Raw genomic sequence first — 115,343 nt, forward strand, 5'->3', positions numbered from 1 at the left:
TGCTAATTAAAGGATAGGTGCTTAGAGGGTGCTTTTTTCTTCAACTAACGCCCTAACATCAATAAAAAAGCATATAGATTCGCTCACTTTGCGCGTCTATATGCCTTTTATATTTTTATACTAACTCTAATCAAGCAACAACCGTTCACAATGTAGCGAGTGTTGAGCATGGACATTTTAAATAAAGAGATGTATTAGAATCACTCAGCTTAATCTTTAGAGGTTATTATAAATCTGTATCTGATCATTTAATAATAATTTTCTGATCGATTTCACTAATAAAAGAATTTAAAACATCAATTTGCTCTTCTAATTTTTTCTTGTGCTGAATTAATATAGCTTGCGTATTAATCTCTTCCTGTTCTAAACTCAGCGTTGAAATATTTTCTCTTATATTCTCAATTGACATGCCTAGATTTCGAAAACATTTAATTAATTTTAAAAGTTCAATGTCTTGTTCATCAAATATTCGATGCTCTTGTTCATTTCTTTTTATCGGTGGAATTAAATCTATTCTTTCATAGTATCGAATTGAACTTGCAGGAATTTCAATTAAGAGGCTCGCTTGTTGAATTGTATACACGAAGTGTCCTCCTTGACTTAAAGTATGGTTTAACCTTTAAGGTTGATAGTATCAAACTTAAAGGAGATTTCATAGTGAAAAAGATCTTATTAGTAGTAACCAATATTTCTAAATATCCCAATTTACAACGTGCAACAGGGTTATGGTTAGGGGAAGCTGTTCACTTTGCAGCTGAAATGGAAAAAGAAGGTTATCAAATTGATTTTGTGAGTCCTAAAGGTGGTCATACGCCACTTGACCCACACAGTTTACAAGCTGATCAAATGACAGAATTAGATTGGAAATATTACGCAAATGCAGATTTCTTAAATAAACTAAGCACTACTTTGCCGGCTGACTCTATTAACCCGAATGATTATGATGCTATCTATTATGCAGGTGGTCATGGAGTTATGTGGGATTTCGCAGAAGATGAAAACCTACAAAACATTGCAAGTACGATTCACGCTAACGGTGGTGTTGTTTCTGCCGTTTGTCATGGAGTTGTTGGATTATTAAATATTAAAGATGGCGACGGTGAATATTTAATTAAAAATACTAAAGTGACTGGTTTTAGTAACACAGAAGAAATTGCTGTTGGACTAGATAAAGTCGTTCCATTTTTAACTGAAGATGAACTTGTTCGTAAAGGGGCTAATTACGTAAAAGATGCTGATTGGTCAGTATTCACTGTAACTGATAATCGTATCGTCACAGGACAAAATCCCGCATCAGGTGGCGCAGTTGCCAAAGATGTAATTAAATTATTAAAATCACTTTAATCTTTACTTATGTAAAATTACGTTTAAATAACTTACCGAGCTAATACAAAGTTCGCTCAATATTTAAATTGATGAGCAAAAGCAGATGTTTTAAAGGTGATATACGTTCACTTCATAAACACCTACTCTTTTATATTTAATACGAACGATCAAAGCTAACGAATTAATAGATTACTAATACATGACTTATCAATAAATTTAAATTTCAATAATAGAGGATGATACATATGCTACAACAGAAAACAGCTTTAGAAAAATTAATGGATGAACGTAAATCAGTGCGTAAATATGAGCCTGGTGTTACAATTCCTCGCGAAACAATCCAACATATCCTAGAACAAGCAACATCAGCTCCATCATCAAGTAACTTACAACCTTGGCGCTTTCTTGTTATCGATGATCAAGAACAAAAGAAAGAATTGCGTATTGCTGGTTTTAATCAAGCACAAATTGAAACATCATCAGCGATTATTGCTGTTTTAGGCGACAATGAAATGTATAAAAATGCGAAACAAATTAATGATTTAAATGTTGAACTAGGCTATATGCCACGTGATATTGCTGATATGATGATTTCAAATTCTGAGTCTGCATATAGTAATTTTTCTGAAATTGAACGCACAAACATTGCACATTTAGATGTCGGTTTAATTTCTATGCAAATCGTACTTTTAGCGAAAGACATGGGCTATGAAACAGTAATAATGGGTGGCTTTGATAAAGTAGCTTTCGCTAAAAAATACGAGCTTCCTGCAAACGAATTACCAATGGTTTTAATTGCTATCGGAAAAGCTGCAGTACCAGCACGTAATTCATCACGCTTACCATTCGAACAAATTATTCGTTTTTCTAAATAAGAACATTTTGTTTCTTCTTTAGTAAGAAAAGGTAGTGTCACACAAAAGGTACTACTACAATCCTTAGCAATTGATCAGTCTGCGATTACGCGCTATTTAATCGAAAAAAAGCTGTGCTAAAATCCCCTACAACGTGGATTTTTGACACAGCTTTTTTTATTGTACTTTCTATACTAACTCCAACCATGCAACCGCTTCACAATGTGTGGAGTGTATGTGGCAACACATTGGTGCTGGTGGGTTTAAGTAATTGGCTTGGTCCTACAATCGAAGTACCTAGCCCTTTTTAGTATTCCTAAATTTTTATTTTGGAATGTTATTAGATTAATTTTTATATGCTTTATTATAAATCCTTTCTTTATTAAAGCATCCCGTTAGTTGAATAGTAAAAGAGATGCTATTTCGATTGTTTCTATCTAATAAAAGTGAAATGGATAAAGGTGTTGAAATGATTAAGAAACATTAAAATTGCCTCAATTAGAAATGGAGAGAATATATGATTGATATACTTTTAAAATATATGTCTGACTTTACTTTAATCAGCGAAGATGAACAGCGGGCAATCTCTGAAAGTTTACGAATTGATGAATATAAAAAAGGACAATATCTTCTTAGACAAGGAGAACTTCCATCCATTAAATGTTATTTCGTATTAATGGGGTGTGTTAGGCAGTTTTTTATAGATGAATCAGGTAAAGAAGTAACATCAAATTTTTTTACTGAAGATCAAGCTATTCCAATTATCAACGAAAAGACTCAAGATGACTTATCAAAGTATTCATTAGTGTGTGTTGAAGATTGCATATTAGTTGTTGGTGATGTTGATTCTGAAAATACGATGTTTAACAAATACCCACAACTTGAAATTATGATACGCAAAATGATGGAAATAAAAGTCGGTGAAATACAAGAACAATTCGGTGAATTTATTGGTTCTTCTCCAGAAGAACGATACGAATCCGTTTTAAGGAAACGCCCCGAGTTAATTGACCGTGTACCACAACATCAATTAGCTAGTTATCTTGGAATTACTCCTGAGTCGTTAAGTAGAATAAAAAAACGAATTAAAAAAAATATATTATAAAATGGATTTCATCCTCAATTATCCCGCATCACAATAGAACTAAGCATCGAAGACTAACTCACCAAACATCATTGAACCAAATCCCCCCCTTACTCTTTGTGATAACCACTAAAAAAATTTTATAAAGCCTGTAGAAATTAACTTAAGTCAATGAACGGTTTTTATCCCCTCGTTATTATTAAATCAAAGATATTAACATTTGGAGGAGATTTTTATGAAGGCGATAGTTTGTAATCAATATGGTTCACCCGATGTACTTGAATTAAAAGAGATAAAAAAACCTTTCCCTACGGAGAATCAAGTATTGGTAAAGGTTCATTCAGCATCTTTAAACTTTGGAAACTTAGTTCTTTTGAAAGGCAAACCCTTCTTAGCTCGATTTGCCTTCGGACTAACGAAACCAAAATACTCGATTCCTGGAGGTGACATAGCTGGTACAGTTGAAGCTGTTGGAAAAAACGTTCAGCTATTTAAAGTGGGCGATAAAGTATTTGGCGACCTCTCTGGTTGTGGTTGGGGTGGCTTTGCTGAATATGTAACAGTCCCCGAAGATGCTTTAGCCTTAAAGCCAAACAATATCTCCTTTGAGGAAGCTGCTGCGACTCCTATGGCTGGTGTTACTGCCTTACAAGGACTACGTGATAAAGGCAAAATTAAATCGGGTCATAAAGTTTTAATCTATGGAGCATCTGGAGGCGTTGGAACTTTTGCGGTACAGATTGCTAAATCATTTGGTTCTGAAGTAACGGGCGTATGTAGTACAAGAAATGTAGAAATAGTACGTTCGATAGGAGCCGACCATATCATTGATTATATAAAAGAGGATTTCGCACAACATCAAGAACGTTATGATTTAGTTCTTGGGGTGAATGGTTCAAATTCCCTTTCAGCTTATAAACGTGTACTAAAGCAAAATGGGAAATTTGTTCACGTAGGAGGTTCCGAGTCTCAACTTTATCAAACATTATTTCTTGGACCTTTAATTTCAATGACTGGAAGCAAGAAAATGAGTAGCCTGTTACAAAGAGCAAATCAAAAAGACTTAAATGATGTAAAAGAGTTACTTGAGAGCGGAAAAGTAAAACCAATAATTGATAAACGGTTTAAGTTAAGTGAAATAACGGAAGTATTCAAATATTTTTAAGAAGGTCACGCTCAAGGTAAAGTTGTGATTATTTTATAATGAGTGCCTTGCTTCATCCATAAATAAAAAGCAGACGGTTTAGAAATGCTATACCAACACTTCTAAACCGTCTGCTTTTTCACCTTATACTAACTCCAACCACGCCACTGCTTCACAATGCGTCGTATGCGGGAACATATCCACTGGCTGTATTTCCTTCGTCTTATAGCCACCATCTTCTAAAATGCGAAGATCGCGTGCTAATGTGCCTGGATTACATGATACATACACGACACGCTTCGGCTTTTGCTCGATAATTGTGTTTAGTAGTGCCTCGTCGCAACCTTTGCGTGGTGGGTCTACTACTAAGACATCGGCAACTTTGCCTTCTTTGTACCAGCGTGGAATGACTTCCTCAGCTGGACCTGCTTCGAAATACGTATTCGTTAAGCCGTTTAGCTCGGCGTTGCGTTTTGCGTCTTCTATCGCTTGCTCGACAATTTCAACACCCATGACTTGCCCTGCTTTTTGTGCTAAAAATAGCGAAATTGAGCCAATACCGCAGTATGCATCAATGACACGCTCATTGCCTTCAAGCTGTGCATAATCTAGTGCTTGTTTGTAAAGCACCTCTGTTTGAACTGGGTTTACCTGATAGAAAGAACGCGCTGAAATTTCAAAGCGTACATCGCCGATTGTATCCTCAATCGTATCCTTGCCCCAAAGTGTTACCGTTTCGTCACCGAAAATCACATTTGTTTTTTCGCCGTTGATATTTTGAACAATCGACGTGACGTTTGGTACAAGCTCACGTAATTTTTCCACCGCTGCTTCTGCTTGCGGGAATTTTTTTGTTTTCGTTACAAGTACAATCATTACTTCGCCTGTTGCACGTGCTTTACGAACAACGACGTGGCGTAGCATGCCTTGGTGTGATTTTTCATCATACGGACGAATACGTAATAATGCTAATTCATCCTTTAATTGCCCCATCATCACGTCTGCTTCACCTGATTGGATTAAACAGCGTTCCATGTTAACAATTTCATGTGACTTTGTTTTGTAGAAGCCGGCAATCGCATCGCCCTCTTCATTTTGTGCAAACGGAATTTGAGATTTGTTGCGGTAATGCCACGGCTCATCCATTCCTTTTACCGGATGTACGGGCGCGTCGATTTTACCGATGCGTTTCATTACGTTTTCGACCATCGATTGTTTCCACTTTAATTGGCCTTCATATGAAAGGTGCTGTACTTGACAGCCTCCACATTGTGCGAAATATTCGCAAGTTGCATCTACGCGGTCTGGTGAAGTTGTTAAAATATCGACAACCTTTGCAAAGCCGTAATTTTTTAAGGTTTTTACTACGTGTACTTCTGCTGTTTCTCCAGGAAGTGCACCTGGAATAAATAATGGATAGCCGTCAATTTTTGCGACGCCATTGCCATCATGTGTTAAATCTTCTATATAAACTGTTGTACGATCATTTTTTTTAATTGGTGCAGTCATATCAAATCGTCCTCTCATTTCAATCTCTCTATTGTACCATGTCACTTTAAAAATGTACTCGCCGAAATGTTCCCTGTAAATTCGGACAGTTCTGTCTATTAAAATTAGATGGTATTTACTTGTAATCAATACTATAATTTAATATTACCAAATAATTAAAAAAACTCACTTTAAGGAGATAATATATGTCTGTTCGAACGAAATTGAATTTAGGGTTCTTTACAATTTCTACACTAATGTTGATCGCTGTCGTTTTTGCATCTGTACAATTTTTCCGTATCGGTAACGATGTCTCAAACGCTGTCGATGTTCAGATGGCGCAAATTCAGCGTGTTAACGATATTCAGCAAAATTTACTGTCTCAAAGTATTTCAGCACGTGCTTATACGATGGATCCATCTCAAAAAAATCTAGATGCCATTACGCTGTATGCGACGAATCTTACAGAACTTATTTCTGAAGTTGAACAGCAAAATATGCTCCAGGATGCGGCTGGTCCCATTGCCAATTTAAAGGATCAACTGACGATGATCGACAATTTAATCACAACAATGATTACAGCAATGCAAAACCGTGACGTCTCAACAGCACTTTCGATTGTGAATGGAGATTACAATTACACAAGTTCTTTCACCCATGATTTAACCGAAAAGATTGAGGTGCTTGAAAATGAAGAGCTTGCGACTATGGTTGCTAAAACGCAAGAAAAAATCAATTTTTCAACGATTGTCTCGATTGTCTTTATTTTCATCACAATTATTGTTGCAATATTCTACACGTTCTATACAAAGCGTGGCATTACAAAGCCACTCCATATGATTTCAAAGGATTTACAACAAATGGCCAATGGTGATTTGAATATCGAACATCAGCCAATCAAATCTAAAGACGAAATTGGAAAACTATCCAAGGCATTTATCACGTTACAACAAAATTTTGAAGAGTTATTAGCGAATGTCCAACACAACTCGGATGAACTTGCAAAATCAGCCGAGCAGCTAACACATAATAGCCATGGGATTTCTAAAGAAACGGCACAAATTCAACAGCTCATTTCCTATACCGCGCATACAGCTGAAACAATGGCGGTTGGTGCAAATGAGGGAGCAGCGGCAGTCGACGAAACATCACAAGGGATTAACGAAATCGCACGCGCTACCCAAGATTTACACAGTGGCGCCCTTACACTAACTGATGCTGCGATGAATGGGGTTACTATTGTCGATGATGCCAAAATCCAAATGGAAACAATGCATGAATCGACTCAAAATATTTCGGCATTAACGCATGTCTTAATCGAACAGTCCGAACAAATTACGACCATCACAAAGGCCATTACCGATATTGCTGACCAAACAAATTTACTCGCACTGAATGCAGCCATTGAAGCGGCACGAGCAGGTGAGCATGGTAAAGGCTTTGCCGTTGTTGCCGATGAAGTACGAAAATTGGCAGAGCAGTCGAAACATTCCGCGGAGCAAATCGTCGGCTTAACAGATACAATTCAATCCAATTCTCAAAATGTAAGTAGTGCCGTTAAAAACAGTCTACAATGCGCGGAAGATAGCGTTATCGTAATTGAGCGCGCTGGCCAATCATTCCATGAAATGGCCGATCATATTCAAGCAATGTCAGAGCGTGTTGAGCAAATTTCAGCGACTGCCCAAGAAATTTCAGCCAGTGCTGAAGAAGCTGCGGCTACTGTGATTGAACTTTCACACGGTACTGAAAAAACAGCGAACAATGTGGAACAGATTGCGACTGCCACAACGCATCAAGCCGAGGTTATTCAGCAAGTAGATGCCTTATCAGCACGTCTAGCCTCGCAAGCTCACGAGCTACAAAAAAGTACACATAAATTTAAGCTATAAAATAAGCCTTCGTTCAGCAGTCCTAACACTGTTGAACGAAGGCTTTTTTCTATTTAATGTTCACTTCTTTTATCCTTTGGCGCTACGTAAAATGCGGCTACAAGTGCCGCGATAACGACTAAAAACGGTGCGACAAATATTATAAAATCATTCATATTCAGTCCCCCTACACATGCTCATCATGTATTCCTTTTACATAATCCTTATTAAAGACAAACAGCTTAAACAGTAAATACAACGATGGAATCAGTAAGGCCGCGCCAAGTATGAACGCAATAATAAGTGCAATCGCCATTTCATGATTCGTAAAACTGTCGTGAATTGTTAAATACGGATACAGCAAGTACGGGTAATGCGAAATACCATATGCAAAAAACGCAAAAGCAAACTGCGTAAATAGCAAAATAATCGCGGTACCATAACGACGCTTCATCCATAACAAATACGTAGTGATTAAAAACAGCACAGCTGAAATGATGAATAGCCACCATACATCCACAATCCGTTCAAAGCGAAATGGGTTATGTCCCCTAAATTCGATAATGATTCCGAACGCCGATAAGGCAAGTGGTGCCGACCAAATAAGTGCGTATTTGCGCATTAAGTTAGATGCTTTTTCGTCCCCAGCTTTATCGGCATACCACGTTAAAAATACTGCCGAAATATAGAGCACCGCGACAATACTAAGAATAACAATGCTCCACGTTAACGGACTCGTAAATAATGCCCGGAAACTTAGTTGTGGCACACCTCCTACCATTTCCACAAAGCCACCTTCTGAAATCGTGAACACAACAGATAATGAAGCGGGAATGAGAAGCCCCGCAACCCCATAAGCAGTCGCATAGCCTTTATGCCCCGTTCCCCTCCCATAGGATTCAAACGCATAATATGCCCCCCGCACCGCTAACAAAACAAGTGCAATGCTGACCGGCACTAACAACACCGTACCGTAATAATAAGCGGTTTGCGGGAAGAAACCGACGATGCCTACAAAGAAAAACACTAAAAATACATTCGTCACTTCCCAAACAGGCGACAAATACCGTTTAATAATACCGCTTAACACATCCGAGCGATTCGTTAGCACACTGTATGCATTATAAAACCCAGCACCAAAATCGATCGATGCAACAATGACATAACCAAATAAAAATGCCCATAACACAAGTATCCCAATCAATTCAAATGACATGTTTACACCTCTCCTTTCGAAGAACGCGCTGCAATTTCTTTCTCAATTGGATTATTTTTAAACATCCGGTGCAGGGTCACCACACTACCAATGGCTAAAATAATATAAAGAATCGAGAACATCACAAGCATCCACTCGACACTGTCACTCGTTGTTGCACCTTCTGCGGTTGTCATATAACCGCGTAAAATCCAAGGCTGACGTCCAACTTCAGCTAACCACCAGCCTGCTTCAATCGCAACAATCGATAGCGGCCCCCCAAGCACAACGAGAAAGCGGAACCATTTTGCGCCAATAAACGACCATTTGCGCCAAATCGCGAGTAAATAAATCGCCGAAACTCCAAGCATAAACATCCCAATCATCACCATCGTATCAAAGAAGTAGTGAATATAATACGGCGGGTGCTCCTCTACCGGGATTTGATCAAGACCGATCACCTCGGCTGTTGGATTACTATGCACTAAAAAACTCAGTGCATACGGAATTTCAATTTCATATTTAATTTCTCCATCATCTAGCACACCAAACAAGATAAAAGGTGCATTTTCACTCGTTTCAAAATGCCATTCTGCAGCAGCCAATTTTTCTGGCTGATAAGCCGCTAAGAATTTCCCTGAAAAATCACCTATCATGACCGTTGCTAGTGTGAAAATAAACCCTAGCTTCATCAGTAAATACAACGCTTTTTTGTGATACATATGATTCGAACCACGCAGCAATCTATAGGCCGCAATCGACGCTAATACAAAGGCGCACGTCATAAAAGCCGTTACGAGCACATGCCCCACTTTTGTAGGCATGGCAGGATTAAACATCGCCACAAGCGGTTGAATATTAATCAGCTGCCCATCGACCATATCAAAGCCTTGCGGTGTATTCATAAACGCATTTACTATTGTAATGAATACCGCCGACATCGAAGATCCAATCGCCACAGGAATCAATAATAATAAATGCTTTTTCTGATTTTTAAAGCGATCCCATGTGTATAAATAAATCCCTAAAAAAATCGCTTCAAAGAAAAAGGCAAAGGTCTCCATGAACAGTGGCAACGCAATCAACTTCCCTGCGACTTGCATAAAGTTTGGCCATAACAGTGATAGCTGCAAGCCGATAATCGTCCCTGTTACAACACCGACTGCAACCGTTATGACATAACCCCGTGCCCAGCGCCTTGCCATTAAAATGTAATGCTCATCATTATTTCTAATCCCAACCCACTGTGCAATCATAATCAGTATCGGTACGCCTACCCCAAGCGTTGCGTAAATAATATGAAATGATAACGTCACTTGCGTCAATATTCGACTCCAAAAAACAGCAGACTCATTTATCAAATCAAAGCCTCCTTACAATTCATGTTAATATCGTTACTATACCCAATGAAGCTATATTTGAACGTCTAACATGAAGAAACTCAAAAAAACCTGCAAGGATCCTTTCCTCACAGGTTTCAAATACATATTAGTCTCTTGAGCTAAATTCACTCATTTCGTTTAATGGTACAAATACTTCAATATGGCGTTTTAAATTTTGGAAGATTGCTGGCACATCCCCACCATACTCGCCATCTAAGTTGATATGAACTTCTTCCTCTGACGTTACTTCTACACGATTTGCTTTTCGATAAATTAAGCGCTCATCCGATAAATGCTCCCCGCGTAGCGCTAATGACGCAATCCGAATAAAATCAGCGATATTACATTCTTTTAAAATCATCACCGTAAATAACCCATCATTAATCGATGCATCTGGTGCAATTTTTTCGAATCCACCTACTGAATTCGTTAACCCACATAAAAACATCATCGCATTGCCATCAAATTCTTCGCCGTCCATTTTAATATTCATATGCGTTGCTTTAATAGAGGGAATCATTTCGATTGCTTTTAAATAATACGCCATTTGGCCAAGCATCGTCTTCATTTTGCTCGGTACTTCATACGTTAATTCCGTAATTCGACCGCCTGCCGCGATGTTAATGAAGTAGCGGTCTTCATTTAAAAGCCCTACATCAACTGGGATCGTTTCACCTGCAATAATGATATCAACGGCTTCCTCTATATTTCGAGGAATATGCACCGCTCGCGCGAAATCATTTGTAGTTCCCATTGGAATTAACCCAAGCTTTGGACGTTTTTCGCATTGACTAACCCCAGCCACTACTTCATTTAATGTGCCATCTCCACCAACTGCAATGACAATATCGAAGTCACGATTTACGGCTTCGATAGCTGCCTTTGTCGCATCTCCAGCGCCCGTTGTGGCATGACAAGACGTTTCATAACCTGCTTTTTCAAGTCTTTCTAGCACTTCTGGTAAATGCTTTTTAAATGCTTCACGACCAGAAGTAGGATTATAGATTATTCTCGCTCTTTTCATAGTTATCTCATCCTGATTTATAATATTTTTCATTCTGTTAAAAGTATAGCGTTGATTGATTTTGAAAAGCAACAATTGATTCTTTACATTATATACGCTTCAAAAACAAAAAAGTTCCTACTATATTATATAGTAAGAACTCTCGATTCTATAATAGAATTTATTTATAAAATTTACATCGCTGGTGCTACTTTTTCTTTGAAAGATTCGTAGACATAATCCCAAAGCTGTGCATCTTCTACGTACTGTGCACGCATTTTTTCGTATACTGCTTTTTGCGCTTCTTCAAACGATGGGTCTTCTTTTTCTGGTAATGTCGAACGTAAATCCATTACAAGTTGCTGTAACTGTGGTGCACGTGGCCCCCAAGTTGCGACCACCTCTCCTGCTGCATTTAAAATTAAATACATCGGAATGGCGCGTCCGCCGTTTGTTAAGTAGCGATCGATTAAATCTGTATCGGCATCGCGCAATGCTGTGCGTACTTCTACATTGGCTGCTTCCGCAATTTTACGAATGATTGGATTATTAATCATCGCATCGCCGCACCAGTCTTCGGTAATGGCTAACATATGCACATTGGCATTTTTAAGCTGTTCAATGAACGCATCCTCTTTTGGTAGCGCAAAGCTTTCGTAAATCGCAAAACTTTGTTCCTTTAATTGAGACATGGCCTCCATATAATCTTGCATTGATTGACTTTCTTCAAAATACTGCTGTTCAGTTTTCATCAAAATCCACCTTTCTCTTTCTCTCTTCTAATTTTGCACTTTTTTCAGAAAAAAAGAAAGCTAAATGTGTCAAAATTGTTAACGAAATAAACAATTTAGAATTTTCAAAACGAAGAGTCCAAAAGAGAATTTTCTACATAAATTCGACAAAATTCCCGAATGATTATTATTTCACAAAAAAGTTTTTTCACATAATACACAATTGCGAATCTTACTAATTATCCGACTTATCAAGGAAAACAATTAATTTGCTCTATTCCCTATTATTAATAAAATTTTTCTGATATATTGTAATAACGCATCAAAATATTATCAGAAAATTTAATTTACATGATTTTCTAGGGGGACTTTACAATGAAACGCAATAAAAAAGTCGCACTTACAGCAACTGCTCTTTCATTATCAGCAATCTTAGCTGCATGTGGCACAGACGAGGAAAAAACAACTACATCTACAGCTGATGGTGAAAAGGAATTAAACTTATTAATTACTTCTGAGCCACCATCATTACACCCACAATTAGCTTCAGATACAACTTCAGGTGCTATTTTAGAAAATGCATTTGAAGGTTTAACAACAATGAAAAATGGCGAGCCAGTATTAGGCGCTGCTGAAGACTACATTGTTTCTGATGACTTATTAACGTATACATTCAAATTACGTGACGCACAATGGTCAAACGGCGAAAAAGTAACTGCAGAAGACTTCGCTTACGCTTGGTTATGGGCATTAAACCCAGAAAACGCTTCTGAGTATTCTACAATCCTTTACCCAATCAAAGGCGCTGAAGCTTACAATAACGCTAAAGCAACTGCTGAAGACGTAGCGATCAACGTAATCGACGAAAAAACATTAGAAGTTACTTTAGAAGCACCAACTCCATATTTCTTAGAGTTAACAGCTTTCAAAACGTTCTTCCCAATTCATAAAGCAACAGCTGAAGCGAATCCAAAATGGTACACAGAGGCTGACACATACGTAGGTAACGGTGCTTACACATTATCTTCTTGGAATCACTCTGGTGACATCGTATTAGAGAAAAGCGAAACTTACTGGGATGCTGCAAATGTAGCAATCGATACAGTAAACGTTGCCATGGTTGAGTCTGAAACAACTCAAATGACAATGTACGATGCTGGAGAAGTTGATTTCTTAGGTGCTCCATACGGAACAATTTCTCTTGACGCAATCGACCGCTTAAAATCTGAAGATGCATTAAACGTAACAGATTTAGCAGGTATTTACTGGTACAAATTCAACACGAAAGATCCTGTAATGCAAAACGAAAACATCCGTAAAGCATTAACACTTGCGATTGACCGTGAAGCACTAGTATCAAACATCGTAAAAGGTGAACAACCACCAGCACTTGGTATGGTTCCAGATTCAGTTGCTGGCTTTGGCGATGACGAAGGATACTTCAAAGACGCTGACTTCGCAGAAGCGAAAAAATATTTAGAAGCTGGTTTAAAAGAGTTAGGCTTAGCTAGCGCGAAAGATTTAGAAGTAAAAGTTTCTTACAACACGTCTGAAGCACACTCTTCTATCGCTCAGTTCATCCAACAAGGCTGGACTTCTGAGTTAGGTATTACAGTTAAGTTAGACAACGCTGAATGGCAAGTATACTTAGATAAATTATCTAACGGTGACTTCCAAATCGGTCGTCTAGGATGGGGTGCTGACTACAATGACGCATACTCATTCTTAGAAATGTACAACTCAGCTACAAACGGTAACAACCAAACTGGTTGGTCTAATGACGAATACACAAACCTATTAAAAGCTTCTACTACTGAAACAGACGCTGCAAAACGTACTGAAATGTTACAACAAGCAGAAGAAATTATTATGGAAGAAATGCCTGTAGCACCTGTGTACTACCAAACAAACTTATTCATTTCACATGATAACGTTGAAAACATGGCACCAGATGCATTAGGTAACATCAACCTAAAATTCGTTGACGTGAAATAATTGTCGTTATTCTTAGTAAATACGATTTGTATTTACTCTATATAGTAGGAGGTGTCTCAAATTGATGAGACACCTCCTTTCACATTATCTGAGAATATTCAAAATAATAAAAAAAGGAGGTTGGGAACATTGCTTAATTTTATCTTTAAACGATTACTTTACATCGTACTTGCAATGTACTTAATTATTACAGCGACGTTCTTCTTAATGCAGTTAGCTCCTGGTAGTCCGTTCGCGAGTGAACGTGAATTACCACCAGCGATTGAAGAACAATTAAACGCAAAATATGGTCTGGATAATCCTTGGTATATCCAATATAAAGACTATTTAGTAGATACCATTACATTTGATTTTGGTGAATCTATGAAGTATAAAGGACGCTCAACGAACGATATTATCGCAGAGAGTTTCCCTGTTTCACTTGCTTTAGGTTTAGAGGCAATGATTTTAGCCATTGGTATGGGGGTTTTACTAGGAGTTGTCTCCGCCCTATATCACAATAAATGGCCAGATTATGCCGCAACAATTATTGCGATTTTAGGTATTTCTGTACCATCGTTCATCTTAGCTGGTTTACTACAGTACTACTTATCATTCCAAGCAGGCTGGTTCCCAGTTAGTGGTTGGAAAGGCTTTACGTACACAATCCTACCAGCGTTAGCGATTGCAGTTACACACGCAGGTTTCATCGCGAAGTTAACGCGTTCTAGTATGTTAGAGCAAAACAATAGCGAATACGTAAAATTAGCGCGTGCGAAAGGTCTTGGAAAATGGACAATCGTATTCAAACACTCATTACGTAACGCATTATTACCAGTTGTTACGTACCTTGGTCCATTATTTGCCGGGGTTATTACAGGTAGTTTCGTTATCGAGCAAATCTTTGCCGTACCAGGACTTGGTCGCCACTTCGTAACAAGTATTACAAACCGTGACTACACAGTTATCATGGGTACGACCGTATTCTATTCATTAATTTTATTAGTAGCGGTATTAATCGTTGATATTTTATACAGCGTGATTGACCCTCGTATTAAATTGAAAGGAGCGAAAAAATAATGGCTCAAAACGAACAGCAAATTCCAAAAGTGTCACCTGACATGTTCGAAGTGGTTGGCCGTTCTGAAAATACGGACGCATTATCGAAAAAACAAGTGTCTTATTGGAAGGAAGTATTTTATCGCTTCTCTCATAACAAATTAGCTGTTATCGGCATAGTACTATTAATGCTTATCGCAGGCTTTGCGATTATTGCTCCAATGCTTTCTTCTTACACATATGAACAAAACGTTGGTTTATACAACACAGCACCATCTGCAACACATTGGTTTGGTACAGATGACCTGGCACGTGATATTTTCGTTCGTGCTTGGGAAGGTGCTCGTATTTCTCTATTCATCGGTATTACTGCCGCAGTGATTGATTTAATTATCGGTGTGCTGTGGGGTAGTATTGCTGGACTTGCAGGCGGACGCGTAGATAATATTATGATGCGTATCGCCGATGTGTTAACAGCGATTCCATACTTACTTGTGGTAATTATCCTACTAGTAATTATGGAACCAGGTTTAGTGCCAATGATTATTGCCCTATCAATTACAGGTTGGGTCAACATGGCGCGTATCGTACGAAGTGAAGTATTAAAAATCAAAAACCAAGAATACGTGCTTGCCGCGCGTACGTTAGGTGCAAACCAATGGCATATTATTAAGCGTCACTTAATTCCAAATGCTATGGGTGCGATTTTAGTAACAATGACAATGACAATTCCAAGTGCAATTTTCACTGAAAGTTTCTTAAGCTACTTAGGTTTAGGTGTACAAGCACCATTAGCCAGCTGGGGTACAATGGCCTCTGAAGGTTTCAAAGCACTTCAATCTGCACCATGGCGATTACTGTTCCCTGCAGCTTTAATCTCAATTACGATTTTCGCCTTTAACGCAGTTGGAGACGGCTTACGTGACGCACTTGATCCGAAATTACGAAAATAGGAGGCGTACACTATGAAGAAAAAAGTATTAGAAGTAAAAGACTTACGTGTCAATTTCAAAACGTACGCTGGTGTTGTACAAGCCGTACGTGGCGTTAGCTTTGAGCTTTATGAAGGTGAAACGCTCGCAATCGTTGGTGAATCCGGTTCAGGTAAATCGGTAACGAGTAATGCCCTTATGAAATTAATTCCTCAGCCACCTGGCATTTATGCCGGTGGTGAGATTAACTTTAACGGTCGCGACATCATTCCATTAACTGAAAAAGAAATGATGAAAGTACGTGGTAACGATATCGCGATGATTTTCCAAGATCCAATGACGGCTCTTAACCCAACGATGCGTATTGGGAAGCAAATTACAGAAGTGATCATCAAGCATAATAAAGCAGGTTCTAAAGAAGAAGCCAAACAACGTGCGATTGAGTTACTTGATCAAGTAGGGATTCCCTTCCCAGAGCAACGTTACAAATCATACCCTCACGAATTATCAGGTGGTATGCGTCAACGTGTCGTAATCGCGATTGCCCTTGCAGCGGATCCGAAGCTATTAATCGCTGACGAACCAACGACTGCACTTGATGTAACAATCCAAGCCCAAATTTTAGAGCTAATGAAAGAAATCCAAAAGAAATCAAATACGTCGATTATTTTCATTACCCATGACTTAGGTGTTGTAGCCAATGTTGCAGACCGTGTTGCTGTTATGTATGCGGGCCAAATTGTGGAGTACGGAACAGTCGAAGATATTTTCTATAACCCACGTCACCCATATACTTGGGGCTTACTAGGCTCAATGCCAGACTTAAACAACTCATCAGATGAGCTACTAATGGCGATTCCTGGTTCCCCACCAAACTTAATCGATCCACCAAAGGGTGATGCATTTGCTGCTCGTAACGAGTTCGCGATGAAGATTGACTTTGAAATGGAGCCACCAATGTTCCAAGTATCGGATACGCACTACGCAAAAACGTGGTTACTGCATCCTGATGCACCAGAAATGCCAATTCCTGATGCGGTAGCACGCCGTATTCAAGGCTACAAGCAGGAGGGCAACTAACATGTTAGAAAAACGCAGCAAAATTTTAGAAGTAAAAGGCTTAAAACAACACTTCGGTACAGCGAAACAACCGATTAAAGCAATCGACGGCATTTCGTTTGATGTGTATGAAGGCGAAACATTAGGGTTAGTTGGGGAATCTGGTTGTGGTAAATCAACAACAGGTCGCTCAATTATTCGTCTATATGACATCACAGAAGGTCAAATCAACTTTAAAGGCCGCGACATTTCAGAGTTAAAATCACGTAAAGATTTACTACAATTCAATCGTGAAATGCAAATGATTTTCCAAGATCCATACGCGTCGTTAAATCCTCGTATGACAGCTGGTGAATTAATTGCAGAAAGCTTTGAAATTCATGGTCTATATAAAAACAAAAAAGAACGCCAAGCGCGCGTTGGTGAATTACTAGAAGCAGTTGGTTTAACACGTGAGCACGCGAACCGTTATGCCCATGAGTTTTCAGGTGGTCAACGCCAACGTATTGGTATTGCGCGTGCACTCAGCTTAGATCCAAGCTTTATCATTGCCGATGAGCCGATTTCAGCACTAGACGTTTCCATCCAAGCGCAAGTCGTTAACTTATTAAAACAACTTCAAAAAGAGCGTGGGTTAACTTACCTGTTCATCGCCCACGATCTATCGATGGTAAAATACATTTCAGACCGTATCGCGGTAATGTACCGTGGGAAAATTTTAGAGCTAGGTTCGGCGGATGAGATTTACAACAATCCAATCCATCCTTACACGAAGTCTCTTTTATCTGCTGTCCCTCAGCCAGATCCTGCCTATGAAAAAGGGCGCGTGCGTATTCCATACAAGCACGTAGAGCATGACCCAGCAGCAGAAGTAGTCGAAGCACGCCCAGGTCACTTCGTCTTCGGTACAAAAGCACAAGCAGAAGAATGGGCTAAGTAGAAAATTTATGCGCCCTTTCAGCTCCGTGAGCCATTGGAGGGCCCGACGTAAAAGTAAACGTTCTACCACTTTTGCAGGAGGGTTCGAAATGTCCGAGGGGCTAGCGCATAAATCTAGACACTGCTAAAAACAAAGTAAAAACTCCTTCACGAGGCAATTGTGAAGGAGTTTTCTATATATAAGGCAAATTTCCAAAATCGTAGTTTTCTAAGCTCATGTCCGTTGTACTGCGTTCCGGGGCAGGCTTTGCGGGCGGCGTGGCTTCAACTAAATATTCTATGCCTCTTGCGGTGGCATAGAATATTGGATTTTCCGCGCACGCTTAATCGCCAAGGAGTCCGCCGCCTCGCGTAAGCGCATGCGGCTTAATTTCTGCTTTTACTTTATATCGAGAGCAAAATTTTGAATTGGCGGGCCTCGCATGCGGCATTAGAGAAAGTGGTAGAGACACGTACGACGTGACTCTAACGCTTTCATGCCGTTGCCCGCCAATAAAAGTGCAAAACTTTATACGAAAAGCTTTTATTTAAAAAGCTTCTGACGTCGTTTTTGCTTGCATGTGTAGTGTTAAGTAGTCAGGGCCGCCTGCTTTTGAGTCTGTGCCTGACATGTTAAAGCCGCCAAATGGTTGATAGCCTACGATTGCGCCTGTGCAGCCACGGTTGAAGTATAAGTTACCTACGTGGAATTCCTCACGCGCATATTCTTGGTTCATACGGTTTGATGTAATGACCGCGCCTGTTAAGCCGTACTCCGTATTATTGGCAATCGCAATCGCTTCTTCAAAGTTTTCCGCTTTTGTTATTGCAACAACAGGTCCGAAGATTTCTTCTTTCATAATACGCGCTTCTGGTGCCACATCGGCAAACACGGTTGGATTTACGAAGTAGCCTACTGAATCGTCTGCTGTACCCCCAGCGACTAAGCGACCTTCACCTTTACCGATTTCAATGTAATCATTAATTTTTTTGAATGCCGCAGCGTCGATCACTGTTGCCATGTAGTTTGAAGGATCTGCTGGGTCACCAATTGTTAACTCTTTTGTTAGTGCTTCCACACGGTCTACCACTTGATCGTATACATCTTTCACGATAACAACACGTGAACATGCAGAGCATTTTTGACCTGAGAAGCCAAATGCTGATTTCACGATTGATTGTGCCGCTAATTCTAAATCTGCTTCCTTGTCGACAACAATTGTGTCCTTACCGCCCATTTCAGCGATGACACGTTTGATCCAAATTTGACCTTCATTTAATACCGAAGCACGTTGGTTAATACGTAGACCAACATCACGTGAGCCTGTGAATGAAATGAAGCGTGTTTTCGGATGGTCTACTAAATAGTCCCCTACTTCAGCACCGCTACCCGGTACGTAGTTGACGACACCTTTTGGTAAGCCGGCTTCTTCTAGCACTTCGATAAATTTATAGGCAACAACGGGAGTCGTTGATGCTGGTTTTAATAACACCGTATTCCCTGTAACAACAGCTGCTACTGTAGTACCTGCCATAATAGCGAATGGGAAGTTCCATGGTGAAATGACAATACCAATCCCTAAAGGAATGTAGTCATAACGGTTGTATTCATTTGGACGGCTTTCTACTTTGCGGCCATCCTTCATTTCTAGCATTTGGCGACCATAGTATTCTAGGAAATCGATTGCTTCTGCTGTATCCGCATCAGCCTCGTTCCATGGCTTCCCTGCTTCTTTTGTTAGCCAAGCAGAAAACTCATGTTTACGACGACGAATAATCGTTGCCGCTTTAAATAATACGTCTGCACGGATTTCAGGCTTTACTTTTTTCCAAGATTGAAACGCCTTATCCGCCTCTTGCATCGCTTTTTCAGCTAGCTCTTGTGACGCCTTTGATACAGAACCAATCATTTCTGTTTTCTTTGCTGGGTTATATGATACGATTTTGTCTTCTGTTGTGATGCGCTCACCACCAATAATGAGTGGATATTCTGCGCCAATTTGTGACTCTACCTTTTTCAATGCTTCTAAATATGCTTGCTTGTTTTCTTCTACCGAAAAATCTGTAAATGGTTCGTGCTTATAGTTAATCATCTGTCCATTACCTCCGATATAAAAGTGCAATATTATTTTGCATAAAAGTGTATTTCTTAATTCGAATTATGCAATATAATAATGCTTAATGCAATAATTATTTCTTAAAAGCAAAAAATCTCTCATTCATGCTAAAATAATGCTAAGGGGGCAAAAGCGCATGAAACAGCTAGATATCTCTAGTGTCTTTGAATTTATGATTGAAAAAATTGAAACTGGGCTTTGTGCCATAGATGAAAATGGACGTGTGGTTGTGTACAACAAAAAGATGCGTGAACTAACAGGTGAATCACTCGAAGACATTACGCAGCGTTTTTTATCGCAATCGCTCGACTTTAACTTAGAGCAAAATATGCTTCAAAAAGTGTTAGCCTCTGGTAAAAGTTTTAAACATGTTAAACAAACGTTTTGGAATGCGCGCGGCGAAGAAGTGACGATGATTAATGACTATTATCCGTACACGTTAAGCAACGGTACAAAAATCGCCATTCAATTAGCGCGTGACATTACACAGCAAGAATTTTTAATGGATCGCCCGCTTAGTCGTTACGGTGCGCCGTTAACATTCGATATTATTACCGCCGTCTCAAAATCGATGAAGCAAGTCATTCAGCAAGCAAAAATTGCAGCGCTTGGTCGTATCCCGGTTATGCTCGTAGGTGAATCAGGTACTGGTAAGGATATGATTGCTGAAGGCATTCATCATGAGCTACAAGAAAAAAACGAACGCTTTGTCACACTCATTTGCCGACGCAATGAAGAAACCTTACTTGCGCAAATTGAAAAATATATTGCCAAAGAGAAAAATTATACGTTTTTTGCCGAGCGTATTGAATTTTTATCAAGCAGTGCACAGGAGCGTATTATTGAGCTCCTTGAACTGTATACCGATCGCAATCACGTATTTGTGGCGAGTATCGGTGAAGACCCGATTGATTTAATTCAACAAAGTCGCCTTTCAAAAAACTTGTATTACTTATTTTCAAATTTAACGATTCAAGTGCCCGCCCTGCGTGAACGTCGCGAAGATATTAAACCATTTGTTGATGATTATTTCATGCGTCGCCGCAAGGATTATGGCATGAGCGTCAAAGGACTTTCACCAGATGTTGAGGAAATTTTCTTAACATACGACTGGCCAGGTAATTTAAAAGAGCTTGAAGTGTTACTTGATGATATTAGTGCGTTGTTAACAAATGAGGAATATGTGGAAATGGCGCACATTCCCGCTTACTTCAAGTGGAAGCTGAAGCAAACTGAGCCTGCAACGACAGAAGCTGAGCAGCTATTTGATTTCTCGCAGCAGGAATTGCAACCACTTGATGAGTATATGCGTAAAGTAGAAGATCATTACATTAGCCATGCGCTTCAACTAAATAACGGAAATATTTCTCAAACCGCTAAGGCATTAGGCATTCACCGACAAGGCTTACAGTACCGCTTGAAGCGTAAATAACCAGCTGAATTGGAAATTTCATATGTAATTTCAGACAAGAGTGACACATCCCCATTGTGTCGCTCTTGTTTTTTTGATTGTGCACAATTATTTTGCACTTGATAGTTTAATCGCTTTAATTAGAATTTTCATGTATAAGAAAGATATTTCGATAAAATTTTTATTGTCACAACCTGTTGATATTACTCAGTTTTTCTTTTTCACAAACCCTTAGGCCATCAAATTCTATTTCCAATTTTGATTTTTTGTTTTATACTCACCTCAACGTATTCAAAAACTAATTTTTAACCGAGGAGGAGTATTCAATATGTCATTAAAAGATTTTTTTATCGCACTTTCTGAAAATCAAACGTTAAATTCTGCAGCACAAAAATACGGCTATCAGCTTGGGGCGCAATCTGTGGTTGCAGGCACAAATATTGATGAAGTGGTAGAAAGCATTAAAGAATTAAACGCACAAGGCATTGCATGCACGGTTGATAATTTAGGTGAATTTGTTTTTGAAAAAGAAGCGGCCCTTGCAGCAAAAGAGCAAATTTTAGCAGTCATTGAGCGCATTCATAGCGACAATTTAAATGCACATATTTCATTAAAACCATCTCAATTAGGGTTAGATATTGACTTAGATTTCTGCTATGAAAACTTAAAAGAAATTGTCGCCTTAGCAAATAACTATCAAATTTTTGTGAACTTTGATATGGAAAACTATGCGCGTCTTTATCCTTCATTTGATTTATTAGAACAACTAAACGCGGAATACGGCAATGTTGGAACGGTTATTCAAGCTTATTTCTTTGAATCAGATGACAATATCGAGCGCTTTAAAGACTACCGTTTACGCTTAGTGAAAGGCGCTTACAAGGAAGATCCATCGGTGGCCTTCCAAGATAAGTTCGATATCGACCGCAAATTTATAGCACAAATTGAATATCATTTATTACATGGGAAATTTACGTCCATTGCGACGCATGATCATAATATTATCAATCACGTAAAACAATTCGTGAAGCAGCACGACATTCAAAAAGATAAATTTGAATTCCAAATGCTTTACGGTTTCCGCACAGATATGCAGCTAAGCCTTGTTAAAGAAGGGTATAACTTCTGTACGTACGTACCGTTTGGTGAGGACTGGTACGGCTATTTTATGCGCCGTTTAGCAGAGCGCCCTCAAAATATTAATCTCGTAACAAAACAAGTGTTTAACAAAAAAACAAATACACTTTTAGCAGTAGCTGCTGGTGCATTTTTAGTTGGTCGCTTAACGAAAAAAAGTAAATAATTGCGCGGAGGTGCTACGAGATATTGCGTTGACGGGGGTCTATTGATTCATGCTAAACTAAGCAAAAACTTATCAATAAAGGAGCTGTTTTCATGTCGGATTACAGTTATCAATTATTGGCAATTATCATTTATATGATTGCGATGCTTGGTATTGGCTGGTATGCCTTTCGTAAAACAAGTAACTTAACAGATTATATGTTAGGTGGACGTGGACTTGGTGCTACTGTTACTGCATTAAGTGCGGGTGCTGCAGATATGTCGGGCTGGCTGTTAATGGGACTGCCTGGTGCCATTTATTTATCTGGTCTTGTTGAAGCATGGCTTGCCATTGGGTTAACAATTGGTGCCTATTTAAACTGGTTATTCGTAGCGCCGCGCTTACGTGTCTATACACAAGTAACGAACAATTCTATTACAATTCCGAGTTATTTAGATAACCGTTTACGTGATCAAACGAAACTATTGCGTATTGCATCAGGGATTATTATTTTAGTATTCTTTACGTTTTACGTATCGTCAGGAATGGTGTCTGGCGGGAAATTCTTTGAAAGCTCATTCGGTATGGACTATCATACAGGGCTCTTATTCGTATCAGCCGTAGTCGTTGCGTATACGTTATTTGGCGGGTTTTTAGCAGTAAGTTATACGGATGTTATTCAAGGGTTAATTATGGTTGTTACACTGATTGCCGTACCAGTTGTAGGAATTTTCTTGACGGGTGGAATTGGTGAAACCGTCGATTCGATTAAAGCCTTTGACCCTGATATGTTCAACCTACTCCCTGCTAGTGCAACAGCAGCGATGATAATTTCATCACTTGCTTGGGGACTTGGTTATTTTGGTCAGCCTCATATTATCGTGCGCTTTATGGCGATTAGCTCGGTCAAAGAAACAAAGTCTGCACGCCGCATCGGTATTGGCTGGATGATTTTCAGTTTACTTGGAGCAATGGCGACAGCTCTTGTAGGCGTTGCATACTTCCAACAGCAAGGCACAGAACTGAAGGACCCAGAAACGGTATTTATCGTCTTAGGTCAAATTTTATTCCACCCGTTTATCGCGGGGATTGTGCTTGCAGCGATTTTAGCAGCGGTCATGAGTACGATTTCTTCACAGCTAATCGTAACGAGCTCTGCTTTAATTGAAGATATGTATAAAGCATTATTTAATAAAACCGCATCGGATCAACACTATGTATTTTTAGGGCGCTTAGCCGTATTATTCGTCTCGATTTTCGCGGCGGTTGTTGCTTGGAATCCAGAAAGTACAATTTTAGGGCTTGTTGGTTTTGCATGGGCTGGCTTTGGTTCAGCGTTTGGACCGATTATTCTATTATCACTATTTTGGCGTAAGTTAACAAATTACGGCGCACTTAGTGGGATGGTTGCCGGTGCAATGGTCGCATTCGTATGGGGCCGTACAGAAAGCTTAGCAAGTCAGTTATATGAAATCGTCCCCGGCTTCTTTACCTGCCTTATTGTGGCGATAGTTGTGAGTTTGATTACGTATAAGCCGAACAAGGATATCGAGCAAGAATTCGATGAAACCGTGCGTATTTTAAACGAAGAACGAAAATAGTAAATAACGGGGCTGTTCGGAAAATACTTATTTTCTCGACTTCTCCTTAAACTAAAAAATCCATTAAATGGTATAATGCAAGCGTAGTTGGTTTTTAGCGACTGCGCTTGTATTTTATTTTATGGAGGTTTTACAATGCATCTATCGCAATTATTCCCTTCCCTTAGAAAACATACAACCTACCCACTACTCCAGCAAACATCGACGACGATTTTCTACGATGCGTCAAATCATTGCTGGTATGAAATTGATAAAAGTGAAATTTCCTCGCGTGATACTTTATTTTTAGCGCAATTTTTACAGCAAGCAGATAGCCAAAATCCGTGGTACTTACTATTAACACAAGGTATTGTCCCACCGAATTATACACAGTCAACTATCCGTGTTTTACAATATACGACAAAACATAATACGACACAGTTACGCTATGCGATTGAACTGTATTTCATGAGTGACGCTTTACTCGTTGAAGCTACCCCTAAAACCTTTTGGATCATCTTACTAAAAGAATATAGTGTTCAGGAATTAGAAGGGTTTATGGCTATTTTAGAAAACGATTTTTTCATGTATGGGCAACTATTTATCGGGCAACCGCTCATGATTTCACATACAGCTCATACACTGTTCTCGGTTGAACAGCTTATTTTCCAGCGAATTCAGCGCTATCACTTAACATCGATTTATACATTTACGCATAGTATTGTTTTTTTACTCCCTAGCTTTCTGCAGCTACCTATTCAACACTACCTAACACAGTTAACAACTGATTATTTGAACGAGGAGCTGATTGAAATTATTACGGTTCTCTTTAGTCATAACGGCAATATTTCCTCGAGTTCGAAGGCACTACATGTTCATCGTAATACTTTACTTTACCGTATCCAGCGCTTTTTAGATGAAACTGCGCTCGATTTGAAAACAAGTGAGGACTTATTAATTGCCTATTTGGCTGCGCAATCAGTTAAATTGACGAAATTATTGCAATAACTTTTGGCAGTTTGCCCAAAGCCATAAATATCCTTTTTCTTTATACTTAATGGTACGAAGGGAGAGGTTTTTTATGTTAGATTTTGATCACATTGTTAAACGTTATCCAGATGGCTATGTTGCGGTAAAGGACTTTCATTTACAAGTAGAGCCAGGCGAATTTATTGTATTAGTTGGTCCTTCTGGCTGCGGAAAATCGACAACCCTACGAATGGTTGCTGGTCTTGAAACTATTTCTGATGGTGAGTTACGTATTAAGGGAAAACGTATCAATGAAGTAGAACCAAAAGACCGTGATATCGCCATGGTATTCCAAAACTATGCGCTCTATCCACATATGAACGTCTATGAGAACATGGCATTTGGTTTGAAGTTACGTAAAATTTCCAAAAGCGAAATCGATAAAAAAGTACGTGAGGCTGCAGCTATTTTAGGCTTAAGCGAATTATTAGATAAAAAACCAAAGTCTCTATCGGGTGGGCAACGGCAGCGTGTTGCTCTAGGACGTGCCATCGTACGTGATGCGAAGCTATTTTTAATGGATGAACCATTATCAAATTTGGATGCAAAGCTACGTGTACAAATGCGTTCTGAAATTACTAAGTTACATTATCGTCTAAATACAACAACACTTTATGTAACTCACGATCAAACAGAGGCGATGACTATGGCAAGCCGTCTTGTAGTTATGAAAGACGGTGTTATTCAACAAATCGGTACCCCGCGTCAAGTATATGATACACCTGAAAATGTGTTTGTCGGGGGCTTTATTGGCTCACCTGCCATGAACTTTCTACGCGGCAAGGTAGTCGGTGATTATTTTGAAATCGGCAAGGAGAAAATTCGTGTTCCTGACCAAAAATTAGCTATTTTAAAAGAGCAAAACTATGTAAATGGCGAAATTATTTTAGGGATTCGCCCTGAGGATATTAATGATAACTTCGATGTGAATACCATTGATTCGGACAATAACATTTCAGCAACTGTACAGGTAAGCGAATTAACTGGAGCTGAAACCATCATTTATGCAACAGTTGAGGACCAGCAATTTGTCGGTAAAATTCACCCAGATGCAGATATCACAATGGGGCAACAGCTTAACTTAAACTTTAACTTAACAAAGGCTCATTTCTTTGATCCAACTACAGAAGCACGAATTCGTTAACGTAAAAAGGTGTCGTAAAAGTTCAATTAGCTTTTACAACACCTTTTTAATTTTTTACAGTAACGCCGCGCCAATTAACCCGGCATTTCCTTTATTGATGCTCGCTTGCACGCGTCCCTTTTTGTGCTCGAAAAATGGAAGGTTAAAGTAGCTATCGACAAGCTGGCCAATTTCATTTACTAGCTGCGGATGATGATTCATGACCCCACCACCTAATACAACAACCTGTGGATCAAGCAACAATATAAAGCTATGGATTTTTTGTGCAAGTTCTCGTTGCCACTGCTTGATAACGGCTGTTACCACTTTATCTCCGGCATAATATTGCTCGAAAAATTTCTGTAGCGTCTCCGTACAGCCTGTTTCACGCTCTAACCATTTTGTTAAACCTGGACCTGAACATTGTTCTTCTAAATAAGTACCTGTCGATGTAAGTGAAAAACCGATTTCTCCTGGAATTCCTGCGCCACGTAAAAATTGCCCTTCATGAATCGAACAACAAGCAATGCCCGTGCTCACCGTAATGTACACAAACGTTTCTTTTTGAAAATGACGGATTTTATATTCTCCATTTGCTGCAGTCATCATATCCGTTTCCATTAAAACTTTCGAGTTCGGATAAATCGCCTGTAGTCTTTCAACAAGCGGGAAATCTCGCCACGGCAAATTTTCTTGATGCACTACGATTCCGCGATGCAAATCTAAAATACCGGGTAGTCCTACCACAACTTTCACAACTTTTCCTTCTCGCTGCTTTAACAATGTTGTAAATCCTTCAATAATCGATTCAAACAATGTTTCCGATTGCTGTGGGCTTGTAATTTCTAGCTGTTGCAGCAAAGTTTCTGGTTGCTGTGCACTCGATATAGCGAGTGCGAGTTTCGTTCCACCGATATCAGCGCTTAGTATCCACACATTCAGCCACCTGCTTCACATAAATCCCGTAGTTTTTCCAAACGTTATAGCCTAGCTTTTCATAAAAGATAATTAAATCGGTCCAGTCGATAAACAGCGTTTGTTTACCGCGCTGCTGTAAGTAATATTCCGCCGCTTCAACAACCGCTCTTCCTAAACCGTACTTGCGATAAGATTCCGCGATGCCTAGGGGACCAATCCCGCCTAGCTGTTCAAACTGCTCAGCCCAGTTGTAGTTCGGTCCTTTCCACGCACTATGCTCATCATTAATACGACAAAAGCCTACGATTTCTCCAGCCCATTTTACAACGACGTAATCGCGACCGGTTCCACCCTGTGCAAAGTAATCATGTGCTTCAAATGTCCAGCGCCCTGGGAAAGCCTTTTCGATAAAAGCAAGAAACGCTTGCTGTTCCTCTTGCTTTAAAAGCACAAACTCGGCTTGTTCGTTAATAGGTAATGTAAAAGGGGCTGTAACATTTTTTATAAAATCAACACTTTCAACGAGTCGCTTAAAGCCTTTAGCCTGCGCAAATTCCACACCCGCTTGCTCTGCTAGCGGTACACCACATACTAGATGCCCTACATCACCACCAAGTTGAATTTTTGTTACCCCTCGTTCGGTTAATGCACGCTCTGCATATTCATAAAGCTCTGTCGCGATCTTTTGACGACGATAATCTGGATGAACAACTAGCATTTGAATCCAACCATGCGCTTTGTTTAACGTGATTCCATGTGTATCATGCCACATTTTTGCAATCACAACGCCTACAATTTGACCGTCCTGCTCCTTTACCGCACTACCTTCCTGTAGAACAAAGGGTGACTGCCATGTGTTTTGCTCTAATAAACGGTCTGTTAGTTGTAAATCAGGTAAGCAGGAATTCCATAAATTTAAAATTGCTGTATGATCATTCTTTGACAATGTTTTCAACATTTATATGCTCCCTCCAAACGTTTCTTCCATCCTACGAATCGGGTCATCATTAATAGACATATCCCACTCAACGACGTGTCCCTGCTCCAGTAGCTGCTGCTTTAATTGCGCATACGTTACATGCTGTACTGCTGTTTGCTGCTCAATTGCGAGCGCGGCTAACGTACCGGCCACTTGCCCAAGCATCATAAATACCGGTTCCATACGAATCGAGCCATACGCAATATGAGATGCACTAATACAAACGGCGACAATTAAATTGCTACACTGCTGTTTTTTTGGTAGTAACGCCCGAACATCAATTGCAAACGGCTTCACTGGTATTTGAATATCCCCTTCATTGACAACTCGACCGTTCAGCACAACCCGGCGGCAATGGTGTGAATCCATATGAAACGATGCAACCGCGATTGGCTGCTCACAAATTTGTCGTTGTAGCGCATGATGTTCAGTCATACAATAGTCCGTCAGTAGACGACGCGCCTCACGAATATAAAGTTGTCTTGGCCAATGATGCGTTTCGATAAATTCATCTGCCGCTAATCCCCACTCAGCAACCTCTTGTCTAATTGCTAGAGGCACCTTGGCGTCATTTGCCAAAAAGTAAAGCAGGCCAGCAATATATGTCACATGCTGTTGGAAAATCTCTTCTCGCTCTTGATAACTCGCATCGGGAAATGCATAATTCATGCCAATAAAATCTGTAGAAAACGCCCCGTGATTATTTAAATCCGTTTTGCCATTCATTAACGGCGTATGCAACTTCATCGCATCCCAATGACCTGCCTCCAAGTAGCGTAATAATAACGCATAATGCTCGCGTTGATAATTACGTGGCTTTGGAAACGGAACCTTATGATCTTTTGTTAAGCACATCCGAAAATTGTACGCTTGAATGCGTGCATCACCAGCGCCATTTTGTTCTGTTACCACTTCGTCACTAATCCCGTACAGTAAGCCACTTTCAGGCTGACCCTCAATTTTATATGGATCGATAAAGCTTTCAAATTTATGGTGCTGCGTGCCAAACTGAACGCCATTATAAATTTCCTTATACACAGTTCCTGCCTCACGCCCAACGATATACGACACACCTGCATGGGCTAATAAATCCCCTTCATAGCTCGCATCGATAAATTGCTGCGCCGCATACGTTGTGCCATCTGTCATTACAACCTGTTGAATAACGCCATCCTCTTTATCAACACTAGCAATAAATTGCTCTTTTTGTACATCGATTTTAAGTTCACTTAACCAATCTCGAAAAATTTGCTCCGCTACATGTGGTTCAAAGCGCGTGCATTTTTCCACGTTGTAATACTTTGCAAGTTCATCGTAAAACTTTTTTGCTAAGCCACCTAATGCCCGCTCAGTGCCTAAATCCGTTGCTCCTAAGCCGCTCGTTGTCATGCCACCGATAAACCGACTACATTCTGCAATGCGCACGGAGTAGCCCTGCTTTTTTAACGTAATCGCTGCCGTTATGCCTGCTGGTGTGGCACCATATACGAAAACATCCTGCTTAAAATGACAGTCACGTACCTGCTTTTCACGATAATAATAAACCGAATCCCACATTATAAAGCCTCCCAACGTTTCTTCGTCACAGCAACTACTTGCTTTAAAGCTTCTACATAATGAATAAGTGGGGCTTCTGCTTTGGCTTCATTTAATAATCGTTCAATGGCTGTTAACATATCTATAACTTCTTTCTTAGCTACAGGATTGTTCGCTTCCACAACACGACTTGGGAAAAATTCAGCGTTATAGCGACTATTTTGTGCTAGCTGCTGTTCAATTTGCTCAGCAAGCTGCTGCATGGGCAATGAAAGTAAATACGGGATTGTTTTTAGTTCTTCCCACAAAGAACGCGCAAAAATAATGTTATTCAGTTGTTGATACTGCTGATAATCATAATTTCCCATATGTGGCTGCGCCTTTGACACTTTATGTAATGGCACAACTAAATTAACGAGCCCATCACAGCCCGCTTGCTTATAGTGCTCCACATCAACAGCAATGCGTTTAAATAATAATGGGAATAACTCACTTAGCATAAAATGATCACTATAGTATTCAAATACAGTGATATCCTTTTGTGTCGCTTGTCGCCAGTCTATTAAGCTTTTCCATGCACGTAGATCTCGCTCATTTTCATAGCTTTTTGTGTAATCACGTCCCCAATAAGCATATAAAATATCCGTTGTGCCTACTTGCTGATCGTTTCGTTCGAGCATTTCCCAACTTAAGCCTGCGTTATAAACGATATGCTCGACCTTTATGTCCAGTTGCTCGCTTTCCAGTGCTTGCTGAAGCTTTTCCGTAAAGGAAATATAGCGTGTCAAAAATTGAACAGCTTCCTCACCCTTAGCGCCTACATCCTCTGGCCATAGCGATATGCGGCGAATAACAGGTTGCTGCTGACAATACGCGACGATTACTTGAATAACCTGCTGTTGTGCTTTGTCATCTTGTAAAAAGTCATGATTATTAATCGCGTGCGCGGCTGTAAATTCAGTTTCCTCGCCAATTAAATCATTTACCGCACCATCCGCCGCCATTTTTCCAGACACATTTAATCTATTCGCCTTGGCAATTAAGTAACGTAAACTATGCCCACCTAGCGTTACGTTAATGCCTCGCTTTTCAATATCCTCTAGTAAAGCATCCTTCACTTCATCCCATAAGAAAAAGGTAAAGAATACTTCATTTAAGCCATTTTTCGTCCCTACATCAAGCATGCTTTTTAAAAATGGGACATCATCAATCGTTTCAAATACATTGCCTCGGCGCGCAAATTTCGGCAACCCGATATAGTGCTGTGAAATGCCAGCTGGTGAGATTTTTTTCGGCTGCTGTAAATCAAAAAACACCAGTCCTTCTACCTTTTCAAGAAAACGATACACTCCGTATAAAAGTGCGCGGCTTGAATTGCCTCGAATGACATAGTGCTGTGGATGCTCTATTATTTCAAAGGAATCAGCCATCTCACCTACTGTATGGTGCTCTAGCTTAATCCCTTTTTCCCCTGTGTAATAACGCGTTAATTCCTCACTCGCAAACTGCTCGATTTTTTGCTGTAAGCTAGGTGATTTGTCCATCTCTTGCCCCCCTTTTGCTACTAGCTATTTAACATAAAGGATACCCAGCAACCGAGTATCCTTTCGTTGAACTTATAATGTTACGGCCTTTTTCGCGTCATTTGATGCATAGGCCTTTAAAGCAATTTCCAATGATTTCAAGCCATCATAGCCTGAAATTAGCGGATTTTGTTTGTTTTCTATCGCCTTTAAAAAATCGACAATTAAGTCAAAGTCCGTATCGTTTCCACTATAAAGATGAGTGAGTGATTTTTGATCCTTACTGTAAACATTCAGCTTTTCGTTGAAGACATCTACCTTTCGTGTTGCCTTTGTTCCAATTACTTCAATCATGACATCGCCCCAAGTTGGGAATTGCGGAAAGCGCGACCAACTGGCGTCATGCGAAGCAACGACGCCATTTTCAAACACAATCGTCATAATGCCCGCATCATCTGTATCTAGCTCTGTAAAATAGCGATTGGCAAATGCACTTACTTCCATAGCTTCACTGTCTAAATACCAACGCATAATATCAACCATATGTACGGTATGGTCTAATACCGCGCCGCCACCTGCAAGCTGTTCATCAATAAACCAACCACCTGGATTTTGTCCGCGATTTGTTGAGCGAATTGCGACAATGTCCCCAAGCTCACCTGCATCAATTGCTTGCTTTAAATCGCGAATTGGTGCGCTATAACGCACAGGATAGGCAATTGAAAGCTTTACACCGTTTTCCTCACAAGCTGCAATCATTTCTTCTGCATCTTCTAGTGTTGTCGCAATCGGCTTTTCACATAAAATATGCTTTTTTGCCTTCGCTGCAGCAATGACCATTTCCTTATGCAAAACATTTTCACTACAAACGAGCACAACATCGATAGGGTTGGCTAAAAACTGTGTTATATCCGCAAAAAATGGGACATCGTACGCTGTACTTGCTTGCTGACCACGCGAAAGATCCGTATCATAAATTGCCGTTAAGGTTGCTGACGGTATACGTCTTATCGCATCGGCATAGCTCGTTGCGTGAATATGCGCAAAGCTCATAATTCCGATATTCATAGCTGTTCACCTCTTTGTAGTAGTGCTAGAATTGCCTCGTACTTTTGCTCATAGCTTGCATCCCAACTAACCGCATGTGCCGTAATCGCCTCAATATTCTGATATAAATTCAGGTTATTGTCTCGATCACCTGTCATTTGTGCACTATCAAATTCTACAAGATGCTGATGGCTGCTCCATTCAAATTCAATACGTGCTTCACCTGTCATATATTCTAAATGCAGCATTAACTGATTTCCTAATTCACATAAAACAATGACATAGCGTACACCACTAATTTCGTTCGATCGGACCGTCACATGACGTGCTGCACCAAACCATTCGACTAATGCGAGCAGATCTTCTTCAATTGAAAAAGCTTCGTTCATTGTGCGACGAATACGTAGCACACCCTTTACCGTGTCATGGGCCGCAATTAACCCCTTTACTTGCAGTGAAAAGGAATATGACCATAAATCAAAGTACACAAACCCTTCACGGATATTTTGTGAAAAAGGCTTATAGGCTTCCTTTGTTGGTTGCTGCACAAGTGTTATCGTATTCGACTCCTCGCTACTTTGAGACGTAAATTGATAAAACGACGAATGCCTTAATTGTTTATTATTGGCTAAAACTAGTTGTACCATCTCATCACCTACAGTTTAATTTCTTGACCCGTTGCTGCGGATTCATAAATTGCACATAACATTTTCATTATCTCCACACCATCTTCTACTGGTGAAATCGGCTGTGTTCCTGTTAAGCAGCATGTGACAAAATGATGAATCTCGTTCGTAAATGCGCCTTCAAAGTCAAAACCTAACCTATCAATTTGTGGTGTCACATTTAAAATCGTATCGTGACGTTCTTGCACAATAACGAGCTCTGGTTCAATTTCTGCACCACCTTTTTCCCCGTACAACTTCACTGCTATTTCATCTTGTTTCGCCTGTAGGGTAAAGCTCACGTCAACAAATAAGGATGCACCATTTTCAAAGCGAATGAGGGCATTTGCTAAATCCTCTACATCATTTAACTCCGCATTATAGTCTGCTGCCTTATAAAATGATAAGTTTTCGATGTGCGCACGGTTGCCTAACTTTCTATATGTATTTCCTGTTACAGACACCGGCTTTGGCTTGCCCATCAAATACCAGCAAAGATCTATCATATGCACACCTAAATCCATTAACGGCCCGCCACCTGATTTTGAACGATCACTAAACCAGCCGCCTGGATTACCTAAGCGACGTAAGCACGAAGCCTTTGCATAATAAAGCTCGCCTAACTCATCAGCATCAATGAATTTTTTTAATACAGCAACATTCGAAGCAAATCGGCGTACATAGCCCACTTGTAAAATTTTATTGGATTGTTTCACCGCTTCTTGAATTGCATAGGCTTCATCTAACGTTACGCTAAGTGGCTTTTCAAGCAACACATGCTTGCCACTTTCTAGTGCTTTAATCGCTAATTGTGCGTGCGAGTTATTCCACGTACAAATGCTAACTGCATCGATTTCTTCATTTGCGAGCAATGCATCCACATGTGTATAAAGCTTCGTCACCTGATACGTTTCGCCAAGCTTTTGCAGTCGTTGTTCGTTGTGATCGCAAATAGCTAAAAGCTCGACCTGTGGATGTGCAAAATATGGACCTAAATGAAATTGTGAAATCGAACCGCCACCAATAACACCAACTTTTAACATGTTAGTCTCCTCCTGAAAAATCAATAATCGCTGTTAATTCTTCACTTTTTGCGAGCTGTTCATAAATTTGCGCTGATTGTTCGAATGGAACTTCTAGTTGAACAAAATCTGAAACATCAATCGCTTTTCTTTCTAACAAACGAATATAGGCAGCTAAATTGCGCCCCTGTGTCCAGCGCACATAATGATACGGATAATCAATGGCCTCTTTTTCGTAGCGTGCATCATAGCGCCCTGGACCACCTGCACGTGAAATTGTAATAACTGCTTCCTTTGCAAAAAGCGCTTCTCGATCAAATTGTGGTTCCACATCACCAACAATAACAATACGTCCTTGTTTACGTACCCAATGCAAACTACGCGCCGTTGTTTCGGAGTGCTTGCCACCTGCACATAATAAAATGGCATCAACACCTTGCCCTTTTGTAAACTGTTCAATATGCGCTTCCATTAACGCGAGATCAGTGAATACATCAATGCCCACATTTTGCTGAAGCATTGCTGCACGCTGTTCGTTTGGCTCATAGCAAATCACATCATAGCTTGCTGCCGCGCAAATTTTCGCAATCATTTGCCCCAGTACACCTAATCCGATGACAACAACTGATTCGCCAAACTGCAATTGCCCTTGGCGAATTGCGTGAATCGCAATCGTTCCATGTGCTGCAAATGCCGCATGCTGTAATGTAACGCTTTGTGGACATTTCGTAACGAGTGTTTCTGGAACGGCTAGCTGCGCCATATGCCCAACATAAGGAGCACCATAACAGGCCACTGTATCGCCTACTTTCACCGTTTTTACATTGTCCCCAATTGCCGTTACAACACCGACCGCACTATAGCCAAGCTGACGTACCCCATTGTGACTCGCTTCAATTAATAGGCGCTCTGTGCCTGGCGAAATGGCTGTATACATTGTTTTCACCATGACTGCTGTTGGAAAAAGCTGTGGTGCTTCAATTTCTAGTAATTTCGGAGTACCATTTTGTGCTTGTAAAGCTTTCACATTACTCACCTGATTTCCATTTTGCTAAATTTTCTTTGACAAAATCATCGTCATGTAAATGGGGGTACATTTCGTAAACACGCGTAATTTCATCTGCTTGTCCTTCACTTAAAACTTCATGGTTTGCTAAGCACCAATTCCCCTTTAGTAGCCCCTGTCTTGTTAATACTTCGTTAATGCCGGCAATACTCCCTTTAAATGCATGTGCCGGATCAAAAAATGCCGCATTCGCATCAGTTACTTCAATTGCCTTTGTTAGCCAAGCCCCTTCGATTTGTGCCTGTTCACGAATTGATTTCACGTCTTCAAAATACTGCACCGCGGTTTTCGCCCATACAGACCAATGCCCTAATAACCCACCAACGATACGCTTTTTCACGGTTTCACCATCAATCGTAAACGCATACTCCGTTAATAAATCAACAATAATGTTGTCATCATTGCCCGTATAAAGCGCAATGTCATTGCAGCGCGGGCTACTACATACGGCACGTACAACGTCTAATGTTTGATAGCGATTAAACGGTGCCATTTTAATGGCGTACACATTGTCAATGTTCGCTAGCTCCTGCCAGAAGCGATACGTAAATATACGACCGCCAACAGATGGCTGTAAATAAAAGCCGATTACTGGAATCACTTTAGCCACTTCGCGTGTACGCTGCAAGAGTGCTTCTTCTGTTAAATGACCTAAGCCGCCCATACTTAACAGTGCTAAATCATAGCCTAATTTTTTTAAGAGCACAGCTTCCTGTAAAGCTTGCTCAACCGGTCCACAAACACCTCCGATTTTAATAAATGACTCGGGTACATTTGCTTGCTGCATTTCCTCTATGGCTAACGTCAACACGCGCTCATATAAATTAAACTGTGGTTCACGAATTTCAAATTGCGTTGTATGCACGCCAACCGCTAATCCGCCAACACCTGCTTCAATATAGTATTTCGTTAATGCACGCTGGCTTACTTCATCCAATGTTTTACCTTCATTTAATGCTAGTGGATGGGCCGGAATAAATGCACCATCAAATAGCGCTTTTTTCACCGCTTCCCTCATTATTAAAACGCCCCTTTTCGCTCTTGGAAATGCGTTGGTTTATTTAATGTTGTGCCGTCTGCTTGTACCCAATCTGCAACTAAATCGAGCATTTGCTCTAATGTCACGCGTGGATAGCCAAATAATTTATGCGCATGTGCAGCTGTATTTAACAACGCAGTTGGTTGCTCTTCACCGACAATTTTTGCTTCTTTGCCAAAGCGATTTGCAAATTCCTTTGCTAACCAACGAACTGACAACGTTTCTGGTCCTGTTACATTTAAAATTTTCGCTGGTGCTTCGCAATGTAATAATGAACGAATTGCGTATTCATTGGCATCACCTTGCCAAATCACATTCACACTGCCCATTGTGACATCGACAGGCTCCTCCCTATACACGGATTTTGCAATTTCTAGAAGTACTCCATAGCGTAAATCAATTGCATAGTTGAGGCGGAACATTAACATCTTTGTTTGAAAACGATTTGAAAAGTTTGTAAAAATTCGTTCACGCCCTAATGTAGACATTGCATATTCTCCAATAGGTACAGGTGTTACATCCTCTGAACAATTGCCTGCCGTAACAGGCGAGAACGGATAAATATTGCCTGATGAAAAAACAACGATATTTGAATTTTTATACTTATCAGCGACACGACCTGGCACATACGTGTTCATTGCCCACGTAAAATGCTCGTTATTTACTGTACCGAACTTATTACCCGCCATGAAAATGACGTTTTTGACATCCGGTAACTGTGCAAGCTGAGCCTCGTCTAGTAAATCACACGTAATTGTCTCGATACCTGCTCGTTCTAATTCTTCTTTCATTTCTGGATTTGAAAAACGGGCTACACCGATAATGCGCTTTTCTACGCCCGCTTCTTCTACTGCACGTTTTGCCATTTTCGCTAATGTCGGGCCCATTTTACCAGCAATACCTAAAATCAAAATGTCGCCATCTATTTTTTTCATATCTTCTACAAGCATTGTAGAAGGTTCTGTCATAAATTGTTCCAATTGTTCAATCGTTTTCATCACACACACCCCTATAAAATTGAATATTCTTACATTTTGACGTAAAATTATTTTAGTATGAAATTTGGAGGCTTCTATATGACGAATCAAAACATACCATATACCTCTCAAAGTGTTATTGGGATTATTAGCCCTAATATGATGTTGCCGCTCATTAAAGAGACGTTACATGGATTCCCTAATCTTCAGGCAAACTATTTTATTATTCATGCTTTTGAAATAAACGAAGAATTAACAACTTTTATAGCTCAACACGAGATGCTTGTTATTGCAGACTCTTATATTTATCAACAATTAAAAAAATATGATTCTTCCCTACCCTTATATCAGCTAAACAGCCGGGCCATTCATTTATATCAATTACTGTTAACACACCAGCTAACAAATACGATACAACCCTATAGCTTTGACTTTTTACAGCAAAGCGATATTTTAGCGATTACACATCAACTGCAGCTCGAAATTGATTATGTGAGTGCTCCAGCAGATTCCATCGAACAAATGGTCGAACATCATATTGAGCATACGCAAAAAGGTTATTTAGCTATAACTACTGTCGCTGCCGTTTACGAGCAACTAAAAGCGCAAAACATAAAATGCGACTACCTTCGCCCAACAAAACAAGAAATGATTGTTGGCTTTGAACGCGTACTGCTTGCTAGTAAAAGTAGACAAAACAAGGAAACGCAAATTGTTTATGGCATTATCGAATTCGATTCATTGCCAGCAATAGATCAAACAAAGGCTGAACAAGTGCTCCAGCAATTCGCGCAGCAAATGGATGGTCATTTGATCCAACTGTCCCCATTGCAATATAGCTTTATTACAACGCGTGGTCAGTTCGAACGGGAAACACTTGGCTATAAGCATTTGCCCCTGCTATCACTCTTCAAAGAAGAACTACATACGAATTGTATTGTCGGCATTGGCTTTGGTTTAAGGGCCTTTGATTCCGGTCGCCACGCTAAACAAGCACTGTATCAGGCAAAGGAAAACGGGCCAAATGTATGTTATATCGTTCGTGAAGACAATCGCGTCATCGGTCCGATTGATACGACTGTGTTCATTAACTACGAACAATATCCACTTGCTATTACTGATTTGCACTTGCTTGAACGAGCAGAAAAAGCAGGTATGTCTGCATCCTATATTTCTAAATTAATGGGCCGTATTACGAAGCATCAAAAATATATCTATACCGCTGAAGAGCTAGCGCAAACGTTAAATATTACATTGCGAAGTGCCAATCGCATTTTGTTGAAATGGCTAGATGCAGGACTTGTCGACATTATTGGTGAGGAAAAATTAGCCCATCGAGGGCGCCCAAAGCGCATCTATCACATGCAATTTTTGGAAGAACTTAAACATTCCTAATCTACTATTTAGCACTTGCTGTTATTCGTTCCAATGTACGAATAATTTGCAGTGTTTCTACTTCTGTAATCGGACTTTTCTTTGTTATGAAAAATTGTTCGATTTCATCCACTAAGCGATCATAAAACTGAACATCACCTGCTGCTATTTCATGCCAATCGCTGTTCACCGCATCATGCACCGCAAATTGGAAGCTTTGACGCTTTTGTAAATAGCCGCGAATTGTTGAAATTGTTCCATCCTCAAAATGAAGCGTTATAAAATGTTGTTCAGCTTGGCATTGAACTGTAAGTGATTGAATCGCTCCAGGTTTTAGCGTTCCAATTATTTCGAGCGCATGAATTCCGTAATAAAAGTAATCATATGGCTCTAGCATCAGAAGCGGTGCTACAACATCTACCGCTTCGATGCTTTTTCTTTTTGCCTGTTGGACACTATCCGCAAAACGTAACGCGGAACAGCTCATCAGTGGAATGCCCTGCCTCTTGGCTAGCTTAATGATTTTACTTGCTTGCTCACTAGTGTTTGCTAGTGGCTTATCAATAAACACCGGTTTCTTCGACAATACCAATTCCTCAAACTGTCTGCTATGTTGCGCTGCATCTACAGAAGTGATTAGAAAAGCATCACATTGTTTATGTAACTGTGCGAGCGTATCAACAAAAGTAACTCCCATTTCTTTTAACTGCATCGTAATCGTTTCAATTCTTGATTGGCTCAGTGCTAAAGGTGAGCCACCCTTAAATGCGATAATGTTATGTCCCTTTTTCTGCAATCTTGTCACAAAGGCGATGGCATGCGAAGAATCTGTACCGATTACGCCGATTTTCATAAGATCACTCCTTTACTTAATACCTGACATGGTAATCCCTTCCGTGAAATACCTTTGGAAGAAAATGAAGATTAAAAATGTCGGAATAAATGAAATCGTGGCCCCTGCCATTTCGACACCGAAGTTCCCCTCTTTACCTAGCATTGAGGCTAGACCAACTGTTACTGGGAACATTTTTTCATTCGTTAAATAAATGAGTGGCTGGAATAAATCATTCCAGTTTGAAATGAAGGCAAATGTACCCACCGTCGCAATAACTGGGAACGACAACGGTAAAATAATTTTGAAGAAAATTTGCCAGTCATTTGCACCATCAATATAAGCGGCTTCCTCCAAATCCTTTGGAATGCCCTGCAAAAATTGTCGTACTAAAAATACGCCCATGATTGCCCACAGCTCTGGTACGATTAATGCCCAGTAAGTATTAATCCAACCAAAATCAGCAAACATAATATACTTTGGAATAATAAATAGTTGCTGCGGAATCATAATGACCGCCATGAAAGTCCAGAAAATTGCCTCTTTGCCCCAAAACTGTTTCTTTGCAAAAATATAACCTAGCAAAGCAGCAAATAACATTTGTGTAAATACCGGAATAATTGTAATTACAATCGAGTTCCAAATCCAGCGTAGGAAAATTCCATTTGAAAAAATTGAAATATAGTTTTGAATGGATGGGTCCGTTGGTAACCAAAATAGTGGATCAATTTGTGCCTGCTTTACTTCTTTTAATGAACCAAACACCATGATGGCGAATGGCATTAAGAAGATAATCGCTAAAATTGCTAATGCTGTATACGAGATAAATTTTTTCATTTTTCTGCTCCTCCCCGCACCAGCTTAATAATAGTTTGGATCTTTTCCGATATATTTTCGTTGGATTAATGAAATAATTAAAATGATGAAAAAAAGTACATACGATAGCACTGCAGCATAGCTTAAGTTTAAGCTTGTAAACCCTTGGTGATATAAGTAATACACAATCGTCGTTGTTGCATAATTCGGTCCACCATTTGTTAATAAAAAGGCAGAATCGAAAATTTGGAACGAGCCAATCGTCGTTGTTATCGCCACATAGAAGTGAATCGGCTTTAACATTGGGAAGGTTATTTTCCAAAACGTTTTCCAAGAATTTGCCCCGTCAATGCGTGCAGCCTCGTACAGCTGACGATCAATCGATTGTAAGCCCGCATAGTAATAAATCATCGTTGTTCCCGCTACTTTGAAAATACTTAATCCCGCTAATACAAGAAGCGCTTGTGATGAGCTCGACATAAATAGCTGCGGGTCAATCCCAACAAAGCCGATTAAATAGTTTACAAAGCCCTCCTCTGTACCGCGGAATAACCAGCCCCAAATACCTGCAATAATTACGAATGAAGTAACTACCGGTAAGAAGAACAGACCTTTAAAAAAGCCTGCAAACTTTACACCCGAATTAATGATTAGTGCAAGCACTAATCCTAATGCCATCGTCGGGATTATATAATAGATGGAAAATTTCACTGTATTCCATATTGCTTTCCACGCTATGTCATCATCTAATAATGTTTTCCAATGTTTTAGCCCTACAAATTCAGGGTCACCAATAATTTTCCAATCATGGAATGTTAAATAAAAACTCAAAGCAAACGGATATACTTGGAAGATAATAAAATGAATAATTACAGGAAGAAGCACGACATAAACTAACAAATTTTTATTAAATTCTCGTTTAATTCTTGTGCCAAGCGACTGCTTATTGTGCTGTTTAGAAGTTGTAGAGGTCACGCGCCTCACCCTTTCTTTTCATGAAGTAGACAGGGTGTGCTAAAAGTTATCTCACTTTTAACACACCCTTACTTCCCTCATTTTTTGCTAAAAGTCTCGCTGTATGATTGTTTTAATAAAATTTATGCACTTTGTAATAAGGGGCATTTCCGAAAGATTCAGAACGCCCCTTGTCACTAATTATTTGTTGATTAAGCCATCAATTGCTGCAGCTGATTTGTCTGCAGCTTCTTGTGGTGTTTGTTTACCTTCTAGCATCGCTTGAATTTCAGCTTGGATTAAAGGCATAACATTACGCCCTTCTGGATGAATAATCCCTGGTTTTGCGAATTGTGTGTAACCCGCTAATTGCGCCATGTACTGCTGTGAATCGAAAATATCTTTCGCTTCATCGCGTGTTGGAATGTACTGTGTAATATTATTAAATGTACGTTGGTTTTCAGCGTTTGTAACATACTTCATGAATTCTGCCGCTGCTTCTGGATTTTTTGAAATTGCAGAACCTACGAACATTCCAACTGTACCGTAAGTTAATTGCTCCGCATCTTTTAATGGAGGTGCAATCACAAAATCAAATGGTTTTTCAGCTAATAAACGGTTTACCGAAATCCCTGAACCGTTTACCGCTAATAACTTTCCACCGAAGTATAAAGAATCATGATCTAAAGCTGTGATTGAATCTTGTGGAATCCAACCTTTTTTGTACATTTCGTTTATTAATTCAAACGCTTTTACTGATTCGGGTGTATTAATTAAAATATTATTGTCGGCATCAATTACATTACCGCCTGCTTGCCATAAGAATGGGTATAATGTGTTATTTAATGAACCACCACCTGCATAAGAGAATGCATAGTAGCCAGCTGCTTTTGCTTTTTCAGCTAACGCTTTAAACTCGTCCCAAGTTGTTGGTAAGCTGTTTTCATCCACGCCTAATTCTGTCAAAATGTTTTTGTTATAAACAAGTGATTCAGCCGTTTGTAAAATTGGCATACCATATTGTTTACCCTTCCAGCTTGTTGCTTCGATTGCTGTTGGTACAAAGCCACTTAATTCTTCTGATGATACATATGGTGAAATGTCTAAGATTAATTGTTGTTCTGCATATTGAGGCATTTGGTCAGGAATTACATAGAATACATCTGGACCTTGGCCTGCTGCTAACGCTGTTAAGATTTTTTGATCACGGTTTGCCCAAGGAATTTGTTCGAAATTTACTTTTACGCCTGTTTCAGCTTCAAAGTTTGCCGTAAAGTCCTTCCACATGTCCCCTTCACCCGTTGATCCATCTGTATATGGATGAGCCCAAACAGTAATTTCTCCTGATAACTTTGAAGAATCTTCAGTATTTGTGTCAGCGCTTCCATTATCAGTAGCAGTGTCAGAAGTATTGTTTGCATCTGATGATGTATCTTCTGTATCATCACCACAAGCTACCATTACAACAGAAAGAACTAATACGAATAAGAACAGCCCAAACTTTTTGAATATCGAATTGTTCATTGGTGAATCCCCCTTTTATAAAATATTAACCCCTTTGTTAAAATAACAATTTAGAATTTTAAATTGCTATTTTTTCCAGATTACAAAAAAACAATTACGAACACAAGTCCATTAAAAGTCCTTAATTTAATTTTTAGATTTTTTTGAATTTTTTATTTTATAATAGTACTAATAAGGGGGATGAAAGCATGACATTTTGGGAGGGTTTTCATAGTTTCAGTACGCGGCTTCTAAAAATTGTTTATTTAAATTTTCTGTGGTTGTTTTTTTCAATGCTAGGTTTTTTTATATTTGGTCTTTTCCCAGCGACGATTGCGTTGTTTACAGTGGTACGCCAACTGCTACTTGACGTGGAAAAACCAATTACGCAAACATTTTGGCAAACCTATAAAAAAGAATGGCTACGTGGAAATGGCTATGCCGTTTTAGCCTATGTCGTCTTGCTCATTTTAGCCGTCGATTTTTATATGATTTATTCGTTTGACTCATTATCAATTTTATTAATTCCAACCATCATTATTACATTTCTTATTTTTGGAACACTATTTTTCTTGTTTCCTGTTTATGTACATTTCGAATTGCCGTTTTTCGTACTCATTAAGCAAGCCTTTTTGTTTACATTAACTTCACCTTCAACTGTTTTCCTAAACGCATTGCTTGTTGTTGTCATGTATGGGCTATTTAATATTATGCCTGGCGCAATTCCGCTATTTATCGGGAGTGTACTGAGTTACTTTGTCATGCTATTTTCTATTCGTGCGTTCAAAAAAGTTGAACAAAAAAAATTGCTTGAGGCGGTTTCCACATGAAGGGGCTACATCCACAATTAACGAGGATCTATGAACGAAATTTACAACAATCCAAAACGTTTGAACAATTAATTGCGAATCGAACATTTACTCATTTTTCAAAACAGCCACTTGATAGGACGCATTGCATAATTGAAGAAATAATGATTGGGGATGTTCGTACCATTTGTTTAAAGTCAAAGCAGCCTTATGAAAAGGCTCCGTGCTTTATTTGGTTCCATGGTGGTGGGATGGTGTTTGGCAACCCTGATGATAGCATTACATATTTACTTGATTTTGTAGAACAATTTCAAGCGGTGGTACTTATTCCACAATACCGATTAGCACCTGAGCACCCATATCCCGCAGCAGTTGATGACGGCTATTCGATACTGCTTTGGGCATATGAACAGGCTCAGGAATTAAACATTAATAGTAATCAAATTATCCTGAGCGGTGGCAGTGCTGGGGGGAATTTAGCATTAGCGGTTTCGCTAAAAGCACGAGACCTTGGAGGCCCAACGATTGCTGCCATTCTGCCACTCTATCCGATGCTTGATTGGCAAGTACGTCCTTTTCATGAGCGCTTTACGTCACTAGCGATTTGGAATCATGAGAAAAATCAAAAAAGCTGGCTCGCTTATTTAAAACCTTGTGATACAGTTCCAGCTTATGCCTCACCGTTTTATGCAAAATTAAACAATTTACCGCCAATCTATACGTTTATTGGTACGCTTGATTTGTTTTACGAGGAAGTTTGTGAGTTTGTAGATAAGCTTAAGCAGGCACAAAATACGGTATATTTTGATTGCTATGAGGGGTGCTTTCACGGATTTGATTTAGAAAATATTCCGATTGCACAGCAGGCAAAAAAACAGTTACTTACGATGACTAGAAAAATCTTAAACGAGTCTATCAATTAAATGATAGACTCGTTTTTTTAAGCTAATGCGCTATATGGATATAACAACATCTCAGGATATTGAATCGTGCCTTGCTGTTTTACGAACATTGCTCCTTCATCATGGAAAATCCCCTTTTCAACCGGTACGCGTAAAGCATCTGGTGTAAAACATAATTGAATGTTGGATGCTTGAATTGGAAGCGCACTTATTAATGCAACTAGGTCAATGGGATGCTTTGAAATGACATCTACTAATTGAAAGCGGTCTTCCTGCTCAATTGCTATGACAAAGGCTTGAAAATCAGCTACGTAGTAAATGGCATCCGTATATTGTGTTAGCGCATGAAACATCACGATATTTTCATTTTGTAGCATGCCCAACGTTGTGCTAATTGGCATACGGTGTACAGTCGTTTCATAAAACAGCTGGCGTGCTTTTTCATCATAAATATTTACTTTTTTGATGTCGGTTGGCGTTAGCTGGAGCTGTTTTGTTTTAATTGTAAAGGTGCCCTGTGTACGTCTTTCAAAACCAAATTTCGGATAAAAGTTTAATACACTTTTATTAGCAAATAAATAAATGATGTCATCGTTTGCGACATCCGTTAAAACCTTTTCCATCAATTGACGTGACAAGCCCTTCCCTTGATAAGCAGGATCTGTCATAACCGTACCTACTTGGACGGATTTATATGCCTGTCCATCAACAATCATCGTTGCAATTGAAATCGACACATTGGCAATAATTTTGTTATCTACCTCAAAGGCATAGGGACAATACGTTTCATCCCAGTAGCCTAGCGCATCCCATTGTTCAAAATCGAGCTGAAATGTTGCTTTTGCTAAGCTAAAAAAGCTTTGTTTTAGCTCTGGATGCTTGCGGATTGCAGTTCCTTTTACAAAGTTCATGGAATACCCCCTTTGATTACTTATTTTGATAGATTATTATTCCTTCACTTACCGTTAGTAACACTTCATCCTTTTCATCTACAACAAAAAAGTCAGCATCTTTCCCTATTGCAACACTGCCCTTTCGTTTGTCTAACCCTAATCGTTTGGCACTATTGGTTGCTGTTAGTTTTGCTAAGGCTATGTCCGATAAATGAAGCCACTTTTTCATATTTTGACGCGCCCTATTTAAATTTAACGTGCTTCCTGCAAGATTCCCCTTACCGACAAGTGTACATACCCCATTTTCAACACGCACTTGCTGGCCACCTAAATCATAAATACCATCTGCTAAATCTGCTGCACGCATACTATCTGAAATTAAAATCATACGATCCTCACCCACCGCCTCCAATAAAAATTTAATCATAGCGGGGTGAACATGTAGTCCGTCTGCAATCATTTCGATTGTGCAATCACTTTGCAATAAAGCTACTTGCAGACCTGGCTCTCTATGATGAATTCCGCGCATGCCATTACTAAAGTGTGTGGCATTTTGAATATAATCTCTCGCTAATAACTGTTGGGTTTGCTCATAGGTAGCATCTGAATGCCCTAAAGAAGTCGCGATTTCCTTGGTTTTTAAGTAGCCACATAACGCATACTCATCATCCAGTTCAGCTGCTACCGTAATAAGCTTAATAAATCCAGGTGCCACTTGTTCAATTTTTTGAAATTGCTCGAGCGAAGGCTTTACAATAAATTCATCTGACTGTGCCCCTTTTTGAATCGGATTAATAAACGGTCCCTCTAAATGAATACCAACAATTTTTGCTCCATTTACATTGTCTTTTTGCTTATAAATTGTATGAACAACTTGCTGTAACACTTCAATGTCCGCGGTCATCGTCGTCGCTAAAAAGCTTGTTACCCCATGTTTTGCTAGTGTCTTACTGATTATTTCTAAGCTTTCTAATGTGCCATCCATCGCGTCTGCCCCTGCAATACCATGAATATGTTGGTCAATCATTCCTGGGAACAATGTAACATTTGAATTTGTCTCGAAAATTTCGCACTGTATTGGTAGCTCCTGTGCCTCACAAATGTTAAAAATCTGTTTTCCTTCTATGACGACATAATGATTTTCCATGACTTGCTTTTCTAATACGACTTGCAACGGTCCTATTGCCCATACATTCTCCATCCACCTCAGCCCCTTTGTTCAGCTCATTATGTACTTGTCCCCCATTATTATCCAAATCATGAACAGGTAGCAAGTATTTCTATGATAATTTTTATTTTTCCACAAAAAAACGACAGCCCACGTTCAGGCTGTCGTTTCATATCATTCAAAAAATTAACGTTTGCTTAATTCTTCTGTTAAGATTTGGTTTGTTAATTGTGGGTTAGCTTGACCTTTAGAAGCCTTCATAATTTGGCCTAAAAGTGCTTTAATCGCACGTTCGTTACCGCCTAAGAAGTCTGCTACAGATTTTTCGTCTGCATCTAATACGCCGTTTACGAATCCACGAATTACTTCTGGATCAGAAATTTGTACTAATCCTTTTTCCTTCACGATTTTCGCAGCTTCACCGCCGTTAGTAACTAACTCAGTGAATACTTTTTTCGCGATTTTAGAAGAAATCGTACCATCAGAAATTAACTTGATCATGCCAGCTAAGTTTTCTGGTGTTAACGCTGTATCTTTTAATTCTTTTTGCTCTGCGTTTAAATAAGCTGAGATGTCACCCATTAACCAGTTTGCCGCTAATTTTGCATCAGCGCCAGCTGCTACTGTTGCATCGAAGAAATCAGAAATCTCTTTGTTGCTAATCAGTACGTTTGCATCGTAGTCTGTTAAATCTAACTCAGAAATGTAACGTGCTTTACGTGCATCTGGTAATTCAGGAATTGACTGACGTACGCGCTCTAACCACTCGTCAGAAATAGAAAGACGCACTAAGTCTGGCTCTGGGAAGTAACGGTAATCATCCGTACCTTCTTTTACACGCATAAGAATTGTTTTACCTGTTTTTTCGTCATAACGACGTGTTTCTTGCTCAATTTCGCCACCTGACATCAGCACTTGCGCTTGACGAATTTCTTCGTGCTCAAGACCTTTACGTACAAAGTTGAATGAGTTTAAGTTTTTAAGCTCCGCTTTTGTACCGAATTCTTCTTGGCCATAAGGACGGATTGAAATGTTGGCATCACAACGTAGTGAACCTTCTTCCATACGTACGTCAGAAACGCCAGAGTATTGGATAATTGATTTTACTTTTTCAAGGTATGCATAGGCTTCGTCTGGTGTACGGATATCCGGCTCAGAAACGATTTCAACAAGTGGCGTACCTTGACGGTTTAAGTCTACTAAAGAGTAGCCATCTGCGTGCGTTAATTTACCAGCATCTTCTTCCATGTGAAGACGTGTAATACCGATTTTCTTTTTGTAGCCCGGTGTATCACCTTTAGCTGGGATTTCGATTTCAACCCAACCATTTTTACCGATTGGCTTGTCAAATTGAGAAATTTGGTAAGCTTTCGGATTATCTGGATAGAAGTAGTTTTTACGGTCGAACTTTGTTTCTTGTTCGATTTCCATGTTTAACGCTAAAGAAGCGCGCATTGCGTAATCGACAACTTCTTTATTTAATACAGGTAACACACCTGGGTAACCAAGGTCGATTACTGTCGTGTTTGTGTTTGGTTCTGCACCAAAGTGGTTTGGTGAAGCAGAGAAAATTTTAGACTGAGTTTTTAACTCAACGTGAATTTCTAAGCCGATGACTGTTTCAAAGTTCATATTATTTTACCTCCCATAGCGCTGGAGTTTGTGTATTGTAATCTGTTTGTTGCTCGTAAGCATATGCCACACGGTAAAGTGTTTCTTCATCGAAGTGTTTACCGATAATTTGTAAACCTAGTGGTAAGCCGTTTTCGAAACCACATGGAATCGAAATCGCTGGTACACCTGCTAAGTTAATAGGAATTGTTAAAATATCGTTTGCGTACATTGTCATCGGATCTTCAATGTTAGCACCGATTTCGAATGCTGGTGTTGGTGCAGTTGGGCCAATGATTACGTCATAGTTTTCAAATACTTTGTCGTAGTCTGCTTTGATTAATGTACGTGCTTGTTGTGCTTTTTTGTAGTAAGCATCATACGTACCTGCTGATAATGAGTACGTACCTAACATGATACGACGTTTAACTTCGTCACCGAAGCCTTCAGCACGTGTGTTTTTGTAAAGCTCTAATAAGTTTTTCGCGTTGTCTGTACGGTAACCATAACGAATACCGTCGAAACGAGAAAGGTTAGAAGAAGCTTCTGAAGATGAAAGAATGTAGTAAGCAGCTAACGCGTATTTAGAATGTGGTAATGAAACCTCTTCTACTGTCGCGCCTAAACCTTTTAATACTTCTAAAGCGTCAAGAACTGACTTCTTAGCTGCTTCGCCAACGCCTTCACCTAAAAATTCTTTCGGTACAGCAATTTTCAAGCCTTTGATGTTGCCATCAAGTGCGGCAGCATAGTTTGGAACTGCTACGTCAGCTGATGTTGAGTCCATTTCGTCTACGCCTGCGATTGCTTCTAATAATAATGCGTTGTCTGTAACGTTGCGTGTAATTGGTCCGATTTGGTCTAAAGAAGATGCGAATGCAACTAAGCCAAAGCGAGATACACGGCCGTATGTAGGTTTCATCCCTACAACACCACAGTAAGCTGCTGGTTGACGGATTGAACCACCTGTATCAGAACCTAATGAGAATGGCACTTCGCCTGCTGCTACTGCTGCTGCAGATGCACCTGAAGAACCACCTGGTACGTTATTTAAATTCCATGGATTTTTTGTTGTTTTATACGCTGAGTTTTCATTTGAAGAACCCATTGCAAACTCGTCCATGTTTAATTTACCGATTGTTACCATACCGGCATCGCGTAATTTTTTCACGATTGTTGCATCGTAAATTGGCATGAAGCCTTCTAAAATTTTAGAAGCACATGTTGTTTCTAAACCTTCAGTTACGATGTTGTCTTTAACCCCGATCGGCATACCGAATAATGGGCCGCGCTCCTCGAAAGGAACTTTATCTAATTCTGCTGCTGTTGCAGTAGCTTGTTCTTTATTTAATGCTAAGAAAGCTTGTACATCGCCATCTAACTTTTCTACACGGTCAAAAGCTTCTGCTGTTAAGTCCGCAATTGTTAGTTCGCCTGCTTTAATAGCTTCTTGTAATTGTGCTGAAGTGCGCTCAAATACTGTCATGCGTAAGTGTCCTCCTGTTAGTCCATAATTGATGGTACTTTAATTTGACCAGCTTCTTGATCTTTTACGTTTAGCATTACTTTTTCGCGTGATAAGCCTTGTTTTGCTACGTCTTCGCGAAGTACGTTTACTAATGGTAAAACGTGAGAAGTAGGCTCTACGTTTGTTGTATCTAATTCATTTAATTGCTCTGCGAAGTCAGTGATTTTGCCTAATTGCTCTGCAAATTTTTCTGCTTCTTCTTCTGTGATGGCAAGACGAGCTAAATGTGCTACGTGTTTAACTTCTTCTTTTGATATTTTTGCCATGTATTACACCTCCAAATTCGATTAAACCATGTTGTTTATCATACCATTTTTCCCTTTAAAAATCTCCGCTTGGCTAAAAAAATAACGAAAGTTAGGCATCTCTCAGACGTTTTTTCGCCAAATTAACGCATTAACGCGGTGAAGTACTTTTAAGTTCTGTTTAAAGCCCATACATTTTAAAATCCCGCAAAAGTAAACTTGCACACTTTTGCGGGATTTTTACTAAAATATAAACTTAACTATTAAATCTAAATTCCGTCGCCATTAATATTATGCAACGTTAAATAATTTTTTAAAAATCTTTTTGTTCGTTCGTTTTGAGGATTCCCAAAAATTTCTTGTGGCGTCCCCTCTTCAATAATATAACCATCTGCCATGAAAATAACACGATCCGCTACTTCCTTTGCAAATTCCATTTCATGTGTGACAACAATCATTGTACGACCTTGTTTAATAACAGATTTCATAACGTTTAAAACTTCTTCTACTAATTCGGGATCAAGGGAAGAAGTAGGCTCATCAAATAAAATAACATATGGGTCTAAAGCAAGTGCACGTGCAATTCCGACACGTTGCTGCTGGCCACCTGAAAGTGCAATTGGATAATGGTGCTCTCGCTCTTCAAGACCTACTTCCTTTAACAGCTGATTTGCTGTTTTTTCTGCTTGTAGCTTTGATACTTTTTTCGTTAAACGAAGCGGTTCTGAAACATTATGCAATGCAGTTTTATTCTTAAACAAATTATAATTTTGAAATACCATTCCTGTTTTTCCGCGTAACTTTGTAACCTGTGACTTTTTATAGTTATTTAAATTTATTGTTTCACCATCTATTTCAATAGTACCTTGTTCCGCTTTTTCTAAAAAGTTTAGGCATCTTAGTAACGTTGATTTCCCTGAGCCTGATGGACCAATAATCGCTAGGACCTCACCATCATTAATTTCAATATCAATTCCTTTTAGAATTTTTGCTTCACCATAACTTTTATGTAGATTTTGAATTTTAATCATTTCGTTGCCTCCTTACGATACGGACGCTCTACGTAGTTTTCTAACTTCGATTGTAAGTAAGATAGAATTACAGTGATTGCCCAATAAATTAAACCAACTGTTAAGTAGGCTTCTAAAAATTTATAGGTAACAGCCGATTCCAGTTTCGCGCGTGCAAGCATATCTACTACACCAATTGTGAAGGCTAGAGACGTTTCTTTAATCATCATAATGTAGTAATTTCCCGACGATGGAATGGCCACACGTAAGACTTGCGGTAAAATGACTGTACGTAAGCCTTGCCACTTTGACATATTGACCGCATCACATGCTTCAAATTGACCTTTATCGACAGCTAAAAACGCTGAACGGAACACTTCTGATAAATACGCTGCGTTTTTCATACTAAGCGCAAAAATAACAGCAGCAACTGCCTCCAACGAACTAAAACTCGGAAATAACTGTGGCAATCCAAAATAAAAAATAAATATTTGTATTAACGTTGGGACACCGCGGAAATACGAAATAATTACCAATAAAATTGGATAGATAACAGGCACTTTAAAATTAATGATTACCGCAAAAATTAATCCAATAACAATTGCTAATAAAAATGACACCGTACCGATGTAAAGAACGATTGGCAAATACTCTATAATTTTTGGAAATATTTTAAGCATATATTGAAAATCAAAATTCATAATATCCCTCTTTCCTCTAAGAACAATCGACTAGTAATTGTGTAATAGAACATGAAAGCTGTTCAAAGAATACGTCTTTGAACAGCCTTCACAATTATTTATGTGGAATCGTTACGTCGATTGCGCTCCATTTATCTGAAAGCTCTTTTAGCGTTCCGTTATCTTGTAACTTTTGAACTTCTGCACTAAATGCTTCTAAAAATTCTTTATTTTCATCTGAACGAACAAATGGGAAGCCATAATCAAAGTTTACTAAGTAATCTTCACCATAAATTTTTAATGGTAATCCTTCATCACGAATACGAGATGCTGCTGTAATTTTTACATCAATGAATGCATCCAAACGTCCTAATGCCACTTCATTATATGTGCCACTTACATCTTGATACGGTGTAATCGTAATTTCATTTCCGTTTTCTTCATTCCACTTTTCTAAAAACTGGTGCAAGTTATTGCCCAGCAATACGCCTACTTTTTTACCTTTTAAGTCTTCAATACTATTAATTGAATTGTTATCTTCATGAACTACTAATGTTGCACCCGAATAAGCGTATGGTGTTGAAAAATCATATTTCGCACGACGTTCATCTGTCATGGCAATTAAATTGGCTACAGTATCAATTTTACCTGCATCTAACATACCGAAAATACCTGAGAACTCTGCAAATTCCCATTTAATTTCGTAACCTAATGCTTCGCCTACTTTTTCTAAAACTTCTACATCATAGCCCTGTGCATCTCCGTTTTCATCAACAGAAATAAATGGAGGGTAAATGCCTGATGAACCAACTACTAATACTTTTTTATCCTCTGCTGAAGCTTTTTCTTCCTCTTTATCAGAGCACGCTGCGAGTACTACTAACAACGCACTCAATAGCAACAAAAAGGATAACTTTTTTATTTTTTTCATTTATACTTCCGCCTTTTCTAATTGTTTTTCGATAACTTCTACTAATTCTTCCGCAAAAATTTCACGTGGATATTGGAATTCTAAATCATTTACAAATACGGTAGGAACCATCGTGACATTGCGTTCAATTGCTTCACCAATGATCAATAAGCTACGATCAATATTTGAAAACTCTTCTTTTAAACCATAATTTTGTTCAATATATTGTTTGATTTCGTGATTCGAATATTTATCCCAAGTAGCTTGGTTTTTAAAGAGCTCGCTAATAATTTCAAGCGTGCGTTGTGGATTGCTGTAATCTAAATTTGCATTGATTAATGTGCCAGGTAATAACATTTCACGTGGTTTATCATAATGCTTTACAATTACCGCTACCTGATTTGATTCGATATATTTTGGTAAGACTGTATCAACTAATTCATAAAACGTTGCACAGTAAGGACAAGCATAATTTAAAAATACTTCTACTTGAACTGGTGCGTTGGCAGCACCAAGTACTAAATAATCATTTTTAACTTCTGACATTCATAAAACCTCCAAATAAAATAATAGAAATCGAAACTAACCATATAATATACTATTCTTATAGGTATTGTAAATATAATTATTTTATTTTTTCTGATAATTTGTGATGTATTTTGAAATACGTACAAATTCTAGCTTATTCCAGTATTATTACACCTAATTTTTCAAAACAAAAAAAACGAACTAAGAAGGATTAATCCCTAGTTCGTTTATAGACTATGTGTTTATTTTGTTTTTAATTACATTTACAAGGAAAAATCATTTCCAGTTACTCATAAATATGCACAAACGGCTCGTCGCTATTCGGCTCTTTGACGATTAATACTTCTGGTCCATTTACGGACGTGATGCTGACTGTAACATTTAAATCAAGCGGTAAATGATTCAACATTAAACCGGTAATATATTGCGTGAAGCCGGTAATTTCGGCAGTGCCGTAAAACTGAATCGGAATTTCTATATCTAGCTTTTGGATATGCTTATTTTGATAGAAGCCTGTCGCAAATACACTCGTAAAGTTCGAGAAGTATTTATCAACATCTTGCTTAAAGTTTAAGAAACTTTTATTCATCTCACGGTATACATCTTCAGGCGAGTTCATTGGGAACGTCACGTATTTTTCATTAACGTCCTGCCAATCGCCTAAAGCCGTTTTCCCTTCATCCGCAAAGTTAAAGGCTACATACGAACCTGGCACTATCGAGTTACGCTCTTCTTGTTTAAATAGAGCCACCGCGATTGGAATATCCGCTAGTTCTGTGCGTGCGCGTAGGCGATTCACCACTTCTTGTGCAATCTTTTTCCCCTCTGCAACAAGCTCGTCTTCAGAAAGTTTTTGTTCGTAAAACTCCCCATATTGCTCTTTTTGATAATAATAAACTGAGTTTAATGCAAGCCCAATCGACATCCCGGCAAGCTTCACTTTATTATCATCCGTTTTTGTTAAATAATTTTGTTCCACAATATGTGATACATAAATCGGTGCTTCTGTCGCTTTCACCGTAGAGTCCATTTCCTGACCTGTTTTTTCATCGATACTCGATGGATTTAACCCTTGGTATTCCGGGCCTTTATCGGTCGTTTGGTTTGGTCGCGCCAGCCAATATTTCAACATCGTTTCATCTAAATATTGGCCCTCTTGGAAATAATATTTTTCCGTATCGTAAAAATTTTGTGAAATACGCATTAAGCCGGTTTCGACTTCTTTCATATCATATTTCGTAAAAATATTCGAAACGACTAATCCGCGACTTGCACTTTCCTTATACGGAATCAGCGTACGATAAAAATTATCGCTTAATTTCATATTTGGGATAATCGTAGTTTCCACTTCTTCTGTGTCTGATTGTTGTGTGAGCTCGGTATCAGGTGTGATGCTTGGTGTACACGCTGATAGCATTGCTGCTGCAATCATCGCCGGTATCCAGCGGTAACGTTTCATGAGAACAAGTCCCCTTTACTATAGTAATTGTTCGATTAGGTGTAGTTCATCCCAAATTTCAATGCCTAAGCTTTGCGCCTTTTCAAGCTTTGAGCCGGCATCTTCACCTACGATAACAAGATCGGTTTTTTTACTAACACTACCTGCCACAGTTCCACCTAACTGTTCTATTTTCGCCTTTGCTTCGCTACGTGTCAATTGCTGTAGTTTTCCTGTCAGCACCACAGTTTTACCAGCAAACGGATTCGTACCTGCTTCCACGACGACCTTTTTGCCTTTATAGGTCATATTAATGCCGTGCATCTTAAGACGATTCAATAATTCCACGACTTGCTCGTTCGCAAAATACGCCACAACCGACTCGGCCATTTTTTCGCCAATCTCGTGAATCCCCTTTAGCTCATCTTCTGTTGCAAGCGTTAAGGCATCCATTGTTTCAAAGTGCTCTGCCAGTATTTTTGCAGCCTTCTCCCCAACATGACGAATCCCTAAGCCGAATAAAAGACGCTCTAATGAGTTATCTTTCGATTTTGCTACAGCTTCGACTAAATTCGTTGCCGATTTCTGACCCATACGTTCTAAGTTGATCAGCTGCTCTATAGTTAAATCATACAGTCCCGACACATCTTGAATGTATTCTTCACGTAGTAATTGCTCTACAACTTTTTCACCTAAGCCATCAATATTCATCGCGTTACGTGAGACAAAATGCTTCACGCCTTCTGCAATTTGCGCAGGGCAAAGTGGATTCACACAGCGTAGTGCTACGTCTGTATCAATACGCAACACTTCCTCGTTACATGCTGGACAATGTGTTGGCATTTCGTATGGTACAGAGTCTTCTGGGCGCTGCTCAATAATTACACCCACAATTTGCGGGATAATATCGCCTGCTTTACGTACAATGACGGTATCACCAAGTCGAATATCCTTTTCACGAATTAAATCTTCATTGTGCAGTGACGCACGGCCTACTGTTGACCCTGCAACAAGTACAGGTGTTAAAATTGCAGTTGGTGTAATGACGCCTGTACGACCTACTGTTAACTCGATGTCTAAAAGCTGTGTAACAACCTCTTCTGCTGGGAATTTATATGCAATGGCCCAGCGCGGTGATTTTGCCGTGAAACCTAGCTCATCTTGTTGAGCAAAGGCATTTACTTTAATGACGATGCCGTCAATTTCATAGGCTAAATTTGGGCGCGCTTCTGTCCACTTCTCTATAAACGCTAAAACATCGTCAATTGTTTCACAATGCTGGCGCTCTTTATTTGACGGGAAACCTAGATTTTCTAGGTACTCGAGCATTTCCCAGTGGCCATCAATGCCGTAAGATTCACCGTCGCCACCAATCGAATAAATAAATGTCGATAAATTACGGCTTGCCGCGATTTTTGGGTCAAGCTGACGTAGGGAACCCGCTGCAGCGTTACGTGGGTTGGCGAATAGCTCTTCCCCGTTTTCCGCACGGCGCTCGTTTAGCTGTACAAACGAGCGTTTCGGCATATATGCTTCACCGCGCACTTCGATCGTTACCGGCTCTTTTAAACGGAGCGGAATTGCTTTAATCGTTTTTAAGTTTGCGGTAATATCCTCACCAATAGAGCCGTCACCACGCGTTGCCCCTTGCACGAATACCCCATTTTCATAGCGTAATGAAATCGCTAAACCATCGATTTTTAATTCGCAGACATACGAATAGTTTTCACCGATTGCCTGCTCAATTTTACGGTCAAAATCACGTAAATCTTCTTCATTAAAGGCATTTGATAAGCTGAGCATTGCGGTTTGGTGCGTTACTTTTTGGAAGCCTTCTAGTACCGCGCCCCCAACACGCTGCGTAGGAGAATCTGCATAAATAAATTGTGGATTCGCTTCTTCAAGTGCGATTAACTCATGTAGCAGTTGATCGTACACGCTATCTTCTACAAGCGGCTTGTCCTGTACGTAATACGCATAGCCGTACTCGTGAAGTAGCTTATTTAGCTCCGCAATTCGTTGTTCAATTTCATTCATAACGTTTCCTCCTAAGCTTTCGTAATCGGTGCGAATTTCGCAAGTAATCGTTTAATTCCTGTTGGTGCTGGGAATGCGATATCTAGTTCCATACCGTCGCCTTCACCTTTTACGCTCACAACCATACCAACGCCCCATTTACCATGAGACGCCTTGTCACCAATCTTCCAATCAAACTGATTACCGCCTGTTGAATTTAAGCGTGAAATTTGTGAAGATGGCTTTTGAATTTCGCCAAGTGAGCGTTTATTCGCACTTCGGTTTGATGAAAATGGTAATGAACGGTCATTGTAATTTCCTGTGTTACTACGCGTTACTTGCTCTAACACGTCTTCATCAATTTCGCGTAAAAAGCGTGAAGGTGCGTTGTAGCCCGTGCGACCAAAAATTGTACGAGAACCCGCACAAGTCAAGTACAGACGCTGTTCTGCACGCGTCGCGCCGACATACATTAAGCGACGCTCTTCAGCCATTTCTTCTTCACTTTCTAAAGAACGTGAATGCGGGAAAATATTTTCTTCCATGCCGATAATGAACACAACCGGGAACTCTAGCCCTTTTGCTGCGTGCATCGTCATTAAAATAATCGAGCCATTTTTTTGCTCTTCTTCATCTAATTTATCAATATCTGCGACAAGCGCTAAGTCCGTTAAAAACGCGACAAGCGATTGGTCTTCACTACGCGCTTCGAACGCTTGTGTAACGGTTAAAAACTCTTCAATATTTTCTAAACGGCTTTCTGCTTCGATTGATTTCTCTGCTTTTAACATTTGACGATAGCCTGATTTTTCAAGCACCTCTTCGACAATTTCTGTTACTGAAAGCTCGCTTTGACGCGCACTTAATGAACGAATCATATTGTAAAAGTTTTCTGCTGATGCCGATGCCTTCCCGGTTAAGCCCATAAACACAAGCTCACTCATCGCATCAAAAATCGAACGATCTTGCTGAAGCGCGTAGCCAAGCATTTTATCGAACGATGTTGCACCAATCGCACGCTTTGGTTCATTAATAATACGGGCTAGTGATAAATCATCATCATTATTTGAAATTAAACGCAGGTATGCAAGTAAGTCTTTAATTTCTTTACGATCATAGAACTTCGTACCGCCAACGATTTGGTAGTTCATATTAGACTTTACAAGCACATCCTCAATGACACGTGACTGGGCATTGGTACGATAAAGAATGGCAAAATCATCAAGCGTATAGTCTTCATCCTTCATCAACTTTTGAATCGTACGCACAACATACTGTGCCTCGTCCTGCTCATTACCGGCTTTGTAAAGCTGTACTTTTTCACCTTCTGGATTGTCTGTACGTAGCACCTTTTTGTAGCGATTTTTATTATTTTTAATGACGCTATTTGCTGCTTGTAAAATACGTTGTGTAGAACGGTAGTTTTGTTCAAGCATAATCACTTTTGCGTCTTTATAATCTTTTTCAAACGATAAAATATTCGTAATATCCGCACCGCGCCAGCGATAAATCGACTGATCTGAGTCCCCTACAACACAAATGTTATGGAACTTTTTAGCTAGCATTTTAACTAGTAAGTATTGGGTTTTATTTGTATCTTGGTACTCATCCACGTGAATATATTGAAATTTATTTTGATAAAATTCTAGTACATCTGGTGCTTCTTTGAATAAACGAATCGTTAGCATAATCAAATCGTCAAAATCGGCACTTTGATTTTGTTTTAGACGTTTTTGATAGCCTTTATACACCTGTGCGACAATTTTTTCGAATGGATTATGTGGATTCATATTCGCCTCGAATTCACTCGCTGTGATACATTCATTTTTCGCCGAGCTAATCGTATTTAAAATCGCACGGGGGTCGTACTTTTTCGGGTCAATATTGTCCTTTTTTAAAATATTTTTAACAACTGTTAATTGATCGGTGCTATCTAAAATCGAAAAGCTTTTAGAATAACCGATACGGTCGATATTGCGGCGTAAAATACGGACACACATTGAGTGGAACGTCGATACCCACATGCTTTCTGTTGTCCCGTTTCCTAAAATACCATCAATACGCTCACGCATTTCGCGCGCGGCCTTATTTGTAAACGTAATGGCTAAAATTTTCGACGGGTATACTTCACGCTCCACAACTAAATACGCAATACGATGCGTTAATACACGTGTTTTCCCTGACCCGGCACCCGCCATAATCAGTAGTGGACCTTCTGTTGTTTTAACAGCTTCCGCTTGCTGTGGATTCATACCTACTAGTAAGTTTTTTGCTATGTGCTCCATGCTGCACCTTCCTTTAAAAGAACATTTGTTCCTATTTTATCATAATCACCCGATTCAAGCGGGATACTACAAGATTTTTTCAAAAATCTTTTACTTCACTGTATTTTTAACGGCTTGTACCGTTTTTAACGCTGCCTTTAAGTCATCATAAATAATATTGCCAACAACGACTGTATCTGCGTATGCGGCCATTTCCGTTGCTTGTGCTACTGACGTAATACCGCCACCGTAAAACAGCTTTGTCGTTTCTAACACTTCAGCTGTTGCTTTGACCATGTCAACATCGCCATAAGCGCCACTATATTCTAAATAGAAGATTGGCATTTTGAAGTAATTTTCTGCCATACGTGCATAAGCAATCACATCATCTTCTGTTAAATCTGTTTTTGCATTCGTTACTTGTGCCACTTTGCAATCTGGGTTTAATACACAGTATCCTTCTGCCACAAGCTCTTCCCAAATTAACACATCACCGTATTCCTTAATTGCCTCGTGATGCAAATCCTTCACCCAGGTTGTTTCCATACTATTTAATACAGACGGAATGAAATAGTAATCGTAGCCTGGTGAAATGCTATCAACATTTGAAATTTCAAGCGCGATCGGCACAGAATAACGACGAACGCGTACTAATAAATCTAACACACCATCCAGTGTCACATCATCGGTACCGCCAACTAAAATCACGTCTGTCCCTGATTCACAAATTTGTTCTAACGCCTCATTCGAGATTTCCTTCGCTGGGTCTAATTTAAACACGTGACGCCAATTTAAATAATCCATTGTCATTTCCACCTATTCCTCTAATTTATCTATAACGTTTGAAGTCATTTCACTTATTTTCGACTACCTCTTAGTATAACGAATCTATGAAAAATATTAAAAGACTGAGCGATGAATTTGCTCAGTCTTTTACGCTGTATCCGTTTATTTAACTGGATGAGCTGCTTGTTACTTTGATGTAAACGGCTTTTCTTCTGGATAAAGACGACCAAGCATCTCATCATACGTGTCATTGCCATAATCGAAGCAACGGCGTACGCGCGAAATTGTTGCTGTTGACGCACCTGTTTCTTTCTTAATTGTTTCATACGTTTTCTTTAAACGTAGTAAATGCGCCACTTCAAAACGCTGTGCTAATGATTGGATTTCACTAATCGTGCACAGATCATCAAAAAACTTGTAGCATTCCTCAATATCTTTTAACTCTAGGACCGCTTTAAATAGCTGTTCTGTTTGATGACCACGAATCTTTTCAATTTGCATGTAGCCCACCATTCCCTCTCTACTCTGAATATGTAACAGCTGTCGTTAGGCCTGGCGATGTTGGTACAAAATGAACCCATGTTTTCCCTGGTACGAGCTTCACTTCTGTGCCATCTTCCTCCACGGCAGTTAACAGGCCGTCTATATTTTCCCATTTCACTTCACGTATCGTACCAGCTTGTGCCACGTACGCATTGCCTCCGTCTGTAATCGTAATGTCACGTCGACCTTCATTATCAATCACACGGTGTGGCATTTCAAAAAATAAAACATTGGCTAATTCGACTGACGCATTTGTTGCGTAATCAATCGTTTCGATAGTTGCCGAATAACGCGTATAGTGATTTTCTTCACTATTATAAACATAATGGCTGTTAAATGAACCACCATTATTATACTTCATCGTCACTTCGTTAGCCGGTACTCCTATTTTAACATTATCTTCGGCTTCGTAAAATGGATATGATACTTTTTTCTGATAAAGTAGTGAAGCGCCGATTTTTTCTGCACCTGCTACGACATTTTCACCTGAAATATAGGAGTTATGAGGCGCTTTTCTTGCTGAAGAACGCTTGAAAAAAGTCCCATCATAATTCATGCCATTAATATGATCGACTACTTTACGGTCAAGCATTGACTTTGCTTCTGGGCTATAGCCGTGCGCAATATAAAACGCATCTAACCCGCCTGCCATATCAATAAAATACGAACGTGCACTACGGATTGGTCCAATCGATTCCGGAATTTCTGATTGGAATAATGCTAAGAAGCGCGTTACATCACCCTCTGCTAGCATTTCATACACCACATCCGCTGAAGCAAGCCCTGATTGTGGGCGTGCTTGTGGATGATTGTTAATTGTTGCTAGGATCGGGCGCGTTGTCACTTCTTCTGCCACACGCTCCCCTGTGAACGGCATCACATACGGTAGCATTTCCGCTGCTTCTGCTAGGATTTCATCTTCTTTAACATCTTCTAGTTCTTCGATTGGTTCCTGTGTTTCTTCTTTAGTTGAGCAACCCGAAATAATGGCTGCACACAACATTGTAGCTGCGAATAAATGGAGCTTTTTCACGTTGGTGACCCCCTAGAATATTTTTTTAACGCATGACAGCTGGTAACATCACTGTATTTTTCATGACATCAAAAATACCGCGCGTCGTAATTCGAACATATGGTAAATGCGTCGATTGTAAAAATAATAATGTATAAATCGCATCAGAATGATTATAGCCGCGCGTCTTTAACGCTTTTTTCAGCTCTACTTCAAGTGGAATTAAATCATTCACATCGCCATCATAAATACTTCCAGCAAGAGTTAATGGCACTTTCACAACTACTTGTCCATCTTCTACAAGTACAATGCCACCACTCATTTGTTTTAATTCATTAAAAGCATGCATCATTTCTTTCATGCTTTTTCCGATTAAAATAATATCGCCTGTATTTGAGTACGAAGAGGCAAAACCTTTTACATGCGTCGCAAAGCCTTTAATCATCGTGTTCACACGCCATTTTCCGTCACGGTCAACTAACATTAAATAGCTTTCGTCATGATCTGATGGTAAATCGTGCTGACCTTGACTTTTCACGCTATAGGGCTTTGTAATGACATCATTGACCATTTCAATTCCGATGGGCATCGAAAATTGAAAATCAGCCTCATGTAAATCAAAATCCATCGCTAATTCACCAAATACCGATAAATCCGTTTTTGGGAACGCCTTTGTATCAAGGCCGTCCTTTTTTAGCCAAACCCCTTTTGCTAGCACCGCTTCAGGCGTTGGTGAAAATTCGTCTTCTAAAATATTAATATTGGCATAGCGACCCGTTGCGATTAAGCCGTGTAAATTCGTCATATTGTAATAGCGTGCAACGTTATATGTAGCCATATTATACGCATCTACCGGGCGAACACCTGCTTCAAGTGCAGCCTTAATACATTTATCAATAACCCCGTCTTGGTGGAAACCTGGTGTCGAGCCATCTGTCGTCATCATTAAATGATCGAATACATCATAGCCCTTCTCAACAACTGCCTTTAAAAGCACGGGTAAATCTGGGCGAATCGAAGAGTAACGTAACGTCACGGCATAGCCATGCTGCAGACGCATTTCAACATCTTCGATTGTCATCGATTCATGATCGCCATCCACACCGAATAAACGCATTTTCGTTAATGTTTTTTCCGATGCTCCTGGTAAATGCCCTTCAATTTTCTTACCTTTATGTTTTGCTGCTTGAATCCAGTACAGCATTTGATCATCACCGCGCATAAGTCTCGGCCAGCCTGTTAGCTCACCACCCATGATTACATCATGACGATCCAACCATTCCATGACTGATGCATTTGAATACAGCTCGCCTTCATTTTCCAGTTCGGTTTGCGAATCAAAACGACTCCACCAGTAAAACGAAAACGGGAGCTTACTTAGCTCGTCCATAAAAGAAAACGCTTTCTTATTCCCTAATAACGAAACAAACGACATATTATCAGAAATGAACGTCGTCGTTCCACTTTGCGCACAAAATTCCGCAAAGCTATGTGGGTTATAGAGCTGGAATGGATGAACATGTGGCTCGATATAACCGGGAACTACCTTTTTCCCCGCGATATCAATTATTTCTGTTCCTTCAATATTAGAAGGCATTTCTTTACCAACATAGACGATGCGGTCATCTGCGATCCAAATATTTCCTGTCATCCATGTTTTCATCATGCTATGTAAATAAGTTGCATTTTGTAGTACTAAATTCGGAGCAGCATGCCCATCAATAATACTCACTTGTTTTCGTATATTATTTATTTTCCATTTAATTTCCGGCATTTTAAACACTCCTCTCAAATCATCCGTATCTTTCGGGTAAAAATCCACATACTTAAATCATTATATTTTGCTTTATGTTAGCTTTCCCTACATTATTCCCTATTTAAGAATAATCGTATCATAGCACTTTCATAAAGCAAAGTGTTTCAAGTTTTATTTTAAAAAATAGCTAAAAAAGGAGGATATTACCATATGTTAGAACCAAATATTTCAGAAACAAATGCCTTTGTGCGCATGATGTGTGGCGTGGCGATGACAGCTTTTGGCATAGGTCGCATTTCTCGGAATCCACAGTGTACAACCGGTCGCATTATGATACTTGCTGGTGCGATGAAGGTTGCGGAAGGCTATTATCAATATTGCCCAGTGACGGCGATGGTCATGCAAGATGAAACAGGGCCGGAAACGGAATCTAATACATTTTCATAATTCACTCAAACCTTGAGCCCTCTGACGGTAACATTCAGGAATAGTTTCAAAAACGAAAACATTTTCTCATATAAAAAACCACTTTCATTTAAGTAAATTTACTTAGTGAAAGTGGTTCTTCAAATTAACGATGATTATTTAAACGTTCTCCACCCAATATCACTACGGAAGAAGAAGTTATCCCATTCTTTTTTCGCAAGCTCAGCATATACTTTTTCCTGCGCTTCTTTTAAATTCGTTGCTTCTGCTGCGACTAGTAACACACGCCCGCCATTACCGACAAACTGACCATCTACTAGCTTCGTACCCGCGTGGAATACAGGTAGCTCGATGTCGCTTAAATTAGGAAGTGCGTTGCCTTTTACTACCTCACCCGGATAACCTTCTGCTGCTACGACTACACCTAGAATGGCTTCGTCTTTCCATTTGAGATCAAATGGTTTTTCTTCCATTAAACTGACCACAAATTTACCAAAATCAGATGCCATACGTGGTAATACGACTTGTGTTTCAGGGTCACCGAAACGTGCGTTGAACTCGATTACCTTTGGACCATTTTTCGTTAAAATTAGCCCTGCATATAAAATCCCTGTAAACGATACGCCTTCTGCATCCATTGCTTTTACAGTTGGCTCAACGATTGTGTCGTATGCTACTTTTACAATTTCTTCAGAAATTTGTGGTACTGGTGAATACGCGCCCATACCGCCTGTGTTTGGTCCCTTATCCCCGTCATATGCACGCTTATGATCTTGCGCGATTACCATCGGATAAATTTGACCTTTATGTACGAACGACATAAAGCTGAACTCTTCACCGTCAAGGAATTCCTCAACAACAACGCGGCTTGAAGAATCGCCAAAGCGTTGGTTGCCGATCATGTCTTCAACCGCTTCAATTGCTTCTTGTTCTGTCATCGCAACGATTACACCTTTACCCGCTGCTAAACCATCCGCTTTAATTACGATTGGTGCACCTTGTTCTTTAATATACGCAACCGCTTTATCTGCTTCTGTAAATGTTTCATGCGCTGCTGTTGGGATATTGTATTTATTCATAATGTCTTTTGCATATGATTTTGAACCTTCGATTTTTGCTGCGGCTTTTGTTGGACCAAAGATCACTAAGCCTTGCTCGTTGAAGTAATCCACAATGCCTTCTGCAAGTGGTTGCTCTGGGCCAACGAATGTTAATGCGACGTTATTTGCTTTTGCGAATACGGCTAATTTTGCGAATTCTAATGCATCGATTGCTACGACTTCCGCGTCAGCTCTCATGCCGTCGTTACCTGGTGCTACGAAAACCTTTTCTACAGATGGTGCGTTGTTAAATTGTTTAGCGATTGCATGCTCACGACCGCCACTACCGATTACAAGAATGTTCATTATGAGCTCTCCTTTGTTATGAAAAGTAATTTAGGTTATCTAACCCGTTGCTTTCCATTCCGGCGGACGCTTTCCACGGGCACGGCTCCAGCCTTCTCCCTCACTTCGTTCAGTCCGGGTGCTGCCGCTCGTGCTATTCCCGTAGGAGTCGCCACCTACATTCCAAGCAACTAGAATATTTCTTTAGCATTCGTTATACGTTTAATAAACTATAAAATTGTATAAAAAAACGCCCGCCATAATTTAGGCGAGCGTTTTTCATTAATGGTCGTTGACACTGCGCTACCCGACCAAAAGTAGTGCTGTGCGTAGTACAATCAATGATCATTTTTTATTAACGGTGCATCTCCCGGCCAAAGTCGATGCAGTCGTTAATGTTATTTTTTCCGATGAGGACCCGGCCAAGAATCCAAATCGTCTTATTTACCTGTCTCCCGGCCAGAGAGAAGATAAATAATGCATTTGCAAACGCTTCTGCTAACGTCCGGCCAGAACATTAGCGAAACATTATTCTATTATAAAGCTTTTTTTGAAATTTTTCTACTATAATTGCTGGGAAAGTGATAATTAGTGTTTGAAATGACGAACACCCGTGAACACCATTGTAATCCCTGCTTGGTTTGCTGCGTCGATAGAATCTTGGTCTTTAATCGATCCACCCGGTTGAATAATCGCTGTAATACCTGCTGCGATTGCCGCTTCTACCGTATCTGCCATTGGGAAGAATGCGTCAGATGCAAGTGCTGCACCTTTTGCTTTTTCGCCTGCTTGCTCGAATGCGATTTTAGCCGCGCCTACACGGTTCATTTGACCAGCGCCTACACCTAGTGTCATTTGCGCATCTGTTACAACGATCGCATTTGATTTTACGTGTTTCACAACTGACCAACCAAGTTGTAATGCTTCCCACTCTTGTTCAGTAGGTTCACGGTCTGTTACAACTTTAATGTCTGCATTAGCAAATCCGTAACGGTCTGGCTCTTGTACAAGTAAGCCACCTTCAACCGATACCACATTGAATTGATCTTGCTTTTCTTGAGCGAAATCAATTGTTAATAGGCGAATGTTTTTCTTCGTCGTTAAAATTTCTAACGCTTCCGCACTAAAACTTGGTGCGATGATGATTTCTAAGAAAATGCCTGATAATTTTTCAGCCGTTGCTTTGTCTACTTCCATATTTAACGCGATAATACCGCCAAAGATTGAAGTTGAATCTGCTTCGTATGCTTTATCGAATGCTTCTTCGATTGTTACACCTGTACCAACACCACAAGGGTTCATATGCTTCACAGCAACTGCTGCTGGCATTTCAAACTCTTTAACGATTTGAAGTGCTGCATTGGCATCTTGAATATTGTTGTACGATAATTCTTTACCGTGTAATTGTGTCGCATAGGCGATTGAGAAGTCAGAGCCTAAACGTTTTGCATAGAACGCTGCTTTTTGGTGCGGGTTTTCACCGTAACGTAATGTTTGTTTTAACTCATACGTTAACGTTAAGTTTTCTGGGAACTCATCACCAATCGCATTTGTTAAGTGATTTGAAATATACGAATCATAAGCCGCTGTATGGCGGAATACTTTCGCTGCTAAACGACGACGTGTTTCTAATGTAGTTTTAGCATCTGCTTTTAATTCTTCTAAAACGACTGCATAGTCCGTTGAATCCACGATTACTGTTACATAATCATGATTTTTTGCTGCAGAACGTAGCATCGTTGGACCGCCGATATCGATATTTTCGATTGCGTCATCCCAAGTAACATCTGGTTTTGAGATTGTTTCTACGAACGGGTAAAGGTTTACACAGACGATTTCAATTGGCTCGATTCCGTGCTCTTGCATTTGTGCAACGTGAGAAGGCTCATCAAATTTCCCTAACAGACCACCGTGGATCATTGGGTTTAATGTTTTTACACGGCCATCTAAAATCTCAGGGAACTTTGTTACTTCGTCCACTGCTGTTACCGGTACGTTGTTATCTTGTAATAATTTTTTTGTGCCACCTGTAGAAAGTACTTCATAGCCAAGTGCTACTAATTCTTTTGCAAATTCTAAAATTCCATTTTTATCTGAAACACTAATAAGTGCACGTTTCGTCACGACTAGGTCCCCCAATTTTTATTGTTTTCATTTCGGTAAGTACATGCCCTCTCATGGAGCGACTTATGCGAAAGTTTGTTTAAATAGCTGCTGTAATGTATTCGTATAAAGTGCGTGCTCCAATTTATGAACACGCGCTTCCGTTTGTTCACGGTCTCCAGGAACGACGTCAACCGCGCCCTGTGCAATAATTTTCCCTGTATCCATACCAGCGTCCACGTAATGTACGGTAACACCGGTTACTTTGACACCATGATCCATTGCTTGACCAATGGCGTCTTTGCCTGGGAATGATGGTAATAATGAGGGGTGGATATTAATAATACGGTTTTCATACGCAGTGAGTAATGTCTCACCAACAAGACGCATATAACCTGCTAAAATTACCCAATCCACATCATGTGCTTCAAGTAGCTCAATCACCTTTTGCTCATATGCTACTTTGTTTTCAAATGCTTTAGGTGCAAGCTCTACAACTGGAATGCCGAAATTATTCGCACGTGTGACAACAAAAGCGCCCGGCTTGTCCGTAATAACAAGCTCGATGGTCGCATGTAATTCGCCGCGCTCGATTGCTTCTTGAAGCGCTTGGAAGTTTGAACCACTTCCTGAAGCAAACACTGCTAGTTTCGTAGTCATTACACTAGGCTCCCGTCATGCTCACCGTTGAATAGAACGCCTTCACCTTTCACAACGCGACCAATTGTGTAGGCTTTTTCACCGTTTGCTTCTGCTGCAGCGATTACGTTATCAACCTCTGATGCAGGAACAGCCATAACAAAGCCGATTCCCATGTTGAATACGTTATAAAGGTCTTTGTCTGCTAATTGGCCTTTGTCTTTTAAGAAGTCAAAGATCGGTAGTACTGGCCAAGTGCCTAAATCAATTTCTGTTGCTAACCCTTCAGGCATCATACGTGGTAAGTTTTCATAGAAACCGCCACCTGTTACGTGTGCACAGCCGTGTACTTCTGCTGCTTTTAATGCGGCAAGTACAGGTTTTGCATATAACTTTGTTGGTACTAATAATGCTTCACCAATTGGCCCTAAACTTTCATAGCCTTCAACTACTGCATCTACCGCATAGCCATTATCAGCAAATACCACTTTACGCACTAATGAATAACCGTTTGAATGGACGCCACTTGATGCAAGACCAACAAGTACGTCACCTTCTACGATGTTTTCACCTGTAATGATGTCTTTCTTTTCACAAGCACCTACAGCAAAACCAGCTAAATCATACTCGTCTTCTTCGTAAAGACCTGGCATCTCCGCTGTTTCGCCTCCGATTAACGCTGCACCAGATTGCACACAGCCATCCGCTACACCTTTAACAATTTGCTCGATTTTTTCAGGGAATGCTTTACCAACTGCTACATAGTCAAGGAAGTAAAGTGGCTCTGCGCCTTGTGCAACGATATCGTTTACACACATTGCCACACAGTCAACACCGATTGTATCGTGCTTATCGACCATGAATGCTAGCTTTAACTTTGTCCCAACACCATCTGTACCTGAAATAAGAACGGGTTCTTTTAAGTTTAACGTAGATAAATCGAACATACCGCCAAAGCCGCCGAATGTCCCCATCACACCTAATCGATTTGTGCGCTCAACGTGTGATTTCATACGTTTTACGGCTTCATAACCTGCTTCAATATTAACGCCTGCTTGTTCATATGCTTTAGACATACTGTACTTGCTCCTCCTTAAATAGAGGAAGGGCATTCCTGCTCACGCAAAGAAATACGCCTCCCACTTACCGTTTAACAGTCTTTTTCGTGTGGTAATACTGTGTCTGGGAAAATCTCTGTTGGATATTCACCTGTAAAGCAGGCCATGCAAAGCCCGCCTGTTTCACCTTCGAATGGACGGTCTGTTGCACGCACCATGCCTTCTACTGATAAAAATGTTAATGTATCTGCTTCGATAGCAACACGAATATCTTCTACGCTGTGACTAGAAGCGATTAACTCTTCATGTGTTGATGTATCAATCCCGTAATAGCAAGGATCCGTCATTGGTGGTGAAGAAATGACAACATGCACTTCTGCTGCGCCCGCTTCTTTTAACATACGAACAATACGCTTTGATGTTGTACCACGTACGATTGAATCGTCTACCATGACAACGCGCTTGCCTTTAACCACTTGAACTACTGGTGAAAGCTTCATTTTTACGCCGCGCTCACGTAATTCTTGTGTCGGTTGGATAAATGTACGGCCAACATAACGGTTTTTGATTAAGCCTAACTCGTACGGAATACCACTTTCTTCAGAGAAACCAATCGCTGCCGAAATCGATGAATCCGGTACACCTGTTACAATGTCCGCTTCAAGATGTGCACATTCTCTTGCTAGCTCTTTCCCCATACGTTTACGCGCCATATGAACGTTGACACCATCAATATTTGAATCAGGACGAGCAAAGTAAACATACTCCATTGCACACATCGTACGTTTGTCTGCTTCAACAAAGCTATCTACTTCTAAACCATTGTCTGAAATAATTAATAGCTCGCCTGGCTCAACTTCACGTACATATTCAGCACCGATTAAATCAAATGCACAAGTTTCAGAAGCTACGACATATGCATCGCCTAATTTACCTAATGACAGTGGACGTAAACCATTACGGTCGCGAGCAACAATCATTTGGTTATTTGCTAATAAGATAATTGAAAAGGCACCTTTTAATAATGAAAGGGCTTCTTTCACTTTTGAACGAAACGGTGAATGCTTCGATTTTTTAATTAAATGAACAACTACCTCTGTATCCGAAGTAGAGTTAAATAAACTACCAGAGCGCTCTAAAAATTGTTTTAAATGATTCGCATTCACTAAGTTCCCGTTATGCGCAATCGCTAAAGAACCTGTTGATGAACGGAATAAAAGTGGCTGAACGTTTTCAATTCCCTTCCCACCTGCTGTTGCGTATCGTGCATGCGCAATGGCAGCATGACCTGTTACTTTACGTAATTTGTCCTCGTTAAATACGTCATTGACAAGTCCTTCACCACGTACAGCTTGAAGTTGCTGGCCGTCTGTTGTGACGATACCAGCTCCTTCTTGTCCGCGATGTTGTAAGGCATGTAAGCCGTAATAACTTAAGTGGGCTGCATCTGGGTTACCCCAAATACCAAATACGCCACATTCTTCATTTAAGCCTCTGATTTCAGCAAGCATGGGATTGCTCCTTTCCAAGCAGAACGGAATTCCTCCACTGTACCTTCAACAAGTACGCCAGTTTCACCGTTAATTGTTAGTTTTGCGTCTTCTGTTACTGTACCGATTTTTTTAGCGTCTACTGCAATCGCTTCAAACGCAGCTGCATTTTCAGCTTTTACTGTTAACACAAAACGTGATTGTGATTCGGCAAATAATGCTGTTGTTGCTGAACCTGTTAGTGTTGCTTCAATACCTAAGCCGTTCGCTGCAAATGTTTTTTCTGCAAGCGCAACTGCTACGCCGCCTTCAGAAACGTCATGCGCGGATTGTACTAAACCTGCACGAATTGCTTCTAAAATTGACGCTTGACGCGCTGCTTCTACGTTTAAATCGATTGTTGGCGCTTGACCAGAGATGTTACCTTCGATTAATTTTTGTAATTCAGAACCACCGAATTCTAGTTTCGTTTCACCGATTACGTACACCACATCACCAGCAGCTTTCACTTCTTGTGTTGTTACGTGTGCTAAATCTTTTACTAAACCAACCATACCGATTGTTGGTGTTGGGTAAACCGCTTCACCTGAACGCTCATTGTACATTGATACGTTACCACCAATTACTGGTGCATCAAGTGCTAAACATGCTTCCGCGATGCCATCCGCTGATTTTTGGAGCTGCCAGAAGATTTCTGGTTTTTCTGGGTTACCGAAGTTTAAGCAGTCTGTAATCGCAAGTGGTTGTCCACCTGAACATACGATGTTACGCGCTGCTTCTGCAACTGCGATTTTACCGCCTGTTGTTGGATCTAAATAGATATAGCGAGAGTTACAGTCTGTTGTCATCGCTAACCCTTTATTTGTGCCACGTACACGTAACACCGCAGCATCAGAACCTGGTGCTACAACTGTATTTGTACGTACTTGGTAATCATATTGATCGTAAACCCACTCTTTAGAAGCAATTGTTGGTGCTTTTAAAAGTGCCGTTAACGTTTCTTTGTAATCTGTTACTTGTGGTTCAGCATTTTCCATTGCTTGGAACGCAGCAAAGTAAGCTGGCTCTGCTTCTGGCATAATGTAAACAGGTGCATCTTCAGCAAGTGCATCTGCAAGTACTTCTGCAACCACTTCACCGTTGTGGATTAGGCGTAGCATTTTGTCGTCTGTTACACGGCCTACTGCTACTGCATCTAAATCATATTTATCAAAGATCGCTTTAATTTCTTCTTCACGACCTGCTTTTACAACTAATAACATACGCTCTTGAGACTCCGATAACATCATCTCGTAAGCTGACATGTTTGTTTCACGTTGTGGTACTAAGTCTAAGTTCATTTCTACACCCGTGCCTGCTTTTGAGGCCATTTCTGCAGAAGATGACGTTAAACCTGCCGCACCCATATCTTGAATTCCGACAAGAGCGTCTGATTTTACAACTTCTAAACAAGCTTCAAGAAGTAATTTCTCCATGAATGGGTCACCAACTTGTACAGCTGAGCGTGACTCTTCAGTATCTTCAGTTAACTCTTCGGATGAGAATGTCGCACCGTGAATCCCGTCACGACCTGTTTTTGCGCCAACGTACATCACTGTGTTCCCTACACCAGCAGCAATACCTTTTTGGATGTCCTTATGATCGATTAAACCTACACACATTGCGTTTACAAGTGGATTGCCTTCGTAGCAAGGGTCGAACTGAATTTCGCCACCAACTGTTGGTATCCCGATACAGTTACCGTAACCAGCGATACCAGCTACAACTTCCTCGAATAAGTATTTACCGCGCGCTGTTTTTAACTCGCCAAAACGTAATGAGTTCAGCATCGCAATTGGACGTGCACCCATTGAGAATACGTCACGGATAATGCCGCCTACACCTGTTGCCGCGCCTTGGTATGGCTCGATTGCAGATGGGTGGTTATGTGATTCCATTTTGAATACAACGGCTTGGTCGTCACCGATGTCAACGATTCCCGCACCTTCACCAGGACCTTGCAAGACTTGAGGACCTTTTGTTGGGAATTTGCGTAAAACTGGCTTCGATTTTTTGTAAGAGCAGTGCTCAGACCACATTACTGAGAATAGACCTGTTTCTGTCCAGTTTGGAATGCGACCTAATTTTTCGATTGCTAAATCAAACTCCGCATCTGACATACCCATGTCCGCATATAGACGCTGCTCTTTAATTTGCTCTGGTGATGGCTCGAAATTAGTTGTTGACATGTTGTTCCCTCCACTGCATAACAATTGATTTGAATAATTTAAGACCGTCTGCGCCACCAACGATTTCGTTTGCTGCACGCTCTGGGTGAGGCATCATACCAAGTACGTTACCTTCTTTGTTGACGATTCCAGCGATGTCTTCTAAAGAACCGTTTGGATTTTCACCTTCGTATGTGAATGCGATTTGATTGTTCGCTTTAAGTTCTGCTAATGTTTCTTCGTCACAGTAATAGTTACCTTCACCGTGTGCGATTGGAATGTTGATTACTTCGCCAGCTTCATACTGATTTGTGAATAATGTGTTGTTGTTTTCAACTTTTAACTGCACTGTACGACACATGAACTTTAAGTTTTTGTTACGGAGTAACGCGCCAGGTAGTAAGCCTGCTTCCGTTAAGATTTGGAATCCGTTACAAACGCCTAATACTGGCTTGCCAGCTGCAGCAAATTCTTTTAATGCTTTCATGACATTCGATTGGTTGGCCATTGCGCCACAACGTAAGTAGTCACCATATGAGAAACCACCTGGAACTAATGCACCGTCAAAACCTTCTAATGAGTCTGCTGTGTGCCAAACGTATTCTACTTCTTCACCTAATTCGTCTTTAATCGCATGATACATGTCGATATCACAGTTAGACCCTGGGAAAACGAGTACTGCAAATTTCATGATTATGCCTCCTCGATTTCGTAGCGGTACTTCTCGATTACCGTATTTGTTAACACTTTTTCGCACATTTCTTTCACGATTGCTTCTACATCGCGGTCAGTATCTGCGATTTCCACTTCTAAATATTTACCGATACGAACGTCTGTAACTTCCGCATAACCGATTTTTTGTAATGAACCTTGAACAGCTGACCCTTGTGGATCTAAAATACTTTCTTTTAATGTTACGTAAATTTTAACTTTCTGCATGACTTATTTGCCTCCAAGTTTTTGTAAAATAATTTCGTATACTTCAGTAATACTGCCTAGATCACGGCGGAATACGTCTTTATCAAGCTTTTGATTTGTCTCTGTGTCCCATAAGCGACACGTGTCAGGTGAAATTTCATCGGCAAGTAGTACATTGCCATCCTTATCACGACCGAATTCTAATTTAAAGTCGACTAATGTCACACCTACGTCAGCAAAGATGGGGCGCAGCACTTCGTTTACTTGTAGCGCTGCATCATATAAGCTTTGCACTTCTTTAGGTGTCGCAAGATCTAACACGTCAATATGCTCATTTGTAATGAAGGGATCCCCTAATTCGTCATCCTTGTAATAAAACTCAACGATTGGACGCTTCAGTGCTACCCCTTCTTCAAAGCCTAAGCGTTTTGCTAAGCTTCCCGCAGCGATGTTACGTGTTACCACTTCAATTGGAATAATGTCGACTTTACGTACAAGCTGTTCATTAGCAGAAAGGCGTTTCACGAAATGTGACGCAATTCCGTTTGCTTGTAATTTTTCGAAAATTAAAGTCGTGATTTGGTTATTTAAATTTCCTTTACCAGCGATTTCGGCTTTTTTCTCACCGTTAAACGCTGTCGCACTATCCTTATATTCTACAAAAAGAATGTCTTCTTCCTGTGTTTGATATAATCGCTTTGCTTTACCTTCGTACAAAAGTTGACCTTTTTCCATGACGTATTCCTCCAAAAAGTTAATTGATTTTGTTACACCTTCTAAAAGGCTTTTCAGGAAAGGTTCACCAAGTGATGAACCTCAGCCCTAATTTAGTTCAGTCCTAAACGTTCAAAAATGTAATCGACGTTTTGAATGTGATAGTTGTAATCGAAGCAGTCGTTGATTTCTTCAGGTGAAAGGTATGAAGTAATCTTTTCGCTTGCTTCTACTAATGGACGGAACTGAGTTTGTTCATCCCATGAGCGCGCTGTTAACGGTTGAACCGTATCGTACGCTTCTTCACGAACTAAACCTTTATCAATTAATGCAAGTAGAATACGCTGTGAGTAAATTAACCCAAATGTACGCTCCATATTGCGTTTCATATTTTCAGGGAATACCGATAAGTTTTCGATAATGTTGCCGAAACGATTTAACATGTAATTTAATGTAATCGTGGCATCTGGAATAATGACACGTTCAGCTGATGAGTGCGAAATATCGCGCTCGTGCCATAGTGACACGTTCTCGAAAGCTGTTAGCATATAGCCGCGCATTAAGCGTGCCATACCTGTCATGTTTTCAGAGCCGATTGGATTACGTTTATGCGGCATTGCCGAAGAACCTTTTTGACCTTTTGCGAAGCCTTCTTCCACTTCACGTGTTTCGGACTTTTGTAAGCCGCGCACTTCTGTTGCGAACTTTTCAATAGATGTCGCGATTAATGCTAATGTTGAGAAGTACTGTGCATGACGGTCACGTTGCAGCGTTTGTGTTGAGATTGGTGCAGCTGCTAAACCTAGATGCTCACATACATACGCCTCTACGCGAGGGTCGATGTTGGCATATGTCCCAACTGCCCCACTCATTTTACCGGTTTCAATGACCGTTGCAGCCGCTTCGAAGCGTTCAATGTTACGCTTCATTTCCTCGTACCAAAGGGCAAGCTTTAAACCAAATGTAGTCGGCTCTGCGTGCACTCCGTGTGTACGACCCATGCAAACTGTTTTTTTATGTTCAATCGCTTTTTTCTTAATGATTTCAAGGAACTTCGTTAAGTCTTTGCGCAAAATATCATTTGCTTGCTTAATTAAGTAAGATAACGCTGTATCTACCACGTCTGTAGAAGTTAAACCGTAATGTACCCATTTACGTTCATCCCCAAGTGCAGGTGTTTCTGAGACAGCGCGAGTGAACGCAACTACGTCATGGCGCGTTTCCTTTTCGATTTCGTAAATGCGTTCGATATCGAAGTCGGCATTCGTACGTAATTTAATAACATCTTCTTTTGGAATTTCACCAATTTCAGCCCATGCTTCACAAGCTAAAATTTCTACTTCAAGCCAAGCTCGATATTTATTTTCTTCAGTCCAAATTGCGCCCATTTCGGGACGAGTGTAGCGTTCAATCATCTTTTTATGCTCCTTCTACTCTGGCCAAATACCAGAATCCTCGATTTGTTTTAGTGTCGTGTTTAAATCATCGGTCATAATCGTAACATGACCCATTTTGCGATTAACTTTTGCTTCTGATTTACCGTAAAGGTGTACAGACCAATCTGGATATTTCGAAATAGAGTTTGTTAAAGATACAACATGCTGTCCTAGCACATTCACCATGATTGATGGTGCCCATAGCTCTGGTTTGCGTAATGGCCAGCCACAAACAGCGCGGATATGCTGTGTGAACTGTGAAATATTGCACGCCTCAATTGAGTAATGACCTGAATTATGTGGTCGCGGTGCGCATTCGTTGATGACAATACTACCATCTTCTAATACGAACATTTCTACTGCTAATGTGCCGACTAACTGTAAGTAGTCTGCAATCTTCATTGCCGCCTCTTCTGCTAACGCTGCTGCGTTAGCTTCGATGCGTGCAGGCACAATCGTTTCATGTAAAATGTGATTCACATGAATGTTTTCGCCTACTGGCAAGCAGTATGTTTCGCCATGGCCGTTACGTTGAACAATGACTGAAATCTCTTTCGTAAATGGTACAAAGCCTTCTGCGATGCATTGTGAATGTTCAAATAACCCTTTTGCAAGTGACAGGTCCCCTGCTGATTTTAGCAGTTGCTGTCCTTTGCCATCATAGCCGCCGCGTGCCGTTTTCACGATGCATGGGAAGCCAATCTCCTGAATGTGTGCTTCAAGCTGTTCATATGTATCTGCCACGATATACGGCGCTACTGGACAACCAGCCTCAACAATCATCGCTTTTTCCGTTACACGATTTTGTGTAATCCGAACAAGCTCTGCTCCTTGTGGTACGTAAGCCATTTGCGTTAAACGCTTTAAGCCCTCGTAATCAATATTTTCAAATTCATACGTAATGACGTCACTTACCTCAGCTAATTCTTCAAGGGCCGCCTCGTCATCATACGCTGCAACAATGCGAATATCTGCCACTTGTCCACAAGGTGAATCCATTGTTGGTTCAAGCACGGCGATTTTATAACCCGCTTCTTTTGCCGCCATCGCCATCATACGGCCAAGCTGACCGCCACCGATGATTCCGATTGTTTGTCCAGGATAGATCATTTTTGTCACGTTAGGTCACCCGTGCTTTCTAAAACTTGCGCTTTCGTTGCTTCACGACGTGCGTCAAGCTTAGCGGCAAGCTCTATATCAAAGGCTCCTAAAATTTGAGCTGCTAGTAAACCAGCATTCGTTGCCCCAGCTTTACCGATTGCAACGGTTGCTACCGGTACGCCACCTGGCATTTGTACGATTGATAGTAGGGAATCAAGACCGTTTAGTGCACGAGATTGTACAGGTACACCAATAACCGGTAATGTCGTTTTTGCTGCAACCATTCCTGGTAAGTGAGCTGCCCCGCCTGCACCAGCAATAATTACTTGAATACCACGATTACGAGCAGCATCTGCGTACTCAAACATTAAATCAGGTGTGCGGTGTGCCGATACAACTTGCTTTTCATAAGGTACTCCAAGCTCATCTAAAATGTCACATGCATGCTTCATTGTTTCCCAATCACTTGAACTTCCCATAATAACGCCAATTTTCGGATTCATGAGTTTCGCTCCTTTAAACATCTTCTCCACTTACGCTTAAGTTTCTATTCTATTAACGAAAAAAGTCCTCAAATAAACTACTCTCTACGCATGAGAAAGCAGTTTACTTGAGGACTCGTTTGAAAAGAATATGAAGATGATAGCATCTCTATCCACACCCTTTAAAGTAATCGTACCAAAAGTTGCTTTCCCACATAGTCCGGAATTTACGGTACCGGGTAGAGACACTAGAGCCATATTCTCTAGCATATATGAGGGATTAAATGTTTTTCCTGTACACATTTTATCAAGGGTTTGAAAGAAAATCAATGCAAAAATGCGAACGATAAATTTTCAGAAAACAATATCGTTCGGTTTTTAGTCGATAATCGAATTATTCTTCAACTAATATCCCTTTGAATTGAATTTTTTGACGTAAGTATACCGGTTCTCCATTTACTTCCTCAAATACTGGTTCTTCCTTACGTCCAAATGGCATATAGCCATCTTTCTTCATTCGTTCAAGACATTGCTCGATTGTTTCATTTTCTTGTACTTCATACCATACTTGCTTTTTTGCCAAACCGGTCATCCTTCCAACTTTCAATATCGCTCTTACTATACCACGTAATATTATAGGCAATCTATCGGAACGATTTGCAATTGTGAACGATTTGTCACAATTTTATAAGTATTGAAAAAGGAGTACCATTCCGGCACTCCTTCAACATTACTCTGTAAATTCCATTTGTTCGATAATCGGTAAAATCTGTTCGATTGTTAGATCTGGATTATCTAACATCACATTGTAACGTAAGCCTTGCTCATCCCACTGGATTAACTTAAAAACTTCTAAATCTAACACTTTTCCGTTTACGCCACGCACCTCGAGTGTTTCCTCGTCTTCATCTAATGCTTGTAAGGGTTTAAAGACAGATAATGAAAATTGTTGGTCATCCTTTTCATACGTTAATGCGATTTCACCTGTCTCCTCCATATTCATATCTTCAATCATTTCTAATGTATAGCCAGTTGATTCGGGAACAATTAAAAATGGCCCTAATTTTTCTTTCGCCTCGTCTATTGTAATTTCTACGGGAAGCTTAATTGTTTCTGTATCGATTACGACATCATCTGGTAAATCCACAATGAACTGTGCATCATCAATTTTGGCGTTCGGTTCAAATTTTGTAAACTCTGACGATACAGTAAGGTCTCCACTAGTGGTAACCGACTTTAATGTCATCCATGTCTTTTTATCCACCCAAATTTCCATATCGCCAAATAATGATTTCGAGTCTTTTGCTTTCGCAATCAGATGGTACGTATCATGACCTGCAATTTTTTCATCATCACCAATTGTAATTTCATGTGAATCTTTAATTTGTTCTAAAACGCGTAATGCTTGCTCCTTTAACGTCGGTTGCACCAGTCCTTCGCTGCCTTCACCTAGCTCAAGTATCATGGCTGTATTCGTCGACTTTGTATAGGAAGTCAGTTTCTTGCCATCGTTAATCGCTAAAGACTCCTCACCCGTTGAATCCATGACTTCCACACGATTTTTACCGTTTTTCTCCCATTGCTTTGATTGTACCTCTGTCCCATCATTCATGACGATTTTGTATTCACCATAATAAGAAGTAAGTTCAGACGTTTCCTGCAATGCTTGATTTAAAATTTCCTGCGGTGAAAAATCTGTTGTACTACCACAACCTGCTAATGATAAGGTTAAAATTAATGCTGCTGAATAAATGATTTTCTTCATAGTTCCGGCTCCTTTGTTGGTAGCCATAAGATAATGGCCGTTTGATTTTTATGTGAAATCGCTTGAATTTCACCGTTATGCTTTTCAATTATTTGTTTGGAAATGCTTAAACCTAGCCCTGCCCCACGCTGACCTATGTTACTACGCGATTCATCTAACTGATGCAGTGGCTCGAACATTTTTTGACACTGCTCTTTAGAAAGGGTAGCCCCGCTATTTTCGATTACGAGATATAAACCCTTATTCGTAAAATAGTTGTTCAATGGCTCCCATTTTTGTGGAATGTGCTCACGTTCAAACACAGCGATTGAAATGGTACCGCCTGGATTCGTGTACGTCCATGCATTAGAAACAAGATTATCGACTACGCGCATCAACTGCTTTGGATTAACCAGATAGTCGTTCTGAAGCTGAATGGATGTTGTCGCATTAAAACCCATGTCAACACTGATTTGTTCATAATCCCCTAGCAACATCTCGAAAAATTCAGCGCCATCGACTTCTACAAGTTCCATTTCATATGATTTTGATTGGAGTAGTGTAAACATCATCAAATCGTCTAGTAGCTGCTTCATGTAATCTGACTTACCATATATAATTTGTAAATACTCCTGCTGATCCTGTTCACTTAACTTCCCTGCAAGTAAGCTTTCGCTATAGGCTTGAATTGATGTTAATGGTGTTTTTAAGTCATGCGAAAGACTTGCAATCATAAACTCCTTTTGACGCTGTTCGCTATCTAACTTATCACGCGTTGCAACAATTTCCTGCTGCATCATTTGGAAGCTTGCCATTAACTCGCCAAGCTCATCCTTTCGAATAGCTAGTATTGTCGTCGACTCCCCTTTTGCGAAAAGCCGCATTTGTTCAATTAACTGCTTTGCTGGTCGGTTTAAACGGCGATTTAAAAAGTACACAACTGCGCCATACAATAGAAGTAAGATAACAATTAAACTACCGACAACTAGTGCAGTTTTGGAATTGATCTCTTCCGTCCATTCGGTACGAGCAAGTGTAATTTTATATACTCCTTTGATTGCCGTATCTTCATAAACAGGTTCTTTATAAACAAAGGTCTCATAGTTTTGTTTCAACTCATACAAATTTTTATACAACGTACTTTTCGCCTCAAAGTTGCTATAGGAACCTAGTGGATTTGATGAATAATAGACTTTTCCGTTCGGACTATAAAGTGTAATCATTAATTGATTTGACGTTAATGCTTCAATTTCACTAAAACCCTGCCTACTTGAATAAAGGGTTGGGTCATCTAATAACTCCTTTAACTCTGTCACCTGCGACCAGGTCTTAAAATATTCCTCTACGTTTTTATCTTGATAATAGGCATTAATAGACACGTATAATCCGTAAAGTGCGCCAAGCGGGATGAGCATCACTAGTAAATATGTGACAAGTAGCCAATATTTAATTTTCATAACGCCTCACCAATGAAACGGTAGCCCTTCCCCCAAACCGTTTCAATAAAGTGGGGTGTCTTCACAGGGTCCTTTAATTTTTCACGTAGTGCCTTAATGTGTACCGTCACCGTATGTGTTTGATCCAGCTCAACTTGCTGCCAAACATGGGTGTATAATTCATCTTTTTTAAACACATTGAACGGATGCTGTATAAATAGTTTTAACAGTGCGAATTCCTTGTGCGTTAAATTCACTTTTTCGTCATCCACATAAATTAACTCTTTCTCTAAATCAACGGTTAATCCATGTGCAAATTTTAATAAGCTCTGCTCAACAGTTACTTTGTTATAACGCCACCAACGTCTGAGTTGAGATCGAACGCGGGCTTTTAACTCTTCTAATGAAAATGGCTTTGCTAAATAATCATCGGCATCTTGTAGGCCCTCGACTTTATCCGCATCCTCGCTTTTCGCACTAATCATAATAATGGGCACGTCACTTTGTAGGCGGATTTGTTCAATCATAGTTAGCCCATCCATTTCAGGCATCATCCAATCGACAAGCACTAATGAATAGTTGCCGGCAGAAAAATCTTCTAATCCTTCAATGCCCGTTGTCGCCCACGTTACAAAATAACCTTCCTTCGTTAACGTATCCTTAATAATGCGTGCAATTTCACGATCATCTTCTACTAAAAGAATTTGCTCCACTTCTTTCGCCTCCTGTATTTACTATAACGATTAATTCATTAGAAATTGGTAACTTTATAAATTCTTTATTTTTAGTATAACTTTTACAGCAATTTGTTGCGATGCGTATGGAAATTAATTTAAAAGACTAAAAGTGAAAAATACTTTCGGGGAGTAACTAATTAAGAAGATTTTAGTGAAGGCCTAATTAAATGAAAACACAAAAAAACCACTGATTTCTCAGTGGTTTTACGATTACCTAGCGACGTCCTACTCTCACAGGGGGAAACCCCCAACTACCATCGGCGCTAAAGAGCTTAACTTCTGTGTTCGGTATGGGAACAGGTGTGACCTCTTTGCCATCATCACTAGATTATTTGAAAGAATTATTCTTTCAAAACTGGATAAACGTTTCATTGATGTTCATAAATTGTGGTTAAGTCCTCGACCGATTAGTATTCGTCAGCTCCACACATCACTGCGCTTCCACCTCGAACCTATCTACCTGATCGTCTTTCAGGGGTCTTACTTACTTGCGTAATGGGAAATCTCATCTTGAGGGGGGCTTCATGCTTAGATGCTTTCAGCACTTATCCCGTCCACACATAGCTACCCAGCGATGCTCTTGGCAGAACAACTGGTACACCAGCGGTGTGTCCATCCCGGTCCTCTCGTACTAAGGACAGCTCCTCTCAAATTTCCTACGCCCACGACGGATAGGGACCGAACTGTCTCACGACGTTCTGAACCCAGCTCGCGTACCGCTTTAATGGGCGAACAGCCCAACCCTTGGGACCGACTACAGCCCCAGGATGCGATGAGCCGACATCGAGGTGCCAAACCTCCCCGTCGATGTGGACTCTTGGGGGAGATAAGCCTGTTATCCCCGGGGTAGCTTTTATCCGTTGAGCGATGGCCCTTCCATGCGGAACCACCGGATCACTAAGCCCGTCTTTCGACCCTGCTCGACTTGTAGGTCTCGCAGTCAAGCTCCCTTATGCCTTTACACTCTACGAATGATTTCCAACCATTCTGAGGGAACCTTTGGGCGCCTCCGTTACTCTTTAGGAGGCGACCGCCCCAGTCAAACTGTCCGCCTGACACTGTCTCCTACCCCGCTAAGGGGCATGGGTTAGAAGTTCAATACAACCAGGGTAGTATCCCACTGACGCCTCCTCCGAAGCTGGCGCTCCGGGATCTCTGGCTCCTACCTATCCTGTACAAGTTGTACCAAAATTCAATATCAGGCTACAGTAAAGCTCCACGGGGTCTTTCCGTCCTGTCGCGGGTAACCTGCATCTTCACAGGTACTATAATTTCACCGAGTCTCTCGTTGAGACAGTGCCCAGATCGTTACGCCTTTCGTGCGGGTCGGAACTTACCCGACAAGGAATTTCGCTACCTTAGGACCGTTATAGTTACGGCCGCCGTTTACTGGGGCTTCAATTCGCAGCTTCGCTTGCGCTAACCACTCCTCTTAACCTTCCAGCACCGGGCAGGCGTCAGCCCCTATACGTCACCTTACGGTTTTGCAGAGACCTGTGTTTTTGCTAAACAGTCGCCTGGGCCTATTCACTGCGGCTCTCTCACGCTTGCACGCTAACAGAGCACCCCTTCTCCCGAAGTTACGGGGTCATTTTGCCGAGTTCCTTAACGAGAGTTCTCTCGCACACCTTAGGATTCTCTCCTCGACTACCTGTGTCGGTTTGCGGTACGGGCACCTCTCACCTCGATAGAGGCTTTTCTTGGCAGTGTGAAATCAGGAACTTCGTCCATACGGACTCGTCATCACAGCTCAATGTTAAAGTATGCGGATTTGCCTACATACACACCTTACTGCTTGAACACGCGCAACCAACGGCGTGCTTACCCTATCCTACTGCGTCCCCCCATTTCTCAAACGGTGAGGAGGTGGTACAGGAATATCAACCTGTTGTCCATCGCCTACGCCTATCGGCCTCGGCTTAGGTCCCGACTAACCCTGAGCGGACGAGCCTTCCTCAGGAAACCTTAGTCATACGGTGGACGGGATTCTCACCCGTCTTTCGCTACTCATACCGGCATTCTCACTTCTAAGCGCTCCACCAGTCCTTCCGGTCTGACTTCAACGCCCTTAGAACGCTCTCCTACCACGCATCCTATTGGATGCATCCACAGCTTCGGTGAATCGTTTAGCCCCGATACATTTTCGGCGCAGCGTCACTCGACCAGTGAGCTATTACGCACTCTTTAAATGATGGCTGCTTCTAAGCCAACATCCTGGTTGTCTAAGCAACGCCACATCCTTTTCCACTTAACGATTACTTTGGGACCTTAGCTGGTGGTCTGGGCTGTTTCCCTCTTGACTACGGATCTTATCACTCGCAGTCTGACTCCCGTGTATAAATATCTGGCATTCGGAGTTTGTCTGAATTCGGTAAAGCGAGATGCCCCCCTAGTCCAAACAGTGCTCTACCTCCAGTATTCTCAATCACGAGGCTAGCCCTAAAGCTATTTCGGAGAGAACCAGCTATCTCCAGGTTCGATTGGAATTTCTCCGCTACCCACACCTCATCCCCGCACTTTTCAACGTGCGTGGGTTCGGGCCTCCAGTAAGTGTTACCTCACCTTCACCCTGGACATGGGTAGATCACCTGGTTTCGGGTCTACGACCACGTACTAATTCGCCCTATTCAGACTCGCTTTCGCTGCGGCTCCGTCTTCTCAACTTAACCTCGCACGTAATCGTAACTCGCCGGTTCATTCTACAAAAGGCACGCTATCACCCATTAACGGGCTCTAACTACTTGTAGGCACACGGTTTCAGGATCTATTTCACTCCCCTTCCGGGGTGCTTTTCACCTTTCCCTCACGGTACTGGTTCACTATCGGTCACTAGGTAGTATTTAGCCTTGGGAGATGGTCCTCCCGGATTCCGACGGAATTTCACGTGTTCCGCCGTACTCAGGATCCACTCAGGAGGGAATAACTTTTGGGCTACAGGGCTTTTACCTTATTTTGCGGACCTTTCCAAGTCGCTTCGCCTAAATCATTCTTTTGTAACTCCGTATTGAGTGTCCTACAACCCCAAAGAGCAAGCTCTTTGGTTTGGGCTCTTCCCGTTTCGCTCGCCGCTACTCAGGGAATCGAATTTTCTTTCTGTTCCTGCAGGTACTTAGATGTTTCAGTTCCCTGCGTCTGTCTCAAACACGCTATGAATTCACGTGAGTGTACTATCCGATTAAAGATAGTGGGTTCCCCCATTCGGAAATCCCCGGATCAAAGCTTACTTACAGCTCCCCGAGGCATATCGGTGTTAGTGCCGTCCTTCATCGACTCCTAGTGCCAAGGCATCCACCGTGCGCCCTTATTAACTTAACCAAAAGTTAAACTTAAATCAGAAGATTTAAGATTTTAAGGATATTGCACGACCAATTTCTTGATCTATTGTTTGTTTATTACTTATCAATGTCGTTTTATCCAGTTTTCAAAGAACAAGACAACTACACTGAACCACTTCGTGATTCGCTTCGTTGACTTTGCTTCATGCAGTCTTGCGACGATAGCGCAGCGACAGGAGCAAAGGTTTTATTTTTGAAGTATCTCATTCAATTAAGAATGAACCTTCAAAACTGAACAGCAAACGTTAATGAGTATCTTCTCCAAGAGAAGATTTCCGAAATAATCCTTAGAAAGGAGGTGATCCAGCCGCACCTTCCGATACGGCTACCTTGTTACGACTTCACCCCAATCATCTATCCCACCTTCGGCGGCTGGCTCCATAAAGGTTACCTCACCGACTTCGGGTGTTACAAACTCTCGTGGTGTGACGGGCGGTGTGTACAAGGCCCGGGAACGTATTCACCGTGGCATGCTGATCCACGATTACTAGCGATTCCGGCTTCATGTAGGCGAGTTGCAGCCTACAATCCGAACTGAGAACGATTTTATCGGATTAGCTCCCCCTCGCGGGTTGGCAACCGTTTGTATCGTCCATTGTAGCACGTGTGTAGCCCAGGTCATAAGGGGCATGATGATTTGACGTCATCCCCACCTTCCTCCGGTTTATCACCGGCAGTCTCCTTAGAGTGCCCAACTAAATGATGGCAACTAAGAACAAGGGTTGCGCTCGTTGCGGGACTTAACCCAACATCTCACGACACGAGCTGACGACAACCATGCACCACCTGTCACCGTTGTCCCCGAAGGGAAAACTGTATCTCTACAGTGGTCAATGGGATGTCAAGACCTGGTAAGGTTCTTCGCGTTGCTTCGAATTAAACCACATGCTCCACCGCTTGTGCGGGCCCCCGTCAATTCCTTTGAGTTTCAGTCTTGCGACCGTACTCCCCAGGCGGAGTGCTTAATGCGTTAGCTGCAGCACTGAGGGGCGGAAACCCCCCAACACTTAGCACTCATCGTTTACGGCGTGGACTACCAGGGTATCTAATCCTGTTTGCTCCCCACGCTTTCGCGCCTCAGTGTCAGTTACAGACCAGATAGTCGCCTTCGCCACTGGTGTTCCTCCAAATCTCTACGCATTTCACCGCTACACTTGGAATTCCACTATCCTCTTCTGCACTCAAGTTCCCCAGTTTCCAATGACCCTCCCCGGTTGAGCCGGGGGCTTTCACATCAGACTTAAGGAACCACCTGCGCGCGCTTTACGCCCAATAATTCCGGACAACGCTTGCCACCTACGTATTACCGCGGCTGCTGGCACGTAGTTAGCCGTGGCTTTCTAACAAGGTACCGTCAAGGTAGCGCCAGTTACTACGCTACTTGTTCTTCCCTTGCAACAGAGTTTTACGAACCGAAATCCTTCTTCACTCACGCGGCGTTGCTCCATCAGACTTTCGTCCATTGTGGAAGATTCCCTACTGCTGCCTCCCGTAGGAGTCTGGGCCGTGTCTCAGTCCCAGTGTGGCCGATCACCCTCTCAGGTCGGCTACGCATCGTTGCCTTGGTGAGCCGTTACCTCACCAACTAGCTAATGCGCCGCGGGTCCATCCTATAGTGATAGCCGAAACCATCTTTCAACTTCAAAACATGTGTTTCGAAGTATTATCCGGTATTAGCTCCGGTTTCCCGAAGTTATCCCAGTCTATAGGGTAGGTTACCCACGTGTTACTCACCCGTCCGCCGCTAAATCAGAGAGAAGCAAGCTTCTCTAATCATTCGCTCGACTTGCATGTATTAGGCACGCCGCCAGCGTTCGTCCTGAGCCAGGATCAAACTCTCCATAATAGTTAGTTTGAAAGCTCATTTGCTTTGCTAGCGATCCAACTAATTAAAGTTGTAATCTATTGTTTGTTTCATTTAAGAAACTTGTTTTTCATTAACGTTGCTTGTTCAGTTTTCAAGGTTCATGTGTAAGTCGTTTGTGCGACTGTTTTATATTTTACAGTAGTTGTTTTCGTTTGTCAACAACTTCTTTAAAATGTTTATTTGTTTATGTTGTTTTCGTTTGTTTCTTAACAACGTGTTTAACTATACAACGGAAACCTGAAGTAGCGCAACCCCTTTTTAAAAGAAAAAATTTTCTGATTTCTTAAAAACAATTTGTTATGAGTTTCTTCTATTATATATGTAGTAAAGTCAATTTACTTGTCAGCTTAAATTAACTTTACTATCCATCATTAAAATCGCTTTAAAATTCCAATCTCATCTTTCTGCTAATGGTTTTCATGTTGTACTTTTCATAAAAAGCAATGGCTTCTTCATTGAATTCCCATACATTTAATTCAACAGACTCTACATTTTGTTCTTTCGCCCAGTTAACACATGCTTCAAATAATAATGAGCCGATTCCTTGGCGCTTCACTGAACGATCGACACCAAAATCATGTATGTATGCAAATTTCCGCTGAATTAACGAGGCAAATTTGGAGGCACATTCAATTGTAATGACTGCAAACCCTATAATTCGCTCAGCCTTTACGATAAAAACTTTACTGTTCTCTTGTTCAAGCAGTTCCATATAATATTCTTTTGGCATTACACAATTCACTTGCTTAAAAACCGATGCATCTCCCGCCACATGATCTTCATGGCCTTGCCTCACTAAACGGTTTACTTCTAGATAATCTTTTTCTGTTGCTTCTATAATCTGATACATTCTTTCCCCCCTCTTTCAGCGTTTCTTCTATATAACTTATTTAAACTCCTCTTTTACAAATAAAAAAACTACCTAGACATTTGCCTAGATAGCTTTGAGTTATTTTGAGTTTCTTCTATAAGAAGATGAAATACGCTAGGAAGATCGCGAATAGTCCATACATAATCGGATGAATTTCTTTACTACGTCCTGCTACGATCATTGTGATTGGGTAGAAAATGAAACCTACTGCGATACCTGTTGCGATTGAGTAACCTAATGGCATACATAATACAACTAAGAATGCTGGAATGGCGATTTCGATTTTATCCCACTCGATTAAGCGTAATGATGAAACCATTAATGCACCAACGATAATTAATGCTGGAGCTGTTACCGCTGAAGTAACAACTGCTAATAATGGTGTAAAGAATAGAGCTAATAAGAATAATAGACCTGTTACGACAGAGGCTAAACCAGTACGAGCACCTGCTGCTACACCGGCTGTTGACTCTACATAAGATGTCGTAGTAGAAGTACCGAAGATTGCACCAGTTACCGTTGCTAATGCATCAGCTAATAATGCACGACCAGCACGTGGTAACTTGTTATCTTTTACTAAACCTGCTTGACCTGCAACCGCCATTAACGTACCTGCTGTATCGAAGAAGTCAACGAATAAGAATGTTAATACGACAATTAAGAAATCCATGTTCAGGATTAAATCAAAGTCTGAGAATGCATCAAATGCTGCACCAAATGTTGGTGATACATCTGGAATTGCCGCTACGATACCAGTTGGTAAGTTTACTAAACCGACAATCATACCTACTATTGCTGTAACGACCATTCCGTAGAAAATACCGCCATTTACTTTTTTCGCTAATAAAATCGCTGTTACGACTGTACCGAACACTGCTAGTAAGGTGTTCCCTGATGTTACATCACCTAATTTAACTAATGTCGCTGGATCTGCTACGATAATGCCTACTGATTGGAAACCTACAAATGTAATGAATAAACCAATACCCGCACCTACTGCATATTTAAGCTGTGCTGGAATCGCGTTAATAACCGTTTCACGTAAACCTGTTAAAGATAGAATAATAAAGATTATACCTGAGAATAAAACACCTGTTAATGCTGTTTCCCATGCCATGCCCATTCCTAAAACAACTGAGAAGGCGAAGAATGCATTCAGACCCATACCTGGCGCTAATGCGATTGGGTATCTTGCAATAATCCCCATAAATAAAGAACCGACAGCAGCAGCTAAAGCAGTTGCTACAAATACTGCATTATAATCCATACCTGTTTCTGAAAGCATCCCTGGGTTAACAGCTAAAATATAGGCCATTGAAAGGAATGTTGTTAAACCACCTAAAATTTCGCGGCGGTAATTCGTACCAAGTTTATCGAACTCGAAATACTTTTTCATAATGAAATTTTCCTCCGTGTTGTCGTCTACAACATCTGTGAGAACTTAACCCTTAAAAACAAAAAAGACACGCAAAGCGATTCGCTGCATGTCTACGATTTAAGGACAATAAATTCTATACCCCATTTATAGAGCTATAAAACCTATTTATAAATCGTAGTCGAATCATTTACGGTGATTCGGTAGAAACTTACGGGCCTTATTCCCGACATTATACGACGACGTATTTAATTTATGATAGTAATATATCATTTCATTTTTCTAATTTCAACACTATTCACGAACATTTTTTAATTATTTTATAATATAGTTCGTAAAAATATCTATTAATAACTAATTTTTTGATTTTTAAAGCATAATAATGCATTTTATACGTAAATTTTTAAAAGTTTTCTTTTTTCAAAATACGAACATTCTATGACAAAAGCTGTATTTTTTTGGCGGATTCCTGAAAAAGTGAAAAAGCAGCTCAATTTTTACAGTCAAACTGCCCATTTCCTAATCAAATGTTAAAGAATACTTTTTCGTTTTCAAATACAGCATAAAGAAAATCGTCAGCGCTAAACTAAATAACCCAAATACTAAGCCTGTAATCGGTAACCCCACCCAATCGAGTAATGCACCTGTCGATAACAGCACCACTTGAAACAATGTTTGGTCGATCATATTACGGAAGGCAAAGAAGCGCCCGTGGTACTCAGCTGGCATTTGCTTTTGGAAAATCGTCATCGTTGTTGGGAAGAAACAGCCCACCGTAAAACCAAACGAAGCAAAAATAATCACGTTCATGATTTCGATAGTCGAGAAAAATAACAGCGACTGCAAGCCACCGATCAACAGAGCCAAGCTAAACAGCATCGTCCCGGTTTTCATGCGTAAGCCTAACTGTTTTACTGCAATTGCCCCAAGCATAAAGCCAACACCTTCTACTGTATACAACAATCCTGAAATACTCGTAGAATCATGCATTTGTGCGATTTTCATAATCATTAAATTAAACGATCCTAAAAATAAAATCGGTACAACAATTAATACAAGTGTTACAAGTACAACTGGATATTGCTTTAAGACAGGTAACACTTCTCTGAAACTGCCACTTTCCTTCTCTTTTGATGTACGTTCCACAACGTCTTCATCAATTTGTAAGAAGAATAACGTCGCTAACACGAGTATGTACATGATGAGTGAAACGACATATAGCCAAATTAAATCAAAATACGCTACGAATAATCCAGCCGCCGCCGCACCAACAATACGAGATAATGTCCGCGCATTCATATGCCAACCATTTAATGAAAGTAAATCTTTTTTGTCGACGATTTTTGGCACAACTGATTGAATAGCCGGCATAAAAAATGCCGCTGCGATTTGTAATAGTACTAAAAAGACAATCATGAGCAGTACGGAATCAAACATAATCGCTGCAAACATCACAAATACCGTGAAAATGCGGCCAATTGATGAACCAATTAATACTTTCTTTTTACTTGTTGCATCGATAATTCGCCCAGCTAACGGTGCGACAATTACACCAGCAAGCATCCCAATCGCTAAAATGACCGATTTATGAAAGTCAGAGGCAACAAACTCCGTCATGAACGCTAAATTTCCGATAATGCCGGCCCACAGACCCAGCCCTACGATGAATTCACCGATCAGCACAATCCATACATTTCGATTACGCCACATAGCCTCTCCACCTTTTTTAGAATTTTCGCTATCTTCCATTGTAATAAATTTCGAGTTACTAAACAATATGTAAGATTAGTTCTTTAAAGCTTAAGCACATCTAATGAGGATTCCTCGACGCTGCTTTTTATTGTATAATTTTAGTAAACGACGAGGAGCAATAACGTTGTTTTATCGAATAAACATGAGCAGTTTTTATGGGTAACGAAAGATGAGGCAATGGAACTTTTACCACAGCCTATTATTGAAGATTTCACGCAGCATCAACTTTTCGAACGTTTATTTTAAATTTTTCCATAATAGTTTATATAGATGTTATATTGTCCCCTCATAGTAAAAAGGTAAAAACATAACTGGAGGGATTTTTTTATGGAACAACAACGTTCTTGGGCTTTAACTTTAATTCGCTTTGCTGCAATTTTTGGCTTCATCGGTGTATTTATCGGGTCAAAAATGAGCGGTGATATGGATTACTCGTTACGTCCAATTCACGCACATATTGTATTAGTTGGTTGGTTATCTGTATTTGCATGGGGGATTTTCTATTATATCGTACCGGTACGCAAATTAATTCTTGTTAAGATTCACAGTATCCTCGGCATGATTGGCGCATTCGGCTTAACGTTCGGTATGTGGCTATACAACTTAAATCCATTTAACTTAAATGAAACATTTAATATGGTGTTCTTCATCGTTGGAGGAACGATTCTATTAATCGCCTTTGCAATGTTTGTGGTGATTACGTTTATGGTAGATAAAAAGAAATAATAGTTAATAGACCTAAGCAACTTTTCGTTGCTTAGGTTTTTTTATTCAGATTTTTACCGAAATTAACCTTATTTTCAGAAAAAATATTTTTTTCTGAAAATAAGGTTGTTTTATTTAAGTGAGTATAATAAAATAACTCATATAATATAAAACCTACAAGAATAATTGGTTTTAAGTGAGGTGATTTTTTTGTCTACACCTATTGTTTCAGTTGAACAAATTACAAAATCTTATAATGGCACTTCACCTGTGCTCAGTAATATTACGTTTGATATTCAACCCGGCGAGGTAATTGCATTGCTCGGAAAAAGTGGTTGCGGCAAAAGTACATTGCTTAATTGCATTGGTGGTTTTGAAGAAACCGACTCTGGACGTGTGCGATTAGATGGCCAGCAAGTCATCACTCCAAGTAAACGCTGCGTCATGCTCATGCAAAACTATGGTCTTTTGCCATGGCGTTCTGTACAAAAAAATGTGGAGTTAGGCATTGAGGGTTCTGGCTTAACAAAGCAAGCCATTACTGAGCGAGCACAGCATTACTTACAAATGGTTGGTTTACACGATCGTGCTTCTTCTCTACCGAGTGAGTTATCCGGGGGCATGCAACAACGCGTTGCCATTGCACGCGCGCTCGCTATCCAGCCCGAAGTTATTTTAATGGATGAACCCTTCGGAGCATTAGATACATTTACACGCTATTATTTGCAAAATGAACTATTGCAAATTCAACAACGCGAAAAAATGACCATTATTCTCGTGACACATGATATCGACGAAGCCATTTACTTAGCGGATCGTATTTTCATCATGAAGCCTAACCCAGGAGAAATCCATAAAGAAATTTCATTAAAAATGAGCAAGCCGCGCGATCGTTCAGATTCTGACTTCCAACACTATCGCGAACTCATATTTAATGAGTTTCACTTTACCAATATGAAATCACCAATCGAATTTAATATTTAGGAGGCGAAAAGATGAAAAAGATTTTTGCGTTACTGTTATTCGTAGCTGTACTTGCATTAACTGCTTGTGGAACTAACGACGCTTCAGAAACAAAAGCTGATGGAGAAAAACCAACAATAAAAATTGGGTATTTGCCAATCACACACGCTGTTCCTTTATATATGCAAAAGGATACAGAATATGAAAATTATAATTTAGAGCTTGTAAAATTCGGTTCTTGGCCGGAATTAGTGGACGCGTTAAATTCAGGCGCGATTGATGGGGCATCTATGTTGATTCAATTAGCGATGAATGCAAAGGAAAAAGGTATTGATTTAAAAGCAGTCGCACTTGGTCACCGTGACGGGAATGTGCTGATTGGTGGAAAGAATATCGGATCTGTTGAGGAATTAAAAGGGAAGTCTTTTGCCATTCCTAGCCGCTTCTCTACACATAATATTTTATTATATGAAATGTTAAAAAAGCATAATATCGGTTATGACGAAGTAGATGTCATTGAGTTGCCTCCTGCTGAAATGCCTGCTGCTCTTGCAGAAGGGCGCATCGCAGGATATGTCGTGGCAGAACCATTCGGCGCAATTTCTGTGTCACTTGAAAATGGCAACGTGCTCTATCAATCCGAAGACATCTGGCAGGATTCTATCGACTGCGGCTTAGTATTACGAGGTCAGTTTATTGAAAATAATAAAGAGCTCGTTCAAAGCTTCGTAGATGACTATATTGCAGGTGGCGATCTTGCCCAGCATAAAGACGATCATACACATGATGTTGTAAGCGAATATTTAACAGTTGAAAAAGATGTGTTAGACCTGTCATTACAATGGATTTCTTATGATAACTTAGCCATTGAAAAAGACAGCTATGAAATTTTACGCAATGCATTAATTGAAATGGAGCTTTCTAAAAACCCTCCAACCTATGAGGAATTTGTAGATGCTCGCCTTGTAAACTAACTAAGGACGGAGGGATCGTATGGTCATATTGAGAAAGTTTTCACCGGTTGCACTTGGGTTTTTATTAGTAATCATCGTTTGGCAATTGGCTACAATTTTCGGTGGGCATCAAGCAGCACTCTTCCCTCCTCCGTTAAAAGTAGGCGAAGCTTTGTTTGGCATCATCATGGATGGCTCAATTTTCACCCATATCCAAATTAGCTTATTTCGCTTCTTTTCAGGTTATTTAACAGCTGTTATTATCGCCATCTTGCTAGGCTTGATTTTAGGCAGACTGCCAAAAGTATGGCAAGTGATTGACCCAATTGTGCAAGTATTGCGCCCAGTGTCACCTATTGCTTGGTCTCCGTTTATTGTCTTATGGTTTGGTATCGGCAATATGCCTGCTATCGTTATTATTTTTTTAGCAGCGTTTTTCCCAGTTTTATTATCAACCGTATCTGCTGTACGTAAAGTCGATAAAACGTATTTACGCATTGCAGCAAATTTTGAGATGAGCCAGATTGATACATTAAGAAAAATCGTTTTACCTGCATCGTTTCCTATGATTGCAAATGGCTTGCATATGGCTTTAGGCTCTGCTTGGATCTTTTTAGTGGCAGGGGAAATGGTTGGAGCACAATCGGGGCTTGGCTTCTTAATTATCGATGCTCGAAATGCACTAAGTTTAGATTTAGTACTAGCAAGCATCGTTGTTATTGGGGTTCTTGGTTTAGTTTTAGATAAGGGGATTCACTACTTTGAGGCTTGGGTCAACAAAATTTGGGGTGGAACAACTTAAAAAGACTCAATGGTTCAAGCTAATGGTCGAATATTGATTTGCTCCACTTTTTGTCCAGTTTTTGTTGAATAATAACCAACTGCTACACGGTCATTGTTTTCATCAACAATTTCTTTATAACACGTGTCTAAATGGTCGGCGCCCCATATAATCATTGCATTAAATACATGCTCTAAGGCTTGACCCTTTTCAGTTAATGTATATCGATAACGTGGTGGATGTGCCACGTAAAGCTCTGCTTTTACAAGTCCCGCCTGCTCTAATTCCTTTAAGCGACTTGATAATGTATTCGCTGAAAGGCCAGGGAGTTTTAGTTTAATATCATTGAAGTTTGTTTCACCTATAAGTAATTCGTGGATCACTAATAATGTCCATCGATCACCTATTACATTTAATGTTTGTGCGATATTACAAGGTAAGTCATAGCGTGTTTTCATGTCGTCTCCTCCTTGTAATTAAGTATAAGCATTAATTTTATACAATGCGAGTTAATTTTTTTAACTCAATAAAACTATATATTGGAGGAATTTAAAATGACTTTATTTTTAGTAGAATCAACGATTAACGAAATTTCAACAAAGGGCGCTTTCTCAGCATTCGTTGAAAAGGTGCATGCAACGGAAGGTACTCATGTTATCGAAGTGCAAGTAGCAAAAGACTTTTCACGTGCCTATTTCATTATTGAAGCAGCAACTGAGCAAGAGGCAAAATCAGCGTTAGAAGCACAAAACGCCGTAGCTGATTTAACAAAAGAAGTGCGCTTAATCGGGAAAGAATTAGATGAAGTTAAAAATAACAATGAACAAGTAAACTATTTAGTAGAATGGGAAATTCCTGCTGAAATAACGATGGAAAAATATTTAGAGCGTAAAAAGAAAAATTCAGTGAAATACGAAGAAGTGCCTGATGTGAAATTCTCTCGTACGTATGTATGTGAAGATATGACAAAATGCTTGTGCTTCTATGACGCACCAGATGAAGCAGCAGTAAAGCGTGCTCGTGAAGCCGTTCAAACACCAATTACATCTCTTACTGAATTAGCTGATTAATAAGGAGGAAGGAAAATGGCAATAAATATTGAGCTGCTTCATCAAATTATCGATGAGAAGCTAAAACCGATCGTTAAAAAAGTTGATGAACAGGCCTTTTATGCAGAAGAGTATATTTTAGCTTTAGCGAATGCAGGTTTTTTCGATTCGACAAATAAAGACGTACCAACTATTTTACAAGATGAAGCAGCGATTGTCCGTGAGACGGCAAAGGTTTGTATGACAACAGCCTTTTGCATTTGGTGCCATTTAGCTGCCTTAACCTATTTACGTCATACAGAGAATATGTATTTGCGAAAAACGATTTTACCCCAAATTGAACAAGGTGAATTTTTAGGCGCTACTGGCTTATCAAACCCTATGAAGTATTATTCCGGTTTAGAAAAGTTGCATCTTTCAGCTGAAAAAACAGCAGATGGTTATATTATTAATGGGACTTTACCTGCTGTTTCAAATCTTGGACAACGTCATTATTTCGGCGTAATTGCCACTTTAGATGATCAAGAAGTAATGGTGCTTGTCTCAACAAAAGCAAATGGACTTGAGTTAAAAGAAAAGGTTGGCTTTATCGGGGTAAATGGTAGTGCTACGTATTCTTGCAAGTTCGAGAAAGTATTCATTCCAAATGAACAGGTCATTGCACACGAAGCTAAAGCCTTTTGTGATAAAATTCGCCCTACCTTTATTTATTATCAAATTCCATTAGGTGCTGGTGTAATCGCGGCAGCAGTTGAAGGGATTGAAAAAGTAAAAGCAAAACAAAATGGTAGCAACGAATATTTACAAGTGCAGGCAACGGACTTAGAAGCAACCTATAAGGAAATCCTTCACGACCTAAACGGAGTCGCGCAACAATTAACATTAAAGTCGGTTGTCCCTCTTCGTTTAAAAACAGTTGAAAATACATTAGCTGCCGTGCAGGCGAACATGCTTCATAATGGTGCGGCTGGCTATGTTGCCGGAAGTGTCCCTTCTCGTAAACTTCGTGAAGCGTACTTCTTTGCAAACTTAACACCAACTGTTCGCCATTTACAAAAATTGCAGACTAAAATTTAAACAACAATCCCCCTCGAGTCCCTAGTAATATAGGGCATCGAGGGGATTTTATTAATTCTAGTCTATTGCACATGCTTGTTCCTTCACCACTCGCGGTTTCGTCGCCCGGTACCAGTGCAGACAAAGAATAAAGATAATCACCGCATCGATTAAATCCCCACCGTAGTACATCACCATACTCCCCTGCTGAGCTTGTTCAAGAATTACTCCACTCGGCGGATGCGTGTATAGATATTTCGCTAATATCCCATGACTCGCCAGTGCAAGTATTAACACGATAGCGCGGTACATAAAGGACTTCCGGTGAAATACGGGATCTATATAAATCATTGAAATTGTAAATAAATAACCTGCTAAGAGGATATGGACATGTACGAAAAATGAGACCACGCTATTGTCATGCATAAGCGTGTAAAGCTCCGTCGTATATAACAACCAAAGTCCACCCATGTTAAGGAGTGTTGCAACAACTGGATCCGTGACAATTCGTGCTAGCCAGCTTTTCAACAACTTTGTCAGTAGTCGTGCGGAGTTTGTACTGAGCGTTCTTAGTAGGAGTGTAATCGGTGCGGCTAGCACAAGGAGCAGTGGTGCTAGCATTCCTAAAAGTAAATGCCCCATCATATGCATCGTAAAATCTTCATGCGCAAGATTTGCTAGCGGACCAACTACAGCAAGCGATGCGCATAATAAGCCAAGGCACCAACAAATTGTGCGGTACATCGGCCATTTTTTATAATTGCGATTCGTAAAAAGCACCGCGCCAACATACAGCACGGCAAGTAAACTAAACCCAAATATGAAAAGCAACTGCACAACTTCGTGACCATTTGCTACGTGATGTGTATGCATTTAATAATACCTTTTTAATTTATTTGTCCGTCTCATCAGTTCAATACCTGCTAGCAAAATAACCGCCGCCACCACATTCCACACGATATCGTAGAGGTACACATTTTCTACATATCGGATTTGATGCAGGCGCATAATTTTATGCTGAATAATACCATCATATAATTGGAACCCACCGACACCGACTAGTATTCCAGCAAGCCATCGTTTAAACCAATAACTATGTCTACGCCGAAGATCTGCGAACATAAACAATCCCGCAATTGTCGCAAACCAACTAAACGCATGAAATAACCCATCCGAGATTAAGCCAACATCCGTTGTCGATTTATCGTAAAAATGATGCCAGCGTAGTAGCTGATGAAAAATTACCTCATCCACAAAAGCAATTAACCCTAAGCCAAATAGAAAGCCTGACCAAAAATTCCGGCTCATATCTACACGACCACTTCCACCACTTTTTATCGCCATCTCTCGTTCCCCTCAATTCGTTTTACGCTTAGTCTTTCCTGATTCTTTACGTATCATTCTATGCACGAAATCTGCATGGTATTTGTTTCTTTATCCATACTATCGGTGTTAATAATGAATGAAAATAAAGTGAGGCGTTGTATATGTATTATTACAAAGAAGAATTAATCAATATTATTAAACCTGATAAACCAGATCCAGAAGCAGCGCGTGTGTTACAGGAGATTTTAGGCGGGCATTACGGGGAAATGCGCACAATGATGCAATATTTTTTCCAAAGCTCCAATTTTAGAGGGAAAGAAACGCAGTATCGGGATTTACTGCGCGGGGTGTTTTTAGAAGAAATTGCGCACGTAGAGCTTGTACAAAATACGATTAATCAGTTGTTAAATGATTCCGGCGAATCGATTGCGCCTGGAAATACCGGTGTTGACGGCGCACCTTTAGATGATGCAGTCCGCCATGCAAATCCGCATCATTTTATCGTTGGCGCACAGGCCTCTTTACCTGTAGACGCTGCCGGCAATCCTTGGAATGGCTCATGGGTTTATGCACATGGCAACTTGATTGCCGATTTACTGGATAACTTAATTTTGGAATCAACCGGTGTGCTGCAAAAAACGCGCATTTACGAAATGAGCTCAAACCAGACGTTTCGTGAGACGCTCGCTTTCCTTATCGTGCGAGATAACGCGCATCAAAACGCCTTCGCTAAAGCATTAGAAACTTTAGGCGTTGATTGGGGCAAGCTGTTCCCAGTGCCAAACTACGACATCAACAAATACCCCGAATGCCGAAAATTCGTCGATATGGGCTTCCATAATGTGCAATTCAACTTCAGACTCGATCCAACACGTATCGGTGAAATCTTCCAAGGTCAAACGCCAAGTCGAAACGGCGGGACCCTTGAAGTAACCCCACCACCAGTCGGCTTCCCGTTGCCATACATGCCGGAGATGCCAAATGAGCATAGTCCAGGGCTTGGGGATATGGGGAGATAAGTTTGGGAATGAAAAAAGCTTGGTAGTAGCCTTTTTAATCAGGCTGTACCAAGCTTTTTATGTTGTTATTACAGTATTCAATCGTAGAAGGTGGGTTAGAGTATTGTCATACAGCACGCTAACCCTTGATAAAATTGAAGTTATTTATCTGTTTGTTCTTGCTTCTTTTTTAAATACTCTGCACGTAACTTTTCGATTTGTTGCTTTTTATCAAATTGGGCAGGCTTGTTTTTTTCATGAAACTTTGTCACAGCTGCCATACCTTTATAATCCAGTTGATATTTTCCCACGTTGTTCACCTACTTTTCATGTCTTTCAAGAGAATTGGTTCATTGAATTATACCTTATTTTGTGAAGGTAGGCGCTATTAATGCATTATTCGGGTTGTATCTATCAGCAAAAAACTCAAAAATTTAGTAAACCTATTTTTGCTAAATTTGACTATAACAAAAAACCACCCCATGAAGAGGTGGTTTTTTGCTCAAGTTAGATGTGCGGCTGTCGCTTCGCTTTCGCCGCAAACGCTCGCTTTGCTACGCAAAAAATTTCTCCGGGCTAAAGCTCCTCGAAATTTGGCGATCCGAAAAGATGTGCGGCTGTCGCTTCGCTTTCGCCGCAAACGCTCGCTTTGCTACGCAAAAAATTTCTCCGGGCTAAAGCTCCTCGAAATTTGGCGATCGTTTACTCCCACTCAATAGTAGCTGGTGGCTTAGAAGTGATGTCATACAGCACGCGGTTAATGCCGTTTACTTCGTTGACAATACGTACAGAAATCTTTTCTAACACGTCATAAGGAATGCGTGCCCAGTCAGATGTCATGCCGTCGATTGATGTTACGCCGCGGATACCGATTGCGTAGTCGTATGTACGGCCATCGCCCATTACACCTACTGAACGGATGTCTGGTAATACGCAGAAGTATTGCCAAATGTCGCGCTCAAGTCCTGCGTTTTTGATTTCTTCACGTAAGATGAAGTCAGCTTCGCGTACGATTTCTAGTTTTTCTTCTGTTACTTCACCAAGTACACGGATACCTAATCCTGGACCTGGGAATGGTTGACGCCATACGACTGCTTCTGGAAGACCTAACTCTAAACCTAAAGCGCGTACTTCGTCTTTGAATAATGTATTAAGTGGTTCAATTAACTCGAACTTCATGTCTTCTGGTAATCCACCTACGTTATGATGAGATTTAATTGTTTGGGCAGTTGCTGTACCAGATTCAATGATATCTGTGTAAAGCGTACCTTGTGCTAAGAAGTCCATGTCTTTTAATTTTGCTGACTCTTCGTCAAACACGTAAATGAATTCGTTACCGATAATTTTACGTTTTTGTTCTGGATCAGACACGCCTTTAAGCTTGTTCATGAAGCGTTCACGTGCATCGATTTTGATTAATTTCATATCGAAGTCTTCTGTGAAAGTTTTCATTACTTGCTCAACTTCGCCTTTACGGTTTAAGTTGTGGTCTACGAACATACATGTTAATTGGTCTCCGATTGCTTTGTGGATTAATACCGCAACCACTGATGAGTCAACACCACCTGATAATGCGCAAAGTACTTGCTTGTCGCCCACTTGCTCACGGATTTTTGAAATTTCGATTTCGATGAAGTTTGCCATCGACCAATCGCCTTTAGCACCACAAATTTCGATTACGAAGTTTTTCAGTAAGTCGTTCCCGTATACAGAGTGACGTACTTCTGGGTGGAATTGTACTGCATATAGTTTACGAGATGTATCTGCCATTGCAGCGATTGGACAAGCTGGGCTCGTTGCGATTACTTCAAAGCCTTGTGGAACCGCTGTTACGTGGTCACCGTGGCTCATCCATACGATTTGGTCTTTCGGTAAGTCACCGAATAATTTGTTGTCTGTTGTAACGTTGATTTCGGCTTTACCGTATTCACGTGTTTCCGCGCCTTCAACTTTACCACCTTGTGTATGCGCCATTAGCTGCATGCCATAACAAATACCTAAGATCGGTAAACCTAAGTCAAAAATCGCTGGATCTACTTTGAATGCTGAATCATCGTATACCGAGTTTGGACCACCTGAGAATACGATACCGACAGCGTTCATGTCTTTAATTTCATCTGCTGTAATTGTATGTGGGTGTAATTCAGAGAACACGCCAAATTCACGGATACGGCGTGTAATTAATTGGTTAAATTGACTACCGAAATCTAATACTACGATTTTTTCTTGTTCTTTTAATAAGGGAGTTGACACGTTTTGCACCTCTTCTAGTTAGTTTCATCTATTTTTAATCACAAAAAGGATGTGTCTGTACTGCTTGTTAAGACACACCCTTTTATAGGTAAGGGAGGGTGAATGATTTATACAAACACTGTTGTCATATCTTGTAAGATAGTAACGTGCTATGGCTAAATGATTTTGCCCCTCCTCTTTTTTATAAATTATCGTTTTGTTGTTTCTATACGGGCTTCGCTTTCGCCGCAAACGCTCGCTTTGCTACGCAAAAAATTTCTCCGGGCTAAAGCTCCTCGAAATTTGGCGATTCGAAAAGATGTGCGGCTGTCGCTTCGCTTTCGCCGCAAACGCTCGCTTTGCTACGCAAAAAATTTCTCCGGGCTAAAGCTCCTCGAAATTTGGCGATCGTTTACTCCCACTCGATCGTGCCGCCTGGTTTTGGTGACAGGTCGTAGCACACGCGGTTAACGTGTTTTACTTCGTTAATGATACGGTCTGTGATTTTTAATAAGATCGGCCAGTCGATTGGCTCGATTGTTGCTGTCATCGCATCAATTGTGTTAACGGCACGAATGATTACTGGGTATTCATACGTACGCTCGTTATTACGAACACCTACTGATTTGAAGTTCGGTACAACCGTGAAATATTGCCATACTGTTTTGTCTAAACCAGCAAGTGCAAATTCCTCACGTAAAATCGCATCTGATTCACGTACTGCTTCAAGACGTTCTGGTTCAATTTCACCTAAAACTCGTACACCAAGGCCTGGACCTGGGAATGGTTGACGGTATACCATATCATGCGGTAAGCCAAGCTCTACGCCACATGCACGAACTTCGTCTTTGAATAATTGGAATAATGGTTCCACTAATTCAAATTTCAAGTCTTCTGGTAAGCCACCTACGTTATGGTGAGATTTCACGACTTTATGTGTTTTTGTACCTGATTCTACGATATCCGGATAAATTGTCCCTTGTGCTAAGAAGTCGATGCCGTCTAATTTACGTGCTTCTTCTTCAAATACACGAATGAATTCGTTCCCGATAATTTTACGTTTTTCTTCTGGTTCTGCTACGCCTTTAAGTTTGCCTAAGAAGCGCTCAGATGCATCTACGTAAATTAAGTTTTCTTCTAAGTCTTTTTCGAACATTTTAATAACGCCTTCAGACTCATTTTTACGCATTAACCCGTGGTTTACGTGTACACAAACTAATTGCTTACCGATTGCTTTTACAAGTAATGCTGCAACAACTGAAGAATCTACACCGCCTGAAAGGGCTAAAAGTACTTTTTTATCGCCGATTTGCTCGCGCATTAACGCGATTTGATCTTCAACGAAGTTTTTCATGTTCCAGTTTGCTTCTGCTTTACATGTATCGAATACGAAATCTTTTAGAATTACTTTCGATTCTTCTTCATTTGGCCATACTGCTAATGTTTTAAGAGCTTTCGTAGAAGGATGTTCTACACTAATAACAGGAATATCTAAATTATAGATTTCATCTAATACGTCGATTGCTTCACCGTCAATGATATTATTTTTACCACCGTTTAAAATAATCCCTTTTACAGTTTTTAAATTTTTAATATTCTCGGCAGTAATATCATGTGCATGAATTTCACTATATACGCCTAAATCACGAATCCAACGGGCAATCGTTGTATTCTCACTACTACCTAAATCTAATACTAAAATGTTATCTTGCTTCAAGCTAATACAGCCTCCTATTAATGTGTTGTCCAACTATTTTTGTTTTTCCCATCACTTCAAACAATTTGTATAGAGGGCCTAAAAACGGCAAAAAACGCGTAGAAAAACCAATTTACACAAGCTTTTCTACGCGTTCTCCTCATTATTTATATAGGCAGATAGACGTCTCCAAAAAGGTACACGTCTACCTACCGTCATAGAATAAGTTGTTTATGGTAACTTAGTAGAAACACCCGAACCGTATTATCGGGCCTATATGAAGGCACATCACTTATTGATTTTTTTTAAATTTTACTCTTTACTATCCCTAAAATCAACTGCTAGTGCGATTGATTAAATATTCCCAACTTTCTTTCATTTTAGCCACATCAAATTCCTTTGATTTGCCCGCGTAAATATATTGCTCATAAACGTAAGTTAACTCACTCATTTTCGTTGTCTCAAGATCATGGTCAACACGTTTTGCGAACTGCTGTAACGTCTCATGCGATCCACGTTTTAAATAAATTCGTTCTAGTTGTTTCAGTAAAATGAAATACGCATCCTCGAAATTATTTGGATTGTTTAATTTCGCTCGGTTCATTTGCACAACGAGTTTTGGTTGCCATTTACCACGCTTACGCCATGCGATGATTGCTGCTAAAAGAAGTATACCACCAAGCACATAAAACACCCATTTGTATTTCGTAAAATCAATCGAGCTCGCTTTTGTAGCACCACCCGTTACGGTATCTTGCTCTTCTGGCTCTGGTCGCTCGACTTCTGGTGTTTCCATTTCCGGTAGTTGCTCTTCTTGAGTACTTTCTACATCATAATCAATATTTACTGGGTTGCTAAAGCCAACTGTCGGCTCAAACGGCATCCAGCCAACCCCATCAATATACGCCTCAACCCATGAGTGCGCATCATTATTTGTTACCTGGTATGTTGTCAGGTCAGCATTCGAAGCAACACGCTCTCCTGCTGAAAAGCCTTTCACCCAGCGCGCTTGAATGCCAACAGCACGCAACATTACGACCATGGAAGTCGAAAAGTTATCACAGTAACCAAGTTTGGTTTCAAATAAAAATTGATCGACGTAATCCTCATCCGCTTTCGGTACGGCTACATTCGTCGTTTCATACTTGTAGCCACTACGTGCGAAGTAATTTTCAATCGCTCGCGCCTTATTATAAATGCTGGCATGACCATCTGTAATTTCATGCGCTAAATCAATAACACGCTGTGGCAATTCGTCTGGAAGTTGCAAGTAGCGAGGGTCTGACCCCGTTGATGACAACGTTTCTTTTAACGCCGTAAAGCTATATTCCGGCTGCTGGAAGGTCATTTCATACACAGTCGGCTTTACGATTTCCCGATTTGACAGCAAGTTTAATTTTTCGTTTGTATGATTAAACCTAAGCAGATTCGTTGGATCATTCGTTGAATAGCTCGTTGTTCCGTATGCTTGAAGTAAAAAGTTATAGTCTCCCATCGAATGGACTTCAACCGTTTGTGGCTCTGTTTCTCCTGGCATTACCGAAAATTCAATTGGGTGTGAAAATTGTAAATCTGACAGCACATCACGGCCACCTGTATGAACCCACCCCTTTGACGTATAGTAGTCCTTCGTTTCTACACGCCAATATTGACGAATCGGTGTTTCAATTTCGTAAACAACCGTATTATCGCCAACAAACGGCCCACCTAAGCTTTCATCATTTTCCCCGTAGCCAACTGTAGCAACGGTTTGACTCGATGAACCACCTAGCCCAACCATCCCCTTCATATAAGGTACTGGGTCCGGCCATTGTGGTTCCGCCTTTGGTAAATATGCGGCGGTAAGCCCCGCAATCGTGACAAACAAAATAATTGGTGTCGCGTAAATGAAATAACTCGTCCAATCCTTTTGCATATTAGCCGATTGCATTAACCTTTTAATAAATAATAGCGATGTTAACACTAGTCCTAAAATCATAACTTTAATAATTGCGAGTTTCCCGTCATACTCCGTAAAGGTATCCAGCGTGGCAATGAAAAACACCGTTAGCACAAGGAAATAATAAATCGTATGACGTACGCTCACCCAATGCTGAATTAAGTAAATCAGCATCCATATTAAAATGAAGAAAAGACTTGTTCGGAATGGATCACTGACTAAAATCCAGTCCCCATTTAATATAACTTCCACATTGTAGCGCAGTTCATTCGATAAAAACTGCCATGTTGTGAATTCACCATCATTGTAAACACTGGTGATAAACCACGTAATATACAACACTTTAATTGGCCACGATAGTAGAACCGGTAAGCTAAACACACCAATCGTTAAACAAATCGCTATAAACAATAAAAATTGCATAAAATAGCCGGTCTTCGTTAGCTGCATAATCGGTACTAACCATTCACGCAAAATCAAGAAAATAATGATATAAAAAACAGCTAACTCAATTTTTTCGGATGTGCTTCGTTTCATAGCGACTTCACCTCCGACCTCGGATTCAATGGTTCTTTTATAATATGCACCTCATTATGATTTCTTAGGTGCACTGGCTCTGCTTCACTATTTACAACAAAGCACACAATTTTGCCCATGCTCTTTACACTTGTGTTTAGCGCTTCCTGTAGCTGCGGCGTCAACTCGCCTGTCACGATAATCACGATAGAGCGACTCATCGTTTTTTGTTCTTCAAATAACAAACGCTCTACACCAAACTGCGCATCAGGCTGCACCGTTACAAAATGCTGCATGACCTTTTTAAACTGACTATCTGTTTTTAATACTGGTGCAAAATAACGGTCTGTCCCCAAACTTAAAAACGAGACATCCCCGCGTGCTTTAATCGTTTTGTTAATGTACGAAGCCGTAAACTCTACCACTTGCTCGAAGTTTTTTTGCACTGCACGATCAATGAGCACAAACGTATTTTGTGCATTGCGGTCTTCGAATTCTTTCGTACGTAGCTCCCCATTTTTCGCAAAGGATTTCCAATGAATCCAAGAAAAACGGTCCCCTGGTACATACTCACGTACACCAGTTGCCATCGTTGTATCTTTAATAAGAGAAAAACGCGTTTGGCTTGCGCCTTGATCGTACTGCATCGTAATTTGTTCTGGCTTTACATCATACAGTTTCGGATAAACTAAAAATAATTGCGGATGCACTACATCAACTTTTCGTATTGTCCAACCAAAAAAATCAGTACACATAAATTCGACGCCTTTAAAATGATGTTCTCCTCGTTTCAAATTGCGTAATTCATACGTCCATTCAAATTCACGCTTCCAGCCCACTAAAAATAGCTTTGTTGCATGACCGTTAATTTCTTCATAAAACTCACGATTCATCGACATTTCCCTCGCTGTCATAAAGACGAGCGGAAACCAGCTTTTATTTTTAAAGCGCACAGTTACCTCGATTGTATCCCCACGTTCAATGACATCTCTCGATAAGGTACGTGACACTTCTTTTAGACGAATCGGCACAATCGCTAACAAAACCGAATAAATCGAGAATGGTAAAATTGTGAAAAATACAAACCAACTCACAAAACCGCCCTGGAACATGGCATAACAATATGTAATGACAAGCAAGACAAGTACGGTAATTAGTCTACCTCCGTGCGCAAAGAAGTATCTGATTTTGTTCATTCCACAACATACCTTTTCACCGGCACATTCACGAAATGCAACACGCGGTTGATTACTTGTTCTTCAGTCACACCTTCATAGCGCGCCTCTGGTTTTAACATTAAGCGGTGGCCAAATACGAATTTTGCTAAATATTGTACATCATCTGGAATGACGTAATCGCGCCCCTTCATAAAGGCATAGCTTTGCGCTGCACGCATTAACGCAATCGATGCACGCGGACTCACCCCTAAATAGACGTTTTCGTGATGGCGTGTATGCTGAGCAAGTGACACAATATATTCTTTAATGTTGTCCTCTACATGAACTTCTTTTACTTGTCGCTTTAATTCAATTAACTGTTCAATCGTTAGAACGGCCGTAATATCATCAATCGGCACGGAATTTTCAGCACGGCGTAACACTTCGATTTCTTCTTCCTTTGTCGGATAACCCATCCTGATTTTCAATAAAAAGCGGTCTAATTGTGCTTCAGGTAGTGGGTAAGTTCCTTCATATTCAATCGGGTTTTGCGTCGCCATCACAAAGAACGGCTTTGGTAATGACAGTGTCTCACCGTCAACAGTAATCGATGCTTCTTCCATACTTTCCAATAGTGCAGCCTGTGTTTTTGGGGATGTACGGTTAATTTCATCCGCGAGTACAATATTGCCGACAATTGGGCCTGGGCGGAACTCAAATTGTAGGGTTTTCGGATTGTATACCGACACTCCAATCACATCAGAAGGTAGTAAATCTGGTGTGAATTGAATGCGCTTAAAGCTCGCGCCTAAAGATTTGGAAAGTGCACGCACCATCATCGTTTTCCCTACGCCCGGCACATCTTCTAGTAATACATGCCCTCCCGCAAGCAACGATACGATGCTTAACTCTGCAATCTCTCGCTTACCGATCATGACTTTTTCGATATTTCTGATAATTTTTTCGATTTGTTCATTCATAGTATATCCCCCTTAGCTGAATCTCTCGTTTATCACACTAAATTAAGCATAACGAAAACAAAATGCGAGTACAAGGATAAAGATAGACCTATTTCCAAATACTAACTATTTTCCAAAACAAAATAAAATCACCCGACTACATTAGAAGTTAGTCGAGTGATTTAAATAGATGTTTTATAGCCCACTATACGGCGATTGTATTTATTCATCATATTTGCCTGGGCGGTATATTGATAGAGTTGATTTAGCGTTACCGCTGAATCCGCATTATACTGGATTCCTTTAACGATTAGCCGCGCTTTGTTTGTAACCAGCTTTTTCGTTTTCGCTTGCGGCTTTGGTTTTTTTGTTTTACTTTGCTGCAACTGCTCGCGCGGATCACGGTAACTGTCGTGCATACCACTGTTAATGGCATCAGCGAAATAGGTGTCCGATAAAGCGGAACGAGTTGAATTTCGATAAATCGAGCTTGATGCAGGTCCTACTCGTGAGGTTCTCATAAGCGTTTCTCCTTTTTAGTGTTCTTAGGTATATATATCGACATGTTCACAAAATCTTTAAATAAAAATAAGACATGTGTTGCTATACAGCAAATCATTATTGGAGGAGTGACTTTCAATTTAAGGTATAAGTACCTAATTAATATTAAAAAGTCCATCATAGTTGGGGGTGACAAGATAAAGAATAAAATAAACTTTTCTAATTGAATCCGTTCTGCCGCGTGGCTTTAGCGCTGTCTTGCCGTAGCCCGCCGATCAAAACAGCAACACTTTATTAGAAAAGCCACCATCTCCTAGTAATAAGAAATGGTGGCTGGGTATGGGTTATTTCCAAAACTCATCAAACACCGTAATCGGTAAGTTGCGTTTGTGCATCGAGCGTTTGTAGTGACCTTCTAGCGTTTCGCGCGCCTTATCAGGAATTGCTTTTCCTTCTAAGTAATCATCAATTTGCTCATACGTCACACCAAGTGCGGTTTCGTCCGGTAATGATGGGCGGTCTTCTTCTAGATCTGCTGTTGGTGTTTTTTCATATAAGTGCACTGGGCAATCCAGATGTTTTAAAATTTGGCGGCCTTGGCGTTTATTTAAGCGGAAAATCGGCATTAAATCCGCGCCACCGTCACCAAATTTTGTGAAGAAGCCCGTGATTGCTTCTGCTGCATGGTCGGTGCCTAAAACAACCGCACTGCTCATCGCAGCAATTGAAAACTGCACTTTCATACGCTCACGTGCTTTTTCGTTGCCCTTCGCAAAGTCGCTTAGTTCAACGCCCGCATCTGCTAACGCACGTACACTCGCATCCACCGCTTCTTTAATATTGACCGTGTAAATTTTAGTTGGCTCGATATAATCTAACGCATCTTGGCAATCTTGTTCATCGGCTTGTACACCATACGGTAAGCGCACTGCCCAAAATGAATACTTCGCTTCGTCTGCTTCTGCGTTTAATTCATCGACCGCAAGCTGTGTTAACTTCCCTGTTAACGTCGAATCTTGGCCACCGCTAATACCAAGAACAAAACCCTTTAAGAAGCTATGCTTTTTTGCATAGTCCTTTAAAAAATCAATCGAACGACGAATTTCTTGTTCGACATTAATTTCTGGTACTACCTTTAATTCTTCTATAATTTGTTGTTGTAACGACACAGCAAACCCTCCTTATTGTTGTTCGAGTTCTGTTACCATATCGCGTACTTCCCTAATATTACGCATTTTGTTGTCCCAGCATTTTTGGCTTAAATCCACTGGGTATTCTTCCGGATTTAATGAACGCTTGTATTCATCCCATAAAAGTTCTAAATTAGCTTTTGCATACTTTCGAATGTCCATTAATGCTGGATTTTCGTAAACAATTTCACCTTGATCAATGACTAATCGGTGCAGCTCTTTGGCTTCGAAGTTTGTCACAAATTTCGAGATGAATGTATGCACAGGGTGGAACATTTTAATGCGTTTTTCACCTTGTGGATTTTCATCCGCCATTGTAATGTAGTCACCTTCAGATTTCCCATTTTTCTTATTGATAATACGGAATACCTTTTTTTGACCTGGTGTCGTTACTTTTTCGGCGTTCGCTGAAATTTTGATTGTGTCTTCCATTTCACCGTTTGCGTTTTCAATCGATACCATTTTATAAACGGCACCTAAAGCCGGTTGATCATAAGCAGTGATTAGCTTCGTACCGATTCCCCACGAATCGACACGCGCGCCCTGTGCTTTTAAGTTTAAAATTGTATATTCGTCTAAATCATTGGAAACGACTACTTTTGCATTCGGGAAGCCTGCTTCATCTAACATGCGACGCGCTTCCTTTGATAAAAATGCAATATCACCGCTATCCAAACGAATGCCGATGAAGTTGATTTTATCGCCTAACTCTTTCGCTACTCGAATCGCTGTTGGCACGCCTGATTTTAACGTGTTGTAAGTATCCACTAAAAATACGCAGTCTTTATGACGCTTTGCATACGAATGGAATGCATCGTAGTCATTTTTGTACGCTTGTACTAATGCATGTGCGTGTGTACCAGCAACCGGAATATTAAATAGCTTACCTGCACGAACGTTAGATGTTGATTCAAAGCCACCAATAACGGCTGCACGCGCTCCCCAGATCGCTGCGTCCATCTCTTGCGCACGGCGTGTACCAAACTCCATCGCTACTTCATCGTGCACGACTTGCTTGATACGACTTGCCTTTGTCGCGATTAACGTTTGGTAATTCACGATATTTAACAGTGCTGTTTCAATTAATTGTGCTTCTACAAGCGGTGCTTCAATGCGTACGATTGGTTCGTTTGCAAAAACAAGCTCCCCTTCAACCATTGAATACATCGAGCCTGTAAAACGAATCGTTTTCAAGTAATCGATAAAATCTTCTTCATATTGTAGTTCATCACGTAAGTATGCAATGTCTGTTTCACTAAACTTAAAGTTTTTTAAATAATCTAGCATGCGTTCTAATCCTGCGAATACCGCATAGCCATTGCCGAATGGTAACTTTCTAAAATACAGCTCAAATATTGCTTTGCGGTTATGAATACCATCAGCCCAATAACTTTCCGCCATATTAATTTGATACAAGTCTGTATGCAAAGCTAAGCTATCGTCTACATACTTTTCTGTCATAATGAGTTCCCTTCTTCCAAAAACATAATTAGTCATAGTATACACTATCTTGAATTATTTCGACTCTTAGAGTTCCTAATGAATGAATGTCACCTTTCTTAACATCTAGTCTTATTTCCTTACCCTCTACTTTTCCCCAATTTCACATAGAAAAAACGTGGACATACCTTTCATGAAAATGCATCGTTTCACAATTTTTGATCATTTTTTTCAGAAGAAAAGTTTGAAATATCTTTTGGTAGCGCTTTAACATGAGGCGTATCAACTATATCTCGCAATTCGATTAAACCCATCGAAATTACATGTCAGTTTTTCTTACATAAAAGGATTGATTTATTTGAAAATTCAATTTAACATGTTAGATAACATAACATAAGGAGTTGTTGAGCATGAAAAAAATCGAAGCAATCATTCGTCCTGAAGTGTTCGCTAAAGTTCGTGAAGGTTTGGCTCTTGAAGGAATCGATGGTTTAAGCATCTCTGAAATCGCAGGTGCCGGTCGCCAGGAAGGTCGTATCGGGTTATTCCGCGGAAATTCTTTCTCAATGGAGTTTTCACAAAAATTAAAGCTTGAAATGGTTGTCGATAACGCAAAAGTTCAAGCAATTATCGATGTGTTATTACGAGAAGCCTCTACTGGTGAAGTTGGAGACGGTAAAATCTTCATCTACCCTGTAGAACAAGCAATTCGTATCCGTACAAAAGAACTTGGCTCAATCGCCATTGACTAATTCAGTTCACTAAAAGGAGGAATGTCTTATGATGACAAACGAAGCGTTAGAACTTTCGATTAACTTAGTATGGGTGATGCTCGGTGCATTTTTCGTGTTCTTCATGCACGCAGGCTTCGCAATGGTAGAGGCAGGCTTTACGCGCTCTAAAAACGCAGTAAACATTTTAATGAAAAACATTTTAACTATCTCAATCGGTGGTATCGTCTACTTCGCAGTGGGCTACGCGATTATGTTCGGCGATAGTGCTGGTGGATTTATCGGAACTTCTGGTTTCTTACTTAACGGTGTAGACGATATCGCATTCTTCGTCTTCCAAGCAATGTTTGCAGCAACATGTGCCACAATCATTTCTGGTGCAGTAGCTGAACGTACAAATATTGTTGCATACTTAGCTTTAGTCGTAGTTATGACGGCTGTGATTTACCCAGTTGTTGGTCACTGGATTTGGCAAGGCGATGGCTGGTTAACAGCATTAGGCTTCACTGATTTCGCAGGTTCGACAGTTGTTCACTTAACGGGTGCAGCTGGTGCATTAGTTGTAGCCGCAATGGTTGGTCCTCGTGTTGGTAAATACGCAAAAGGTGTCGTCAATGTTATTCCAGGTCACTCGATTCCACTTGGAGCATTAGGTGTATTCATTTTATGGTTAGGTTGGTACGGCTTTAACGGTGCCTCTACATTAGCGGCAGATCCAGCGTCAGTGCCTGGCGTTATCGCAAACACATTCCTTGCAGCTTCAGCCGGTGTTATCGCTACAGCTTTATATACGCGTATCCGTTATGGCTATATCGATGGTTCCTTAACACTAAACGGTGCATTAGCTGGTTTAGTAAGTATTACAGCAGGTGCTGCGAACTTAAGTATCGTTGGCGCAATTGCTGCAGGTTTTGTAGGTGGTATCATTTTAGTAGAAGCAGTACGTTTCATCGAGCACAAATTACGCGTAGATGATCCAGTAGGTGCGGTGGCGGTTCACGGTGTTGCAGGTATCTGGGGTACATTAGCGGTTGGTTTATTCGATATTACAGGTGGCGGCTTATTATATGGTGGCGGCGCTACATTACTTGGTGTTCAAGCTTTAGGTGTTGCAGCAATTATTGCTTGGACTGCTGGTACAGTCGCAATCTCAGTATTCATTATTAAAGCATTCATTCCATTACGTGTAACAAGCGAAGAAGAAATCAAAGGCTTAGATATTGCAGAACACGGTGCTTATGCATACGAAATGCAAGACACATTTAAAGGTGTAACAAGATCAAACGATAGCTTTGCACAACGCTTAACAAATTTAGGTAAACCGCAAAGCAATTCAAATGTACAAGAAAAACGTGTGTAAACTTCCTTTAGGTTCCCGAATTCCTTTTGCTTCCCCTAAAGCATAAAGGCGCGGAGTGTGCTCCCTTACACACTCTCGAATCATTCTTTCAAAATATAAGCAAGAAAAGCATGTTCAAACCCCCAATTTGAGCATGCTTTTCTTATTTTGCAATTATTCTCGGAAAAACGTATCCTAAATATAGGAACTATTAAAAGGAGTTGTTTTCATGGCATTACGTAATCTTTTCAATTCATTAGCAGAAAACGAAGCACTTAGCGAAGCCGCGCAAAATTACGGCTTCAAACTGGGTGGCCAGCATGTAGTAGCTGGTACAAACTTACAGGAGGCAATCGAGTGTGTCCGCGCCTTAAACGAGCAAGGCATCACTTGTACGATTGATCGTTTAGGCGAATTCGTAACCGAAGAAGCGGTCGCAACAAAAGCAAAAGAGGGAATTTTAGCATTAATCGAAGCAATTCACGCCGAGGAATTAAACGCACACATTTCATTAAAACCATCACAGCTTGGTTTAGACATCGACATTGATTTTTGCTACGACAACTTACGCGAAATCGTTGAATGCGCGAATGAATACGGGATTTTCGTGAATTTTGATATGGAGGATAGCTCAAGCCTACAACTAACATTCGATATGTTAGAAGAGCTACAAAAATCATTCAAAAATGTTGGTACGGTTATCCAGGCTAACTTACACCGCACAAAAGACGATATTGAAAACCTTAAAGATAGCCGCTTACGCATTGTAAAAGGGGCTTATAAAGAAACAGAAGAAATTGCCTATCAGGATAAGTTAGATATCGATATTAATTTCATTGAGCTTATTGAATACCATTTAGCACACGGGAACTTCACATCAATTGCGACACATGATCATAATATCATTAAGCATGTGAAATACTTTGTTGAAGAACACAAGATTCCAAAAGACAAATTCGAGTTCCAAATGCTTTACGGCTTCCGCAAAGACTTACAGCTTGAGCTTGCACAGGAGGGCTACAATGTGTGCGTATACGTACCATACGGTGAACAGTGGTACAGCTACTTCATGCAACGTTTAGCTGAGCGTCCACAAAATATTAACCTTGTAACAAATCAAGTGTTTAACAAAAAAACAAATACCGTACTTGCTGTTGCAGCCGGTGCATTTATCCTTGGTCGTTTAACAAAACGCAAATAAAAAAACAGGCATCGTTTACCTTTGTTTAGTAAACGATGCCTGTTTTACTTATTCCAGCCTTTTTCTTTAAAGCGCGCTATCGCTTCAATGCGGTTACCGACGCCAAGCTTATCTAAAATCGTTGAAATGTAATTACGGACCGTCCCTGCTGATAAAAACAGTTCCGCCGCAATTTCCTTCGTCGTTTTCCCTTCGGCCACAAGCTCAAGTACTTGGCTTTCACGCTCAGTTAACGGATTTTCGCTATCATCTTCATAGACAAAGTCCACAAGCTCTGGTGCGTAAATACGACGTCCATCCATAATGATACGGATTGAATTAACAAGTTCTTCAATCGGATTATCCTTCAGTAAATATCCACGCACCCCTGCTTTACGCGCACGTTCAAAGTAACCAGGACGCGCAAATGTCGTTAAAATAATGATTTTACACTCACCGCCGCGTAATGCCTCTGCTGCATCTAGTCCTGTTTTTACTGGCATTTCTATATCCATAATGCAAATATCCGGCTGAAGCTCATTCACTAAGTCAATTGCTTCCTCACCGTTTTTTGCTAATCCTACTACTTCAATATCTTCTTCCATACTTAGAAGTGATTTCATCGCACCAAGAAGCATCCCCTGGTCTTCTGCAATGACAATTCGAATCATGCCTGTTTCTCTCCTTTTTGATGGGTTATGGCTAACGGAACCCTTAATGTCACCGTCGTTCCATCACTACTGTCAATTTCTAGCGCGCCATTTAAAAACTCAATGCGCTCATACATCCCCTTTAAACCGTTACCACCAGTTAACTCGTTGGCGCGTTCAAAGCCAATCCCGTTATCTTGAATCATCATTTGAAATTCGTCGTCACTTTGATAGAAGGTAATTCGACAAAGTGACGCTTTACTATGCTTCACAATATTGGTAACCGCTTCTTTTAAACACATACTAATCACGTTTTCTGCAAGCGTGGGCATTTTAATTTCTGCGGTATCACCGTTTAATTTTAATTTAATTTGCGCGGCCTTTAAAATTTGCTCTACGCGGTATAGCTCTTCTTCGATTCGCACCGCGCGCATATCTGCTACGAGTTCACGAACTTCTTTTAGCGCGATACTTGCGGTCTGACGAATGTCTTTAATTTCAACTACGGCCAGCTGCGGATTTTTTTCGATCAAGCGCATCGCTAAATCACTTTTCAAGCCGATCATCGATAATTTTTGCCCTAATGTATCATGCAAATCACGCGCAATACGTTGGCGCTCTTCAAATACCGTCAACTCTGAAATGCGTTCACGTGCTGTTTCCAGTTCACCTTCTAAGTTTTCACGCTTCGTTCTTGAATACAACGTAAACGGTAGTAACACCACTCCAAGCATATTGATAATGATAAACGGCGTTTGCGAAATGAATAAATCGAGGAATATAAAGTAGCCCCCGACAATCGACAAGACCGTAAAGCCAATATGTAATCCGTACATAATGTAAAAACCAACTGCTTGCTTAATATTACCGATGAAAAACGCGGTAAAGAGCGATAAATACACATAACCAAAGATCAGTGTCATTAAAATATTAAGCACCATTTGGAAGCTAATCCACATATACTTTAGTCCGTTACTCGCACTAAATGAAAAGAAGTGGCATAAGAAGTAACCTAAAATGATGACAATCCCTACGATAATTTGCCACAATGTAAACGATTGAATGATGAAGAAAAATGGCATGATACAAAAGATGATCCATATATAAATACTCAACATCGGACTTTTCGGGATGATACTATACCAAGTTTGCATAACAGCCTCGATTCTCTTTTTGTTCCTATTATATCAAAATAGGCGCCTCTCGCATGGCTGAGGCGCCTGTTTTGTTGCTATTTCGTTGCGAACTGTTTATCGCGCATGGATTCACGCTCTGCTGCTTCTTTAAATGTCACGAAACGATAGTTTTCTGGATCGTATAATTTATAACGAATTGATTCTAAGCTTTTTTTGATGGTAATCGTTGTTGCTTGTTGAAGCGGCTTCACTGTTTCGTGCGCATCCTCTAATTTATAGTTTGGAATACGTGGTGATAGGTGATGCACATGGTGGAAGCCGATGTTGCCTGTTACCCATTGTAATAACTTCGGTAGCTTGTAGTATGAGCTTCCTTCTACTGCCGCTTTCACATAATCCCACTTCTCATCTACTTCGAAGTATGAATCTTCATATGTGTGTTGGATGTAGAACAACCAAATGCCTAACGAGCCTGCGATAAATAATGTTAAACCGTGTACTAGTAAGAACGTAGACAAACCAAACACCCAAATCAGTGTCGTACAGATTGCTAATAACGCGATGTTCGTATAGTACGTATTCATGCGCTCTTTACGCTTCGCATCTTTACGATTTATGCGATTTAATACAAGTACCATAAATAATGGCCCTAAGCCAAATAACACGAATGGATTACGATAGAAACGGTAGCCTAAGCGACCCATTTTTGTTTTTTCAAGGTATTCATCTACTGTTAACATGTCGATATCACCAATACCACGCTTGTCTAAGTTCGCGCTTGTCGCATGGTGAATCGTATGCTCACGTTTCCATTTTTCGTATGGGAATGACGTTAAAAGGCCTGTAATATTACCGATG

General features: G+C 40.3%; 101 protein-coding genes, 3 rRNA genes and 3 riboswitches (1 of these 107 only partly in view). Of the genes, 30 read left to right on the forward strand and 74 right to left on the reverse strand.

Features of this window, described 5'->3' with window-relative positions; translation table 11 throughout:
* Window positions 1-244: 244 nt before the first annotated feature.
* Window positions 245-583 carry a MerR family transcriptional regulator gene (locus NSQ62_RS18510; protein ID WP_341321537.1) on the reverse strand — a complete coding sequence of 113 codons (339 nt, stop codon included), beginning with the start codon at window positions 581-583 and terminating at the stop codon, window positions 245-247.
* A 74-nt stretch (window positions 584-657) separates the two neighbouring features.
* Here NSQ62_RS18510 and NSQ62_RS18515 point away from each other — a divergent pair, with 74 nt between their 5' ends.
* The 4 genes from NSQ62_RS18515 to NSQ62_RS18530 all read left to right on the forward strand — a co-directional run bounded on the left by NSQ62_RS18515 (window position 658) and on the right by NSQ62_RS18530 (window position 4,429).
* Window positions 658-1,344, forward strand: a complete 687-nt coding sequence (locus NSQ62_RS18515; RefSeq protein ID WP_341321538.1) for a type 1 glutamine amidotransferase domain-containing protein — start codon at window positions 658-660, stop codon at window positions 1,342-1,344.
* 227 nt (window positions 1,345-1,571) lie between these two features.
* Window positions 1,572-2,201, forward strand: coding sequence for a nitroreductase family protein (locus NSQ62_RS18520; protein WP_341321539.1), 630 nt, complete (start codon window positions 1,572-1,574; stop codon window positions 2,199-2,201).
* Between the two features lie 496 nt (window positions 2,202-2,697).
* Window positions 2,698-3,285, forward strand: coding sequence for a Crp/Fnr family transcriptional regulator (locus NSQ62_RS18525; RefSeq protein WP_341321540.1), 588 nt, complete (start codon window positions 2,698-2,700; stop codon window positions 3,283-3,285).
* A 214-nt stretch (window positions 3,286-3,499) separates the two neighbouring features.
* Window positions 3,500-4,429, forward strand: coding sequence for an NAD(P)-dependent alcohol dehydrogenase (locus NSQ62_RS18530; protein ID WP_341321541.1), 930 nt, complete (start codon window positions 3,500-3,502; stop codon window positions 4,427-4,429).
* 123 nt (window positions 4,430-4,552) lie between these two features.
* Here NSQ62_RS18530 and rlmD read toward each other — a convergent pair whose 3' ends face one another.
* Window positions 4,553-5,917: a 23S rRNA (uracil(1939)-C(5))-methyltransferase RlmD gene (rlmD, locus tag NSQ62_RS18535; protein ID WP_341321542.1), complete on the reverse strand. Its 1,365-nt coding sequence runs from the start codon at window positions 5,915-5,917 to the stop codon at window positions 4,553-4,555.
* 185 nt (window positions 5,918-6,102) lie between these two features.
* Here rlmD and NSQ62_RS18540 point away from each other — a divergent pair, with 185 nt between their 5' ends.
* Window positions 6,103-7,788, forward strand: a complete 1,686-nt coding sequence (locus NSQ62_RS18540) for a HAMP domain-containing methyl-accepting chemotaxis protein (protein WP_341321543.1) — start codon at window positions 6,103-6,105, stop codon at window positions 7,786-7,788.
* Between the two features lie 166 nt (window positions 7,789-7,954).
* On the opposite strand, the gene NSQ62_RS18545 is transcribed toward NSQ62_RS18540, so the two are convergent.
* From NSQ62_RS18545 to NSQ62_RS18560, 4 genes are all read right to left on the reverse strand, one after another.
* Window positions 7,955-8,983 (reverse strand): cytochrome d ubiquinol oxidase subunit II, encoded by a 1,029-nt coding sequence (locus NSQ62_RS18545; RefSeq protein WP_341321544.1) that lies wholly within the window; start codon window positions 8,981-8,983, stop codon window positions 7,955-7,957.
* Between the two features lie 2 nt (window positions 8,984-8,985).
* Window positions 8,986-10,323 (reverse strand): cytochrome ubiquinol oxidase subunit I, encoded by a 1,338-nt coding sequence (locus tag NSQ62_RS18550; RefSeq protein ID WP_341321545.1) that lies wholly within the window; start codon window positions 10,321-10,323, stop codon window positions 8,986-8,988.
* 127 nt (window positions 10,324-10,450) lie between these two features.
* Window positions 10,451-11,368, reverse strand: a complete 918-nt coding sequence (locus NSQ62_RS18555) for a diacylglycerol kinase (RefSeq protein ID WP_341321546.1) — start codon at window positions 11,366-11,368, stop codon at window positions 10,451-10,453.
* A gap of 173 nt (window positions 11,369-11,541) precedes the next feature.
* Entirely contained in the window at window positions 11,542-12,099 is a 558-nt protein-coding gene (locus NSQ62_RS18560) for a thioredoxin family protein (RefSeq protein WP_341321547.1), read from the reverse strand.
* Window positions 12,100-12,453: 354 nt separating this feature from the next.
* Between NSQ62_RS18560 and NSQ62_RS18565 the strand changes: the two genes are divergently transcribed.
* From NSQ62_RS18565 to NSQ62_RS18585, 5 genes are all read left to right on the forward strand, one after another.
* Entirely contained in the window at window positions 12,454-14,073 is a 1,620-nt protein-coding gene (locus NSQ62_RS18565) for a peptide ABC transporter substrate-binding protein (RefSeq protein ID WP_341321548.1), read from the forward strand.
* 129 nt (window positions 14,074-14,202) lie between these two features.
* Window positions 14,203-15,132 carry an ABC transporter permease gene (locus NSQ62_RS18570; protein ID WP_341321549.1) on the forward strand — a complete coding sequence of 310 codons (930 nt, stop codon included), beginning with the start codon at window positions 14,203-14,205 and terminating at the stop codon, window positions 15,130-15,132.
* Window positions 15,132-16,064 carry an ABC transporter permease gene (locus tag NSQ62_RS18575; RefSeq protein ID WP_341321550.1) on the forward strand — a complete coding sequence of 311 codons (933 nt, stop codon included), beginning with the start codon at window positions 15,132-15,134 and terminating at the stop codon, window positions 16,062-16,064. The genes NSQ62_RS18570 and NSQ62_RS18575 overlap by 1 nt, the downstream gene beginning before the upstream one ends.
* Before the next feature lie 12 nt (window positions 16,065-16,076).
* A complete protein-coding gene (locus tag NSQ62_RS18580) occupies window positions 16,077-17,123 on the forward strand; it encodes an ABC transporter ATP-binding protein (protein WP_341321551.1) in 1,047 nt (348 codons plus the stop codon).
* A 1-nt stretch (window position 17,124) separates the two neighbouring features.
* Window positions 17,125-18,042, forward strand: a complete 918-nt coding sequence (locus NSQ62_RS18585) for an ATP-binding cassette domain-containing protein (protein WP_341321552.1) — start codon at window positions 17,125-17,127, stop codon at window positions 18,040-18,042.
* Between the two features lie 526 nt (window positions 18,043-18,568).
* Here the strand turns inward: NSQ62_RS18585 and pruA are convergent.
* Window positions 18,569-20,113 carry an L-glutamate gamma-semialdehyde dehydrogenase gene (gene pruA, locus NSQ62_RS18590; RefSeq protein WP_341321553.1) on the reverse strand — a complete coding sequence of 515 codons (1,545 nt, stop codon included), beginning with the start codon at window positions 20,111-20,113 and terminating at the stop codon, window positions 18,569-18,571.
* 160 nt (window positions 20,114-20,273) lie between these two features.
* Here pruA and NSQ62_RS18595 point away from each other — a divergent pair, with 160 nt between their 5' ends.
* From NSQ62_RS18595 to ugpC, 5 genes are all read left to right on the forward strand, one after another.
* Complete coding sequence (locus NSQ62_RS18595) at window positions 20,274-21,569, forward strand: sigma 54-interacting transcriptional regulator (RefSeq protein WP_341321554.1); 1,296 nt, start codon at window positions 20,274-20,276, stop codon at window positions 21,567-21,569.
* 307 nt (window positions 21,570-21,876) lie between these two features.
* Entirely contained in the window at window positions 21,877-22,851 is a 975-nt protein-coding gene (locus NSQ62_RS18600; protein ID WP_341321555.1) for a proline dehydrogenase family protein, read from the forward strand.
* A gap of 92 nt (window positions 22,852-22,943) precedes the next feature.
* Window positions 22,944-24,431, forward strand: a complete 1,488-nt coding sequence (gene putP, locus NSQ62_RS18605; protein ID WP_341321556.1) for a sodium/proline symporter PutP — start codon at window positions 22,944-22,946, stop codon at window positions 24,429-24,431.
* Window positions 24,432-24,566: 135 nt separating this feature from the next.
* Entirely contained in the window at window positions 24,567-25,418 is an 852-nt protein-coding gene (locus NSQ62_RS18610; RefSeq protein ID WP_341321557.1) for a helix-turn-helix domain-containing protein, read from the forward strand.
* Window positions 25,419-25,491: 73 nt separating this feature from the next.
* The gene (gene ugpC, locus NSQ62_RS18615) at window positions 25,492-26,583 is read left to right on the forward strand and encodes a sn-glycerol-3-phosphate ABC transporter ATP-binding protein UgpC (RefSeq protein WP_341321558.1); all 1,092 of its coding nucleotides are present in this window, start codon (window positions 25,492-25,494) and stop codon (window positions 26,581-26,583) included.
* Between the two features lie 54 nt (window positions 26,584-26,637).
* Here ugpC and NSQ62_RS18620 read toward each other — a convergent pair whose 3' ends face one another.
* From NSQ62_RS18620 to NSQ62_RS18665, 10 genes are all read right to left on the reverse strand, one after another.
* Window positions 26,638-27,498, reverse strand: a complete 861-nt coding sequence (locus NSQ62_RS18620; protein WP_341321559.1) for an ROK family protein — start codon at window positions 27,496-27,498, stop codon at window positions 26,638-26,640.
* Window positions 27,479-28,438, reverse strand: a complete 960-nt coding sequence (locus NSQ62_RS18625) for a GNAT family N-acetyltransferase (protein WP_341321560.1) — start codon at window positions 28,436-28,438, stop codon at window positions 27,479-27,481. The genes NSQ62_RS18620 and NSQ62_RS18625 overlap by 20 nt, the downstream gene beginning before the upstream one ends.
* A complete protein-coding gene (locus NSQ62_RS18630) occupies window positions 28,439-30,016 on the reverse strand; it encodes an FAD-dependent oxidoreductase (RefSeq protein ID WP_341321561.1) in 1,578 nt (525 codons plus the stop codon). It lies immediately after the preceding gene.
* Window positions 30,016-31,539: a hypothetical protein gene (locus tag NSQ62_RS18635; RefSeq protein ID WP_341321562.1), complete on the reverse strand. Its 1,524-nt coding sequence runs from the start codon at window positions 31,537-31,539 to the stop codon at window positions 30,016-30,018. Before NSQ62_RS18635 ends, NSQ62_RS18630 begins: the two co-directional genes overlap by 1 nt.
* A gap of 72 nt (window positions 31,540-31,611) precedes the next feature.
* Window positions 31,612-32,586 (reverse strand): Gfo/Idh/MocA family oxidoreductase, encoded by a 975-nt coding sequence (locus NSQ62_RS18640; protein WP_341321563.1) that lies wholly within the window; start codon window positions 32,584-32,586, stop codon window positions 31,612-31,614.
* Window positions 32,583-33,212: a peptide ABC transporter substrate-binding protein gene (locus NSQ62_RS18645; protein WP_341321564.1), complete on the reverse strand. Its 630-nt coding sequence runs from the start codon at window positions 33,210-33,212 to the stop codon at window positions 32,583-32,585. The genes NSQ62_RS18640 and NSQ62_RS18645 overlap by 4 nt, the downstream gene beginning before the upstream one ends.
* 8 nt (window positions 33,213-33,220) lie before the next feature.
* Complete coding sequence (locus NSQ62_RS18650) at window positions 33,221-34,273, reverse strand: Gfo/Idh/MocA family oxidoreductase (RefSeq protein ID WP_341321565.1); 1,053 nt, start codon at window positions 34,271-34,273, stop codon at window positions 33,221-33,223.
* 1 nt (window position 34,274) lies between these two features.
* On the reverse strand, window positions 34,275-35,279 hold the full coding sequence (locus NSQ62_RS18655; RefSeq protein ID WP_341321566.1) for a zinc-binding alcohol dehydrogenase: 1,005 nt from the start codon (window positions 35,277-35,279) through the stop codon (window positions 34,275-34,277).
* A 1-nt stretch (window position 35,280) separates the two neighbouring features.
* Window positions 35,281-36,336 (reverse strand): dihydrodipicolinate synthase family protein, encoded by a 1,056-nt coding sequence (locus NSQ62_RS18660; RefSeq protein ID WP_341321567.1) that lies wholly within the window; start codon window positions 36,334-36,336, stop codon window positions 35,281-35,283.
* A gap of 2 nt (window positions 36,337-36,338) precedes the next feature.
* Complete coding sequence (locus NSQ62_RS18665) at window positions 36,339-37,355, reverse strand: NAD-dependent epimerase/dehydratase family protein (protein WP_341321568.1); 1,017 nt, start codon at window positions 37,353-37,355, stop codon at window positions 36,339-36,341.
* Window positions 37,356-37,433: 78 nt separating this feature from the next.
* Here NSQ62_RS18665 and NSQ62_RS18670 point away from each other — a divergent pair, with 78 nt between their 5' ends.
* A complete protein-coding gene (locus NSQ62_RS18670) occupies window positions 37,434-38,729 on the forward strand; it encodes a transcriptional regulator (RefSeq protein WP_341321569.1) in 1,296 nt (431 codons plus the stop codon).
* Between the two features lie 4 nt (window positions 38,730-38,733).
* Here the strand turns inward: NSQ62_RS18670 and NSQ62_RS18675 are convergent, their stop codons facing one another.
* The 4 genes from NSQ62_RS18675 to NSQ62_RS18690 form a co-directional block, all read right to left on the reverse strand.
* Window positions 38,734-39,561 (reverse strand): Gfo/Idh/MocA family oxidoreductase, encoded by an 828-nt coding sequence (locus NSQ62_RS18675; RefSeq protein ID WP_341321570.1) that lies wholly within the window; start codon window positions 39,559-39,561, stop codon window positions 38,734-38,736.
* A 12-nt stretch (window positions 39,562-39,573) separates the two neighbouring features.
* Entirely contained in the window at window positions 39,574-40,377 is an 804-nt protein-coding gene (locus NSQ62_RS18680; RefSeq protein ID WP_341321571.1) for a carbohydrate ABC transporter permease, read from the reverse strand.
* A 24-nt stretch (window positions 40,378-40,401) separates the two neighbouring features.
* Window positions 40,402-41,331: a sugar ABC transporter permease gene (locus NSQ62_RS18685; protein WP_341321572.1), complete on the reverse strand. Its 930-nt coding sequence runs from the start codon at window positions 41,329-41,331 to the stop codon at window positions 40,402-40,404.
* Window positions 41,332-41,511: 180 nt separating this feature from the next.
* Window positions 41,512-42,834, reverse strand: a complete 1,323-nt coding sequence (locus tag NSQ62_RS18690; protein WP_341321573.1) for a sugar ABC transporter substrate-binding protein — start codon at window positions 42,832-42,834, stop codon at window positions 41,512-41,514.
* A 188-nt stretch (window positions 42,835-43,022) separates the two neighbouring features.
* Between NSQ62_RS18690 and NSQ62_RS18695 the strand changes: the two genes are divergently transcribed.
* Both NSQ62_RS18695 and NSQ62_RS18700 read left to right on the forward strand, forming a co-directional pair.
* Entirely contained in the window at window positions 43,023-43,643 is a 621-nt protein-coding gene (locus NSQ62_RS18695) for a DUF624 domain-containing protein (RefSeq protein WP_341321574.1), read from the forward strand.
* The gene (locus tag NSQ62_RS18700; RefSeq protein WP_341321575.1) at window positions 43,640-44,545 is read left to right on the forward strand and encodes an alpha/beta hydrolase; all 906 of its coding nucleotides are present in this window, start codon (window positions 43,640-43,642) and stop codon (window positions 44,543-44,545) included. The genes NSQ62_RS18695 and NSQ62_RS18700 overlap by 4 nt, the downstream gene beginning before the upstream one ends.
* A gap of 17 nt (window positions 44,546-44,562) precedes the next feature.
* On the opposite strand, the gene NSQ62_RS18705 is transcribed toward NSQ62_RS18700, so the two are convergent.
* The 16 genes from NSQ62_RS18705 to NSQ62_RS18780 all read right to left on the reverse strand — a co-directional run bounded on the left by NSQ62_RS18705 (window position 44,563) and on the right by NSQ62_RS18780 (window position 62,930).
* Window positions 44,563-45,435 (reverse strand): GNAT family N-acetyltransferase, encoded by an 873-nt coding sequence (locus tag NSQ62_RS18705; protein ID WP_341321576.1) that lies wholly within the window; start codon window positions 45,433-45,435, stop codon window positions 44,563-44,565.
* Window positions 45,436-45,451: 16 nt separating this feature from the next.
* Entirely contained in the window at window positions 45,452-46,618 is a 1,167-nt protein-coding gene (gene nagA / locus NSQ62_RS18710; protein WP_341321577.1) for an N-acetylglucosamine-6-phosphate deacetylase, read from the reverse strand.
* A gap of 153 nt (window positions 46,619-46,771) precedes the next feature.
* Window positions 46,772-48,217 (reverse strand): Asp-tRNA(Asn)/Glu-tRNA(Gln) amidotransferase subunit GatB, encoded by a 1,446-nt coding sequence (gatB, locus tag NSQ62_RS18715; RefSeq protein WP_341321578.1) that lies wholly within the window; start codon window positions 48,215-48,217, stop codon window positions 46,772-46,774.
* Between the two features lies 1 nt (window position 48,218).
* On the reverse strand, window positions 48,219-49,682 hold the full coding sequence (gatA, locus tag NSQ62_RS18720) for an Asp-tRNA(Asn)/Glu-tRNA(Gln) amidotransferase subunit GatA (protein WP_341321579.1): 1,464 nt from the start codon (window positions 49,680-49,682) through the stop codon (window positions 48,219-48,221).
* A gap of 17 nt (window positions 49,683-49,699) precedes the next feature.
* The gene (gatC, locus tag NSQ62_RS18725) at window positions 49,700-49,990 is read right to left on the reverse strand and encodes an Asp-tRNA(Asn)/Glu-tRNA(Gln) amidotransferase subunit GatC (RefSeq protein WP_341321580.1); all 291 of its coding nucleotides are present in this window, start codon (window positions 49,988-49,990) and stop codon (window positions 49,700-49,702) included.
* A gap of 248 nt (window positions 49,991-50,238) precedes the next feature.
* Window positions 50,239-51,000, reverse strand: a complete 762-nt coding sequence (locus tag NSQ62_RS18730; protein ID WP_341321581.1) for an amino acid ABC transporter ATP-binding protein — start codon at window positions 50,998-51,000, stop codon at window positions 50,239-50,241.
* The gene (locus NSQ62_RS18735; protein ID WP_341321582.1) at window positions 50,997-51,680 is read right to left on the reverse strand and encodes an amino acid ABC transporter permease; all 684 of its coding nucleotides are present in this window, start codon (window positions 51,678-51,680) and stop codon (window positions 50,997-50,999) included. The genes NSQ62_RS18730 and NSQ62_RS18735 overlap by 4 nt, the downstream gene beginning before the upstream one ends.
* Window positions 51,681-51,774: 94 nt before the next feature.
* Window positions 51,775-52,590 (reverse strand): transporter substrate-binding domain-containing protein, encoded by an 816-nt coding sequence (locus NSQ62_RS18740; RefSeq protein ID WP_341321583.1) that lies wholly within the window; start codon window positions 52,588-52,590, stop codon window positions 51,775-51,777.
* Window positions 52,591-53,115: a thioredoxin domain-containing protein gene (locus NSQ62_RS18745; protein ID WP_341321584.1), complete on the reverse strand. Its 525-nt coding sequence runs from the start codon at window positions 53,113-53,115 to the stop codon at window positions 52,591-52,593.
* A 268-nt stretch (window positions 53,116-53,383) separates the two neighbouring features.
* The gene (locus NSQ62_RS18750; protein WP_341321585.1) at window positions 53,384-54,556 is read right to left on the reverse strand and encodes a CamS family sex pheromone protein; all 1,173 of its coding nucleotides are present in this window, start codon (window positions 54,554-54,556) and stop codon (window positions 53,384-53,386) included.
* 18 nt (window positions 54,557-54,574) lie between these two features.
* A complete protein-coding gene (gene ligA / locus NSQ62_RS18755; protein ID WP_341321586.1) occupies window positions 54,575-56,572 on the reverse strand; it encodes an NAD-dependent DNA ligase LigA in 1,998 nt (665 codons plus the stop codon).
* Between the two features lie 11 nt (window positions 56,573-56,583).
* On the reverse strand, window positions 56,584-58,836 hold the full coding sequence (pcrA, locus tag NSQ62_RS18760) for a DNA helicase PcrA (protein ID WP_341321587.1): 2,253 nt from the start codon (window positions 58,834-58,836) through the stop codon (window positions 56,584-56,586).
* A gap of 90 nt (window positions 58,837-58,926) precedes the next feature.
* Window positions 58,927-59,619: a heptaprenylglyceryl phosphate synthase gene (locus NSQ62_RS18765; RefSeq protein WP_341321588.1), complete on the reverse strand. Its 693-nt coding sequence runs from the start codon at window positions 59,617-59,619 to the stop codon at window positions 58,927-58,929.
* 168 nt (window positions 59,620-59,787) lie between these two features.
* Window positions 59,788-60,102 carry a YerC/YecD family TrpR-related protein gene (locus tag NSQ62_RS18770; RefSeq protein ID WP_108714523.1) on the reverse strand — a complete coding sequence of 105 codons (315 nt, stop codon included), beginning with the start codon at window positions 60,100-60,102 and terminating at the stop codon, window positions 59,788-59,790.
* Between the two features lie 19 nt (window positions 60,103-60,121).
* Window positions 60,122-61,147 carry a DUF3048 domain-containing protein gene (locus NSQ62_RS18775; protein WP_341323977.1) on the reverse strand — a complete coding sequence of 342 codons (1,026 nt, stop codon included), beginning with the start codon at window positions 61,145-61,147 and terminating at the stop codon, window positions 60,122-60,124.
* Window positions 61,148-61,202: 55 nt separating this feature from the next.
* The gene (locus tag NSQ62_RS18780; RefSeq protein ID WP_341321589.1) at window positions 61,203-62,930 is read right to left on the reverse strand and encodes an adenine deaminase C-terminal domain-containing protein; all 1,728 of its coding nucleotides are present in this window, start codon (window positions 62,928-62,930) and stop codon (window positions 61,203-61,205) included.
* A 192-nt stretch (window positions 62,931-63,122) separates the two neighbouring features.
* Here NSQ62_RS18780 and NSQ62_RS18785 point away from each other — a divergent pair, with 192 nt between their 5' ends.
* Complete coding sequence (locus NSQ62_RS18785; RefSeq protein WP_341321590.1) at window positions 63,123-63,359, forward strand: DUF2892 domain-containing protein; 237 nt, start codon at window positions 63,123-63,125, stop codon at window positions 63,357-63,359.
* 134 nt (window positions 63,360-63,493) lie between these two features.
* Here NSQ62_RS18785 and purD read toward each other — a convergent pair whose 3' ends face one another.
* The 22 genes from purD to NSQ62_RS18895 all read right to left on the reverse strand — a co-directional run bounded on the left by purD (window position 63,494) and on the right by NSQ62_RS18895 (window position 89,946).
* On the reverse strand, window positions 63,494-64,744 hold the full coding sequence (purD, locus tag NSQ62_RS18790) for a phosphoribosylamine--glycine ligase (protein WP_341321591.1): 1,251 nt from the start codon (window positions 64,742-64,744) through the stop codon (window positions 63,494-63,496).
* A gap of 567 nt (window positions 64,745-65,311) precedes the next feature.
* Window positions 65,312-66,847 carry a bifunctional phosphoribosylaminoimidazolecarboxamide formyltransferase/IMP cyclohydrolase gene (gene purH, locus NSQ62_RS18795; protein WP_341321592.1) on the reverse strand — a complete coding sequence of 512 codons (1,536 nt, stop codon included), beginning with the start codon at window positions 66,845-66,847 and terminating at the stop codon, window positions 65,312-65,314.
* A gap of 63 nt (window positions 66,848-66,910) precedes the next feature.
* The gene (gene purN / locus NSQ62_RS18800) at window positions 66,911-67,486 is read right to left on the reverse strand and encodes a phosphoribosylglycinamide formyltransferase (RefSeq protein ID WP_341321593.1); all 576 of its coding nucleotides are present in this window, start codon (window positions 67,484-67,486) and stop codon (window positions 66,911-66,913) included.
* Window positions 67,486-68,541, reverse strand: a complete 1,056-nt coding sequence (gene purM / locus NSQ62_RS18805; RefSeq protein ID WP_341321594.1) for a phosphoribosylformylglycinamidine cyclo-ligase — start codon at window positions 68,539-68,541, stop codon at window positions 67,486-67,488. Before purM ends, purN begins: the two co-directional genes overlap by 1 nt.
* Before the next feature lie 74 nt (window positions 68,542-68,615).
* Entirely contained in the window at window positions 68,616-70,034 is a 1,419-nt protein-coding gene (gene purF, locus NSQ62_RS18810; RefSeq protein ID WP_341321595.1) for an amidophosphoribosyltransferase, read from the reverse strand.
* Window positions 70,010-72,241, reverse strand: a complete 2,232-nt coding sequence (gene purL / locus NSQ62_RS18815) for a phosphoribosylformylglycinamidine synthase subunit PurL (RefSeq protein ID WP_341321596.1) — start codon at window positions 72,239-72,241, stop codon at window positions 70,010-70,012. Before purL ends, purF begins: the two co-directional genes overlap by 25 nt.
* Complete coding sequence (gene purQ, locus NSQ62_RS18820; protein WP_341321597.1) at window positions 72,228-72,911, reverse strand: phosphoribosylformylglycinamidine synthase subunit PurQ; 684 nt, start codon at window positions 72,909-72,911, stop codon at window positions 72,228-72,230. Before purQ ends, purL begins: the two co-directional genes overlap by 14 nt.
* Window positions 72,912-72,913: 2 nt before the next feature.
* Entirely contained in the window at window positions 72,914-73,159 is a 246-nt protein-coding gene (gene purS / locus NSQ62_RS18825) for a phosphoribosylformylglycinamidine synthase subunit PurS (protein WP_341321598.1), read from the reverse strand.
* A gap of 3 nt (window positions 73,160-73,162) precedes the next feature.
* Window positions 73,163-73,873, reverse strand: a complete 711-nt coding sequence (gene purC, locus NSQ62_RS18830; RefSeq protein WP_341321599.1) for a phosphoribosylaminoimidazolesuccinocarboxamide synthase — start codon at window positions 73,871-73,873, stop codon at window positions 73,163-73,165.
* A gap of 92 nt (window positions 73,874-73,965) precedes the next feature.
* On the reverse strand, window positions 73,966-75,267 hold the full coding sequence (purB, locus tag NSQ62_RS18835; RefSeq protein WP_341321600.1) for an adenylosuccinate lyase: 1,302 nt from the start codon (window positions 75,265-75,267) through the stop codon (window positions 73,966-73,968).
* A 15-nt stretch (window positions 75,268-75,282) separates the two neighbouring features.
* Window positions 75,283-76,407: a 5-(carboxyamino)imidazole ribonucleotide synthase gene (gene purK, locus NSQ62_RS18840; protein ID WP_341321601.1), complete on the reverse strand. Its 1,125-nt coding sequence runs from the start codon at window positions 76,405-76,407 to the stop codon at window positions 75,283-75,285.
* Window positions 76,404-76,892 (reverse strand): 5-(carboxyamino)imidazole ribonucleotide mutase, encoded by a 489-nt coding sequence (gene purE, locus NSQ62_RS18845; RefSeq protein ID WP_341321602.1) that lies wholly within the window; start codon window positions 76,890-76,892, stop codon window positions 76,404-76,406. Before purE ends, purK begins: the two co-directional genes overlap by 4 nt.
* A gap of 175 nt (window positions 76,893-77,067) precedes the next feature.
* Window positions 77,068-77,167: riboswitch (purine riboswitch) on the reverse strand.
* 98 nt (window positions 77,168-77,265) lie between these two features.
* Entirely contained in the window at window positions 77,266-77,454 is a 189-nt protein-coding gene (locus NSQ62_RS18850; RefSeq protein WP_341321603.1) for an NETI motif-containing protein, read from the reverse strand.
* 147 nt (window positions 77,455-77,601) lie between these two features.
* Window positions 77,602-78,636: a sigma-E factor regulatory protein RseB domain-containing protein gene (locus NSQ62_RS18855; protein ID WP_341321604.1), complete on the reverse strand. Its 1,035-nt coding sequence runs from the start codon at window positions 78,634-78,636 to the stop codon at window positions 77,602-77,604.
* On the reverse strand, window positions 78,633-80,072 hold the full coding sequence (locus NSQ62_RS18860) for a HAMP domain-containing sensor histidine kinase (RefSeq protein ID WP_341321605.1): 1,440 nt from the start codon (window positions 80,070-80,072) through the stop codon (window positions 78,633-78,635). The genes NSQ62_RS18855 and NSQ62_RS18860 overlap by 4 nt, the downstream gene beginning before the upstream one ends.
* Window positions 80,069-80,764 (reverse strand): response regulator transcription factor, encoded by a 696-nt coding sequence (locus NSQ62_RS18865; RefSeq protein ID WP_341321606.1) that lies wholly within the window; start codon window positions 80,762-80,764, stop codon window positions 80,069-80,071. The genes NSQ62_RS18860 and NSQ62_RS18865 overlap by 4 nt, the downstream gene beginning before the upstream one ends.
* Window positions 80,765-81,000: 236 nt before the next feature.
* A 5S ribosomal RNA gene (gene rrf / locus NSQ62_RS18870) occupies window positions 81,001-81,116 on the reverse strand.
* 59 nt (window positions 81,117-81,175) lie between these two features.
* Window positions 81,176-84,103: ribosomal RNA gene (locus NSQ62_RS18875) — 23S ribosomal RNA — on the reverse strand.
* Window positions 84,104-84,414: 311 nt separating this feature from the next.
* Window positions 84,415-85,969 (reverse strand): 16S ribosomal RNA (locus NSQ62_RS18880).
* Together the 16S, 23S and 5S rRNA genes form the textbook arrangement of a ribosomal RNA operon.
* A gap of 403 nt (window positions 85,970-86,372) precedes the next feature.
* A complete protein-coding gene (locus NSQ62_RS18885; protein WP_341321607.1) occupies window positions 86,373-86,840 on the reverse strand; it encodes a GNAT family N-acetyltransferase in 468 nt (155 codons plus the stop codon).
* Between the two features lie 115 nt (window positions 86,841-86,955).
* Window positions 86,956-88,257: an NCS2 family permease gene (locus NSQ62_RS18890; protein ID WP_341321608.1), complete on the reverse strand. Its 1,302-nt coding sequence runs from the start codon at window positions 88,255-88,257 to the stop codon at window positions 86,956-86,958.
* Window positions 88,258-88,394: 137 nt separating this feature from the next.
* Window positions 88,395-88,496: riboswitch (purine riboswitch) on the reverse strand.
* Window positions 88,497-88,755: 259 nt separating this feature from the next.
* Complete coding sequence (locus NSQ62_RS18895; RefSeq protein ID WP_341321609.1) at window positions 88,756-89,946, reverse strand: MFS transporter; 1,191 nt, start codon at window positions 89,944-89,946, stop codon at window positions 88,756-88,758.
* A gap of 369 nt (window positions 89,947-90,315) precedes the next feature.
* Here NSQ62_RS18895 and NSQ62_RS18900 point away from each other — a divergent pair, with 369 nt between their 5' ends.
* From NSQ62_RS18900 to NSQ62_RS18915, 4 genes are all read left to right on the forward strand, one after another.
* Entirely contained in the window at window positions 90,316-90,714 is a 399-nt protein-coding gene (locus tag NSQ62_RS18900) for a hypothetical protein (protein WP_341321610.1), read from the forward strand.
* Window positions 90,715-90,903: 189 nt separating this feature from the next.
* On the forward strand, window positions 90,904-91,677 hold the full coding sequence (locus NSQ62_RS18905; RefSeq protein WP_341321611.1) for an ABC transporter ATP-binding protein: 774 nt from the start codon (window positions 90,904-90,906) through the stop codon (window positions 91,675-91,677).
* Between the two features lie 11 nt (window positions 91,678-91,688).
* The gene (locus NSQ62_RS18910; RefSeq protein WP_341321612.1) at window positions 91,689-92,630 is read left to right on the forward strand and encodes an ABC transporter substrate-binding protein; all 942 of its coding nucleotides are present in this window, start codon (window positions 91,689-91,691) and stop codon (window positions 92,628-92,630) included.
* A 19-nt stretch (window positions 92,631-92,649) separates the two neighbouring features.
* Window positions 92,650-93,411 carry an ABC transporter permease gene (locus tag NSQ62_RS18915; protein ID WP_341321613.1) on the forward strand — a complete coding sequence of 254 codons (762 nt, stop codon included), beginning with the start codon at window positions 92,650-92,652 and terminating at the stop codon, window positions 93,409-93,411.
* Window positions 93,412-93,425: 14 nt separating this feature from the next.
* Here the strand turns inward: NSQ62_RS18915 and NSQ62_RS18920 are convergent, their stop codons facing one another.
* Window positions 93,426-93,848, reverse strand: a complete 423-nt coding sequence (locus NSQ62_RS18920; protein WP_341321614.1) for a helix-turn-helix domain-containing protein — start codon at window positions 93,846-93,848, stop codon at window positions 93,426-93,428.
* A gap of 96 nt (window positions 93,849-93,944) precedes the next feature.
* Between NSQ62_RS18920 and NSQ62_RS18925 the strand changes: the two genes are divergently transcribed.
* Window positions 93,945-94,460, forward strand: a complete 516-nt coding sequence (locus NSQ62_RS18925) for a DUF4242 domain-containing protein (protein WP_341321615.1) — start codon at window positions 93,945-93,947, stop codon at window positions 94,458-94,460.
* Window positions 94,461-94,475: 15 nt separating this feature from the next.
* Window positions 94,476-95,516 carry an acyl-CoA dehydrogenase family protein gene (locus tag NSQ62_RS18930; protein ID WP_341321616.1) on the forward strand — a complete coding sequence of 347 codons (1,041 nt, stop codon included), beginning with the start codon at window positions 94,476-94,478 and terminating at the stop codon, window positions 95,514-95,516.
* Window positions 95,517-95,573: 57 nt separating this feature from the next.
* Here NSQ62_RS18930 and NSQ62_RS18935 read toward each other — a convergent pair whose 3' ends face one another.
* Together NSQ62_RS18935 and NSQ62_RS18940 are read right to left on the reverse strand one after the other, a co-directional pair.
* Window positions 95,574-96,368 carry a cytochrome c oxidase assembly protein gene (locus NSQ62_RS18935; protein ID WP_341321617.1) on the reverse strand — a complete coding sequence of 265 codons (795 nt, stop codon included), beginning with the start codon at window positions 96,366-96,368 and terminating at the stop codon, window positions 95,574-95,576.
* Window positions 96,369-96,839, reverse strand: coding sequence for a DUF2243 domain-containing protein (locus tag NSQ62_RS18940; RefSeq protein ID WP_341321618.1), 471 nt, complete (start codon window positions 96,837-96,839; stop codon window positions 96,369-96,371).
* Window positions 96,840-96,982: 143 nt separating this feature from the next.
* On the opposite strand from NSQ62_RS18940, the gene NSQ62_RS18945 reads away from it, so the two are divergent.
* Window positions 96,983-97,840: a manganese catalase family protein gene (locus NSQ62_RS18945; protein ID WP_341321619.1), complete on the forward strand. Its 858-nt coding sequence runs from the start codon at window positions 96,983-96,985 to the stop codon at window positions 97,838-97,840.
* Window positions 97,841-97,980: 140 nt separating this feature from the next.
* On the opposite strand, the gene NSQ62_RS18950 is transcribed toward NSQ62_RS18945, so the two are convergent.
* Window positions 97,981-98,130, reverse strand: coding sequence for a hypothetical protein (locus NSQ62_RS18950; RefSeq protein WP_341321620.1), 150 nt, complete (start codon window positions 98,128-98,130; stop codon window positions 97,981-97,983).
* A gap of 187 nt (window positions 98,131-98,317) precedes the next feature.
* Here NSQ62_RS18950 and NSQ62_RS18955 point away from each other — a divergent pair, with 187 nt between their 5' ends.
* Window positions 98,318-98,497 carry a hypothetical protein gene (locus NSQ62_RS18955; RefSeq protein ID WP_341321621.1) on the forward strand — a complete coding sequence of 60 codons (180 nt, stop codon included), beginning with the start codon at window positions 98,318-98,320 and terminating at the stop codon, window positions 98,495-98,497.
* A 24-nt stretch (window positions 98,498-98,521) separates the two neighbouring features.
* Here NSQ62_RS18955 and guaA (NSQ62_RS18960) read toward each other — a convergent pair whose 3' ends face one another.
* The 8 genes from guaA (NSQ62_RS18960) to NSQ62_RS18995 all read right to left on the reverse strand — a co-directional run bounded on the left by guaA (NSQ62_RS18960) (window position 98,522) and on the right by NSQ62_RS18995 (window position 109,470).
* A complete protein-coding gene (guaA, locus tag NSQ62_RS18960; RefSeq protein WP_341321622.1) occupies window positions 98,522-100,072 on the reverse strand; it encodes a glutamine-hydrolyzing GMP synthase in 1,551 nt (516 codons plus the stop codon).
* A gap of 391 nt (window positions 100,073-100,463) precedes the next feature.
* Window positions 100,464-101,774 (reverse strand): glutamine-hydrolyzing GMP synthase, encoded by a 1,311-nt coding sequence (guaA, locus tag NSQ62_RS18965; protein ID WP_341323978.1) that lies wholly within the window; start codon window positions 101,772-101,774, stop codon window positions 100,464-100,466.
* Between the two features lie 171 nt (window positions 101,775-101,945).
* Window positions 101,946-102,048: riboswitch (purine riboswitch) on the reverse strand.
* Window positions 102,049-102,081: 33 nt separating this feature from the next.
* A complete protein-coding gene (locus NSQ62_RS18970) occupies window positions 102,082-104,223 on the reverse strand; it encodes a transglutaminaseTgpA domain-containing protein (protein ID WP_341321623.1) in 2,142 nt (713 codons plus the stop codon).
* Window positions 104,220-105,398, reverse strand: coding sequence for a DUF58 domain-containing protein (locus tag NSQ62_RS18975; protein ID WP_341321624.1), 1,179 nt, complete (start codon window positions 105,396-105,398; stop codon window positions 104,220-104,222). The genes NSQ62_RS18970 and NSQ62_RS18975 overlap by 4 nt, the downstream gene beginning before the upstream one ends.
* Window positions 105,395-106,339, reverse strand: coding sequence for a MoxR family ATPase (locus tag NSQ62_RS18980; RefSeq protein ID WP_341321625.1), 945 nt, complete (start codon window positions 106,337-106,339; stop codon window positions 105,395-105,397). Before NSQ62_RS18980 ends, NSQ62_RS18975 begins: the two co-directional genes overlap by 4 nt.
* A gap of 161 nt (window positions 106,340-106,500) precedes the next feature.
* Window positions 106,501-106,839, reverse strand: coding sequence for a hypothetical protein (locus tag NSQ62_RS18985; RefSeq protein WP_341321626.1), 339 nt, complete (start codon window positions 106,837-106,839; stop codon window positions 106,501-106,503).
* Between the two features lie 324 nt (window positions 106,840-107,163).
* Window positions 107,164-107,988, reverse strand: a complete 825-nt coding sequence (nadE, locus tag NSQ62_RS18990) for an ammonia-dependent NAD(+) synthetase (RefSeq protein WP_341321627.1) — start codon at window positions 107,986-107,988, stop codon at window positions 107,164-107,166.
* A 12-nt stretch (window positions 107,989-108,000) separates the two neighbouring features.
* Window positions 108,001-109,470 carry a nicotinate phosphoribosyltransferase gene (locus NSQ62_RS18995; protein ID WP_341321628.1) on the reverse strand — a complete coding sequence of 490 codons (1,470 nt, stop codon included), beginning with the start codon at window positions 109,468-109,470 and terminating at the stop codon, window positions 108,001-108,003.
* Between the two features lie 389 nt (window positions 109,471-109,859).
* Between NSQ62_RS18995 and NSQ62_RS19000 the strand changes: the two genes are divergently transcribed.
* From NSQ62_RS19000 to NSQ62_RS19010, 3 genes are all read left to right on the forward strand, one after another.
* On the forward strand, window positions 109,860-110,201 hold the full coding sequence (locus NSQ62_RS19000; RefSeq protein ID WP_341321629.1) for a P-II family nitrogen regulator: 342 nt from the start codon (window positions 109,860-109,862) through the stop codon (window positions 110,199-110,201).
* A gap of 31 nt (window positions 110,202-110,232) precedes the next feature.
* The gene (locus tag NSQ62_RS19005; protein ID WP_341323979.1) at window positions 110,233-111,540 is read left to right on the forward strand and encodes an ammonium transporter; all 1,308 of its coding nucleotides are present in this window, start codon (window positions 110,233-110,235) and stop codon (window positions 111,538-111,540) included.
* Between the two features lie 208 nt (window positions 111,541-111,748).
* Window positions 111,749-112,720 (forward strand): proline dehydrogenase family protein, encoded by a 972-nt coding sequence (locus tag NSQ62_RS19010; protein ID WP_341321630.1) that lies wholly within the window; start codon window positions 111,749-111,751, stop codon window positions 112,718-112,720.
* 44 nt (window positions 112,721-112,764) lie between these two features.
* On the opposite strand, the gene NSQ62_RS19015 is transcribed toward NSQ62_RS19010, so the two are convergent.
* From NSQ62_RS19015 to NSQ62_RS19025, 3 genes are all read right to left on the reverse strand, one after another.
* Complete coding sequence (locus NSQ62_RS19015; RefSeq protein ID WP_341321631.1) at window positions 112,765-113,370, reverse strand: response regulator transcription factor; 606 nt, start codon at window positions 113,368-113,370, stop codon at window positions 112,765-112,767.
* Window positions 113,367-114,503, reverse strand: a complete 1,137-nt coding sequence (locus NSQ62_RS19020; RefSeq protein WP_341321632.1) for a sensor histidine kinase — start codon at window positions 114,501-114,503, stop codon at window positions 113,367-113,369. The genes NSQ62_RS19015 and NSQ62_RS19020 overlap by 4 nt, the downstream gene beginning before the upstream one ends.
* Before the next feature lie 77 nt (window positions 114,504-114,580).
* Window positions 114,581-115,343 carry the 3' portion of a fatty acid desaturase gene (locus NSQ62_RS19025; RefSeq protein ID WP_341321633.1) on the reverse strand. 272 nt of this gene lie beyond the right edge of the window, so the window shows 763 of its 1,035 coding nt (coding positions 273-1,035); its start codon lies beyond the right edge, outside the window — the gene reads right to left on this strand; its stop codon occupies window positions 114,581-114,583.

Source organism: Solibacillus sp. FSL H8-0523, from assembly GCF_038051985.1.
GTDB lineage: Bacteria > Bacillota > Bacilli > Bacillales_A > Planococcaceae > Solibacillus.

Excerpts from the sequence above, each read along its gene's own strand:
- NSQ62_RS18765 (WP_341321588.1), bottom strand. The coding sequence starts at position 59,619 with ATGGATTATTTAAATTGGCGTCACGTGTTTAAATTAGACCCAGCGAAG.
- NSQ62_RS18675 (WP_341321570.1), bottom strand. The coding sequence starts at position 39,561 with ATGAAAATCGGCGTAATCGGTACAGATTCTTCGCATGCCATCGCCTTT.
- NSQ62_RS18745 (WP_341321584.1), bottom strand. The coding sequence starts at position 53,115 with ATGTCAGAAGTTAAAAATGATTATTTAGTACTTGGTGCTGCCAACGCA.
- NSQ62_RS18585 (WP_341321552.1), top strand. The coding sequence starts at position 17,125 with ATGTTAGAAAAACGCAGCAAAATTTTAGAAGTAAAAGGCTTAAAACAA.
- rlmD (WP_341321542.1), bottom strand. The coding sequence starts at position 5,917 with ATGACTGCACCAATTAAAAAAAATGATCGTACAACAGTTTATATAGAA.
- purN (WP_341321593.1), bottom strand. The coding sequence starts at position 67,486 with ATGACTACGAAACTAGCAGTGTTTGCTTCAGGAAGTGGTTCAAACTTC.
- NSQ62_RS18730 (WP_341321581.1), bottom strand. The coding sequence starts at position 51,000 with ATGATTAAAATTCAAAATCTACATAAAAGTTATGGTGAAGCAAAAATT.
- purB (WP_341321600.1), bottom strand. The coding sequence starts at position 75,267 with ATGATTGAACGCTACACTCGTCCCGAAATGGGCGCAATTTGGACTGAA.
- NSQ62_RS18640 (WP_341321563.1), bottom strand. The coding sequence starts at position 32,586 with ATGAATATCGGAATTATGAGCTTTGCGCATATTCACGCAACGAGCTAT.
- NSQ62_RS18540 (WP_341321543.1), top strand. The coding sequence starts at position 6,103 with ATGTCTGTTCGAACGAAATTGAATTTAGGGTTCTTTACAATTTCTACA.
- NSQ62_RS19000 (WP_341321629.1), top strand. The coding sequence starts at position 109,860 with ATGAAAAAAATCGAAGCAATCATTCGTCCTGAAGTGTTCGCTAAAGTT.
- NSQ62_RS18560 (WP_341321547.1), bottom strand. The coding sequence starts at position 12,099 with ATGAAAACTGAACAGCAGTATTTTGAAGAAAGTCAATCAATGCAAGAT.
- NSQ62_RS19020 (WP_341321632.1), bottom strand. The coding sequence starts at position 114,503 with ATGCAAACTTGGTATAGTATCATCCCGAAAAGTCCGATGTTGAGTATT.
- NSQ62_RS19010 (WP_341321630.1), top strand. The coding sequence starts at position 111,749 with ATGGCATTACGTAATCTTTTCAATTCATTAGCAGAAAACGAAGCACTT.
- putP (WP_341321556.1), top strand. The coding sequence starts at position 22,944 with ATGTCGGATTACAGTTATCAATTATTGGCAATTATCATTTATATGATT.
- NSQ62_RS18680 (WP_341321571.1), bottom strand. The coding sequence starts at position 40,377 with ATGAAAAAATTTATCTCGTATACAGCATTAGCAATTTTAGCGATTATC.
- gatC (WP_341321580.1), bottom strand. The coding sequence starts at position 49,990 with ATGGCAAAAATATCAAAAGAAGAAGTTAAACACGTAGCACATTTAGCT.
- NSQ62_RS19015 (WP_341321631.1), bottom strand. The coding sequence starts at position 113,370 with ATGATTCGAATTGTCATTGCAGAAGACCAGGGGATGCTTCTTGGTGCG.
- NSQ62_RS18735 (WP_341321582.1), bottom strand. The coding sequence starts at position 51,680 with ATGAATTTTGATTTTCAATATATGCTTAAAATATTTCCAAAAATTATA.
- NSQ62_RS18600 (WP_341321555.1), top strand. The coding sequence starts at position 21,877 with ATGTCATTAAAAGATTTTTTTATCGCACTTTCTGAAAATCAAACGTTA.
- NSQ62_RS18770 (WP_108714523.1), bottom strand. The coding sequence starts at position 60,102 with ATGCAAATTGAAAAGATTCGTGGTCATCAAACAGAACAGCTATTTAAA.
- NSQ62_RS18665 (WP_341321568.1), bottom strand. The coding sequence starts at position 37,355 with ATGAAAACGATTGAACAATTGGAACAATTTATGACAGAACCTTCTACA.
- NSQ62_RS18625 (WP_341321560.1), bottom strand. The coding sequence starts at position 28,438 with ATGTTGAAAACATTGTCAAAGAATGATCATACAGCAATTTTAAATTTA.
- NSQ62_RS18565 (WP_341321548.1), top strand. The coding sequence starts at position 12,454 with ATGAAACGCAATAAAAAAGTCGCACTTACAGCAACTGCTCTTTCATTA.
- NSQ62_RS18975 (WP_341321624.1), bottom strand. The coding sequence starts at position 105,398 with ATGAACAAAATCAGATACTTCTTTGCGCACGGAGGTAGACTAATTACC.
- NSQ62_RS18785 (WP_341321590.1), top strand. The coding sequence starts at position 63,123 with ATGTTAGAACCAAATATTTCAGAAACAAATGCCTTTGTGCGCATGATG.
- NSQ62_RS18520 (WP_341321539.1), top strand. The coding sequence starts at position 1,572 with ATGCTACAACAGAAAACAGCTTTAGAAAAATTAATGGATGAACGTAAA.
- purM (WP_341321594.1), bottom strand. The coding sequence starts at position 68,541 with ATGTCTAAAGCATATGAACAAGCAGGCGTTAATATTGAAGCAGGTTAT.
- NSQ62_RS18855 (WP_341321604.1), bottom strand. The coding sequence starts at position 78,636 with ATGAAGAAAATCATTTATTCAGCAGCATTAATTTTAACCTTATCATTA.
- NSQ62_RS18630 (WP_341321561.1), bottom strand. The coding sequence starts at position 30,016 with ATGTGGGATTCGGTTTATTATTATCGTGAAAAGCAGGTACGTGACTGT.
- ugpC (WP_341321558.1), top strand. The coding sequence starts at position 25,492 with ATGTTAGATTTTGATCACATTGTTAAACGTTATCCAGATGGCTATGTT.
- NSQ62_RS18900 (WP_341321610.1), top strand. The coding sequence starts at position 90,316 with ATGGAACAACAACGTTCTTGGGCTTTAACTTTAATTCGCTTTGCTGCA.
- NSQ62_RS18690 (WP_341321573.1), bottom strand. The coding sequence starts at position 42,834 with ATGAACAATTCGATATTCAAAAAGTTTGGGCTGTTCTTATTCGTATTA.
- NSQ62_RS18645 (WP_341321564.1), bottom strand. The coding sequence starts at position 33,212 with ATGGTACAACTAGTTTTAGCCAATAATAAACAATTAAGGCATTCGTCG.
- purE (WP_341321602.1), bottom strand. The coding sequence starts at position 76,892 with ATGAATCCGAAAATTGGCGTTATTATGGGAAGTTCAAGTGATTGGGAA.
- NSQ62_RS18910 (WP_341321612.1), top strand. The coding sequence starts at position 91,689 with ATGAAAAAGATTTTTGCGTTACTGTTATTCGTAGCTGTACTTGCATTA.
- NSQ62_RS18650 (WP_341321565.1), bottom strand. The coding sequence starts at position 34,273 with ATGTTAAAAGTTGGTGTTATTGGTGGCGGTTCGATTTCACAATTTCAT.
- NSQ62_RS18985 (WP_341321626.1), bottom strand. The coding sequence starts at position 106,839 with ATGAGAACCTCACGAGTAGGACCTGCATCAAGCTCGATTTATCGAAAT.
- NSQ62_RS18700 (WP_341321575.1), top strand. The coding sequence starts at position 43,640 with ATGAAGGGGCTACATCCACAATTAACGAGGATCTATGAACGAAATTTA.
- NSQ62_RS18780 (WP_341321589.1), bottom strand. The coding sequence starts at position 62,930 with ATGCCGGAAATTAAATGGAAAATAAATAATATACGAAAACAAGTGAGT.
- purL (WP_341321596.1), bottom strand. The coding sequence starts at position 72,241 with ATGTCAACAACTAATTTCGAGCCATCACCAGAGCAAATTAAAGAGCAG.
- NSQ62_RS18775 (WP_341323977.1), bottom strand. The coding sequence starts at position 61,147 with ATGTTGTGTGCAGCCATTATTTCGGGTTGCTCAACTAAAGAAGAAACA.
- NSQ62_RS18895 (WP_341321609.1), bottom strand. The coding sequence starts at position 89,946 with ATGTGGCGTAATCGAAATGTATGGATTGTGCTGATCGGTGAATTCATC.
- NSQ62_RS18530 (WP_341321541.1), top strand. The coding sequence starts at position 3,500 with ATGAAGGCGATAGTTTGTAATCAATATGGTTCACCCGATGTACTTGAA.
- purQ (WP_341321597.1), bottom strand. The coding sequence starts at position 72,911 with ATGAAATTTGCAGTACTCGTTTTCCCAGGGTCTAACTGTGATATCGAC.
- NSQ62_RS18930 (WP_341321616.1), top strand. The coding sequence starts at position 94,476 with ATGGCAATAAATATTGAGCTGCTTCATCAAATTATCGATGAGAAGCTA.
- NSQ62_RS18980 (WP_341321625.1), bottom strand. The coding sequence starts at position 106,339 with ATGAATGAACAAATCGAAAAAATTATCAGAAATATCGAAAAAGTCATG.
- NSQ62_RS18610 (WP_341321557.1), top strand. The coding sequence starts at position 24,567 with ATGCATCTATCGCAATTATTCCCTTCCCTTAGAAAACATACAACCTAC.
- NSQ62_RS18705 (WP_341321576.1), bottom strand. The coding sequence starts at position 45,435 with ATGAACTTTGTAAAAGGAACTGCAATCCGCAAGCATCCAGAGCTAAAA.
- NSQ62_RS18885 (WP_341321607.1), bottom strand. The coding sequence starts at position 86,840 with ATGTATCAGATTATAGAAGCAACAGAAAAAGATTATCTAGAAGTAAAC.
- purS (WP_341321598.1), bottom strand. The coding sequence starts at position 73,159 with ATGCAGAAAGTTAAAATTTACGTAACATTAAAAGAAAGTATTTTAGAT.
- NSQ62_RS18860 (WP_341321605.1), bottom strand. The coding sequence starts at position 80,072 with ATGAAAATTAAATATTGGCTACTTGTCACATATTTACTAGTGATGCTC.
- NSQ62_RS18740 (WP_341321583.1), bottom strand. The coding sequence starts at position 52,590 with ATGAAAAAAATAAAAAAGTTATCCTTTTTGTTGCTATTGAGTGCGTTG.
- NSQ62_RS18525 (WP_341321540.1), top strand. The coding sequence starts at position 2,698 with ATGATTGATATACTTTTAAAATATATGTCTGACTTTACTTTAATCAGC.
- NSQ62_RS18890 (WP_341321608.1), bottom strand. The coding sequence starts at position 88,257 with ATGAAAAAGTATTTCGAGTTCGATAAACTTGGTACGAATTACCGCCGC.
- NSQ62_RS18970 (WP_341321623.1), bottom strand. The coding sequence starts at position 104,223 with ATGAAACGAAGCACATCCGAAAAAATTGAGTTAGCTGTTTTTTATATC.
- pruA (WP_341321553.1), bottom strand. The coding sequence starts at position 20,113 with ATGATTAACTATAAGCACGAACCATTTACAGATTTTTCGGTAGAAGAA.
- NSQ62_RS18660 (WP_341321567.1), bottom strand. The coding sequence starts at position 36,336 with ATGAGGGAAGCGGTGAAAAAAGCGCTATTTGATGGTGCATTTATTCCG.
- NSQ62_RS18935 (WP_341321617.1), bottom strand. The coding sequence starts at position 96,368 with ATGCATACACATCACGTAGCAAATGGTCACGAAGTTGTGCAGTTGCTT.
- NSQ62_RS18995 (WP_341321628.1), bottom strand. The coding sequence starts at position 109,470 with ATGACAGAAAAGTATGTAGACGATAGCTTAGCTTTGCATACAGACTTG.
- ligA (WP_341321586.1), bottom strand. The coding sequence starts at position 56,572 with ATGAATGAAATTGAACAACGAATTGCGGAGCTAAATAAGCTACTTCAC.
- NSQ62_RS18545 (WP_341321544.1), bottom strand. The coding sequence starts at position 8,983 with ATGTCATTTGAATTGATTGGGATACTTGTGTTATGGGCATTTTTATTT.
- NSQ62_RS19005 (WP_341323979.1), top strand. The coding sequence starts at position 110,233 with ATGACAAACGAAGCGTTAGAACTTTCGATTAACTTAGTATGGGTGATG.
- pcrA (WP_341321587.1), bottom strand. The coding sequence starts at position 58,836 with ATGGAGCACATAGCAAAAAACTTACTAGTAGGTATGAATCCACAGCAA.
- purC (WP_341321599.1), bottom strand. The coding sequence starts at position 73,873 with ATGGAAAAAGGTCAACTTTTGTACGAAGGTAAAGCAAAGCGATTATAT.
- gatB (WP_341321578.1), bottom strand. The coding sequence starts at position 48,217 with ATGAACTTTGAAACAGTCATCGGCTTAGAAATTCACGTTGAGTTAAAA.
- nagA (WP_341321577.1), bottom strand. The coding sequence starts at position 46,618 with ATGGAGAATGTATGGGCAATAGGACCGTTGCAAGTCGTATTAGAAAAG.
- NSQ62_RS18580 (WP_341321551.1), top strand. The coding sequence starts at position 16,077 with ATGAAGAAAAAAGTATTAGAAGTAAAAGACTTACGTGTCAATTTCAAA.
- NSQ62_RS18635 (WP_341321562.1), bottom strand. The coding sequence starts at position 31,539 with ATGGACAAATCACCTAGCTTACAGCAAAAAATCGAGCAGTTTGCGAGT.
- NSQ62_RS18945 (WP_341321619.1), top strand. The coding sequence starts at position 96,983 with ATGTATTATTACAAAGAAGAATTAATCAATATTATTAAACCTGATAAA.
- gatA (WP_341321579.1), bottom strand. The coding sequence starts at position 49,682 with ATGACAGTATTTGAGCGCACTTCAGCACAATTACAAGAAGCTATTAAA.
- NSQ62_RS18555 (WP_341321546.1), bottom strand. The coding sequence starts at position 11,368 with ATGAAAAGAGCGAGAATAATCTATAATCCTACTTCTGGTCGTGAAGCA.
- NSQ62_RS18925 (WP_341321615.1), top strand. The coding sequence starts at position 93,945 with ATGACTTTATTTTTAGTAGAATCAACGATTAACGAAATTTCAACAAAG.
- NSQ62_RS18695 (WP_341321574.1), top strand. The coding sequence starts at position 43,023 with ATGACATTTTGGGAGGGTTTTCATAGTTTCAGTACGCGGCTTCTAAAA.
- NSQ62_RS18595 (WP_341321554.1), top strand. The coding sequence starts at position 20,274 with ATGAAACAGCTAGATATCTCTAGTGTCTTTGAATTTATGATTGAAAAA.
- NSQ62_RS18920 (WP_341321614.1), bottom strand. The coding sequence starts at position 93,848 with ATGAAAACACGCTATGACTTACCTTGTAATATCGCACAAACATTAAAT.
- purF (WP_341321595.1), bottom strand. The coding sequence starts at position 70,034 with ATGCTTGCTGAAATCAGAGGCTTAAATGAAGAATGTGGCGTATTTGGT.
- NSQ62_RS18670 (WP_341321569.1), top strand. The coding sequence starts at position 37,434 with ATGACGAATCAAAACATACCATATACCTCTCAAAGTGTTATTGGGATT.
- NSQ62_RS18940 (WP_341321618.1), bottom strand. The coding sequence starts at position 96,839 with ATGGCGATAAAAAGTGGTGGAAGTGGTCGTGTAGATATGAGCCGGAAT.
- NSQ62_RS18915 (WP_341321613.1), top strand. The coding sequence starts at position 92,650 with ATGGTCATATTGAGAAAGTTTTCACCGGTTGCACTTGGGTTTTTATTA.
- NSQ62_RS18750 (WP_341321585.1), bottom strand. The coding sequence starts at position 54,556 with ATGAAACGTTACCGCTGGATACCGGCGATGATTGCAGCAGCAATGCTA.
- purD (WP_341321591.1), bottom strand. The coding sequence starts at position 64,744 with ATGAACATTCTTGTAATCGGTAGTGGCGGTCGTGAGCATGCAATCGCT.
- NSQ62_RS18575 (WP_341321550.1), top strand. The coding sequence starts at position 15,132 with ATGGCTCAAAACGAACAGCAAATTCCAAAAGTGTCACCTGACATGTTC.